The 89,689-nt window shown below is 67.6% G+C and carries 77 protein-coding genes, 1 other RNA gene and 1 pseudogene (1 of these 79 running past the window's edge); 47 read left to right on the top strand and 32 right to left on the bottom strand.

What is annotated here, in order from left to right; translation table 11 throughout:
- Nucleotides 1–593 precede the first annotated feature (593 nt).
- The 11 genes from AC07OC_RS25525 (at nucleotide 594) to AC07OC_RS25475 (ending at nucleotide 12,693) form a co-directional block, all read left to right on the top strand.
- A complete protein-coding gene (locus AC07OC_RS25525; protein ID WP_218340492.1) occupies nucleotides 594–1,343 on the top strand; it encodes a TetR/AcrR family transcriptional regulator in 750 nt (249 codons plus the stop codon).
- A 30-nt stretch (nucleotides 1,344–1,373) separates the two neighbouring features.
- Complete coding sequence (locus tag AC07OC_RS25520) at nucleotides 1,374–2,315, top strand: SDR family oxidoreductase (RefSeq protein ID WP_494602539.1); 942 nt, start codon at nucleotides 1,374–1,376, stop codon at nucleotides 2,313–2,315.
- A complete protein-coding gene (locus AC07OC_RS25515) occupies nucleotides 2,312–3,925 on the top strand; it encodes an acyl-CoA carboxylase subunit beta (RefSeq protein WP_492805616.1) in 1,614 nt (537 codons plus the stop codon). The genes AC07OC_RS25520 and AC07OC_RS25515 overlap by 4 nt, the downstream gene beginning before the upstream one ends.
- A 29-nt stretch (nucleotides 3,926–3,954) precedes the next feature.
- Nucleotides 3,955–5,085: a DNA alkylation repair protein gene (locus tag AC07OC_RS25510; RefSeq protein WP_218340489.1), complete on the top strand. Its 1,131-nt coding sequence runs from the start codon at nucleotides 3,955–3,957 to the stop codon at nucleotides 5,083–5,085.
- A 38-nt stretch (nucleotides 5,086–5,123) separates the two neighbouring features.
- Nucleotides 5,124–6,302: an acyl-CoA dehydrogenase family protein gene (locus AC07OC_RS25505; RefSeq protein ID WP_494602537.1), complete on the top strand. Its 1,179-nt coding sequence runs from the start codon at nucleotides 5,124–5,126 to the stop codon at nucleotides 6,300–6,302.
- 1 nt (nucleotide 6,303) lies between these two features.
- Complete coding sequence (locus AC07OC_RS25500; RefSeq protein WP_494602535.1) at nucleotides 6,304–7,113, top strand: enoyl-CoA hydratase/isomerase family protein; 810 nt, start codon at nucleotides 6,304–6,306, stop codon at nucleotides 7,111–7,113.
- Entirely contained in the window at nucleotides 7,110–9,134 is a 2,025-nt protein-coding gene (locus tag AC07OC_RS25495; RefSeq protein ID WP_494602533.1) for an acetyl/propionyl/methylcrotonyl-CoA carboxylase subunit alpha, read from the top strand. Before AC07OC_RS25500 ends, AC07OC_RS25495 begins: the two co-directional genes overlap by 4 nt.
- On the top strand, nucleotides 9,131–10,303 hold the full coding sequence (locus AC07OC_RS25490; RefSeq protein ID WP_494602531.1) for an acyl-CoA dehydrogenase family protein: 1,173 nt from the start codon (nucleotides 9,131–9,133) through the stop codon (nucleotides 10,301–10,303). The genes AC07OC_RS25495 and AC07OC_RS25490 overlap by 4 nt, the downstream gene beginning before the upstream one ends.
- 18 nt (nucleotides 10,304–10,321) lie before the next feature.
- Complete coding sequence (locus tag AC07OC_RS25485; RefSeq protein WP_494602530.1) at nucleotides 10,322–11,227, top strand: beta-keto acid cleavage family enzyme; 906 nt, start codon at nucleotides 10,322–10,324, stop codon at nucleotides 11,225–11,227.
- 81 nt (nucleotides 11,228–11,308) lie between these two features.
- Nucleotides 11,309–11,947, top strand: a complete 639-nt coding sequence (locus AC07OC_RS25480; protein ID WP_494602528.1) for a hypothetical protein — start codon at nucleotides 11,309–11,311, stop codon at nucleotides 11,945–11,947.
- Nucleotides 11,947–12,693 (top strand): hypothetical protein, encoded by a 747-nt coding sequence (locus AC07OC_RS25475; RefSeq protein WP_494602526.1) that lies wholly within the window; start codon nucleotides 11,947–11,949, stop codon nucleotides 12,691–12,693. Before AC07OC_RS25480 ends, AC07OC_RS25475 begins: the two co-directional genes overlap by 1 nt.
- Nucleotides 12,694–12,798: 105 nt before the next feature.
- Here AC07OC_RS25475 and AC07OC_RS25470 read toward each other — a convergent pair whose 3' ends face one another.
- The gene (locus AC07OC_RS25470; RefSeq protein ID WP_494602524.1) at nucleotides 12,799–14,976 is read right to left on the bottom strand and encodes a 3-hydroxyacyl-CoA dehydrogenase NAD-binding domain-containing protein; all 2,178 of its coding nucleotides are present in this window, start codon (nucleotides 14,974–14,976) and stop codon (nucleotides 12,799–12,801) included.
- Nucleotides 14,977–15,159: 183 nt separating this feature from the next.
- Nucleotides 15,160–16,365, bottom strand: coding sequence for an acetyl-CoA C-acetyltransferase (locus AC07OC_RS25465; RefSeq protein WP_492805602.1), 1,206 nt, complete (start codon nucleotides 16,363–16,365; stop codon nucleotides 15,160–15,162).
- A 219-nt stretch (nucleotides 16,366–16,584) separates the two neighbouring features.
- Between AC07OC_RS25465 and AC07OC_RS25460 the strand changes: the two genes are divergently transcribed.
- Nucleotides 16,585–16,854 (top strand): hypothetical protein, encoded by a 270-nt coding sequence (locus AC07OC_RS25460; RefSeq protein ID WP_492260935.1) that lies wholly within the window; start codon nucleotides 16,585–16,587, stop codon nucleotides 16,852–16,854.
- A 48-nt stretch (nucleotides 16,855–16,902) separates the two neighbouring features.
- Here the strand turns inward: AC07OC_RS25460 and AC07OC_RS25455 are convergent, their stop codons facing one another.
- The 7 genes from AC07OC_RS25455 to AC07OC_RS25425 form a co-directional block, all read right to left on the bottom strand.
- Nucleotides 16,903–18,066 (bottom strand): acyl-CoA dehydrogenase family protein, encoded by a 1,164-nt coding sequence (locus tag AC07OC_RS25455; protein ID WP_494602522.1) that lies wholly within the window; start codon nucleotides 18,064–18,066, stop codon nucleotides 16,903–16,905.
- A 127-nt stretch (nucleotides 18,067–18,193) separates the two neighbouring features.
- Nucleotides 18,194–19,360, bottom strand: a complete 1,167-nt coding sequence (locus AC07OC_RS25450; RefSeq protein WP_218340479.1) for an ABC transporter substrate-binding protein — start codon at nucleotides 19,358–19,360, stop codon at nucleotides 18,194–18,196.
- A 96-nt stretch (nucleotides 19,361–19,456) separates the two neighbouring features.
- Nucleotides 19,457–21,313 carry an AMP-dependent synthetase/ligase gene (locus AC07OC_RS25445; RefSeq protein ID WP_218340478.1) on the bottom strand — a complete coding sequence of 619 codons (1,857 nt, stop codon included), beginning with the start codon at nucleotides 21,311–21,313 and terminating at the stop codon, nucleotides 19,457–19,459.
- 7 nt (nucleotides 21,314–21,320) lie between these two features.
- Nucleotides 21,321–22,139, bottom strand: coding sequence for an ABC transporter ATP-binding protein (locus AC07OC_RS25440; RefSeq protein WP_494602520.1), 819 nt, complete (start codon nucleotides 22,137–22,139; stop codon nucleotides 21,321–21,323).
- Between the two features lie 61 nt (nucleotides 22,140–22,200).
- Complete coding sequence (locus AC07OC_RS25435; protein WP_369641393.1) at nucleotides 22,201–23,040, bottom strand: ABC transporter ATP-binding protein; 840 nt, start codon at nucleotides 23,038–23,040, stop codon at nucleotides 22,201–22,203.
- 186 nt (nucleotides 23,041–23,226) lie between these two features.
- Complete coding sequence (locus tag AC07OC_RS25430) at nucleotides 23,227–24,303, bottom strand: branched-chain amino acid ABC transporter permease (RefSeq protein WP_218293235.1); 1,077 nt, start codon at nucleotides 24,301–24,303, stop codon at nucleotides 23,227–23,229.
- Between the two features lie 4 nt (nucleotides 24,304–24,307).
- The gene (locus tag AC07OC_RS25425) at nucleotides 24,308–25,183 is read right to left on the bottom strand and encodes a branched-chain amino acid ABC transporter permease (protein ID WP_218293236.1); all 876 of its coding nucleotides are present in this window, start codon (nucleotides 25,181–25,183) and stop codon (nucleotides 24,308–24,310) included.
- Nucleotides 25,184–25,400: 217 nt separating this feature from the next.
- Between AC07OC_RS25425 and AC07OC_RS25420 the strand changes: the two genes are divergently transcribed.
- From AC07OC_RS25420 to AC07OC_RS25405, 4 genes are all read left to right on the top strand, one after another.
- Nucleotides 25,401–26,198, top strand: a complete 798-nt coding sequence (locus AC07OC_RS25420; protein ID WP_218340475.1) for a crotonase/enoyl-CoA hydratase family protein — start codon at nucleotides 25,401–25,403, stop codon at nucleotides 26,196–26,198.
- A 108-nt stretch (nucleotides 26,199–26,306) separates the two neighbouring features.
- Nucleotides 26,307–26,792, top strand: a complete 486-nt coding sequence (locus tag AC07OC_RS25415) for a thioesterase family protein (RefSeq protein WP_218293238.1) — start codon at nucleotides 26,307–26,309, stop codon at nucleotides 26,790–26,792.
- A 270-nt stretch (nucleotides 26,793–27,062) separates the two neighbouring features.
- Nucleotides 27,063–27,638, top strand: a complete 576-nt coding sequence (locus AC07OC_RS25410) for a bactofilin family protein (protein WP_218340474.1) — start codon at nucleotides 27,063–27,065, stop codon at nucleotides 27,636–27,638.
- Nucleotides 27,639–27,841: 203 nt separating this feature from the next.
- Entirely contained in the window at nucleotides 27,842–28,813 is a 972-nt protein-coding gene (locus tag AC07OC_RS25405) for an amidohydrolase family protein (protein WP_218340473.1), read from the top strand.
- 68 nt (nucleotides 28,814–28,881) lie between these two features.
- Here the strand turns inward: AC07OC_RS25405 and AC07OC_RS25400 are convergent, their stop codons facing one another.
- Nucleotides 28,882–29,307 carry an acyl-CoA thioesterase gene (locus tag AC07OC_RS25400; protein WP_218293241.1) on the bottom strand — a complete coding sequence of 142 codons (426 nt, stop codon included), beginning with the start codon at nucleotides 29,305–29,307 and terminating at the stop codon, nucleotides 28,882–28,884.
- A 128-nt stretch (nucleotides 29,308–29,435) separates the two neighbouring features.
- On the opposite strand from AC07OC_RS25400, the gene AC07OC_RS25395 reads away from it, so the two are divergent.
- From AC07OC_RS25395 to AC07OC_RS25385, 3 genes are all read left to right on the top strand, one after another.
- On the top strand, nucleotides 29,436–31,298 hold the full coding sequence (locus tag AC07OC_RS25395) for an ABCB family ABC transporter ATP-binding protein/permease (protein ID WP_218340472.1): 1,863 nt from the start codon (nucleotides 29,436–29,438) through the stop codon (nucleotides 31,296–31,298).
- Between the two features lie 148 nt (nucleotides 31,299–31,446).
- Nucleotides 31,447–32,379, top strand: a complete 933-nt coding sequence (locus tag AC07OC_RS25390) for a 2-hydroxyacid dehydrogenase (RefSeq protein WP_494602516.1) — start codon at nucleotides 31,447–31,449, stop codon at nucleotides 32,377–32,379.
- Between the two features lie 76 nt (nucleotides 32,380–32,455).
- A complete protein-coding gene (locus AC07OC_RS25385) occupies nucleotides 32,456–32,788 on the top strand; it encodes a nucleotide pyrophosphohydrolase (RefSeq protein ID WP_218340470.1) in 333 nt (110 codons plus the stop codon).
- A 141-nt stretch (nucleotides 32,789–32,929) separates the two neighbouring features.
- Here the strand turns inward: AC07OC_RS25385 and AC07OC_RS25380 are convergent, their stop codons facing one another.
- Genes AC07OC_RS25380 through AC07OC_RS25370 form a run of 3 tightly spaced genes read right to left on the bottom strand, consistent with a single transcriptional unit; the run spans nucleotide 32,930 to nucleotide 35,867 of the window.
- Nucleotides 32,930–33,967, bottom strand: coding sequence for a DctP family TRAP transporter solute-binding subunit (locus tag AC07OC_RS25380; protein ID WP_218340469.1), 1,038 nt, complete (start codon nucleotides 33,965–33,967; stop codon nucleotides 32,930–32,932).
- A gap of 41 nt (nucleotides 33,968–34,008) precedes the next feature.
- Nucleotides 34,009–35,307 carry a TRAP transporter large permease gene (locus AC07OC_RS25375; RefSeq protein WP_218293246.1) on the bottom strand — a complete coding sequence of 433 codons (1,299 nt, stop codon included), beginning with the start codon at nucleotides 35,305–35,307 and terminating at the stop codon, nucleotides 34,009–34,011.
- Complete coding sequence (locus tag AC07OC_RS25370) at nucleotides 35,304–35,867, bottom strand: TRAP transporter small permease (protein WP_218340468.1); 564 nt, start codon at nucleotides 35,865–35,867, stop codon at nucleotides 35,304–35,306. Before AC07OC_RS25370 ends, AC07OC_RS25375 begins: the two co-directional genes overlap by 4 nt.
- A gap of 236 nt (nucleotides 35,868–36,103) precedes the next feature.
- On the opposite strand from AC07OC_RS25370, the gene AC07OC_RS25365 reads away from it, so the two are divergent.
- From AC07OC_RS25365 to AC07OC_RS25340, 6 genes are all read left to right on the top strand, one after another.
- Complete coding sequence (locus tag AC07OC_RS25365; RefSeq protein WP_218293248.1) at nucleotides 36,104–37,036, top strand: LysR family transcriptional regulator; 933 nt, start codon at nucleotides 36,104–36,106, stop codon at nucleotides 37,034–37,036.
- Between the two features lie 180 nt (nucleotides 37,037–37,216).
- Nucleotides 37,217–38,113, top strand: a complete 897-nt coding sequence (locus AC07OC_RS25360) for an amino acid ABC transporter substrate-binding protein (protein ID WP_218293249.1) — start codon at nucleotides 37,217–37,219, stop codon at nucleotides 38,111–38,113.
- Between the two features lie 115 nt (nucleotides 38,114–38,228).
- Complete coding sequence (locus tag AC07OC_RS25355; RefSeq protein WP_218293250.1) at nucleotides 38,229–39,128, top strand: amino acid ABC transporter substrate-binding protein; 900 nt, start codon at nucleotides 38,229–38,231, stop codon at nucleotides 39,126–39,128.
- A 108-nt stretch (nucleotides 39,129–39,236) separates the two neighbouring features.
- The gene (locus AC07OC_RS25350; RefSeq protein ID WP_218293251.1) at nucleotides 39,237–39,995 is read left to right on the top strand and encodes an amino acid ABC transporter permease; all 759 of its coding nucleotides are present in this window, start codon (nucleotides 39,237–39,239) and stop codon (nucleotides 39,993–39,995) included.
- A 1-nt stretch (nucleotide 39,996) separates the two neighbouring features.
- Nucleotides 39,997–40,662 carry an amino acid ABC transporter permease gene (locus AC07OC_RS25345; RefSeq protein ID WP_218293252.1) on the top strand — a complete coding sequence of 222 codons (666 nt, stop codon included), beginning with the start codon at nucleotides 39,997–39,999 and terminating at the stop codon, nucleotides 40,660–40,662.
- Nucleotides 40,663–40,811: 149 nt separating this feature from the next.
- Complete coding sequence (locus AC07OC_RS25340) at nucleotides 40,812–41,549, top strand: amino acid ABC transporter ATP-binding protein (RefSeq protein ID WP_218293253.1); 738 nt, start codon at nucleotides 40,812–40,814, stop codon at nucleotides 41,547–41,549.
- A 200-nt stretch (nucleotides 41,550–41,749) separates the two neighbouring features.
- Here the strand turns inward: AC07OC_RS25340 and AC07OC_RS25335 are convergent, their stop codons facing one another.
- Nucleotides 41,750–42,670, bottom strand: a complete 921-nt coding sequence (locus AC07OC_RS25335) for a MurR/RpiR family transcriptional regulator (protein ID WP_218340467.1) — start codon at nucleotides 42,668–42,670, stop codon at nucleotides 41,750–41,752.
- Between the two features lie 102 nt (nucleotides 42,671–42,772).
- Between AC07OC_RS25335 and AC07OC_RS25330 the strand changes: the two genes are divergently transcribed.
- The 6 genes from AC07OC_RS25330 to AC07OC_RS25305 all read left to right on the top strand — a co-directional run bounded on the left by AC07OC_RS25330 (nucleotide 42,773) and on the right by AC07OC_RS25305 (nucleotide 49,746).
- Nucleotides 42,773–43,942: a M20 family metallopeptidase gene (locus AC07OC_RS25330; protein WP_218340466.1), complete on the top strand. Its 1,170-nt coding sequence runs from the start codon at nucleotides 42,773–42,775 to the stop codon at nucleotides 43,940–43,942.
- A gap of 32 nt (nucleotides 43,943–43,974) precedes the next feature.
- A complete protein-coding gene (locus tag AC07OC_RS25325) occupies nucleotides 43,975–44,973 on the top strand; it encodes a Bug family tripartite tricarboxylate transporter substrate binding protein (RefSeq protein ID WP_218340465.1) in 999 nt (332 codons plus the stop codon).
- Between the two features lie 109 nt (nucleotides 44,974–45,082).
- Nucleotides 45,083–46,135, top strand: coding sequence for a dihydroorotase (pyrC, locus tag AC07OC_RS25320; protein ID WP_218340464.1), 1,053 nt, complete (start codon nucleotides 45,083–45,085; stop codon nucleotides 46,133–46,135).
- Nucleotides 46,120–46,890, top strand: a complete 771-nt coding sequence (locus AC07OC_RS25315) for a DUF3025 domain-containing protein (RefSeq protein WP_494602513.1) — start codon at nucleotides 46,120–46,122, stop codon at nucleotides 46,888–46,890. Before pyrC ends, AC07OC_RS25315 begins: the two co-directional genes overlap by 16 nt.
- A 199-nt stretch (nucleotides 46,891–47,089) precedes the next feature.
- Nucleotides 47,090–47,968: a protease HtpX gene (gene htpX, locus AC07OC_RS25310; RefSeq protein ID WP_218293259.1), complete on the top strand. Its 879-nt coding sequence runs from the start codon at nucleotides 47,090–47,092 to the stop codon at nucleotides 47,966–47,968.
- 206 nt (nucleotides 47,969–48,174) lie between these two features.
- Nucleotides 48,175–49,746, top strand: coding sequence for a methyl-accepting chemotaxis protein (locus tag AC07OC_RS25305; protein ID WP_494602511.1), 1,572 nt, complete (start codon nucleotides 48,175–48,177; stop codon nucleotides 49,744–49,746).
- Nucleotides 49,747–49,817: 71 nt separating this feature from the next.
- On the opposite strand, the gene AC07OC_RS25300 is transcribed toward AC07OC_RS25305, so the two are convergent.
- Entirely contained in the window at nucleotides 49,818–50,900 is a 1,083-nt protein-coding gene (locus AC07OC_RS25300; RefSeq protein WP_218340608.1) for a GlxA family transcriptional regulator, read from the bottom strand.
- Between the two features lie 126 nt (nucleotides 50,901–51,026).
- On the opposite strand from AC07OC_RS25300, the gene AC07OC_RS25295 reads away from it, so the two are divergent.
- Nucleotides 51,027–52,370 (top strand): amidohydrolase, encoded by a 1,344-nt coding sequence (locus tag AC07OC_RS25295; RefSeq protein WP_218340461.1) that lies wholly within the window; start codon nucleotides 51,027–51,029, stop codon nucleotides 52,368–52,370.
- An 866-nt stretch (nucleotides 52,371–53,236) separates the two neighbouring features.
- On the opposite strand, the gene AC07OC_RS25290 is transcribed toward AC07OC_RS25295, so the two are convergent.
- From AC07OC_RS25290 to AC07OC_RS25245, 10 genes are all read right to left on the bottom strand, one after another.
- A complete protein-coding gene (locus AC07OC_RS25290; RefSeq protein WP_218340460.1) occupies nucleotides 53,237–53,788 on the bottom strand; it encodes a VUT family protein in 552 nt (183 codons plus the stop codon).
- A 12-nt stretch (nucleotides 53,789–53,800) separates the two neighbouring features.
- Nucleotides 53,801–55,516 (bottom strand): NAD(P)/FAD-dependent oxidoreductase, encoded by a 1,716-nt coding sequence (locus tag AC07OC_RS25285; protein ID WP_218340459.1) that lies wholly within the window; start codon nucleotides 55,514–55,516, stop codon nucleotides 53,801–53,803.
- A 171-nt stretch (nucleotides 55,517–55,687) separates the two neighbouring features.
- The gene (locus AC07OC_RS25280; RefSeq protein ID WP_218340458.1) at nucleotides 55,688–56,737 is read right to left on the bottom strand and encodes a lysylphosphatidylglycerol synthase domain-containing protein; all 1,050 of its coding nucleotides are present in this window, start codon (nucleotides 56,735–56,737) and stop codon (nucleotides 55,688–55,690) included.
- A 16-nt stretch (nucleotides 56,738–56,753) separates the two neighbouring features.
- Nucleotides 56,754–58,034 (bottom strand): cardiolipin synthase ClsB, encoded by a 1,281-nt coding sequence (gene clsB / locus AC07OC_RS25275; RefSeq protein WP_218340457.1) that lies wholly within the window; start codon nucleotides 58,032–58,034, stop codon nucleotides 56,754–56,756.
- A complete protein-coding gene (locus tag AC07OC_RS25270) occupies nucleotides 58,031–58,795 on the bottom strand; it encodes an endonuclease/exonuclease/phosphatase family protein (protein ID WP_218293267.1) in 765 nt (254 codons plus the stop codon). The genes clsB and AC07OC_RS25270 overlap by 4 nt, the downstream gene beginning before the upstream one ends.
- A 396-nt stretch (nucleotides 58,796–59,191) precedes the next feature.
- Nucleotides 59,192–60,109 carry a cysteine synthase A gene (gene cysK / locus AC07OC_RS25265; protein WP_218340456.1) on the bottom strand — a complete coding sequence of 306 codons (918 nt, stop codon included), beginning with the start codon at nucleotides 60,107–60,109 and terminating at the stop codon, nucleotides 59,192–59,194.
- Between the two features lie 158 nt (nucleotides 60,110–60,267).
- On the bottom strand, nucleotides 60,268–61,332 hold the full coding sequence (gene rtcA / locus AC07OC_RS25260) for an RNA 3'-terminal phosphate cyclase (RefSeq protein WP_218340455.1): 1,065 nt from the start codon (nucleotides 61,330–61,332) through the stop codon (nucleotides 60,268–60,270).
- A gap of 185 nt (nucleotides 61,333–61,517) precedes the next feature.
- Entirely contained in the window at nucleotides 61,518–62,759 is a 1,242-nt protein-coding gene (locus tag AC07OC_RS25255) for an RtcB family protein (protein ID WP_494602507.1), read from the bottom strand.
- Between the two features lie 8 nt (nucleotides 62,760–62,767).
- On the bottom strand, nucleotides 62,768–63,451 hold the full coding sequence (locus tag AC07OC_RS25250) for a hypothetical protein (RefSeq protein WP_370627812.1): 684 nt from the start codon (nucleotides 63,449–63,451) through the stop codon (nucleotides 62,768–62,770).
- A gap of 82 nt (nucleotides 63,452–63,533) precedes the next feature.
- The gene (locus AC07OC_RS25245) at nucleotides 63,534–64,679 is read right to left on the bottom strand and encodes a slipin family protein (RefSeq protein ID WP_218340453.1); all 1,146 of its coding nucleotides are present in this window, start codon (nucleotides 64,677–64,679) and stop codon (nucleotides 63,534–63,536) included.
- 784 nt (nucleotides 64,680–65,463) lie between these two features.
- On the opposite strand from AC07OC_RS25245, the gene rtcR reads away from it, so the two are divergent.
- Both rtcR and rnpB read left to right on the top strand, forming a co-directional pair.
- Nucleotides 65,464–67,098 (top strand): RNA repair transcriptional activator RtcR, encoded by a 1,635-nt coding sequence (rtcR, locus tag AC07OC_RS25240; protein ID WP_218340452.1) that lies wholly within the window; start codon nucleotides 65,464–65,466, stop codon nucleotides 67,096–67,098.
- A 45-nt stretch (nucleotides 67,099–67,143) separates the two neighbouring features.
- Nucleotides 67,144–67,583: RNase P RNA component class A (gene rnpB / locus AC07OC_RS25235), an RNA gene on the top strand.
- 77 nt (nucleotides 67,584–67,660) lie between these two features.
- On the opposite strand, the gene AC07OC_RS25230 is transcribed toward rnpB, so the two are convergent.
- The 6 genes from AC07OC_RS25230 to AC07OC_RS25205 form a co-directional block, all read right to left on the bottom strand.
- Complete coding sequence (locus AC07OC_RS25230; protein WP_218340451.1) at nucleotides 67,661–68,890, bottom strand: M48 family metallopeptidase; 1,230 nt, start codon at nucleotides 68,888–68,890, stop codon at nucleotides 67,661–67,663.
- A 123-nt stretch (nucleotides 68,891–69,013) separates the two neighbouring features.
- A complete protein-coding gene (locus AC07OC_RS25225) occupies nucleotides 69,014–70,282 on the bottom strand; it encodes a YjgN family protein (protein WP_370627811.1) in 1,269 nt (422 codons plus the stop codon).
- 255 nt (nucleotides 70,283–70,537) lie between these two features.
- On the bottom strand, nucleotides 70,538–71,323 hold the full coding sequence (locus tag AC07OC_RS25220; RefSeq protein ID WP_218340450.1) for an rRNA pseudouridine synthase: 786 nt from the start codon (nucleotides 71,321–71,323) through the stop codon (nucleotides 70,538–70,540).
- Nucleotides 71,324–71,481: 158 nt separating this feature from the next.
- Nucleotides 71,482–73,143 carry an MBL fold metallo-hydrolase gene (locus AC07OC_RS25215; RefSeq protein ID WP_218340449.1) on the bottom strand — a complete coding sequence of 554 codons (1,662 nt, stop codon included), beginning with the start codon at nucleotides 73,141–73,143 and terminating at the stop codon, nucleotides 71,482–71,484.
- Nucleotides 73,144–73,190: 47 nt separating this feature from the next.
- Nucleotides 73,191–74,006 carry a 2,5-didehydrogluconate reductase DkgB gene (gene dkgB / locus AC07OC_RS25210; RefSeq protein WP_218293276.1) on the bottom strand — a complete coding sequence of 272 codons (816 nt, stop codon included), beginning with the start codon at nucleotides 74,004–74,006 and terminating at the stop codon, nucleotides 73,191–73,193.
- A 63-nt stretch (nucleotides 74,007–74,069) separates the two neighbouring features.
- Nucleotides 74,070–75,272: an MFS transporter gene (locus AC07OC_RS25205; protein WP_218293277.1), complete on the bottom strand. Its 1,203-nt coding sequence runs from the start codon at nucleotides 75,270–75,272 to the stop codon at nucleotides 74,070–74,072.
- Nucleotides 75,273–75,377: 105 nt separating this feature from the next.
- Here AC07OC_RS25205 and AC07OC_RS25200 point away from each other — a divergent pair, with 105 nt between their 5' ends.
- Nucleotides 75,378–76,262, top strand: a complete 885-nt coding sequence (locus tag AC07OC_RS25200; RefSeq protein ID WP_218293278.1) for a LysR family transcriptional regulator — start codon at nucleotides 75,378–75,380, stop codon at nucleotides 76,260–76,262.
- 32 nt (nucleotides 76,263–76,294) lie between these two features.
- Here AC07OC_RS25200 and AC07OC_RS25195 read toward each other — a convergent pair whose 3' ends face one another.
- Nucleotides 76,295–76,999 (bottom strand): glutathione S-transferase N-terminal domain-containing protein, encoded by a 705-nt coding sequence (locus AC07OC_RS25195; RefSeq protein ID WP_218340448.1) that lies wholly within the window; start codon nucleotides 76,997–76,999, stop codon nucleotides 76,295–76,297.
- Nucleotides 77,000–77,189: 190 nt separating this feature from the next.
- Here AC07OC_RS25195 and dapF point away from each other — a divergent pair, with 190 nt between their 5' ends.
- The 12 genes and pseudogenes from dapF to rsmH all read left to right on the top strand — a co-directional run.
- On the top strand, nucleotides 77,190–78,071 hold the full coding sequence (dapF, locus tag AC07OC_RS25190; protein ID WP_492244348.1) for a diaminopimelate epimerase: 882 nt from the start codon (nucleotides 77,190–77,192) through the stop codon (nucleotides 78,069–78,071).
- Nucleotides 78,068–78,757, top strand: a complete 690-nt coding sequence (locus AC07OC_RS25185; protein ID WP_218293281.1) for a DUF484 family protein — start codon at nucleotides 78,068–78,070, stop codon at nucleotides 78,755–78,757. Before dapF ends, AC07OC_RS25185 begins: the two co-directional genes overlap by 4 nt.
- 128 nt (nucleotides 78,758–78,885) lie before the next feature.
- Complete coding sequence (locus AC07OC_RS25180) at nucleotides 78,886–79,854, top strand: tyrosine recombinase XerC (RefSeq protein WP_492805963.1); 969 nt, start codon at nucleotides 78,886–78,888, stop codon at nucleotides 79,852–79,854.
- Between the two features lie 237 nt (nucleotides 79,855–80,091).
- Nucleotides 80,092–80,762 (top strand): annotated as a pseudogene (gene lepB, locus AC07OC_RS25175) (signal peptidase I).
- A 94-nt stretch (nucleotides 80,763–80,856) separates the two neighbouring features.
- Entirely contained in the window at nucleotides 80,857–82,092 is a 1,236-nt protein-coding gene (locus AC07OC_RS25170) for a class I SAM-dependent rRNA methyltransferase (protein ID WP_218340445.1), read from the top strand.
- Between the two features lie 114 nt (nucleotides 82,093–82,206).
- Nucleotides 82,207–83,268 (top strand): CobW family GTP-binding protein, encoded by a 1,062-nt coding sequence (locus AC07OC_RS25165; RefSeq protein WP_218340444.1) that lies wholly within the window; start codon nucleotides 82,207–82,209, stop codon nucleotides 83,266–83,268.
- 181 nt (nucleotides 83,269–83,449) lie between these two features.
- Entirely contained in the window at nucleotides 83,450–84,250 is an 801-nt protein-coding gene (gene dksA, locus AC07OC_RS25160; protein ID WP_218293285.1) for an RNA polymerase-binding protein DksA, read from the top strand.
- A 39-nt stretch (nucleotides 84,251–84,289) separates the two neighbouring features.
- Complete coding sequence (locus AC07OC_RS25155) at nucleotides 84,290–86,059, top strand: STAS domain-containing protein (RefSeq protein WP_218340443.1); 1,770 nt, start codon at nucleotides 84,290–84,292, stop codon at nucleotides 86,057–86,059.
- Between the two features lie 177 nt (nucleotides 86,060–86,236).
- Nucleotides 86,237–86,803 carry an ATP-dependent protease subunit HslV gene (hslV, locus tag AC07OC_RS25150; RefSeq protein ID WP_218293287.1) on the top strand — a complete coding sequence of 189 codons (567 nt, stop codon included), beginning with the start codon at nucleotides 86,237–86,239 and terminating at the stop codon, nucleotides 86,801–86,803.
- 116 nt (nucleotides 86,804–86,919) lie between these two features.
- Entirely contained in the window at nucleotides 86,920–88,245 is a 1,326-nt protein-coding gene (gene hslU, locus AC07OC_RS25145) for an ATP-dependent protease ATPase subunit HslU (RefSeq protein ID WP_218340442.1), read from the top strand.
- A 255-nt stretch (nucleotides 88,246–88,500) separates the two neighbouring features.
- A complete protein-coding gene (gene mraZ / locus AC07OC_RS25140; protein WP_218293289.1) occupies nucleotides 88,501–88,929 on the top strand; it encodes a division/cell wall cluster transcriptional repressor MraZ in 429 nt (142 codons plus the stop codon).
- A gap of 8 nt (nucleotides 88,930–88,937) precedes the next feature.
- Nucleotides 88,938–89,689, top strand: the 5' portion of a protein-coding gene (gene rsmH / locus AC07OC_RS25135; protein WP_218293290.1) for a 16S rRNA (cytosine(1402)-N(4))-methyltransferase RsmH. The gene runs 175 nt beyond the window's last position; only the first 752 of its 927 coding nucleotides appear in the window; it begins with the start codon at nucleotides 88,938–88,940; the stop codon falls past the right edge of the window.

The following is an 89,689-nucleotide window of genomic DNA, read 5'->3' as shown; positions in this document are numbered from 1 at the left end:
CAGAGCACGAGGCATGGGCGCTGCGACGCCCATGCTCACCCCGCAACCGCCCCGCCGCAGGCGCAGCCAGCAGGGGGGTGGACCGCCAAATATCCAGACAGCCGAATAGCCACACGGGCCTTTGCTTCGCTCGGCCCCATCTCGCGGGCGCAAGCGCCACGCGCCACGCGCCACGCGCTGCGCAGGCTGGGCCGAGCGCAGCGACGGCCCGAATGGATGTCCGCCTGCGGGTTCCCTTCTGGATGCGCCTTGGGCGCGCAGCGAGTTCTGCGGTGCACCCCGTGACCGAGCACCCCAGGTTGCCCCGTAGCGCAGCGAAGGGGGCGCAGACGGCAGGGTCGCCTTCTCCTTGGTGACTTTCTCTTGGCGACCCAAGAGAAAGTTACTGCGCCGCCGGGCGCACACCCCGGCCTCCGCCCTTCGTTCAGGCACGCTGCACACTATAAAAACAATAGCTTCTAGCGCTTGATGGATAAGCGCTAAAGGCAAAAAAACACCCAAAATCCCGCCAGGCAAAACAACCCGCAATCGCAGCACCTATTTTTACCAAGCAATTGCTTGCTAAAAATAAACAGTTTTGCTATCGTGCCTGCATGGACTCACCCGTGCCGCGCACCCGCGCCATCACCCCCCTGCAAAAGAAAACCCCGGCCCGCCCCCGTGGCAAGGCCGCAGCGTCCCTCGTCGCCAACCCCATCCCCACAGAAACCACGGCAGCCGAAGACCCCCCACGCCGCCCCCGCGGCCGCCCGCGCAAGACCGCCGAAGAACTCGACGACGGCAACCGCCGCCGCAAGCTCATGGACGGCGCCGCCAAACTGTTCCGCACGCAGGGCTTCGCGGCCACCAGCACGCGCGATATTGCCGCCGCCGCAGGCATGCACAGCGGCTCGCCCTTCTACCACTTCGAAAGCAAAAGCGCGCTGCTTTACGCCGTGATGAGCGAGGGCATGACCATGGCCACGCAGAGCCAGCAGCAGGCGCTGGAGGCCTTGCCTGCTGGCGCAGCGCCACGCGCGCAGCTGCGCACGCTGATCCGCCACCACTTCGAGATCCTGCTCGGCCCGCGCAGCAGCTTCATCCCGGTGATGCTCTACGAATGGCGCTCGCTCACGCCCGCGCAGCGCAAGGGCATTGCGCGCATCAAGGACAGCTACGAGGCCGCGTGGATGCCCGCGCTCGATGCCCTCGCGCAGCAGGGCGCCCTGCAGGCAAATCCTGGCGTGGCGCGGCTGTTCATCTTTGGCGCGCTCAACTGGGCCGTGCAGTGGTTCTCGCCCAAGAAGGGCAAGTCGCTCGATGCGCTGACCGACGAGGCACTGGCCCTTTTCATCCGCGCATAAACAAAAAAATACAAAAAAGGCTGGACCACCATGGCCCCGACGGCTCCGAATGTTTATCAGTCTGTGTTTGCCCCGGGCCTGTTCGCCGGCCAGGTGGTCGTCGTGACGGGCGGCGGCTCGGGCATCGGCCGCTGCACAGCGCACGAGCTGGCGCACCTGGGCGCGCGGGTGGTGCTGGTGGGCCGCAAGCCAGAGAAGCTGCAGGCCGTAGCCGATGAGATCGCCGCGGATGGCGGCGCAGCGTCCTGGCACGCGTGCGACATCCGCTCCGAAGACGCGGTGGTAGTGCTGGTGCAGCAGGTGCTGGCCGCGCACGGGCGCGTCGATGGACTGGTGAACAACGCGGGCGGGCAGTTCATGTCGCCGCTCGAATCCATCAGCGCCAAGGGCTGGGAGGCGGTGCTGCACACCAACCTCACCGGCGGTTTCCTGGTGGCGCGCGAGTGCTACCGGCAGTGGATGGCGCCCAACGGCGGCTCCATCGTCAACATCGTGGCCGACATGTGGGGCTCCATGCCGGGCATGGGGCACAGCGGCGCGGCGCGCGCGGGCATGGTCAGCTTCACCGAAACCGCCGCGCTCGAATGGGCCTGCAGCGGCGTGCGCGTGAATGCCGTCGCGCCGGGCTACATCGCATCGAGCGGCATGGACAACTACCCGCCCGCCGCCGCGCACACGCTGCGCGCCATGCCGCAGACCGTGCCGCTGGGCCGCTTCGGCAACGAGGCCGAGGTGTCGGCGGCCATCGTCTTCCTGCTCAGCCCGGCCGCCAGCTTCATCAGCGGCAGCACGCTGCGTGTGGACGGCGCACGGCCGCAGGTGCGCCTGGGCTGGCCGCTGCGCGTGCCCGATGCCGCCACGCAGCAGCGCGCCGCCGTGAAGCCCTACGGGGGCTTTCACCGCGCACAGGTGCCGCGCGTGTTTGCAGCGTCTGCCGAGCAGGCTTCCAGTGCGTCCAAGGACTCTGAATGACCACCGCCTTTGCTTCGCGCTTTCACTCCGGCGCACCCGATGCGCAACAGCGCCGCGCTGCCCTGGCCGCGCGCCTCGATGCCCTGCGCGCATTGGAAGAACGTGCCGCCGCCGCCTCGGCCCGGTCGCAGCCCCAGTTCGACAAACGCGGCCAGCTGCTGCCGCGCCAGCGCGTGGCGCTGCTGCTGGATGCGGGCGCGCCCTGGCTGCCGCTGTGCACCCTGGCGGGCTACCTGCAGGATGTGAAGGACCCGGCAAAGTCCGTGCCCGGCGGCGGGATGATCGCCGGCATCGGGTTGGTCAGCGGCGTGCGCTGCATGGTGGTGGCCAGCGACTCCGGCATCGAGGCGGGGGCCATCCAGCCCATGGGCCTGGAAAAGATCCTGCGCGTGCAGGAGATCGCGCTGCGCGAGCGCCTGCCCTTCGTGCACCTGGTCGAGAGTGCGGGCGCCAACCTCATGCGCTACCGGGTCGAAGGCTTCGTGCACGGCGGCACATTGTTCCGCAACCTCGCGCGGCTGTCGGCGGCGGGCATTCCGGTGATCACGGTGCAGCACGGCTCGGGCACGGCGGGCGGGGCCTACATGCCGGGGCTGTCGGACGTGGTCATCATGGTGCAGGGCCGCTCGCGCGCCTTCCTGGCCGGGCCGCCGCTGCTCATGGCTGCGACGGGCGAGATCGCGACGGAAGAAGAACTGGGTGGCGCCGAGATGCACACCGCCGTCTCGGGCCTGGGCGAATACCTGGCGCTGGACGACCGCGAGGCCATCGGCATGGCGCGCGACGTGATCGCGCAGACCGGCTGGGCCGCGCTGCCGCGCGCCGCAGCACCTGCGCCCACACTGCCGGCCGACGACCTACTGGCGCTGATGCCCGCCGACCTGCGCCAGCCCGTGGACATGCGCGAGGTGATCGCGCGGCTGGTGGATGGGTCCGAGCTGCTCGAGTTCAAGGCGCGCTACGGCATGGCCACCCTGTGCGCCCAGGGCCGCATTGGCGGCCACGCGGTGGGCTTCATCAGCAACAACGGCCCCATCGACGTGGCGGGCGCGAACAAGGCCACGCACTTCATCCAGTGGATGTGCCAGCTGGGCCACCCCATCATCTACCTGCAGAACACTACCGGCTACATGGTGGGCAAGGACAGCGAGCAGGGCGGCATGATCAAGCACGGCAGCAAGATGATCCAGGCCGTGACCAACGCCACCGTGCCGCAGATCACCATCCAGTGCGGCGCCAGCTTTGGCGCGGGCAACTACGGCATGTGCGGGCGGGGCTATGCGCCGCGCTTCCTGTTCAGCTGGCCGGGGGCCAAGACAGCGGTCATGGGCGGCGAGCAGGCTGCGCGCACCATGCAGATCGTGACCGAGGCGGCGCTCGCGCGCAAAGGCATCACGCCCGACCCCGCCGAATCGCAGGCCCAGTTCGACAAGATCGTCGCCATGTTCGAGGCCCAGGCCGATGCGTTCTACACCAGTGGCCTGTTGCTGGACGACGGCGTGATCGACCCGCGCGACACGCGCGCCGTGTTGGCGTTTTGCCTGGACACCTGCGCCGAGGCACAGGCCCGCACGCTGCGGCCCCTGAGCTTTGGCGTGGCGCGGATGTAAGAGCCACGCCAAAGCACGCAATCACCCCGATGGCCGAGCCTCTCAAATACCTGCTGAACGACACCGTGCCGCCGCGCATTGCCGCGATGGTGCAGCGCGCGTGGCGCAAGTTCGACACCACCGCGTTTCTGCAGCAAGTAGAGCCCGGCTATGAATCGCTGGAGCTGATGGCACGCGGCCAGCGCATCGCGCAGTCCCTGCAGGCGCACCTGCCGCAAGACGTGCCACGCGCGCTGGGTGTGCTGGTCGATTCGATGGACCCCCCCATGGGCCTGGATGCGGCCGGTGAGCCCGACGCGGGTGACCGGCCCTACAGCGCCTTCCTGTACTTGCCGCACAGCATCTACATCGGCACACACGGCCTGCCGCATTTCGAGGCGGCCATGGCCGCGCAGCACGCGCTCACCCAGCGCTTTACCGCCGAGTTCTGCATCCGCCCCTACCTGCTGCACTACCAGGGCGCTACGCTCGCACGGCTGCGGGACTGGGCGCAGGACGGCAATGCCCACCTGCGCCGCCTGGTCAGCGAAGGCATGCGGCCCCGCCTGCCCTGGGCACCGCGCCTGCCCGCATTCCAGGCCAACCCGCAACTGGCCCTGCCGTTGCTCGATGCGCTCAAGGACGACCCATCGTCTTACGTGCGTCGCTCCGTGGCCAACCACCTGGGCGACATCGCCAAGGACCACCCCGACCTGGCCGTGGGCACCGCCCGCACCTGGCTGCAGGGCGCATCCGCCCCGCGTGAAGCCCTGGTGCGCCACGGCCTGCGTTTTCTCATCAAGCGTGGCGACGCTGGTGCGCTCGATGCCCTGGGCGTGGGGCATGCCGTGGCGCTGGACGTGCGGGCCGCGCGCGTGCTGCCTGCCAGCGCACGCATCGGAGACAAGGTGCGCATCGAGGCCGAGCTGCACAACCCCACGCCACGGCCCCAGCGCGTGCTGGCCGACCTGAAGGTGCACTACGTCAAGGCCCACGGCGGTGCCGCGCCCAAGGTGTTCAAGCTGCAAACGCTGGACATAGCGCCCGGCGCCACGGTGGCCGTGGGCAAGACGCTGTCGCTGCAGCAGATGACCACGCGCACCCACTACCCCGGCGCGCACCAGGTGGAACTGGTACTCAACGGGCGGCCGCAGCCGCTGGGGCAGTTCCAGTTGTCGTGATCGAGATCCACACAAACAAAACACCGGAGACAAACACCATGCAGTTCACGCACGAGCACCGCGAGATCCAGAAGACCCTCAAGCGCTTCATCGACGAAGAGATCAACCCCCACGTGGACGAGTGGGAGGCGGCCGAGATCTTCCCCGCGCACGAGGTCTTCAAGAAGATGGGCAACCTGGGCCTGCTGGGCCTGTGCAAGCCCGAGGAATACGGCGGGCAGGGCCTGGACTATTCATACAGCCTGGCCATGGCCGAGACGCTGGGCCACATCCATTGCGGCGGCGTGCCCATGGCCATTGGCGTGCAGACCGACATGTGCACGCCCGCGCTGGCGCGCTACGGCAGCGAAGAACTCAAGCGCAACTTTCTGGCCCCTGCGATTGCGGGCGACATGGTGGGCTGCATCGGCGTGAGCGAGCCTGCGGCGGGCAGCGATGTGTCGGGCATCAAGAGCGTGGCCCGCAAGGATGGTGATGACTACGTGATCACCGGCCAGAAGATGTGGATCACCAACAGCCTGCAGGCCGACTGGATGTGCATGCTGGTCAACACGGGCGAAGGCCCCGTGCACAAGAACAAGAGCCTGGTGATGGTGCCCCTGCGCGATGGCCCCGGCGGCAAGCTGACCCCGGGCGTCGAGGTGGCGCAGAAGATCCGCAAGATCGGCATGCACAGCAGCGACACCGGCCTGATCTACTTTGACGAGGTGCGTGTGCCGCAGCGCTATCGCATCGGTGCGGAGGGGCAGGGCTTCATCTACCAGATGCAGCAGTTCCAGGAGGAGCGCCTGTGGTGTGCCGCCAGCACGCTCGAATCGCTGAACCACTGCATCCAGTGGACCATCGACTATGCGCAGGAGCGCAAGCTCTTTGGCAGCACGCTGGCCGACCAGCAGTGGGTGCAGTTCAAGCTGGCCGAACTCAAGACCGAGGTCGAGGCCCTGCGCGCGCTCACCTACCGCGCGTGCGACCTGTATGTGAACGGGCAGGACGTGCTGGAGCTGGCCAGCATGGCCAAGCTCAAGGCCGGCCGCCTGAACCGCGAGGTGCCCGACACCTGCCTGCAGTTCTGGGGCGGCATGGGCTACACGCTGGAGAACAAGGTCTCGCGCATGTACCGCGACGGGCGGCTGGCGTCCATCGGCGGGGGGGCCGACGAGGTAATGCTCGGCATCCTGTCCAAGCTCATGGGCATCGCTAAGCGGCCCGTGCACTGACATGACTGATGCGCTGTTGATCGACCGCGCGCCGCTGGCCAGCGGCAGCGTGGAAACCTGGACGCTCAACGACCCGGCCAGCCGCAATGCGCTGTCAGAAGCCATGGTGGACGCCCTGCTGGCCGCGTGCGAGCGCGCTGCGACCGATGCCGACCTGCGTGGCGTGGTGCTGCGGGGTGCCGGTGGGCACTTCTGCGCGGGGGGCAGCCTGGGCGGTTTCGCCAAGACCATCGGCCAGCCCCTGGCTGCGGGCGAGGCTGACCCGCTGGTGCCGCTGAACCGCCGCTTTGGCGCGCTGCTGCTGGCCCTGTGTGCACTGCCGCAGTGGCTCATCGTGGCGGTTGAAGGTGCTGCGATGGGTGGTGGCTTTGGCCTGGTGTGCTGTGCCGACCATGTGCTGGCCCACACCAGCGCACAGTTCGCCACGCCCGAGGTCACGCTGGGAATCGTGCCTGCGCAGATCGCGCCCTTTGTGGTGCGGCGCCTTGGCCCTGCGGCTGCGCGGCGGTGTTTGCTGACGGGCGAGCGGTGGGATGCTGCTACCTCCCAGCGCTTGGGCTTGGTCGATGACGTGGTGGAGGGCGATATGGAGGCCGCTGTGCAAGCAGCCATCGCGCGCCACGCCGCTGCGGCGCCGCAGGCTGTGGCGGCCACCAAACGTTTGTTATTGGCCCAACCCGAAACGCCGTTGCCTGCGCTGCTGGATGACGCGGCGATGGCCTTTGCGCAAGCGCTGCGTGGGCCCGAGGCGCCACAAGGGCTGGCGGCGTTTGCTGCGCGCAAGGCGCCTCCGTGGAGTGCGAACTCATGAAGAAAATCCTCATAGCCAATCGCGGCGAGATCGCCCGCCGCATCATCCACACCGCCCACCGCATGGGCATCGAAACGGTCGCGGTCTACTCCGACCCCGATGCCAACGCCCTGCAGGTGCGCGAAGCCACCCAGGCCGTGGCGTTGGGTGGTGCGGCCAGCGCCGACACCTACCTGCGCACCGACAAGCTGCTGGCCGCAGCGCGTGCCACCGGCGCTGATGCCGTGCACCCCGGCTATGGCTTCCTGAGCGAGAACGCTGACTTCGCCCAGGCCGTGGTGGATGCGGGCCTGACGTGGATCGGCCCGCCGCCCGACGCCATCCGCGCGCTGGGCAGCAAGGCCGAGGCGAAGGCATTGGCGGCCGCGCATGGCGTGCCTTGTCTGCCGGGCTATTCGGGCGACGATCAAAGTGACGAACGCTTTGCCGTCGAGGCCACAAGCATTGGCACGCCCCTCATGGTCAAGGCCGTGGCAGGCGGGGGAGGGCGGGGCATGCGCCTCGTAACCGACCTGGCGCAGTTACCTGCTGCCCTGGCCAGTGCACGGTCGGAGGCGCTGGCGGGTTTTGGCTGTGGCGACCTGCTGATCGAGCGCGCGCTGCTGCAGCCTCGCCATGTGGAGGTGCAGATCTTTGCCGACGCTCACGGCGGATGCATCCACCTGGGCGAGCGCGATTGCTCGGTGCAGCGCCGCCACCAGAAGATCATCGAAGAGTCCCCCAGCCCGGCCGTGGATGCCGCGCTGCGCGAGCGCATGGGCGCCTGCGCCGTGGCGCTGGCCCAGGCCGCTGGCTATGTGGGGGCGGGCACGGTGGAGTTTTTGCTGGATGGCAGTGGCTTGAGCGACGCCGGGCCGCCCCAAGTCGCGAAGACCCCCTCGGGGGGCAGCGAACCACGCGACGCGGGGAGCGTGGGGGCCAGTTTCTACTTGATGGAGATGAACACCCGCCTGCAGGTGGAGCACCCGGTGACCGAAGCGCTCACGGGGCTGGACCTGGTGGAATGGCAAATCCGCGTGGCGCGGGGCGAGCCGCTGCCGCTTACGCAAGATCAGGTGCATCTGCAAGGCCACGCCATCGAGGTGCGCCTGTGCGCCGAAGACGCGCACTTTCGCCCGCACACCGGCCGCGTGCTGCAGTTCAGTGCGCCACAAGCCACTGCGTTTGAACGGGCCGCGCCCGGCGCGCTGCGTTTTGACCATGCGCTGGAAGAGGGCGCCGAGGTCTCGCCCCACTACGACGCCATGCTGGGCAAGCTCATCGTGCATGCGCCGACGCGGGCCGAGGCCATCGACGCCCTCGTCCGTGCGCTGAACGGCACCCGCGTGCTTGGCCTGCCCACCAACCGCGCGTTTCTGGCGGCCTGCCTGCAGCACCCGGTGTTTGCCAGCGGGCAGGCGCTGGTGCCGTTCCTGGCAGAACATGCTGCTGGCTTGCAAGGATTGCTATTGAAAGAGGAGCTATCAGCGCTTGTCCCTCCTGCGCTGGAGGCCATTTTTGCTTCAAGACCCGCATCGAACCTGCCGTGCCCCATGGCGCGGCCCCTGCGCCTGCGCCACCAGGGCGAGGTGCACGCCGTCGCCGTGCGCGAGCTCGGCGGCGGGCGGCTGCAGGTAGAGCAGGCCGGGGCAGAGCCCACCACCATCACGCTGCAGTTGCCTCAGCGCGGTGTGCACTACGTCGCCGTGGAGCCGCTGCGCTGGCATTGGCAGATCGGCGGCGTGGACGGCTGGGTGGAAGACGCATCGTGGGAACCTGCCGCACGCTCGGGCGCCGCTGGTAGCGCCACCGAGCTGCGCGCGCCCTTCAACGGCAAGGTGGTCGCGCTGCCCGTGGCCGCAGGCCAGGCGCTGGCGGCGGGCGATACGGTGGTGGTCATCGAATCCATGAAGTTGGAGCACAGCCTGGCCAGCCCTGCAGCGGCCACCGTGGCCGAGCTATTGGTGGCCCCCGGCCAGCAGGTGTCGCCCGGCCAGATGCTGGCCCGCTTTGCACCCGCCACGCAAGGAGCGCCCGCATGACCGCCACATCCGATGCCGCCCCTGTGAGCGACGAAGACCGCACCGCCCTCACCGACACCGTTACCCGCTTTGCCCGTACCGAGATCGCCCCGCATGTGGACGCGTGGGATGCCGCAGGTGAATTCCCTCGCAGCCTGTACCGCCGCGCGGCCGACCTGGGCCTGCTGGGGCTGGGCTACCCCGAGCAGTACGGCGGCACGCCTGCCAGCTACGCCTTGCGCTTGCCGCTGTGGCGCGCGCTCAGTCGCCACGGTGCCAGCGGCGGTGTGCTGGCCAGCTTGCTCTCGCACAACATCGGCCTGCCGCCCGTGCTGGCGCATGGCAGCGAGGCTGTGCGTGCCGAGGTCATCCCGCCCGTGCTGGCCGGCGAGCAGATTGCTGCGTTGGCGATCACCGAGCCCGGTGGCGGGTCCGACGTGGCGCGGCTTTTGACCACCGCGCGGCGCGAGGGTGATGACTACGTCGTCAATGGCGAAAAGGTGTTCATCACCTCGGGCATGCGTGCGGACTGGATCACGGTGGCTGTGCGCACTGGCGACGCTGGCAGCAAGGGCAGTGGCGGCATCTCCATGCTGCTCATCCCCGGCCACAGCGCGGGCCTCTCGCGCACGCGCCTCGACAAGATGGGCTGGCTCTGCTCCGACACCGCCCACCTGCGCTTTGACAACGTGCGCGTGCCGGCCCGCTACCTGCTGGGCGAAGAGGGCGCGGGCTTTCGCATCATCATGGCCAACTTCAACGGTGAGCGTTTTGGCCTGGCTGCATCGGCCCTTGGCTTTGCCGAGGCCTGCTACGACGAAGCCCTGGCCTGGGCCCGCCAGCGCAAGACCTTTGGCGCCGCGCTGGTGGAGTACCAGGTCATCCGCCACAAGCTGGTGGACATGCAGATGCGCATCCAGTCCACCGCCGCGTGGTGCGAGTCCGTGGCCGCGCAGGCCGACGTGGGCCGCACCGGCCCCGAGTGGGTGGCGCAGGTGTGCCTGCTCAAGAACCACGCCACCCAAACCATGCAGTTCTGCGCCGACCAGGCCGTGCAGATCCTGGGCGGCATGGGCTTCATGCGTGGCACCGTCAGCGAGCGCATCTACCGCGAGGTCAAGGTCATGATGATCGGCGGCGGTGCGGAAGAAATCATGAAAGACCTGGCTGCACGCCAGCTCGGCATTTGAATGAAGGAGACAGGCCCCATGCACAGCACCGACCACGGCAGCAAAGCCATCATCACCTGCGCCATCACCGGCGTGCTGACGGACCCCGGCCAGCACCATGTGCCCGTCACGCCCGAGCAATTGGCGAAAGAAGCCCGCCGCGCCTACGACGCAGGCGCCGCCGTGGTTCACGTGCACTTTCGCAACCAGGAGCCCGGCAAAGGCCACCTGCCCAGCTGGGACCCGCAGGTGGCACGCGACTGCGTGCAAGCCATGCGCGAGGCCTGCCCGGGCTTGATCATCAACCAGACCACCGGCGTGGTCGGCCCCCATTACCAGGGCCCGCTCGACTGCTTGCGTGCCACCCGCCCCGAGATGGCGGCGTGCAACGCCGGCTCGCTCAACTACCTGAAGGTGCGCAGCAACGGCACCTGGGCCTGGCCGCCCATGCTGTTCGACAACCAGCCCGCCAAGGTCAAGGACTTCATCGACGTGATGCTGGAGACCGGCACGCTGCCCGAGTTCGAATGCTTTGACGTGGGCATCGTGCGCTGCGTGGAGATGTATGTGCAGACCGGTATGTACACGCAGGGCCTGCCTGAATACAACTTCGTGATGGGCGTTGAATCCGGCATGCCTGCGGACGCGGACCTGCTGCCCATCTTGCTCAAGCTGAAAATCAAGGACGCCCCCTGGCAAGCCACCGTCATCGGCCGCAGCGAGATCTGGCCCGTGCACCAGCGCGTGGCCGAGCTGGGCGGGCATTTGCGCAGTGGGCTGGAGGACACGTTCTATCTGCCGGATGGGAGCAAGGCGGAGTCGAACGGGCCGTTGATCGAGAAGCTGGCGGAATACGCGCGCAATGCGGGGCGGGAGGTGGCGTCGCCGCAGGAGGCGCGGGGGATGTTGGGGATCAAAGCTCGCGGGGAGCTGCGGCAGCTTTGAAAAAATCAGTGCTCATTAATTCTTGGACGCTGATGGTTTCGTGGATACCATTGGTGACGTTTGAAAAGGAGCGTAAGTTAGATGGTCACCAGAAAATCCTCACCTAGCGAACAATCTACTGTCGAAGTTCGCATTATCGATTTCAAGCTCACAGGCAGTGATGATGCATTGCGCGAGAGTCTGCAGACTATCTCGAATGCGTTCGGAGGACAAAATGTCCAAGTCAAAAGATCCTCCACCACGGCTCGCCCAACCCAAATTCAGGCATCTGGCGTAAATAGTGCAGGCGAGGCGGAACCGGACGAAGAACTGGATGCTGATGACGTTGTTCAGGACGTGCAGCCCCGGCCCGTGTCAAGCGGCCCTCGAAGAGTTGTGAAGCCGACGGTAGTGAAAGTTCTGGACGGCATCAACTTCACCGATACCCAACCTACGCTGAAAGATTTTTATGAGTCCAAAAATCCAACAAGCGAGTTATCGAAGTATTTGGTTGTCGCATATTGGTATAAGAATACTCGCGGAATACCAGACCTCACACCTGACCACTTCCACACCGCATTCCGAGCACTTAAGGTAGCAACGCCAAAAAATGCTCTGCAGCCGATTCGAGATTTGCGTAATGCACGAAATGGAAAGTTCACAGGGGGCGAAACCAAAGGTACCTGCACAATCCACCATATCGGCGAAACGGTCGTTGAAGAGATGGGCAAAGGCGGCTGATGACCATCGGAGAGTGGGTCAAGCAGATACCCACGTTTAAGTCGATGAACGTGGTCAACCAGATGATGGTCATTGGATATTACCTGCATTCGATCAAGAACCTTGAGCGGTTTAGCGTGGGGAATGTAACCCTCGCTTTTGATGAGTTGCACCTTCCTAGGCCCTCCAATCCGACTTCCCAACTAAAAAGCCTAGTCAAGGGTTCCAACAAGCGGATGCTGCACGATGCAAAGGGTTTTCGCTTAAGCAGCGTTGGGCGTGACCAAGTTGCAAAGATGCTGCCTGCAGAGACGGAGCCCAAGCAAATAGTTACGGAGCTAAAGAAGTTAGAGGCGCAGGTTTCTGACCCGCACCAGAAGACTTTCTTGGCTGAAACAATCTCTTGCTTTTCACACGGTGCATACCGTGCATCGATTGTGATGGCTTGGAATCTCGCTTATCACCATGCGTGTGCATACATAGCAGCCGGGCATTTGTCTGCTTTCAATGCGCAACTCGCGAAGGCATATCCGAAGAAAAAGCCTATTGGCAAGCATTCCGATTTTGAGGATTTGAAAGAGTCAGAGGTGATCGAGGTTGCCAAGGGTGCACAGGTGTTTAGTGTGTCCACTTCCAAGGTGCTGTCGGAAAAGCTCGGTAAGCGCAATAGCGCGGCGCACCCGTCAAGCGTGATTGTTATGCCTGTAACCGCGGACGAGGTCATATCTGACCTCGTTCAAAATATCCTACTGCGCCCCACGCTGTAGATGGCTTTAGAAAATAAGGCTAGATGATTGCGAGCGCCTATGCATCACTATTTGCGATCATTGAAGAAAATTCTCATAGTGAATCGATGGCCGGACGGATAGCTTTTATTGTTGGTAAGTTGGTTTGAATCCCTCAATCGCCTCCCGATTTTTTCCATCCAAGGAGAATCCCTCCCCATACTTCGCCATAAGTTCATCCGTGCGCTTCAGGAACGTCTCCACCCCAGTTCCATAGATGAACTGCATCGCCCCCCCCGTCCACGCCGGAAAACCGATCCCAAAGATCGACCCAATATTCGCGTCATGCACGCTGGTCAACACGCCCTCGGCCAGGCAGCGCGCGGTTTCGATGGCCTGGCGGTAGAGCAGGCGGTCCTGAATCTCCTGCACGCTCCATTCCACACCGGGCTTTTCGAACAGCGGTTTCAGCTCCGGCCACAGGTGCTTCCTGGCGCCTGCGGGGTAGTCGTAAAAACCACCGCCACCCGCGCGGCCAGGGCGCTTCAGTTCCTTGACCATGCGCTCCACCAGCAGCTCGCCGGGCGTGGCGGTGTAGGTCTTGCCTTCGGCCGCGTAGTCGGCACGCGTCTGGTCCAGCACGTGCACGCTCAGGGTCAGCGCGGTCTCGTCCAGCACGGCCAGCGGCCCCACGGGCAGGCCGGCCTGCAGGGCGGCGTTTTCAATCGCGGCGGCGGGGATGCCTTCGCCCAGCATGGCGGCGCCTTCCATCACGTAGGTGCCGAAGGTGCGGCTGGTGTAGAAGCCGCGCGCGTCGTTGACCACGATGGGCACCTTGCCCAGGGCCTGCACGTAGTCGAACGCGCGGGCCACGGTCTCGTCGTCCGTCTGTTTGCCGCGGATGATTTCCACCAGCTTCATCTTGTCCACGGGGCTGAAGAAGTGGATGCCGACAAATTTCTCGGGGTTACTGCTGGCCGTGGCCAGGCCGCTGATGGGCAGGGTGGAGGTATTGCTGGCAAAGAATCCGCCGGGTGCCAGCTGCGGCTCGGCCTCGCGCGTGACCCGGGCCTTGAGGTCGCGGCTTTCGAACACGGCTTCGATGATGAGGTCGCAACCCGCCAGGTCGGCCGCGCTGGCGGTGGGCGTGATGCGCGAGAGCAGCGCCTGCTGCGCCTCGGCCGTCATGCGGCCCTTGTCCACGCGGGCTTGTGCGAGCTTGGCGCTGTAGGCCTTGCCGGCCTCGGCCCTCTCTGCACTCACGTCCTTGAGCACGGTGGCAATGCCCCGGCTGGCCTGGGCCCAGGCGATGCCCGCGCCCATCATGCCGGCGCCCAGGATGCCGACCTTTTGTGGCTTGTAGCGTGGGGCCGAGCCCGGGCGCGACTTGCCGCTCTTGATCGCGTTCATGTCGAAGAAGAACGTGTTGATCATGTTGCGCGCCACGGGGCCGGTCATCAGGCGGGCGAGGTAGCGGCTTTCGATGCGCAGGGCGGTGTCGTAGTCCACCATGGCGCCTTCCACCATGGCGGCCAAGGCAGCCTCGGGCGCGGGGTAGCGGCCGCGTGTGGTCTTCTTGAGCATGGCGGGCGCGACGGTGAGGGCGCCTGCGATCTTGGGGTTGGCGGGCGTGCCGCCGGGCATTTTGTAGTTCTTGTCGTCCCACGGCTGCACGGCGTGCGGGTGGGTGGCAATGTGGGCCAGGGCGGCGGGCAGCAGCTGATCGCGGGTAGCCACCAGTTCATGTACCAGTTGCAGCTCCAGCGCCTCGGCGGGGTTGAAGAGCTTGCCCTCCAGGATGAAGGGCTGCGCGCCCATCAGGCCCAGCAGGCGCGTCATCTTGGTCACGCCGGTGGCGCCGGGCATGAGGCCCAGCGTGACCTCGGGCAGGCCGAACTGGATCTTGGGGTCGGCCACGGCGATGCGGTAGTGGGCGATCAGGGCCACCTCCCACCCGCCGCCCAGCGCGGCGCCGTTGAGGCAGGCCACCACCGGCAGCCCCAAGGTTTCGAGCGTGCGGAAGTGCTTCTTCATGCGCTCGATTTCGCCAAACGCGTTGGGCGCATCGGCGGGCGTCAGGCGCATGGTGGCCTTGAGGTCGGCACCCGCAAAGAAGCTGGTCTTGGCGGATGCCAGCACGATGCCCTTGAGCGCGGCGCCCAGGCGTTCGCGGTCGCCCAGCACCTGGGCCGTGACCTCGCCCAGCTCTTGCTGCCACTGGCGGCACATGGTGTTAACGGGGGAGTTGGTTTCGTCAAACGTGATGACGGCGACCTGGCCTTCGGTGTCCTGGGCGGGGATGAGTTCGTAGCGGATGGTTTGCATGCTGATGTCTCCGAATCGGTAATGCGCCATGGCGCAGCTATGGGGCGCGGCCTTGGATGAAGCGTGGCCGAGGCCAGCGGACGCCGTGGAACTGGCTTTCCCAGGCCAGTGGCGTCGTCCCCCTTCCCATCGCGCAGCGATGAGAGAAGGGGGAAGCGGCGCAGCTGCTCAGGGGGTTGTTCCTCATACGCGTTCAACGATGGTGGCAATGCCCATGCCTCCGCCCACGCACAGCGTGGCCAGGCCATAGCGCTGGCCCCGGCGGTGCAACTCGTCAATCAGGGTGCCGAGGATCATGGCGCCCGTGGCGCCCAGCGGGTGGCCCATGGCGATGGCGCCGCCGTTCACGTTGACCTTGTCGTGCGGCACGCCCAGCTCGCGCATGAAGCGCATGGGCACGGCGGCGAAGGCCTCGTTCACTTCGAACAGGTCGATCTGGTCGATGGTCATGCCCGCGCGGGCCAGCGCCTTCTTGGCGGCGGGCACGGGGCCGGTGAGCATGATGGTGGGGTCGGCGCCGCTGAGCGCCGTGGCCACGATGCGTGCGCGCGGCGTCAGGCCATGGGCCTTGGCGGCAGCCTCGTTGCCGATGAGCACGGCGGCGGCGCCATCCACGATGCCCGACGAGTTGCCCGCGTGGTGCACGTGGTGGATGCGCTCCACCTGCGGGTAGCGTTGCAGCGCCACGGCGTCAAAGCCCATGCCGCCCAGTTGCTCGAACGATGCCTTGAGCGCACCCAAGCCTTCGAGTGTCGTCTTGGGCTTGATGAATTCGTCTTCCGCCAGGATGGTCTGGCCGATGAAGTCGCGCACGGGCACGACCGAATTCTTGAAGTAGCCCGCTGCGCGCGCGGCGGTGGCGCGGCGCTGCGATTCGAGGGCGAAGGCATCCACGTCGGCGCGGGTGTAGCCATCCAGCGTGGCGATCAGGTCGGCGCCGATGCCCTGGGGCACGAACAGGGTTTCCGAATTGGTGGCGGGGTCTTGCGCCCAGGCGCCGCCGTCGGAGCCGATGGGCACGCGGCTCATGCTCTCCACGCCGCCCGCCACCACCAGGTCTTCCCAGCCGCTGCGCACCTTTTGCGCGGCCAGGTTCACCGCTTCGAGGCCCGATGCGCAGAAACGGTTGACCTGCACACCCGCGCATCGGAAGTCCCACCCGGCCTTGAGCGCGGCCACTTTGGGCAGCACCGAACCCTGCTCGCCCACGGGCGAGACGATGCCCATGACCACGTCGTCCACCGCGGCGGTGTCAAAGCGGTGGCGCGCCTGCAGCTCGATCAATAAGCCGGTGAGCAGGTCGATGGGCTTGACCTCGTGCAGGGTGCCGTCCTTCTTGCCCTTGCCGCGCGGGGTGCGCAGCGCATCGAATACATAGGCTTCGGTCATGAATGGTCTCCGGTGGTCTTTAAACTGGAAGCTCGCTGGGTGATCGGGCAGGCGCTTGGGAGGCGCGCCCCATGCGGGTCGGCAGCGAGCGGTGCCTCGGCGGCGCACACCACAACAGCGCGCTTTCTGACGCGCGTGCGGTGGTTTTTGCACTATCTTTCTGCGGTTGCTCTCTCATTTTTGGCTATGAAACGAAATACATCCTCTGCATTGCAGCGCATGGTCCGTGGCGCTGTGGAATACGACGACACGCGCGATGGGTTTGCGCTGGAACACCATGTGGTACTGGCCGCATCCAGCGCGCTGGCGGTGGCGGCCTTCATGGCACCCAGCCGCAGTTCGGCGGCGATTCGGGGCATCGGCGCGGGTTTGCTGCTGATGCGTGCCCTGAGCGGCAGCCAGGGTGTCCGCTCCTGGTTGAATGTCACCGACCGCCGCCCCGGCGCGCCGCTCAGCCCCGAGGAAGCCCGCGCCGCCTGGTACCTGTGACGGTGTTGGGCGCCCGTCGCGGCGCAGTCCGTGGCGCTGGTCATGGTGCTATTTGCCCAGGCCCATGGCGCGCGCAATCACCTCTTTCATGATCTCGTTCGTGCCGCCGTAGATGCGCTGTACGCGCGCATCCGCGTAGGCGCGGGTGATGGGGTATTCCCACATGTAGCCGTAGCCGCCGAAGAGCTGCACGCATTCGTCCATCACCTTGCACTGCAGGTCGGTGGTCCAGTACTTGGCCATGCTGGCGGTATCGGTGTCGAGCTGGCCCTCCACGATCAGCTCGCAGCACTTGTCCACGAACACGCGGGCCACCTGCACCTGGGTCTGCAGCTCGGCCAGGGTGTGGCGGGTGTTCTGGAAGGCGGCCACGCTCTGGCCGAAGACCTTGCGCTGCTTGACATAGTCCACCGTCCAGTCGATGGCGGCCTGCGCGGACGCCACGGCGGTGATGGCGATCTGCAGGCGCTCCCACGGCAGCTGCTCCATCAGGCAGATGAAGCCGCGCCCTTCCATGGCGGGGCCGCCCAGCAGGTTGGCGGCGGGCACCTTCACGTCGGTGAAGAACAGCTCGGAGGTGTCCTGCGCCTTCATGCCCATCTTCTTGAGGCGCTGGCCTTTTTCAAAACCGGGCATGCCGCGCTCCACCAGGAAGAGGCTGGTGCCCTTGGCCCCGGCCGCCGGGTCGGTCTTGGCGACCACGATCACCACATCGGCATGCCAGCCGTTGGTGATGAAGGTCTTGCTGCCGTTGAGCACGTAGTGCGATCCATCTGCGCTTTTCATGGCGGTGGTCTTGATGCCCTGCAGGTCGCTGCCCGCGGCGGGCTCGCTCATGGCGATGGCGCCTACCATGGCGCCGCTGGCCATCTGCGGCAGGTAGCGGCGCTTTTGCTCCTCGGTGCCGTAGTGCAGGATGTACGGCGCCACGATCTCGCTGTGCAGACCAAAGCCGATGCCCGTGGTGCCGGCGCGCGCCAGCTCTTCCATCTGCGCCACGGAGTAGAGCTTGTCGGCCCCGGCGCCGCCGTATTCCTCGGGCAGGCTCATGCACAGAAAGCCGTTGGCGCCCGCCTGGCTCCACACCTCGCGCGCCACGTAGCCCTGGTCTTCCCAGTCGGCGTGGTGGGGCGTTACCTCCTTGTCGATGAAGCGGCGAAAGCTGTCGGCAAAGGCCTGGTGGTCGGGCTGGAAGAGGGTGCGTTCGATCATGGCGGTGGATTCGGTCTATTTATGCAAAGTTACTGCTTGGTTAAATTCTGCCACCGACTGGGCCCGAGCGCATCCCCTGAAACACAAAAGCCGCCCGAAGGCGGCTTGGGAGCGGGTGGTCAGACCCTCATGGCTTGACGTAGTCGGACACCACCTTCCACTTGCCATCGGTGATCTGCGACAGGCGAGAAAGATCGCTGCCCAGGCGCTTTTGCGGGCCGTAGGTGGCCTCGGCGCTGCCGAACATGTCGGGCGGGATCACCATGGTGTCCATGGCCTTGATGAAGCTGTCGGTGGTAAGGCTGGTGCCCGCCTTCTGGGCTGCCTTGATGAAGGCATCCACCGCCCCGTAGCCGTAGACCGAGAACACCGTGGGGTCTTCGTTGAACTTGGTCTTGTACTTGTTGGCCCAGAAGCGGATGGGCTGGCTGGCCTCGTCCAGGTAGGGGTGCTGCACCGTCATGGTGGCGTACAGGCCGTCCATGGGCTTGCCGCCCAGCTTGTGGATGAGGTCGGTGTACGCGGCGCTGGAGCCCAGGAACGTGGGGTTGAAGCCCGTTTTGCGTGACTCGCCGATGGTGCCGATGGTCTCGCGGATGATGGTGCCCAGGATCACGAAGTCGCAGTCCGACGACTTCATCTTGGCGACCTGCGAAGAGAAGTCGGTGGCGCCGCGTTTGTACGACGTCTTCTCGGTGAATTCCATGCCCAGGGACTTGAGCGCCGCCTCGCCGCCACGCATCACCTCCAGGCCGAATTCATCGTCCTGGTAGATGGTGCAGACCTTCTTGGCGCCTTTTTCCTTGATGAGCTTGGGTGCGGCCAGGCGGATCTGGTCGTAGTAGGTGGCGGCGAACGAATACTTGAGCTTGTGGAAGGGCTCGTACATCTCGCGCGCGGCGGTGACCGGGAAGAAGTTGATCACGTTCTTGCTGAACTGCACGGGCATGGCGGCCAGGTTCTGTGCCGTGCCGATGTGCGCCACCATCATGAAGATCTTGTCCTGGTTCACGAGCTTCTGCGCGGCCAGCACGGCTTTCTTGGGGTCGTAGCCCGAGTCTTCCACCTTCAGGTCGAGCTTGCGGCCGTTGACGCCGCCTTGCTCGTTGGCCTCGTCCACGCGCAGCATCATGCCCAGCCGCACCTGCTTGCCAAAGCCCGCCAGTGGGCCGGACAGGTCCTGGATGGAGCCCAGGGTGATGGTGTCCTTGCTCACGCCCTGGCTGGGCTGCGCCTGCGCAGCACCTGCGGCCATGGCCACGATGGCCAGCGCGGCAATGTGATGAAGTTTCATGGCACGTCTCCTTGAATGGATCAGTCGTTATAGAACGATGCCCAGGGTGGGGCACCAGCACTTTCCCTATGCCGCGCGCCACCTGGCGCAGGCTGCCTAGCGGTACATGGCGTCAATCTGGGGCGCGTACTTCTGCTGCACCAGCTTGCGCTTGAGCTTCATGGTGGGCGTGAGCTCCTCGTCCTCGGCGGTGAGCTGCGTGTCGAGCAGGAAGAACTTCTTGATCTGCTCCACGCGTGCGAACCGGGTGTTCACGCGGTCGATCTCGGCCTGGATCAGGTCCTGCACCTCGCGGGCGCGGGTCAGGCTGGCGTAGTTGCTGAAGGGCACGTCGTTGTCCTGCGCATATTTCTCCACGTTCTCCTGGTCGATCATGATGATCACCGTGAGGTAGGGGAGCTTGTCGCCGATGACGACGGCGTCCGTCACGTAGGGGCTGAACTTGAGCTCGTTCTCCAGCTCGCTGGGCGTGATGTTCTTGCCCCCGGCCGTGATGATGATGTCCTTCATGCGGTCGGTGATGCGCAGGTAGCCGTCGGCGTCGATGGTGCCCACGTCGCCCGTGTGCAGCCAGCCGTCGGCGTCGATGGTCTCGGCCGTCTTTTCGGGCAGGTTGAGGTAGCCCTTGAACACATTGGGGCCGCGCACCAGGATCTCGCCCGTGGCGGGGTCGATGCGCACCTCGTTGTAGCTGGCCGCCGGGCCGATGGAGCCGGGCTTGATGCGGCTGGCGGGCACGCCGGTGGCGGCGCCGCAGGTCTCCGTCATGCCCCACACCTCCAGCATGGGCACGCCCAGGGCCAGGTACCACTTCACCAGTTCGGGCGAGATGGGCGCTGCGCCCGTGACGAGGAAGCGCGCGCGGTGGATGCCGATGAGCTTGCGCACGTTGTTCAGCGCCAGAAAGCGCGCCAGCATGAACTTCGCCTTCAGCAGTCCCCCTACCGGCTGGCCCGCCAGCACGCGGTCTGCAATGCGGGTGCCCACGCCAATCGACCAGGCATAGGCCGCCTGCTGCAGGCGCGTGGATTCCTTGAGCGCGATCATCACGCCCGAATAGAACTTCTCCCACACGCGCGGCACGGCGGTGAACACCGTGGGCGCGATCTCGCGCACGTTCTCGGGCACGGTGTCGGGGTTCTCGACGAAGTTCAGGCGCGAGCCGGTGTACAGCGAGAAGTACTCGCCGCCCATGCGCTCGGCGATGTGGCACAGCGGCAGGAAGCACATGGCCTCGTCGTCTTCGGTGCGCGATATCAGCGTGTTGTAGCCGCGCACCGTGTAGGTGAGCGCGGCGTGCGTGTGCATCGCGCCCTTGGGCTTGCCGGTGGTGCCCGAGGTGTAGACGAGGATGGCCACGTCCTCGGGCTGGCAGGCCTGTACCCGGCGCATGAGCGCGTCGGGGTTCTGCTGGTTCCAGGCGCGGCCCATGTCGCGCAGCGCATCCAGGCTGATGACGCCCGGGTCCTGAAGGCCCCGCAGGCCCTCCATGTCGAACACGACGATCTTGCGCAGCAGCGGCAGGTTGGCGCGCACCTCCAGTGCCTTGTCGAGCTGCTCATCGTCTTCGACGAACAGCACGCTGGTGCTGGAGTCTTCGCTCAGGTAGTGCACCTGGGCGGCCGCGTCGGTGGGGTAGATGCCGTTGGACACGCCGCCGCAGCTGAGCACGGCCAGGTCGGCCAGCACCCATTCGATGTTGGTGCTCGACAGGATGGAGGCGCAGTCGCCGCGCGCAAACCCCAGCGACATGAGTCCGCCCGCGATCTCGCGCACGGCCTCGGCGGTCTGGTCCCAGGTCCAGCTCTTCCAGATCCCCATTTCCTTCTGGCGCATCCACACGCGCGGGCCGCGCTCGGCCACGGCGTTCCAGAACATGGCCGAGATGGTGCTGCCGGCCAGCACGTCGGTGCCGGCGGGCTGGATGTGATCGAGGTCCCAGAGATTGCTCATGTAGTCCTCACCGCCAAGTCTTTTTCTTCTTCCACCGCCGCTCACCCCGCACGCCTTCATCCTTCATGCCCAGGTAGAACTCCTTGATGTCGTCCTTCTCGCGCAGGCGCTCGCAGCTGTCCTCCATCACGATGCGGCCGTTCTCCAGCACGTAGCCGTAGTCCGATGCGTTGAGCGCCATGTTGGCGTTCTGCTCGACCAGCAGGATGGTGGTGCCGCGCTCGCGGTTGATGCGCACCACGATCTCGAAGATCTCCTTGGTGAGCTTCGGGGACAGGCCCAGGCTGGGCTCGTCGAGCAGGATGAGTTCGGGGTTGGCCATGAGCGCGCGCGAGATGGCCAGCATCTGCTGCTGCCCGCCCGAGAGCAGGCCCGCGTCCTGCGCGGCGCGTTCCTTCAGGATGGGGAAGTAGCCGTACACGGTTTCGATGTCGCGCGCCACCGCGTCGGCGTCGCCGCGGGTGTAGGCGCCCATGAGCAGGTTGTCGCGCACCGACAGCAGCGCGAACACCTCGCGCCCCTCGGGCACATGCATGAGGCCCCGGCGCACGATGGCCGCCGGGTCGTTGGCGGTGATGTCGGCGCCCTGGAACTCGATGGAGCCCTTGCGCGGGTCGATGATGCCGCTGATGGTCTTCAGGATGGTGGTCTTGCCCGCGCCGTTGCTGCCCAGCACGGCCGCGATCTCGCCGCGCCGCACCTGCAGGCTCACGCCCCGGATGGCCTTGATGGGGCCGTAGGCGCTTTCCACATTCTGCAGGCGCAGCAGAGGCTGGTCGGCCGCCGCGGCGACTGGTGTGTTGACGGCGGCAAGTACGGCGCTCATTCGGAAACCTCCGTGCTGCGCACTGCGGTGCGAGCTTGCTGGGGGCGGCCCGGCGCGGAGCTCATGCCCGAACCCCCAGGTGGGAACCCGCCGGGCGGCGCAGGTTGCTCACGTCGTCGATGGTGCCCAGGTAGGCCTCGATCACGCCGGGGTGCGACTGCACCTCGCGCGGCGTGCCCATGGCCACGACCTCGCCCTGGTTCATCGCCAGCACGCGGTCGGACACCTTGGAGACCAGCGACATGTCGTGCTCCACCATCAGCACGGTGATGCCCAGCTCGTGCTGGATGTCCTGGATCCAGAAGGCCATGTCGTCGGTCTCCTCCACGTTCAGGCCCGACGAGGGTTCGTCGAGCAGCAGCAGCTGCGGCTCGGTGCACAGCGCGCGGGCCAGCTCCACCACCTTGCGAACGCCGTAGGGCAGGCCGGCCACCAGCGTGTCGCGGTAGTGCTGCAGGTCGAGAAAGTCGATGACCTGCTCGGCCTTTTCGCGGGCTCGCACCTCGGCGTTGCGCACCTTGCGGGTGAACAGCATGTCGGCCCACAGGCCGGTCTCGCGCCGCGTGTGGCGGCCGATCAGCAGGTTGTGCAGCACGCTCGCGTGCTCGAAGAGCTCGATGTTCTGGAAGGTGCGCGCTATCCCCAGGCCCGCCACCTTGTGCGGCGGCTGGTCGGTGAGCGGCAGCATCGCGCCGCCCGGGCCCGCGTAGGCGATGGTGCCGGTGGTGGGCGTGTAGATGCGGCTGATGAGGTTGAACACCGTGGTCTTGCCCGCGCCGTTCGGGCCGATGAGGGTGAACACCTCGCCCCGGCGCACGTCGAAGCTCACGTTGTTGACCGCCAGCACACCGCCAAAGCGCACGCTGAGGTTCTGGGCGCTGAGCAAGATGTCGTCAGTCATGGGTACAGCAATTGGGGTCATTTCACTGGTCCATTGCGCTGAATGCCGCTCGCTGCCTTTGCGACTGGCGTGACCGAGGCCAGTGCCCCCGCGCAAGGGCCGCCCCACCGCGCTGGGGGCGTTCCCCTCCCGAATCGCACAGCGGGTCGAGAGAGGGGGAAGGCGCGAAGCGACTCAGGGGGTGCTTCATCTCAGCCTGTCCGACTTCTGGAAGGACTTCTGCCGCTTGAACAGGCCCTTGCGGTAGAACGGGAACATCTGCAGCCAGGTGCGCACCTTGAGCCAGCGGCCGTACAGCCCCATGGGCTCGAACAGCACGAAGGCGATCAGGACCGCGCCATAGACCACCGCCTGCAGGCCCGGCGCCTGGCCCACGGCGGCGGGCAGCCAGTCCTTGCTCAGCGAGATCAGCTGGGGCATCGAGATCAGGAAGATCGCGCCCAGGAACGCGCCGTGCACCGAGCCCAGGCCGCCGATCACGATCATCAGCAGCAGGTCGATGGACTGCAGGATGTTGAACTGGTCCGGCGAGATGAACTGCAGCTTGTGCGCATACAGCGCGCCGCCGATGCCGGCCAGGGCCGCCGAGATCGAGAATGACAGCGTCTTGTAGCGCGCGAGGTGGATGCCCATGCTCTGCGCCGAGATCTCCGAATCACGGATCGCCACGAAGGCCCGGCCCGTGGGCGAGCGCAGCAGGTTCAGGATGGCCAGGGTGCTGACCACGGCGATCACGAGGCACAGGAAGTAGAAGGACTCCGTGGATTCGAACTTGAAGCCCCAGATCTCGGGCGGCACCAGGTGCTTGCCGGAGTTGCCCCCGGTGACCGACTCCCACCGCGCGAACACCTCCTCGACGATGAAGCCGAACGACAGCGTGGCCATGCCCAGATAGATGCCCTTCACGCGCAGCGCGGGCAGCCCCACCACCACGCCCACGGCGGCCGACAGCCCCGCCGCGCAGGCCAGCGACAGCGCGAACGGCCAGCCCATGCCCGTGAGCACCGCCTGGGTGTACGCCCCCACGCCGAGGAAGGCCGCATGTCCGAGCGAGAACAACCCCGTGAACCCGGCCAGCAGCATGAGCCCCAGGCCCACGATGGCGTAGATCAGCACAAAGGTGAGCTGGGCCAGCCAATACTCTGGCGCCACCCAGGGTGCTGCGACCAGCCCTACGGCCAGCAGGCTGTACCAGAAGACATGCCCGCCATGTTTGGCGAGGCGCAGGTCTTGTTCGTAGCTGGTCTTGAAGATGAATCTCATGGGGTCACACCTTCTTGCGCAGCTTTTCGCCGAACAGCCCATTCGGTTTGACCATCAACATGATCAGCACCACGATGTACGCCGCCGTGTCCTTGAAGCCGTCGGGCAGATAAAAACCCGAGAGCGATTCGACGATGCCGATCACCAGCCCGCCCACGATGGCGCCCGGCAGGCTGCCAAAGCCGCCCACTACGGCGGCGGGAAACGCCTTCAGCCCGATCAGTCCCATGTTGGCGTGCACGAAGGTGATGGGCGCCAGCAGCAGCCCCGCCACGGCGGCCACGGCGGCGGCCAGGCCCCAGGCCAGGCCGTTGAGCCGCTGCACGGGGATGCCCATGTAGTACGCGGCCAGCTGGTTCTGCGACGAGGCCTGCATCGCGATGCCCAGCTTGCTGTAGCGGAACATCGCGAACAGCAGCACGCACAGCGCGGCCGTGGCGCCGATCACCACCAGCTGCTCGGCGTTGAGCACCAGCGCGCCCAGGCGGAACGACAGGTCCTTGTAGGGCACGGGCAGCGTGTGCGTGTCGGTGCCGATGTTGGGAATCATGGTGACCAGCCCGCGCAGCACGTAGCCGATGCCGATGGTGAGCATGACGATGGAGAACGCGGGCTGGCCGAGGATGGGGCGGATCACCGCGCGTTCGAGCACCACGCCGAAAAGGCCCATGGCCAGGATGCTGGCGAGCACCGCCACCCAGAAGGGAAAGCCCAGCACCGTCATGAGCGCCAGGCCGCAGAACGCGCCCAGCATCATCAGCTCGCCCTGGGCGAAGCTCACGGTCTCCGTGGCCTTGTAGATGAGCACGAAGCCCAGCGCTATCAGGCCGTAGATGCACCCCTGGGAGATACCGCTGATCAACAGTTGCAAGAATTGCACCCTGGCGCTCCAGAATATTTTTACAAAGCGATTGCTTTGCATAAATAATGGTGCCTGTGCCGGACGCATCCCGCACTCGGGGCTAACCCTGATCGGTCCCGGCGCATATTGACGCAGTGCGCGGCGGGGCGCAATAAGGGTTGCGTCCGATAGGCGCACCCCGGGGCGCCCTCCGGCAGGGCCGGGGAAGGCGCGCAACACCCTCTGAGAGAACGCCATGTCCGTACAGATAGAGACCGAGGACCGTGTCACGCTGGTGACACTGCACCGCCCCGACGTGCGCAATGCCGTGGACGCGGCGACCGCGCGAGCGCTCCACGCCGCGTTCCTGGCGTTCGAGCAGGACGGCGCGGCCGACGTGGCGGTGTTCCATGGCGCTGGCGGGCATTTCTGCGCGGGCTGGGACCTGCAGTCGGGGGCGCGGCTGCAGGCGCAGGGCGTGGCGCCCGAGGCGCTGGCCGGATCGCTCGATTTCACGGCCGACACCCCGTTGCCGCTGGGGCCGATGGGCCCCAGCCGGTTGCACCTCACCAAGCCGGTGATCGCCGCGGTCAGCGGCGCGGCCGTGGCCGGTGGCATGGAGCTGGCGCTGTGGTGCGACCTGCGCGTGATGGAGGAGGACGCGTACTTCGGTGTCTTTTGCCGCCGCTTCGGCGTGCCGCTGATCGATGGCGGAACCGTGCGCCTGCCCCGCCTGGTGGGCCTGTCGCACGCGCTGGACCTCATCCTCACCGGCCGCAAGGTCGGGTCGGCGGAGGCCTTGCGCATGGGGCTGTGCAACCGCGTGGTGCCCCCGGGGCAGGCGCTGCAGGCGTCGCTCGCGCTGGCGCGGGAGATCGCAGCATTCCCGCAGGCCACGCTGCGCGCCGACCGGGCCAGCGCGCTCGCGGCCGAAGGGCTGCCGCTGCAGGAGGCCCTGCTGCGCGAGTGGGCGGGGGGCCGGGCGTGCCTGGCCGACGCCCTGCGGGGAGCGGCGCGGTTCGCCGACGGGCAGGGACGCCATGGTGATTTTTGAGTGAAAATGGCCGCCAGCGCTTATCGTGAAAGCGCGGTGCGCTATATAAAATATAGCAAATGACGTTCGTGGGCCCGAGCTGCCCGCGCGCACTCCCCCAGGAAACCCATGAGCAAATCCACCACACCGCCCCCGCAAGCCTTCGAGCCCGACTTCATTGCCGGGCTCAAGGCCATCTTTGAAGAGAAGATCGTGTTCAACCAGGTGCTGGGCCTCAAGATCACCTCCCTCAAGCCCGATGGCGTGGTGGGCCGCATCGACATGAAGCCGGACCTGGTGGGCCACTATGCGTACAACCGCATCCACGGCGGCGTGATCAGCGCGGGGCTGGACGCCATGGGCGGGCTGGCCGTGATGGCGGCCATCGGCGCCAAGCACATGGACGAGGCGCCCGAGCAGCGCCTGCACCGCTTTGCCAAGCTGGGCACCATTGACCTGCGCATCGACTACCTGCGCCCCGGCATCGGCAGCCACTTCGAGCTGCGCGCCAACGTGCTGCGGCTGGGCTCGCGCGTGGCCAGCACGCGCATGGAATTCCTCGGCCCGGACGGGGAGATCATGTCGGCGGGGGCCGCGGCGTACATCGTGTCGTAGCGCCCTGAGCGGCTAGGCCGCTGTGCGGCGCGGGCGGGGACGGCGCCTTCGCTGCGGGGCGGCTTCACCGCCAACGCGCTGCGCGCGCACCCCTCTTCGGACACGGGGGCGAGGTCACGGCCGCTGCCGCGCCCCCATCGCGTGGATGTGTGATCCCGCAAGCCTTGCAAGCGCATGCTACGGACGAACCGTTTGGTTACCGTTCTTGCGTAACGAAGGCATCTTTCACAGGGCCCCAAACCTACGATGACTTCTTTTCAAGGAGATCTGATGGCCGTGCAAAACCCCTTCTTTGGCAAGCGTGAACCTGAGTCGTTCCAACCCCGCCATGGCACCACCACTTCATCGTCCTCATCTGCCGCCTCCAGCCTGAGCGGCACGGCGGCCAGCAGCGCGGCCACGGCGCAGTCCGTGGCCGGCACCGCCGCCAACCGGTCTTCCAGCGACTCCTCGGGCAGCAAGCTCACGGTGGGGCCCAACATCAAGCTCAAGGGCGTGGAGATCACCGATTGCGATACGCTCGTGGTCGAAGGCACGGTCGAGGCCACCATGGATTCGCGCGTCATCCAGATCTCTGAAAACGGCGCCTTCCGCGGCTCGGCCGAGATCGACATCGCCGAAATCCATGGCGAGTTCAACGGCACGCTCACCGTGCGCCAGAAGCTCGTGATCTACAGCACCGGCAAGGTCAACGGCAAGATCCGCTACGGCAAGCTGGTGGTGGAAGAGGGCGGGCAGCTCGCGGGCGAGATCGAGGCGGGCTTTGCCAGCGGCGCGTCGTCGTCCGGCGCGCAGCGCACGGCGTCTGCACCGCTGCGGGCCGAGCCCACGGCGATGGCGGCCTGATCCGCATCGCGGCACACAGATAACCAGGGCATTCAGGCACCCGCGGCAGCTCGGCCTGGCTGGAGCCGTCACGGGTGCCTTGTGCCGTCCTGCGTGCCGGTGGCGGCGCGGCGCGGGTGCGGAGAAGGCGGCATGGAAATGGCTTTGTAGAATTTCCACGTCGTCCTGCACTCCGGGCGCGCTTTCTTCGCGCCATCGCCACCATGACACGAGTTCTATTTGCCACGTGCCTTGCCCTGGCTGCGCTCAACGCCTGGCCGCAGGCCGAGCCGTCCGAGCCCGTGCGGCGCGCCACGCGGCAGCCGGTGCAGCGCGATGCCGCGCCCGGCCCCGCGCAGGCACCCGCACCGGCCGGCGCACTCACGCCCTTCGTGGATGCCCATGTGCACCTCAACAGCCTGCCGATGCAGCTGGAGCTCATGGCGCGCTGGGGGGCCAGCCACGCGGTGGTGTTCTGGGGCGGGCGCAGCAGCAATGAGTCCGTGGCCGAGGCCGCGCGCCAGCACCCCGACGTGCTGATTCCGTTCGCCTCGATATCGCCCGAACGCACGGCGTACCGGCCGCACTGGGAGCACAACGGCGTCGAGCTGCTCACACAGCTCGACGCCATGCTGGCGACCGGCCTCTACAAGGGCATCGGCGAGATCTCGGTGGCGCACTTTCCCTCGGCCGGCTTCGCGGAGACGGACTTCGGCGTGGCCGGCCCGATGATGGCGGGCATCCTGGAGCTGGCCCGCAAGCACAAGGTGCCGGTGATGGTGCATGTCGAAAGCACGCGCATGGCGGAGCTTTCACAGCTCTTGCAGCGGTTCCCGGATGTGCCCGTGATCTGGGCGCACGGGGGCTATACGCCGCTGTTCCTGGCGCGGCGCATGCTGGAGCGGCATCCCAACCTCTACTACGAACTGAGTGCGCGCACCTGGCCGCACCATCCCCGCTCGCCGGACTACACCATCCTGCGCGATGGCACGCGCGTCTGGCCCGAGTGGCTGGCGCTCATCGAGGAGCAGCCCGGGCGCTTTCTGGTGGGAACGGATGCGAGCCACCGCTCGGCCGCGAGCGACGACATGAAGTACGCGAGCGTGCAGGGCTTCCTGGCCCAGCTGTCGCCTGGCGCGCGCCAGCAGGTGGCGCGGGGCACGCTGATGCGGCTGGTGGGGCTCGGGCAGCCCTAGGCCGCATGCCGGTCCGGGCCTTCCCGGAAAGCCTGCGCAAAGGCCGGGCCATGCGGGCCGTTTCTCCCCTACGACGGATTCGGCGCCAGCTTGGGCACGGGGCGCGGGCGTCCCTGCTCGTCGATGGCCACGTAGGTGAGCCGCGCCTCCGTCACCTTCACGTACCGGCCCTGCTCGGCAAAACGCTCGGCATACACCTCCACCTCCACGGTGACCGAGGTGTTGCCCACGCGCGTGATGGACGAGAAGAACGACAGGATGTCGCCCACGCGCACGGGCTGCTTGAAGATGAACTCGTTCACTGCCACGGTGGCCATGCGGCCCTGCATGTAGCGCGCGGGCAGCACCGAGCCGGCGAGGTCGACCTGTGCCATCACCCAGCCCCCGAAGATGTCGCCGTTGCCATTGGTGTCGGCGGGCATGGGGATCACCTTGAGCACCAGTTCCTTGTCGGAGGGCAATGCGGCGGGGGGCGGGCTGAAAACGGCAGACATGGGCACAATCTCGGTTGGGGCTGAGCCAATCCTTGGGGAACCAGGGGTTTCATCACAGGCTCGCGCCCTGCAAAAAACCACCTGGGCATCAGCCGGGTCGGTAAAAACAACAACTGGAATTGTCCCCCATGCGCCACCACGGCGAAACCGCCCCTTCCGCCACCGCCACCATTGCACCGCCTGCGCAGTCCGACTGGAGCACCCTGAACCGCCTGCTGCCCTACCTGTGGCAGTACAAGTGGCGCGTGATCGCCGCCATCGTGTTCATGGTGGGTGCCAAGGTGGCCAACGTGGGCGTGCCCCTTCTGCTCAAGACGCTGGTCGATGCGATGAGCTTCAAGCCCGGAGACCCGGCGGCGCTGCTGGTGGTGCCCGTGGGGCTGCTGGTGGCCTACGGCGCGCTGCGGCTGTCCACGTCGCTGTTCACCGAGCTGCGCGAACTGGTGTTCGCCAAGGCCACGCAGGGGGCGGCGCGCTCCATCGCGCTGCAGACCTTCGAGCACCTGCATGCCCTGAGCCTGCGCTTTCACCTGGAGCGGCAAACCGGCGGCATGACGCGCGACATCGAACGCGGCGTGCGCGGCATCGAGTCGCTGATCTCCTTCACGCTGTTCAACGTGGTGGCCACGCTGGTCGAGGTGGTGCTGGTGCTGTCCGTGCTGGCCGTGAAGTTCGACGCCTGGTTTGCCTGGATCACGCTGGCGGCGCTGGCGTTCTACATCGTCTTCACGGTGCTGGTGACCGAGTGGCGCACCCAGTTCCGGCGCGAGGCCAACGAGTTCGATTCGGCCGCGCACACCAAGGCCGTGGATTCGCTGCTCAACTACGAGACGGTCAAGTACTTCAACAACGAAGGCTTCGAGGCCCGCCGCTACGACGAAAGCCTGGAGCGCCTGCGCCGCGCGCGGCTCAAGAGCCAGACGACGCTGTCCCTGCTCAACACGGGGCAGCAGCTCATCATCGCCGCCGGGCTGGTGGCCATGCTCTGGCGCGCCACGCAGGGCGTGGTCGATGGCCGCATGACACTGGGCGACCTCGTCATGGTCAATGCCTTCATGATCCAGCTGTACATCCCGCTCAACTTCCTGGGCGTGATCTACCGCGAGATCAAGCAGAGCCTGACCGACCTGGACAAGATGTTCACGCTGATGGACAAGGAGCGCGAGGTGGCCGACCGCCCCGGCGCATTGCCCCTGGCCGGGCTGGACCAGCCCGTCGTGCGCTTCGAGGACGTGCATTTCGCCTACGAGGTGCGCAAGGGCGGCGACCTTGGCAGTGGCCGCCCCATCCTGCAGGGCATCAGCTTCGAGATCCCCGCGGGCAAGACGGTGGCGGTGGTCGGGCCCTCGGGCTCGGGCAAGTCCACGCTGGCGCGGCTGCTGTTCCGCTTCTACGACATCCAGCAGGGCCGCATCACCATCGCCGGGCAGGAAATCCGCGCCGTGACGCAGGCCAGCGTGCGCCAGGCGATCGGCATCGTGCCGCAGGACACGGTGCTGTTCAACGACACGGTGGCCTACAACATCGCCTACGGCCGCCCCGGCGCCAGCCAGGCCGAGGTGGAAGCGGCCGCGCGCTCCGCCCGCATCCACGACTTCATCGCCAGCACCCCCAAGGGCTACGGCACCATGGTGGGCGAGCGCGGGCTCAAGCTCTCGGGCGGCGAGAAGCAGCGCGTGGCCATTGCGCGCACCCTGCTCAAGAACCCGCCCATCCTGATCTTCGACGAGGCGACCTCGGCGCTGGACTCGGCCAACGAGCGCGCGATCCAGGCCGAGCTGCAGAACGTCTCGCAGAACAAGACCACCCTGGTGATCGCCCACCGCCTCTCCACGGTGGTGGAAGCGCACGAGATCCTGGTCATGGACGCGGGACGCATCATCGAGCGCGGCACGCATGCCCAGCTGCTGGCCCTGGGAGGCCGCTACGCGGGCATGTGGTCCTTGCAACAGGAAAGCCCCCCCGAGTCGCCTGCGGCGCTTTCCCCCTGAGGGGCGGCACCCCTGCCACGGGGGCGGCCCTTGACGGGTGCCTCTCGCGCGGGCCGCGCCGGTTTTTGTACGCTCTGCGCGCAAGGAGACGATGCACGCCGCACGGCTCTTGTTCTCGCAGTTTTTTCCATTGACATTGCATTGACCCATGAAGCCTGTCCTGCTTGCCCTCATGTTCCTGTCCGAAGAGCACATCACCCAGATGGCTCAGACCTTCGAGGTGGTCTACGCCCCCGACGCGCCCCAGGCCGCGGCTGCCATTGCGCAGCATGGCGGGCGCGTGCGCGTGGTGCTCACCATCGGTGCCGTGGGCCTGAGCCCCGCGCAGATCGACGCATTGCCCGCGCTCACCCTCATCTGCGTGCTGGGCGCAGGCTATGAGAACGTGGCCGTTGCGCACGCCAAGGCGCGCGGCATCGTGGTGGCCACGGGCGCGGGCACCAACGACGACTGCGTGGCCGACCACACCTGGGGCCTGCTGATCGCGGCGCAGCGCCGCATCCTGGCGCTGGACAAGGCCACGCGTGCGGGCATCTGGCGCACGGCGCTGCCGCTGCCGCCCAACGTGTCGCACAAGCGCCTGGGCATCATCGGGCTGGGCACCATTGGCAAGAAGATCGCGCAGCGCGCGCTGGGCTTCGAGATCGAGGTGGGCTACCACAACCGCAGCGCGCGCACCGATGTGCCCTATCGCTACTTCGCAGACGTGGCGGCGCTGGCCGGATGGGCGGACTTCCTCGTGGTCGCCACGCCGGGTGGTGCAGGTACCAGGCACCTCGTCAATGCCGCTGTGCTGGATGCCCTGGGCTCGCGCGGCGTGGTGGTCAACATCGCGCGCGGCAGCGCGATCGACACGGCCGCCCTGGCCGCCGCGCTGCGCGAAGGCCGCATCGCGGCGGCGGGCCTCGATGTGTACGAAAGCGAGCCCGCGCCCCCGGCCGAGCTGCTGGACCTGGACAACGTGGTGCTCACGCCCCACGTGGCGGGCTGGTCGCCCGAGGCGGTGCAGGCCTCGGTGGACCGGTTCATGGAAAACGCCCGGCGCCACCTGGCGGGCGAGGCGCCCGTCACGGTGGTGTGACAGAAGGTTCAATAGTGATATCGGCTGCTGGCGCTTGCTGGACAAGCGCTGGCAGCTATTCCATCAGGAGCGACTCATGTCCGTCGATTTGAATGCGCTGCAGGCCCGGCTGCGTGTGTTTGCGGCCGAACGGCAGTGGCAGCCGTTCCACACCCCCAAGAACCTGGCCATGGCGCTGATGGTGGAGGCGGCCGAGCTGGCCGAGATCTTCCAGTGGATGACGCCCGAGCAGTCGCGGTCGGTGCGCGACGACCCGGCGCTCAAGGAGCCCATCGCCGATGAAGTGGCCGATGTGCTGCTGTACCTGCTGCAGCTGGCCGACCATGCGGGCGTGGACCTGGCCGAAGCGGTGGAGCACAAGCTGCGCAAGAACGCCGTCAAGCACCCCGCACCAGAAAACCTGGAGTGAACGGGGGCGCGTGCACCGGTGTTGCATGCCGGGTGCTCTCCATTTGGCGGTGACGGGACGCCCATGAAAAAGCCCCGCCAGGGCGGGGCTTTTTCATGCTGCACGCACCGGCTTACTTCCGTGCGCCGGTGATGTCATTGCTCACTTCTTGCGCGCGGCGATCGCCTTCTCGGCCGAGCCCACCAGGTCGGCGCCGATCTGGCCCTTCCACTTTTCGTACACGGGGCGCGTGGCCTTCACGAAGGCATCGCGCTCGGCGGTGGAGAGCTGCGTGACGGTCACGCCATTGGCGGCGATGTCCTTGAGCAGGGGCTTGTCGGCCTCGACCATGCCCTTGCGGGCAATGGCGATCTCCTCCTTGCCGGCATCGATGGCGGCCTGCTTGACGATCTCGCGGTCGGCGGGTGTCCAGGACGCCCAGATGTCCTTGTTGACCACGAAGATCAGCGGGTCGTTCACGTAGCCCCACATCGTCACGTGCTTTTGCGCCACGGTGTGCAGCTTGGCGGCCATGTACACGGCAATCGGGTTCTCCTGGCCGTCCACGGCGCCGCTGGCAAACGCGGGCTGTGCATCGGCCCAGCTCATCTGGGTGGGGTTGGCGCCCAGCGCGGTGAAGGTGTCCAGGAACAGGGGCGAGCCCACCACGCGGATCTTCAGGCCCTTCAGGTCCTCGGGGGTCTTGATCGCCTTCTTGGAATTGGAGATCTCGCGGTAGCCGTTCTCGCCCCAGGCCAGGGGCATCACGCCCGCCTTGTCCAGGGTCTGGAAGATCTGCTTGCCCACGTCGCCCTGCGTCACCGCGTCCACCGCCGCGTAGTCGGGGAACAGGAAGGGCAGCGAGAACAGGTTGAGTTGCTTGACCTGGGGCGACCAGTTGATGGTGGAGCCCACGGCCATGTCGATCACGCCCTGGCGCAGCGCGCTGAACTCGCGCGTCTGGTCGCCCTGGATCAGCGAGACGCCGGGGTACAGCTTGATGTTGATGCGGCCGCTGGTGCGCTCGCGGACCTTGTTGGCCCAGAGTTCGCCGCCCTTGCCCCAGGGGAAGGCGGTGCCCAGCACCAGCGACATGCGGTACTCGCTCTTGTAGGCCGTCTGGGCAATGGCGGCGGGGGCGGTGAAGGCGAGGGCGGCCGCAGTGGCGACGGCGGAAGTGAGGAAAGTGCGCAGTTTCATTGTTTCAGTCTCCTTGTAGAAATCAGGGGTCAATGTGTGAATCAATAACCGAGTTTGGCGGGCAGCCACAGGGCCAGTTGCGGGAAGGCGATCACGAGCACCATCACCAGGAACATGGCGAACAGCATCCAGCCCACCCAGCGCACGGTGGATTCCATGCGCACGCCGGCGATGCGGCACGAGACCATGAGGTTCACGGCCAGCGGCGGTGTGAACTGGCCCAGGGCCACCTTCAGGGTCAGGATCACGCCGAACCAGACAGGGTCCCATTTGTAGAACTGCATGATGGGCAGCAGCAGCGGCACGAAGATCAGGAAGATCGAGATGCCGTCGAGGAACATGCCCACGGTGATGAGCAGCACGATGAGCAGCGCCAGCACGCCGTATTCGCCCAGGCCGGAGTTCACGATGGCGTTGGCCACCGGGTCGATCACGCCCAGCGTGGACAGCGAATACGCAAAGATGCCCGCGAGCGACACCACGATGAGGATCACGGCCGACAGCTCGCCCGATTCGCGCAGGATGGGGAACAGGTCGCGCACCTTGATCGTGCGGTGGATCACCATGCCCACGAACAGGCCGTAGAACACCGCCACCACGGCGGCCTCGGTGGGCGTGAACCAGCCGGCGCGCATGCCGCCCAGGATCAGCACCGGCGCGGCCAGGCCCCAGGTGGCCTCGCGCAGGCTCTTCCAGAACGGGGGGCGGGGCATCGTGGCTTCCAGCGCGCCCATCTTGTGCTTGCGGGCCATCCACACGGCCGGCACGATGAGTGCGATACCGGCCAGGATGCCGGGGATCATGCCGGCTGCGAACAGCGCCGGCACCGAGGCGCCGGGCACCAGCACCGAGTAGATGATGAAGGCGACGGAGGGCGGGATCAGGATGTCGGTGGCGGCGGCTGCCCCCACCACGCTGGCCGAGAACGAAGGCGGGTAACCCGCGCGCGACATGGCCGCGATCATCACGCCCCCCACGGCGGCGGCGTTGGCCGGGCCCGAGCCCGAGATGCCCCCGAGAAACATGGCCACCGCAATGGCCACCAGCGGCAGCATGCCCGGGCCGCGCCCGACGATGGCCACGGCGAAGTTCACGAGGCGCAGCGCGACGCCCGAGCGGTCGAAGATGGATCCGACCAGCACGAACATCGGGATGGCCAGCAGCGGGTATTTGCCCAGGCCCGCGTAGAAGTTCTGCGGCACGGCCAGCAGGCCGAACCACTGGCTGTCGGCATTGGCCAGCGCGATGGCGGCGGCGCCCGCCAGCCCCAGCGCGGCGCCGATGGGCACGCCCACGAACATCAGGCCCAGGAAGGCCACGAACAGGAGCGTGGCGATCATGGCCGGGCGTCCTCGGCGGATTCATCGGTGGCCCCGGGCGCCGCGCGCGTGCGCCGCACCAGCAGGCCGACGGCCCGCGCCGCGATCAGCGTGGACAGCACGGGCAGCCAGATCGAATACCACCACTGCGGCACGCCGATGCCGGGCGAGGTCTCGCCGAAGCGGTAGTCGTCCCACACCACGCGCACGCTCAGCACCGCGATCAGCCCGAACAGCAGGGCCACGGTGATGGCTCCCAGCTGCGCCAGGCGCCTGCTGCGCAGGGCAGAGCCGCCTTCGGCGAAATACTCGATGCGGATGTGCTGGTCGCGCGCCACGGCGGCGGAGCCCGCCACCAGGGCCAGCACGATCATCAGGAACACGGAGATTTCCTCCGTCCAGGCGAAGGAGGAGTTGGTGAAATAGCGCACCAGGACATTGGCGAACGTGATGAGCGCGAGCGCCGCCATCACGAGGACGGTGAGCCAGTCTTCAAGGCGCAGCGAGCGGGGCTCGGCGTCGGGGCTGGCAGCGCCGGGCGATGCATCGGCCGCGGGCCCGGGGGGGGAAGAGGAGGACATGGGAGCAGGGGTGGAGGGGAACAAACATATGCGAATGCCGGCAGCCCTGCCCGGCGGTGTTGTGCACCGGGGGCTGGGGCGAATCCCGCCCCGAGCGCAAAAAAAGCGCGGTAAGCGCTGCTTTCTATTATGCGATGGTTGCTATGCATGCACACCATTGGTGCGCCTGGCGCGGGCTGTGAAAACCCTCATATCTTTACGAAGCACGTCCGCGGGCGCGCGCGGATAATGCGCCCATGGAAACCAAGTGGCTAGAGGATTTTGTCAGTCTTGCGGAAACGCGCAGCTTCAGCCGCTCCGCCCAGTTACGCCACGTGACGCAGCCCGCCTTCTCCCGGCGCATCCAGGCCCTGGAAGCCTGGGCGGGCACCGATCTGGTGGACCGGAGCTCCTACCCCACCCGCCTCACGCCCGCCGGCAAGACCCTGTACGACCAGGCGCTGGAAATGCTGCAGGCACTGCAGAACACGCGCGCCATGCTGCGCGCGCACACCAGCGCCGGCAAGGACATGATCGAGTTCGCGGTGCCGCACACGCTCGCGTTCACCTTCTTCCCCGCCTGGGTGTCCAGCCTGCACGACAAGTTCGGCCCGTTCAAGAGCCGCCTCATCGCCCTGAACGTGCACGACGCCGTGATGCGGCTGGTGGAGGGCGGCTGCGACCTGCTGATCGCCTACCACCACCCTTCGCAGCCGTTCCAGCTCGATGCCGACCGCTACGAGATGGTGAGCCTGGGGCAGGAGGTGCTCTCCCCTTACAGCAAGGCCGACGCGGAAGGCCAGCCGCTGCACCGCCTGCCGGGCCGCGCCGGGCAGCCGCTGCCCTACCTGGGTTACGCGCCCGGTGCCTACCTGGGGCGCGTGACGGAGCTGATCCTCAAGGAGTCCGGCACGCCCATCCATCTGGAGCGGGTGTACGAGACGGACATGGCCGAGGGCCTCAAGGCCATGGCGCTCGAGGGCCATGGCGTGGCCTTCCTGCCGCACAGCGCGGTGAAGAAGGAGCTGCGCTCGCGCCGCCTGGTCAGTGCGGCGCCGCCCGATACCGAAGGACTGCAGATGACCATGGACGTGCGCGCCTACCGCGAAAAGCCCGCGGGCAAGGAAGCCCCCAAGGGCACGGCGCAGGCCCTGTGGACCTACCTGCAATCCCAGGCAGGGTCATGCTAAGGGTAAATACGGATATAAACACTTTGCATAGTTGCGCGCGCAAACGGCATTGGAATTTCACGGTAACGACACGTACAGTCTGCGCCATCGACGGGTCGGTTACCGCAGCGCGCGCCCTCTGAAGGCCCCACGGTGGCACGAACATTGCAAATCCGATCCATCCACTCACCGAGACACCGTATGAACGTTCAGCATTGGGGAATTGCCTGGGGCCTTGCCGCCCTGTGCAGCGCTTTTGCGACTTCTGCGCAGGCCTCGGTGCTCGAGCGCATCGGCGCTGGCGGCAAGCTGGTGATCGCCCACCGGGAATCGTCGGTGCCTTTCTCGTACATCGACACCCAGTCCGGCAAGCCGGTGGGCTACGCGATGGATCTGTGCCTGCGCCTGGCCGAGGTGGTGCGCAAGAAGACCGGCAAGAAGGACATGGAGGTCGAGTTCGTGGCGGTCACGCCGGCCAACCGCATCGCGGTGATCGAGCAGGGCAAGGCCGACATGGAGTGCGGCTCCACCACCAACAACGCCGAGCGGCGCCAGAAAGTGGCCTTCACGATCCCCCACTTCATTACCGGCGCGCGGCTGCTGGTGAAGTCCGCCAGCCCCATCGACCGCGTGGAAGACCTCAACGGCAAGAAACTGGTGTCCACCAAGGGCACGACGCCGCTGAAGGCGGCCGACCAGGCCAACCGCGAACGCCTGATGGGCATCACCATCGTGGAGGCGCCCGACCATGCCAAGGCCGTCGAAATGGTGGAAAAGGGCGAGGCCGACGCCTTCGTGATGGACGACGTGCTGCTGTACGGCCTGGCGGCCGGGCGGCCCGACCCCAAGGCGCTCAAGGTGGTGGGCCGCTTCATGACCACCGAGCCCCTGGCCATCATGCTGCCCAGGAACGACCCCGAGTTCAAGAAGCTCATCGACGAGGAGATGCGCCGCCTGATCACCAGCCGCGACATCTATCCGATCTATGACAAATGGTTCAACAAGCCCATCCCCCCGAACAACACGGTGCTGAACCTTCCGGTCAGCTACTTGTTGCGGGACTTCTGGAAATACCCTACCGACCAGGTCCCGTTCTGACTAATATCCCTGGTCGAGGTTTCCATTTTTGGAGAATGCGGTCTGCCGGTACCCCCGGCAGGGTCGAATCTCTAGAATCCATCCCTTTTTTCGCTTCACACACAAGGAGATACCAATGAAGAAGCATTTGCTCGCGGTTGCCGTGACCGCCCTGGCTGCAGGTAGCGCTTTCGCTCAGGCCACCGACACCCTGGCCAAGATCAAGGCCTCGGGCAGCGTGACGCTGGGTGTGCGCGAGTCTTCGGGTCTTTCCTACACACTGGGCAACGGCAAGTTCGTGGGCTTCCACACCGAAATGGGCGAAGTCGTCCTGGCCGACATCCAGAAGCAGCTGGGCCTGCCCAAGCTGGACGTCAAGTACCAGCCCGTCACCTCGCAAAACCGCATCCCCCTGGTGACCAACGGCACCGTGGACCTGGAGTGCGGCTCCACCACCAACAACGCAGCGCGCCAGAAGGACGTGGCGTTTGCCGTGACCACCTATGTGGAAGAAGTGCGCACCGCCGTGAAGTCCAGCTCGGGCATCACGTCGATCAAGGACTTGAACGGCAAGACCATTGCCACCACCACGGGCACCACGTCGGTGCAGACCCTGCGCAAGCACGAGCGCGCTGGCGGCATCGACTTCAAGGAAGTCTTCGGCAAGGACCACGCTGACAGCTTCCTGATGCTGGAAACGGGCCGCGCTGACGCTTTCGTGATGGACGCCTCCATCCTGGCGGCCAACATCTCCAAGTCCAAGAACCCCGCCGACTACAAGATCGTCGGTGAAGTCCTGAGCGTGGAGCCCATCGCCTGCATGCTGCGCAAGGACGATGCAGCCTTCAAGAAGGCCGTGGACGACTCCATCAAGCGCCAGATCGCGGACGGTTCGCTGGCCAAGCTGTACGACAAGTGGTTCATGCAGCCCGTGCCGCCGACCAACACCAAGATCGGCCTGCCGATCTCCGATGCCACCAAGGCCGCCTGGGCATCGCCTAACGACAAGCCCATGGAAGACTACGCAAAGAAGTGATCTTCTGAGCGCTTGTGCCCCTTCGGCCAGCCGGTTTGAAGGGGCTTTTTTGTTGGGCTCGCGAGCGGTAGCGGCCAACGCAACACCAAGAATTAAAGGGGTGCTCCTATGAGTTGGGATTGGCAGGTGTTCTGCCAGGACACCATGGACCGGGAAGTCGTGCAAAGCTGCTTTGGCAAGGGCGGCGACATCACGTACCTGGACTGGATGCTGTCGGCCTGGGGCTGGACGGTGTCTGTTTCTCTGCTAGCACTTGTGCTGGCACTTGTTTTGGGCTCTTTCATCGGCACGCTGCGCACTCTGCAGGACCGGCCGGTGATCGTTCGGCTGGGCAATGCCTGGGTCGAGCTATTCCGCAATATTCCGCTGCTGGTCCAGATCTTCCTCTGGTACCACGTCCTGCCGAGCCTGTTCCCGGTGCTCAAGGGCGTTCCGGGGTTTGCACTGGTCGTGCTGGCCCTGGGCTTCTTCACCTCGGCGCGTATCGCCGAGCAGGTGCGTTCGGGCATCCAGACGCTGCCACGCGGCCAGCGCTATGCCGGCCTGGCGGTGGGGTTCACCACGTTCCAGACCTACCGCTATGTGCTGCTGCCCATGGCGTTTCGCATCATCATCCCGCCGCTGACCAGCGAGACGATGAACATCTTCAAGAACTCGTCGGTGGCGTTTGCCGTGTCGGTGGCCGAACTCACCATGTTCGCCATGCAGGCGCAGGAAGAAACCTCGCGCGGCATCGAGGTGTACCTGGCCGTGACGGCGCTCTACATCATCTCGGCCTTTGCCATCAACCGGATCATGGCGTTCATCGAGAAGCGCGTGCGCATCCCGGGCATGGTCGTGGCCAGCAGCGCAGGCGGAGGTCATTGATATGAATCTCGACTTCTCCTTCTACAACTGGGATCTCATCTCCAATTTCGTGCTCAAGGGGCTGTACTTCAGCCTGCTGCTCACCTTCGTGGCCACCATTGGCGGGGTGATCTTCGGCACCGTGCTCGCGCTCATGCGCCTGTCGGGCAAGAAATGGCTCGACGTGCCCGCCACCATCTACGTCAACGGCATGCGCAGCATTCCGCTGGTGATGGTGATCCTGTGGTTCTTCCTGCTGGTGCCCGCCATCATCGGGCGGCCCATCGGCGCGGAAGTGTCGGCCGTGGTGACCTTCATCGCGTTCGAGGCCGCCTATTTCAGCGAGATCATGCGCGCCGGCATCCAGTCCATCCCGCGCGGACAGGTGCATGCCGGCCAGGCGCTGGGCATGACGTATGGCCAGAACATGAAGCTCGTGGTGCTGCCGCAGGCGTTCCGCAACATGCTGCCGGTGCTGCTCACGCAGACCATCATCCTGTTCCAGGACACGTCGCTGGTCTACGCCATCGGCGCCTACGACATGCTCAAGGGCTTCGAAGTGGCAGGCAAGAACTTCGGCCGGCCCATCGAGGCCTACCTGGCGGCCGCCGTCCTGTACTTTGTGATGTGCTACGCGCTGTCCTGGATGGTCAAGCGCCTGCACCAGAAGATCGCAATTATTCGGTAGCCCCCCTGAGTCGCCTTCGGCGCCTTCCCCCGAGAGGGACGGCGCCAGTGGCCTGGCAAAGCCAGTTCCACGGCGTCCTCGCATGGGGCCGGATCGGTCTCATGCGCAGCGCCCTGAACAAGTGACGAGAGAAGAGATTGGAGAAAGAAATGATCGAACTCAAGAACGTATCCAAGTGGTATGGCCCCGTGCAGGTGCTCAACGAATGCTCGGCCACCATCAACAAGGGTGAAGTGGTGGTGGTGTGCGGGCCCTCGGGCTCGGGCAAATCCACGCTGATCAAGACCATCAACGCGCTGGAGCCCTTCCAGAAGGGCGAGATCACCGTGGACGGCATCCGCCTGCACGATCCCAAGACCGACCTGCCCAAGCTGCGCAGCCGCGTGGGCATGGTGTTCCAGCATTTCGAGCTGTTCCCCCACCTGTCGGTGACGGAGAACCTGACGATCGCGCAGATCAAGGTGCTGGGCCGCAGCGCGGACGACGCCAAGAAGCGTGGCCTGAAGATGCTCGAACGCGTGGGCCTGATGGCGCACAAGGACAAGTTTCCGGGCCAGCTCTCGGGCGGCCAGCAGCAGCGCGTGGCGATTGCCCGTGCGCTGTCGATGGACCCCATCGTGATGCTGTTCGACGAACCCACGTCCGCGCTCGACCCCGAAATGGTCGGTGAGGTGCTGGACGTGATGGTGGGCCTGGCCAACGAAGGCATGACCATGATGTGCGTGACCCACGAAATGGGCTTCGCCCGCAAGGTCAGCAACCGCGTGATCTTCATGGACGTGGGCGGCAAGATCCTGGAAGACTGCTCCAAGGACGACTTCTTCAACAACCCCGACGCCCGCCAGCCGCGCACCAAGGACTTCCTCAACAAGATCCTGCAGCACTGATGGCTCCCCCTGAGTCGCCTGCGGCGCCTTCCCCCAGGGGGACGCCACCGGTGGCCTGGCAAAGCCAGTTCCCCGGTGGCACTGGCTTGGGCCGCGCCAGTTTCATGCGGCGAGTGGCGTGCAGGTGTTCAGGATTAAAAGCAAAAAGCGCTCTTCGGAGCGCTTTTTTTATGGGCGCATGCAATGCCAAGGAGCCCAGGCTATCGCTTGCCCCGCCGGCCGGCCGGCGGGCTGCCCTCCACGATGAGCTGCGACTCAAAATCCGTCCACAGGTCGTCGCGATGCTTCAGGGCCTCGGACACGGCCTTGTGGCGCAGCTGGGCCACGGCCGACACCAGGGCGTTGCACAGGAAGAAGGCCGCGGTGTACGAGTCGAACGGCGATGCGTTGGAGGTGCGCACCTGAAGCCGGTGCTGGGCCAGCCGCGCCAGCGGCGCGGCCGCGCTGTCGGTGATGGCCAGCACCTGTGCGCCCGCGTCGCGAAAGCGCTGGGCCACCTTCACCGGGCCGCTCGCATAGCGGCGGATGCTGAAGACCAGCAGCGTGTCCTCGGGCTGCACCCACAGCAGCTGGTCGGTGGTCGCCACGGCGCCCACGCCCAGCTCATGCACCCCGGGGCGGCACATGTTCAGGTGCAGTGCCAGCCACGCGGCCACGGGTGCGCTGTTGATCTGGGCCAGCACGAACAGGCGGCCCCGCGCCTGGGCGATGCGCCGGGCGATGGCCTCGAAGGCCGCCATGTCCAGGCCGTCGCGCGTGGCGGCGATGTTGTGCTGGTCGTGCAGCAGCGCATCGTCCAGGCACTGCTGCAGGCTGCGCTCCGTGCCGATGGTCACCGGTGCGCGCTGGCCGGCCGTTTGCAGCAGCGCGGTGACTTCGCCGCGCGCCTCGCGCTGCGCCTGGGCATAGCTTTCATAGCCCAGCTTGGCGAACAGCCTCACCACCGTCGATGCGCTCGTGCCGTTGCGCGCCGCCAGCGCCGTGGCGGACTCCAGCAGCGCGTGCGGGTAGTCGCGCCCCAGCGCCTCGGCCAGCGCGCGCTCGCTGGTCGTGAGTTCGGCGCCCTGGCGGGCCAGGCGCTCGGTCAGCAGGCCGGCGGATTTTTGCAATGATGATTTCATGAATGTCTCTTTTGTGAAAAATGTATTGCAAACAGAGGCAGCGCGTGCAACACTTCGGACCAATTTTCGCCCCGCGTTCAGGGGCAGGACCCAAGGACACAGATGCAGGATACCCTTGAAGCAAGCGGCTCCCAGGTGCGCCGGCGCATCCTGGACTGGCTCGCTGGCCAGTCGCAGGCCATGCAAGACCTGTTGCAGAAAGTTGTGAACATCGACAGCGGCAGCCGCGACGAGGCGGGGGTGACGGCCGTGGCCACCGCCCTGCGCGAGCGGCTCGAGGCCGCCGGCGTGGCGGTGCGGTTCGAGCCCGTACCGGGTTACGGCGTGCTGCTGCATGCCCACGTTCCTGGCGCCACCGACGGCCCGCCCATCGTGCTCATGGGCCACATGGACACCGTGTTCCCCTCGGGCACCGTGGCGCGGCGCCCCTTCCGCGTGGAGGACGGCCGTGCCTACGGCCCGGGCGTGGCCGACATGAAATCCGGCCTGGTGATGAACGTGTTCGTGGCCGAGGCCTTCGCGCGCTGCGGCGGGCTCCAGGGGCCGCTGCAGCTGTTCTTCTCGTGCGACGAGGAGATCGGCTCGCCCGCCACGCGCGAGCGCATCATGGCCCAGGCGCGCGGCGTCAAGGCGGTGCTCAATGCCGAGCCGGGACGCGTCAGCGGCAACCTGGTGACGAGCCGCAAGGGCTCGATGGTGGTGGAGTTCGAGGTGGAGGGCGTCGCCGCCCACGCCGGCATCAACCACGCGGCGGGCGCGAGCGCCATCGAGGCCCTGGCCCGCAAGACGCTGGCGCTGCACGCACTCACCGACCCCGCCACGGGCACCACCGCCAACGTGGGCGTGGTGCAGGGTGGCATCGTGCCCAACATGGTGGCGCCGCACGCCAAGGCCGCGGTGGACCTGCGCTTCACCTCGGACACCGACCCCGAGGAACTGCTCGCCAGGGTGCGTGCCATCGTGGAGGAGGAATCCGTGCCGCGCACCAAAGGCCGCATCACCGAATCGCGCCGCACGCTGCCCATGAAGCCCACGCCCGACGCGCTGCTGGCGCTGTACCAGCGCGGCGCCCAGTCGTTGGGCTTCGAGGTGCAGGGCGAATTCACCGGGGGCGCGGCCGACAGCGGCCTCACCGCCTCCGTGGGCGCGCCCACGCTGTGCGGCACCGGCCCCGTGGGCGGCCACCCGCACACCGAGCGCGAGTACTGCGAGCTGTCCACCTTCGTGCCGCGCGCCCAGGCCGTGGCGCTGGCCATCCTGGACCATCCCTGATCCCTCCCCATTCCTTTTCGAGAGAAGACTCCATGCATTCCACACAACCCAACCGCCGCCATGTTCTTTCCGCCGGCCTGGGGCTGGGCCTTGCGGGCCTGGCGCCGGTAGCAGCCCAGGCGGACGAGAAATTCCCCTCGCGCCCCATCACCCTGGTGGTGCCGTTCCCGCCCGGCGGGTCGGTGGACATCATGGCCCGCCAGTATTCCGAACCGCTCTCGCGCGTGCTGGGCGTGCCCATCATCGTGGAAAACCGCGCGGGCGCGGGCGGCTCGGTGGGCGCGTTGTACGTGGCGCGCGCCAAGCCCGACGGCTACACGCTGGTGGTGTCGTCGCAAAGCAGCCACCTGGCCAACCCGCTCACCCAGCCCAAGGTGGGCTACGACCCGGTCAAGGATTTCGAGAACATCGCCATCCTGGGCCGCCAGCCCAACGCGCTGGTGGTGCACAGCAGCCTGCCGTTCAAGACGTTCGCCGAGTTCGTGGCCTACGCCAAGAAGAACCCCGGCAAGCTCAACTACGGCAGCGGCGGCGTGGGCAGCATGGGCCAGCTCAACGTCGAGATGTTCAAGGCCGCCACCGGCGCCTTCACCACCCACATTCCCTACCGTGGCGGCACGCCGCTGATCACGGCCGTGCTGGCCAACGAAGTGCAGTTCATCCTCGACAACCTGGTGATCATGCTGCCGCACGTGCAGGCCGGCAAGGTGCGTGCCCTGGCCGTGGCGGCCGACCAGCGGCTGGCCCAACTGCCCGATGTGCCCACCATGGCCGAGGTGGGCTACCCGGAGCTCAACCTCACCTCGTGGACAGGCCTGGCGGCCCCCGGCGGCACGCCCGATGCCATCGTGCAGACGCTGTACAAGGCCGTGCGCCAGGTCGCCACCTCGCCCGCGATGCTGGCCAACCTCAAGGAGCGCGGCGTGATCGCCCCCGAGGAGATGGCGCCCGCCGCCTTCGAGAAGATGATGTCCGAGCGCCTCGTGAAATTCGGCGAGGTGGTGCGCAAGGCGGGCATCACGGCGGAATGAGGTCGTGCTGGCCTGCTGTTCGTGATTGCTTTTGGCTGCTGGTCCTTGTTTGTCAAGCGCCGGCAGCTATCAAATTGATAGTTCCAAAGCCGATGGGACAATGCTGCCCATGACCGCCGCCCTCCACCCCCCCATCGACTCCCTCACCATCACCCGGCCCGACGACTGGCACCTGCATGTGCGCGACGGCGAGCCGCTTTCCACCGTGGTGCCGCACACGGCCGCGCAGTTCGGCCGCGCGATCATCATGCCCAACCTGCGCCCGCCCGTGACCACGGCCGAGCAGGCCCTGGCCTACAAGCAGCGCATCCTGGCCGCCGTGCCCGCCGGCGTGCAGTTCGAGCCGCTGATGACGCTGTACCTCACCGACAACCTGCCCGCCGACGAGATCGTGCGCGCCAAGGATGCGGGCGTGGTGGCCTGCAAGCTCTATCCCGCGGGCGCCACCACCAACAGCGACGCGGGCGTGACCGACATCCGCAAGACCTACAAGACGCTCGAGGCCATGCAGAAGGCCGGCATGCTGCTGCTGGTGCATGGCGAGGTCACGAGCAGCGACATCGACCTGTTCGACCGCGAGGCCGTCTTCATCGACCAGCAGCTCATCCCGCTGCGCCGCGACTTCCCCGAGCTCAAGATCGTCTTCGAGCACATCACCACCAAGGACGCGGCCGACTACGTGCAGGCGTCCGACCGCTTCACCGCGGCGACCATCACGGCGCACCACCTTCTGTACAACCGCAACGCGATCTTCGTCGGCGGCGTGCGCCCGCACTACTACTGCCTGCCCGTGCTCAAGCGCGAGACGCACCGCGTGGCCCTGGTGCAGGCGGCCACCAGCGGCTCGGCCAAGTTCTTCCTGGGCACCGACAGCGCGCCACACCCCGCGCACCTCAAGGAGCACGCCACCGGCTGCGCAGGCTGCTACACCGCGCATGCCGCCATGGAGATGTACGCCGAGGCGTTCGACAACGCCGGTGCGCTCGACAAGCTCGAAGGCTTTGCCAGCTTCCACGGCCCCGACTTCTACAGCCTGCCGCGCAACACCGGCACCATCACCCTGCGCCGCGAATCCTGGACGCCGCCCGAGAGCTTCGTCTTCGGCGAGGCCAACCTCAAGCCCCTGCGCTCCGGTGAAGCGCTTCCGTGGCGGCTGGTGTAAGCCTCTTCTTCGACGTCATCGACTGGAGCGCTCCCTGGCTGGCGCCGTGGCGCGGCCTGGGCCAGCCCATCGCGCGGCAGGTGCAGGGCGGCGGCGCGGTGCACGAGGCATTGCAGTCCGCGGCGCCCGGCGCGGTGCCCATGCTGTTCGCGCCGCAGGCCGCGCTGCCCGACGGCGTGGCCTACGAGCAGTACATCTGGGACACCCGCCGCGTGCCCACGCGCGACAACCTGCACGACTTCTTCAACGGCCTGGTGTGGCTGCATTTCCCGCTCACCAAGCGCCGCCTGAACGAACTGCAGGCCCAGGCCATCGCCGCCGACGGCGTGCAGGCGGTGCGCGGGCCGCTGCGCGATGCGCTCACGGTGTTCGATGAAAACGGCGCGCTGCTGCAGGCGCCCGACGCACTGTGGGATGCGCTCCGGGCGCGCGACTGGCAGCGCCTGTTCGTCGACCTGCGCCCGCTGTGGCGCGAAGCCCGGCTGGTGCTGTTCGGCCATGCGCTGCTGGAGAAGCTGGTGGCACCCCGAAAACCCATGGCGGCGCACGTCTATCGAGCGCCTGCAGCTATTGAATCCATAGCGGGTCTGGATGCCTGGCTCGCGCGGCGAGTGCAATCTCCCACCTGGGACGCCAAGCCTTTCACCCCCCTGCCGGTGCTGGGCGTGCCCGGCTGGTGGCGGGCGAATGAGGTGCCGGGCTTCTATGCCGACGCCCAGGTGTTCCGTCCGCCGCGCGCTGCACCCGCTCCCTAATTCCCGTCAAGGCTTGTGTGATAAGGCCGCACCACAGGTTTGCACCTACCATAGCGCGATGAAATCGCGGCCATGGGCGGCGGGCGCGGGGGCTGCAGCGGCCCGCCACGCCCGAGGGCGTACCGCTTGAAGCGCGGTCCCCGGCCCCCATCTGGACCAGCGGACACTGTTGTTGTTGACCCCACGGAGAATTCATTCCATGAAGCGGATCCTGTTATTTGTGATGACCAACCTGGCCGTCGTTGTCGTGCTGGGGGTGGTGGCCAGCCTGCTGGGCGTGAACCGCTATCTCACGGCCAACGGGCTGAACCTGGGCGCGCTGCTGGGCTTCGCGCTCGTCATGGGCTTTGGCGGCGCGATCATCTCGCTGCTCATCAGCAAGCCCATGGCCAAGTGGACCTCGGGCGTGCGCGTGATCGACGGCTCCGGCTCGCCCGACGAGCGCTGGATCGTCGAGACCGTGCGCAAATTCGCCACCGAAGCCAAGATCGGCATGCCCGAAGTCGGCATCTTCGAGGGCGACCCCAATGCGTTCGCCACGGGCGCGTTCAAGAACTCGGCGCTGGTGGCGGTGTCCACCGGCCTGCTGCAGGGCATGACGCGTGAAGAGGTCGAGGCCGTGATCGGCCACGAGGTGGCCCACATCGCCAACGGCGACATGGTCACCATGACGCTGATCCAGGGCGTGATGAACACCTTCGTGGTGTTCCTGTCGCGTGTCATCGGCTACGCCGTGGACAGCTTCCTGCGCAAGAACGACGAGAGCAGCTCGGGCCCCGGCATCGGCTACTACGTGACCACCATCGTGCTCGACATCCTGCTGGGCTTTGTGGCCGCCATGATCGTGGCCTGGTTCAGCCGCCAGCGCGAATTCCGCGCCGACGCGGGTGCCGCCCAGCTCATGGGTCGCCGCCAGCCCATGATCAACGCCCTGGCCCGCCTGGGTGGCATGCACCCGGCCGAGCTGCCCAAGAGCATGGCCGCCATGGGCATCGCCGGCGGCATCGGCAAGCTGTTCAGCACGCACCCGCCCATTGAAGAGCGCATTGCCGCGCTGCAGAACGCGCAGCAGCAGTAGCAGGGCTGATCCGGCTCGGGCCTCGGTCCCTGCAGGCCGCCGCGGGAGCCCCCGCGGCGGCCTTTTTGTTGGTGGGGTGGGCAGTCTGCCTCGTGGCAAGGCTCAAGGGCTTGTCACCTTGTGTCGATAAGGTGGTGGCGACCCAGGCCCGCATGCCGTGCGGCGCGCGGTTGCATCATTGACCTTCATTCCCACGAGAGCACTCCATGTCCATTTCCCACGCACGTGTTGCGGTCCGCCTGGCCCTGGCCTTTGGCGTTGTCTGCCTGGTCATGTCGCTGTCGGCCGCTGTCGGCATCTGGCGGCTGGCGGGGTTGCAGGACATCGCCGACGACCTGGGCGGCGCATCGTCCGAACGGGCGCTATTGGCGCGCGAGCTGCACGCCATCGTGGTGCTCAGCTCCGTGCGGGCCGAAACCCTGCTGGAAATCGACAACCCCGCCTACGCGGCCCGCATCGATGCCGATCGCAAGGTCACCTCTGCCCGGTCCGCCGACGTGCGCAAGCGGCTGGACGAATTGGCGGCGGACCCGGACTCCCAGGCCCTGTTCGATGCCATCGACAAGGCCGGCAATGGTTTTCGCACCGTGCGCGACGACCTCGTCAAGCGCCGCAAGGACGGCGAGGCCCTGCCGCCCGACGCCATCGCCACGCGCCTGCGCCCGGCGGCTGATGCCTATGCGGCGGCCGTGAACCAGCTGGCCGACTTCCAGCGCCAGCGCGTGGTGGAGGCCCGCGATGCCGCCGCCCGCAGCGAACGGCAGGGCATCACCCTGCTGGCGGCGGGTTCCGTGGTGGGGCTGCTGCTGAGCCTGGCCTGTGCCTGGCTGCTGTCGCGCTCCATCCTGCGGCCGCTGGCCCGTGCGTCCGAAGTCACCGACCGCATCGCCGAAGGTGACCTGACCTCGGCCGTGCCGGCCCCGGGCGCGGGCAACCGCGACGAGCTGCAGGCGCTGCTCGCTCGCCTGGGCGGCATGCAGGCACGCCTGGCCGTTCTGGTGGTGGGCATGCGCCAGGCCAGCACTTCCGTGGCCGGGGCCAGCAGCGAGATCGCGGCGGGCAACAGCGACCTGTCGGCCCGCACCGAGCACACGGCCTCCAACCTCGAAGAAATCGCCGCGAGCATGGAGGAACTGCTGGCCACCGTGCGCCACAGCGCCGACGCCGCCGCGCAGGCCAGCAGCCTGGCCACGGGCGCCAGCGGCGTGGCGCAGCGCGGGCGCGAGGCCGTGGACCGCGTGGTGGGCACCATGGATGGCATCGCGCTGTCGTCCCGCCGCATCGCCGACATCACCAGCGTGATCGACGGCATCGCGTTCCAGACCAACATCCTCGCGCTCAACGCCGCCGTGGAAGCGGCCCGGGCCGGAGAGCAGGGCCGGGGCTTCGCGGTGGTGGCCGGCGAGGTGCGCAGCCTGGCCCAGCGGTCGGCCACGGCGGCCAAGGAGATCGGCGGCCTGATCAGCGACAGCGTGCGCCAGGTGGACGAGGGCGCCAAGCTCGTGCACGCGGCGGGCAGCACCATGGGCGAGATCGTGAGCTCCGTGCAGCAGGTGGCCACCATCATCGGCGAGATCAGCACCGCCGCGCGCGAGCAGACCACGGGCCTGAGCCAGGTGGGCGAGGCGGTCTCGCAGCTCGACCAGATGACGCAGCAGAACGCCGCGCTGGTGGAAGAGTCCTCTGCCGCCGCGCAGGGCCTGCGCGCGCAGGCGCAGCAGTTGGCCGAACTGGTGGAGGCGTTCCGCCTGCCGGCTGGCAACGCGCTGCCGCGCTAGACAAGGGCGTCTTCCCTGGAGTGAAGCGCGGCGTCCAAGGCTGGCGCGGCCAAGCCGGCGCCACAGGGCGGTCACGATATTTCCACCCGCCAGCGCCTGCGCGGCGCGCGCAGCGCATGGCGCTTGCGGTACTCCGCCGGCGCCATGCCGGTGTAGCGCGCGAAGATGCGCCTGAAAGCCGCCGGGTCGGCGTAGCCGCAGGCCACGGCGACGCTGGGCACGCTCTCCAGCGTCACTTCCAGCATGACCTTGGCGCGGCGGCAGCGCAGGCCGTGCAGGTAGTCGAGCGGCGACTGCGACAGCTCCTGCTGGAAGTGCCGCAGCAGCGTGCGCGTGCTCACCGATGCTGCCTCGGCCAGCCGGGCCAGGGAGTACGGCTGGTCCAGGTGGGCCTCCATCCAGGCGATGGCGCGCGCCAGGGTGCTGTCGCGCGTGGCCGGGATGTGCTGCTGCGCGTTGGCCTGCAGGGCCGCGCGCGCACGCTGGTGGTCCGGCGCCATCACGGTCTCGCAGGCGGCGGCCAGTTCCTCCCCCAGTGCGTGGCGCACCAGGGCGATCGCCAGCAGGTTCACGCTGTGCGGCAGCGCGCAGCTGAGCCAGGGGCCGTCGTCCGACAGGTCCCGGCCCAGGCTGTGGCCGATGCCCGGGAAGTCCCGTTCGAAGCCCGCGATGTAGAACCAGGGCAGGCTGGCCTGGCGCCCGTTCAGGCGGCCGCTTTGCGCCGCCAGCCAGGCACCATTGCCCACCGTGAGCAGTTTCTGCCCGGCATCGAGCGCGATGCCCAGCTGCCGCGACAGCGCGCGGTGGCGGGCCGCCACCGCGCGGATGGCCGGAATGTCCGCGGCATGGAACGAGGGGATGAACAACGCGTGGGCCGGGGCGGAGGGCGCCGCCGTGTCCCCGGCCGGCGTGTAGGCCGCCAGCGGCCCTGGCAGGGAAGCGAGGGGCAGCAGCCCCCCGGCATCGAGCAGCCGCCAGGCCATGCGCGGCGCCTGCGCGCCCATGCGCAGGCCCGCCAGCAGGTTGGCGCCGCGCAGCAGGTCGATGAACTGCAGCGCATTGCCCACGGCGGACTCGGGCAGCAGCGGAATGTCCACGCGAAAGACCGGCGGCCTGGCGAGACTCGGGGGCAAGGACGAAGGTGACTGCGGCATGGCGGTATTGGCTCGTTGGATGGCCATTTTCGCTTGTCATGAAGAGGGTGCCGGCTTTTAGCATGAACGTGCTTTTTGCTCCCTGCTCCAGCCTTGCAAGCTGTCACCCACCCTATGGATCTGCCCATGCACAAACCCCTTTCCGCCATCGCGCTTGCCGCCGGCCTCGCCGCCAGCGGGCTGATCGCCGTCTCTTCGGCCCACGCCCAGGCGCTCGATGCCGCCGGCCTGCAGGCCATCGACACCGCCGTGAACAAGGTGGCGCCCAAGATGGTCAATTGGCGCCGCGACATCCATGCCCACCCCGAGCTCTCGGGCCAGGAGGTGCGCACCGCCAAGCTCGTGGCCGAGCACCTGAAGAAACTGGGCATGGAGGTGCAGACCAACGTGGGCGGCACCGGCGTGGTGGGCACCCTGCGCGGCGGCCTCCCGGGCAAGGTGGTGGCGCTGCGCGCCGACATGGACGCATTGCCCGTGCCCGAGAACACCGGCCTGCCCTTTGCCTCGAAGATGAAGGCCAACTACCTGGGCAAGGAAGTGCCGGTGATGCACGCCTGCGGCCACGACGCCCACGTGGCCATGCTCATGGGCGCGGCCGAGGCGCTGGCCGGCATGAAGGCCCAGCTGCCCGGCACCATCAAGTTCATCTTCCAGCCCGCCGAGGAAGGCGCGCCCGTGGAGGCCGACGCCAACGGCAAGGTGCCCAGCTTCGGGGCCAAGGCCATGGTGGAAGAGGGCGCCTTGAAGGATGTGCAGGCCATCTACGGCCTGCACATCACGGCCAACCTGCCGTCCGGCGTGGTGGGCTACCGCAGCGGCCCGCTCATGGCCGGATCGGACAACATCAGCATCCAGGTGGAAGGGCGCGGCGGCCATGGCTCGTCGCCCTGGAACGCGGTGGACCCGGTGGTGGCGGCCAGCCAGGTGGTGCTGGGCCTGCAGACCGTGGTGAGCCGCCAGCTCAACATCAGCCAGGAGCCCGCGGTGGTCACCATCGGTTCCATCCACGGCGGCACGCGCTACAACATCATTCCGGACAACGTGGAGCTGCTGGGCACCCTGCGCACCTTTGACGAGGGCATGCGCCAGGAGGCCTTGAAGCGCATCACCACCACCGCCGAGCAGATCGCGGCGTCGAGCGGCGCCAAGGCCAAGGTGCGCTTCGGACCCGTGGCCTACCCGGTGACCACCAACCCGGCCGAGCTGACGGCCGCCTCGCTGCCCGCGCTCAAGCTGGCCACGGGGGGCAAGGCGATGATCATCCCCAAGGTGAGCGGTTCGGAAGACTTCTCGGAGTTCCAGAAGGTCGCGCCCGGCTTCTTCTACTTCCTGGGCGCGCCGCCCAAGGGCGCGGACTTCAACAAGGCTCCATCCAACCACTCGCCGTTGTTCGACATCGATGAAGACCAGCTGCCGGTGGGTGCGCGCACGCTGGCGGCGCTGGCGGTGGATTTCTTGCAGCGCAAGTAAGGCGTGGGCCTTGGCGCTGGGTCTGGTGCCGACGGCGCCGCATGGGGTTGGGGCTCTTCAGGTTGCGCGGGCTGAGCTTGTCGAAACCTGGGTTGGCTCTTTGGCTGATGGATGCGACATGCCTGTGTTGAGGGCGGGAGCCGGGGTGCGCGCCCGGCGGCGCGGTAACTTTCTCTTGGTTCGCCAAGAGAAAGTCACCAAAGAGAAGGCGACCCCCAGTCTGCGACCCCTTCGCGTTGCGAAGGGGCAAACCTGCGTCGGTGCGGTTGCGGGGTGCGCCGCAGAACTCACTGCGCGCCTTTGGCGCTCCGTTCAGACAACTGCGGCGAGTCAGTGCACGAAGCATGCGCGCTCCGACGCGCATGCCACCCCGCAGCCGCCTCGTCGCAGGCGCAGCCAGCAGGGGTGGACAGCCCAACATCCGAACAACCATACGGGCCATTGCTGCGCTCGGCCGCGCGGTCGCGGCGCGAAGCGCCTGCGCGTTCGGGGGCCGAGCGCAGCGATGGCCCGTGTGGATGTTGGCTCCCCCAGCCCTTCAGGATGCGCCGAGGAGCGCAGTGCGGGGGGCGGGCGTGTGCCGAAGGACACACGCCTTCGTTGACTGACTCGCTGCGGTTGTCTGAGCGGAGCGCGAAGCGCGCAGCGAGTTCCGCAGCGCGCCCCCCGCACGAGCACCGCAGGTTGCCCCGCTCGCCCAGCGGGCGAGTGGGGACGCAGGCTGTAGGGTCGCCCTTTCTTTGGTGACTTTCTTTCGGCGAAGCGAAAGAAAGTTACTCGCACGCCGGGCGACTCCCGGCCTCCGCCCTTCAACCAGGCATGCTGCCCATCAGCGAGCCTGCGAGCGCACCCAGGTTCCGACAAGCTCAACCCGACCGGGTGTGGAGCGCGGCGCCCCGGCCCACCAGCAGCCGAAACGGCAGCAGCAGCGCCACGCCCAGCACCAGCTTCACCCCCAGGTCCCCCAGCGCCCACGTCACCCAAGGGTCGCTGCTACCGGCAAAGGCGATGCTCCAGAACACTGCCGTGTCCAGCACCGCAGCCATCAGCGTGGCCACCAGCGGCGCGCGCCACCAGGTGCCGTGGCGCAGCCGGTCGAACACGGCGATGTCCAGCCATTGCGACAGCAAAAACGCCGTGCCGGACGCGATGGCAATGCGCGCAGGTGCCAGCACCAGCGACGCGGCCACCGCCACGGCAAAGCCCACCCAGGCCACGCGGCGCGCCTGCTGCGGGCCGTGGGCGCGGTTGACCAGCTCACTCACCAGGAAGGCGACCGGGTAGGTGATGGCGCCCCAGGTGAGCCAGTCGTTGATCGGGAACTGCACCAGGATGTTGGAGGCCAGCACCACGGCGGCCATGGCCAGGGCAGCGGCAGCGAACTGCGCGCGGGTGGGCAGTGTCAGCGCAGCAGGCATGCCACCACCACGTCAGGCACGGCCCAGCAGAGCGCGCGCAACCGCCTCGCCCACCTTGATCCCGTCCACCCCCGCGGACAGGATGCCGCCCGCATAGCTGGCGCCTTCGCCCGCCGGGTACAGGCCGGGGGTGTTCAGGCTCTGCAGGTTCTCGCCCCGCCCGATCTTGAGCGGCGACGAGGTGCGGGTCTCCACGCCGGTCAGCACCGCGTCGTGCATGTCGAAGCCCTTGATCTTGCGGCCGAACACGGGCAGCGCCTCGCGCAGCGCCGCGATGGCGTAGCCGGGCAGGGCGGCGTGCAGGTCGCCCAGGGCCACGCCGGGCTTGTACGAAGGCTCCACATCGCCCAGGTGCTTCGATGGAGTGCCCTGGATGAAGTCGCCCACCAGCTGCCCCGGCGCGCTGTAGTCGCGCCCGCCGAGCACGAAGGCGTTGGATTCGAGCTGGCGTTGCAGCACGATGCCCGCCAGCGGGTGGAACTGGCCCTGCGGCAGCGCTTCGATGCCGTGGGTGTGGCCCAGATGGGTGTCGAATGCGGCGGCATCGGTGGGGTAGTCGCTCGGATCGATCCCCACCACCATGCCCGCGTTGGCGTTGCGCTCGTTGCGGGAGTACTGGCTCATGCCGTTGGTGACCACGCGGTTCGGCTCGCTGGTGGCGGCCACCACGGTGCCGCCGGGGCACATGCAGAAGCTGTACACCGCCCGGCCGTTCTGCGCATGGTGCACCAGCTTGTAGTCGGCCGCGCCCAGGAGCGGGTGGCCGGCGTGGCGGCCCCAGCGGGCGCGGTCGATGATGCCCTGCGGGTGCTCGATGCGAAAGCCGATGGAAAACGGCTTGGCCTCCATGGCGACGCCGCGGTCGTACAGCATCGCAAACGTGTCGCGCGAGCTGTGGCCCAGGGCCATCACCACATGGTCGGCGCGCAGGTCGGTGGTCTCGCCCGTGGCCTGGTTCAGCACCTTCAGGCCGCGCAGGTGGCGGTTCTCCCCGGTGCCTTCGACGACCACGTCCGTCACGCGCTGCTCGAAGCGGATCTCGCCGCCCAGCGCGATGATCTGCTCGCGCAGGTTCTCCACCACCTTCACCAGCTTGAAGGTGCCGATGTGCGGGTGGGCCACGTACAGGATTTCCTCGGGCGCGCCGGCCTTCACGAACTCGTTCATCACCTTGCGGCCCAGGTGGCGCGGGTCCTTGATCTGGCTGTAGAGCTTGCCGTCGCTGAAGGTGCCCGCGCCGCCCTCGCCGAACTGCACGTTGCTTTCGGCATGCAGCTCGCGCTTGCGCCACAGGCCCCAGGTGTCCTTGGTGCGCTCGCGCACGGGCTTGCCGCGCTCGAGCACGATGGGCCGGAAGCCCATCTGCGCCAGCACCAGCGCCGCGAAGATGCCGCAGGGGCCAAAGCCCACCACCACGGGGCGCAGGGGCAACTCGGCCGGGGCCTGGCCCACGGGCTGCCAGGCCATGTCGGGTGTGGGCTGGATGTGCGGGTTGCCCGCGAACTGCGCGAGCAGCGCGGCCTCGCGCTCTGGCTGGGCGAGGGTGATGTCGATGATGTACACCGCCAGCAGGTCCACCTTGCGCGCGTCGAAGCTGCGCTTGAAGACGTGCAGGTGGGTGATGTCGGCCGGGGCCAGGCCCAGCAGCCTGGCGGCGGCGGCGCGCAGCAGCGCGTCGGGGTCTTCGGCCGCCGTGAAGGGCAGCCGGATTTCGGAGAGGCGGATCATGGTCTTGCGGGCCCGTGTCGATCGGGCGGGGTGCAAAGTCGTGGGGCCGTGATTTTACCGGGCCGCTGGCGCGCGGCCCCGTGCCTGCCGTGGGCGCCCTTGGCGTGGGGTAGGCGATTTTTCAAAAATGATAGCTGCTACCGCTTGGTGGATAAGCGCTGCAACCGGTTTTTATGCGGATCTTCCGTCGCCGGTGGCCTCGCCCCTGCGCCAGCGCAGCTCCGCCACGCCAAAGCCCAGCGCGGCCAGCAGCAGGGGCAGGAAGTAGTACAGCGCCCGGTACGCCAGCAGGGCCGCCAGCACCTTGTCCTGGCCCAGCGCGCCGTGGGCCAGCAGCGCGACGCCCACGGCCTCCAGCACGCCCAGGCCCGCGGGCACCCGCAGGACCAGCCCGGCCACCGCTCCCAGCTGCACGGTGGCGAGCGCGGCGGGGTAGCTCACCGCGCCCTGCAGCACGGCCCACAGCGCCGCGCCCATGAGCATCCAGTTCGTGGCCGACGCCGCCACCTGCCACAAGGCCACGGGCCACCGGGGCAGCGGAAAGGCGTGGCCGCGCAGCGTGAGGGCCCGTCCGCCGCGCGCGGCGCACAGCGCCACGTACGCCACGGGCAGGCAGCCCAGCACCGCGCCGCCCAGCCGCCATTGCCACGGCGTGGCGGCCCAGCCGGCCAGCAGCGGGGGCTGCCACAGCCAGGGGAGGACCGCCGCGAGCAGCAGGTAGCCCACCCAGTTGGTCAGCACGCTGGTGCCCACCACCTGCCCGATGGTGCCCGCGTCCACCCCGCGCCGCGCGTACAGCCGGTAGCGCACGCCCACGCCGCCGATCAGCGAGCCCAGGTTGAGCGTAAAGGGATAGCTGGTCATCGCGATGCCCAGCGTCGCGCGGCGCGTGAGCCGGTGGCCGCTGCAGTGGCGGCCCACCCAGTCGAAGCTGCCGTAGGTGAAATGGCTGGCCAGGGCCAGCGCTCCCGCCACGGCGAGCGCGCTGGCGGGCAACGCCTGCAGGGCGCGCAACACGGCGGGCCAGTCCACCAGGCGCGCCTGCAGGAAGATGAGCCAGGCCACCCCCCCGAAGAACGCCGCCGCGAGGCCGCGCGTGAGCCACGGCCACCAGGGGCGCTGGGTGAGGCCGCGCCAGCCGGAAGGGGCGCCGGGGGCCTGCCTGCCCGCGGCCAGGGGCGGCAGGGCCGGGTGGCGCGGGGTCGTGGTGGTGGCTGCCATGGGATGCCGGGGCCGCCTAGGCGGCCACGCCCGCGCTGCTGTTGTTGGTGCCGTTGCCGGCGGCATCGCCCGCGGGCTGCGCGGGGGACGGCGCCTTGCCGACCATGGTGATGGTGGGCTCGTGGCGGGGCAGCCAGCCGGCCCAGGTGGGAAACCACCGCATCAGGTGGAAGACCACGTAGCTGCGCAGCAGGCGCAGGCCGTCCAGCCGCCCCGGCGGCGGGGCCTCGATCTGCCGGCAGTTGTTCTCCATCAGCCGCGCCAGGCGGCGATGGAGCTGGGCGTTGAAGCCGCGGTCCTGGATGATCACGTTGGCCTCGAGGTTGAGCGACAGGCTCAGCGGGTCGAGGTTGCTGGAGCCGACGGTGGACCATTCGTCGTCCACCAGCGCCACCTTGCCGTGCAGGGGCCGCTCGCAGTATTCATACACCTGCACGCCCGCGCGCAGCAGGTGGTCGTAGAGCATGCTGGCCGCCGTGCGCACGATGGCCATGTCGGGCTGGCCCTGCAGGATGAGCCGCACGTCGACCCCGCGTTTGGCGGCGCGCCGCATCTCGCGGATGAAGCGGTAGCCCGGGAAGAAATACGCATTGGCGATCACCACGCGGTGGCGTGCCGACCGCAGGGCCACGCGGTAGTGGCGTTCGATGTCGCTGCGGTGGTCGTGGTTGTCGCGGGTCACGAAAATGGCATGGGCGGTGCCCGCGTGGGGCCGCCCCGTGGCGGCAGCGCCGCCCGGGCGCCGGCGCTGCGCGCCCTCCTGCACGGCCTCGCGAAGGAAATGGTGCATCTGCGCCACGATGGGGCCGCGCACCTGCACGGCGTAGTCCTGCTTGGCCTCGGGGCCGAAATCCGCCACGTGGTCGGCCGAGTAGTTGATGCCGCCGATGAACCCCAGCTCGCCGTCCACCACCACCATCTTGCGGTGCATGCGGCGCAGCATGTTCAGGCGCTGGCCCATGAAGCGGCGGCCCGGGTCGAAGATGCGAAAGCGCACGCCCGCCTCGACCAGGCTGCCCACGAAGCCGTCGGACAGGTCGGGCGAGCCGAACCCGTCCACCAGCACATGCACTTCCACGCCGCGCCGGGCGGCCGCGAGCAGGGCGGCGTGCAATTCCTGGCCGATCTTGTCCTCGAACAGGATGAAGGTCTCCAGCAGCACTTCGCGCCGTGCCTTTTCAATCGCGCCGAACACCCGGGGGAAAAACTCCTCGCCGTTTTCCAGCAGATCGAAGTGGTTGCCCGGCACCCAGCGGGATGAGCGTGGTGCGCGAAACGAGCGGGAAGATAGGCTCATAGCAGGATCTCCGCCGCCAGGGGTGCGTGGTCCGAAAGCTTGTCCCAGGGCTTGCGCGGCAGCGACAGGGGCGCATGCACGGCCGCGTTGCGCACGTAGATGCGGTCCAGCGCGAGCAGCGGCATGGACGCGGGGAAGGTGCGCACCGCCCGGCCGAAGGCCTGCACGAACACCTCCTGCAGGCCCGCCCCCCGCTGCAGGATGGCGTGCGCGCGGTGGCGCCAGTCATTGAAGTCGCCGGCCAGCACCACGGGCTCGCCGGGCGGGAAGGTCTTGAGCAGCTCGCACACCCGCTGCAGCTGGCGCTGGCGGTGGGCCTCCTGCAGCCCCAGGTGCACGCACACGGCATGCACGGGCAGGTGGTGGCCGGGCGGCTGCAGCACACAGTGCAGCATGCCGCGCCGCTCGGGCCCGCTGATCGAGATGTCATGGTTCTCATAGTGCGTGATGGGGAACTTGGACAGCAGGGCGTTGCCGTGGTCGCCGTTGTCATACACGGCATTGCGCCCATAGGCGTACTGCGACCAGATGGTGTCGGCCAGGAACTCGTAGTGCGGCACCTGCGGAAAGTTGGCGAGCCGGCTGGCATGGCGGTGGTGCGTGCCCTGCACCTCCTGCAGAAAGACCAGGTCCGCCGCCACGCTGCGCACCGCCTCGCGCAGCTCGTGCAGCATGAAGCGCCGGTTGAAGGTGGTGAAGCCCTTGTGCACGTTCACGGTGAGCACCTTGAACGCGATGGGTTGTGAGGGGAGGGTGTCCATGGGCAAACAATCGTTGTGGGGCCCTCCGGCGCGGGGCGCCGCCAGGGGCGGGCCGAAGGGTGAAACGATTTTTGGGGCCGCAGTGCGCCGCCGCTGTAGGACGGCTGGCCGTGGGTGTGTGCTGCGCTGGCCGAAAAAGGCTTTCGGCCCTGAACCCGTGCCTTGGCTACGTGCTGGGTTCAGGGCTGGCACCAGGGGCCGGCCGCCCCGCAGCACCTTGGAAACTGGCGCGCCCCAGGCCAGCGCACCCGTGGAACTGGCTCTGCCAGGCCACCGGGTGCGTCCCCCTGGGGGCTGAGACGCCGCGGCTCCAAGCCTGCCTGCGCAGGCTTGGACGGCATCGAAGAGACACCGCCTCTGGCGGTGGCACCAAGCGGTTGCGCCTCGGGGGGCAACTTATGCAGGCAGGAACCCCTCCACCGACAGATAACGCTCGCCCGTGTCGTAGTTGAAGCCCAGCACCTTGGCGCCCGCAGGCAGCTCGGGCAGCTTCTGCGCAATGGCGGCGAGCGTGGCGCCCGACGAAATGCCCACCAGGATGCCTTCTTCACGCGCGCAGCGGCGTGCGTATTCGCGGGCGGGTTCGGCATCGACCTGGATCACGCCGTCGAGCAGGCTGGTGTCGAGGTTCCTGGGGATGAACCCCGCGCCAATGCCCTGGATGGGGTGGGGCGCCGGCGCGCCGCCCGAGATCACCGGCGATGCCGTGGGCTCCACCGCGAACACCTTGAGGTTCGCAAACCTGGCCTTGAGCACCCGCGCCACGCCCGTGATGTGGCCGCCCGTGCCCACGCCCGTGATCAGCACGTCGATGCCGTCGGGGAAGTCCGCCAGGATCTCCTGCGCGGTGGTGCGCACATGCACGTCGATGTTGGCGGGGTTCTCGAACTGCTGGGGAATCCACGAGCCCGGCGTCTGCGCCTGCAGCTCCTGTGCGCGGGCGATCGCGCCCTTCATGCCCTTTTCGCGCGGGGTCAGGTCGAACTGCGCGCCGTAGGCCAGCATCAGGCGGCGGCGCTCGATGCTCATGCTGTCGGGCATCACCAGGATGAGCTTGTAGCCCTTGACGGCCGCCACCAGCGCCAGGCCGATGCCGGTATTGCCCGAGGTGGGCTCGATGATGGTGCCGCCGGGCTGCAGGGCGCCGGACTTCTCGGCGTCTTCCACCATCGACAGCGCGATGCGGTCCTTGATGGAGCCGCCGGGGTTGCTGCGCTCGGACTTCACCCACACGTTGGCCGCCGGGCCAAACAGGCGGTTGATGCGCACGTGGGGCGTGTGGCCGATGGTTTGCAGAATGTTGTCAACTTTCATGGCGTCTCCTGTGAGGTGCAAAGAGGGGTGTGACGCGCATTCTGAACCACTTGTTCTGCTGTCTGGGTGATATGGATATGCCGGGGCCTGTGGGTTGCGGGCCAGCCGGCAGGGGCTGTCCCCGGCCCCTGGCCGCGCGGCGGGCCCCGGGGGGCGGGCTACGCCGGTGTGATCTCGACCCGCATGGCCCCGTCCACCGGCGTGGTCTGCACCCGCACCGGCAGGCCCAGCGCGATGGTCTGCGCATTGGTGGCCGTGTGCTGCGTCACCTCGGTGCAGGTGTAGCGCGCGGCTTGCCCGCTGCGCCACACCGCCAGGGCCAGCGGCAGCATCCACTGGTCTGCCAGGTGCGGGCCCAGGGCGCCCGTGCTGCGCTGGTAGGCGCGCACCTCGTCCACCAGCCGCTTGGCGACCTGCTCGGCCGACAGGCTGCGCGCGCCCAGCTGGCAGAACACCTCGGTGACCTGCTCGTACTCCAGCGTGGCGATCAGCGCATTGCCCGGCCCCTCGTTCTGGCGCGTGGGCGGCTGGCGCAACTGGCCTGCTTCAAAGGTCCAGCCCATCCGCTGGCCCAGGGTCTCCAGCTCCCGGTAGGGAATGTTGCGGGCCAAGCCGGGCGCCAGCGCATCGGCCCACCCAGTCTTCAGCGTGCCGCGCTCCAGCACGTCCACCGGGGCCAGGGTCTGGGCTGGGGGCGTGATGTGCGCCAGCACCTCGCCGCCCCCGGCGGGGTAGAAGCCCCGCCGCTGCAGCTGCAGATCCAGCCCCACCCCCAGCCGCCGTACCAGCGGCGCAAACGCCCGTTCCAGAAAGTCAAACGGCGGCGCCATCGGGTTGTGCGTGCCGCCCGACAGCTGCACACGGCTCTCGCCGTCGGCCAGCATCAGCGCGGGCAAGACCGTTTGCAGCACCAGCAGGCAGCTGCCCGCCGTGGCGATCTGAAAGCGGTAGTCGCCAGAACGCACCGTGCCGGGCGTGAACCGCAGCGTCTGGGAGCCCAGCTCCGCCCCCTCGGCCTGCCCGCCGCACACGGCTGTGGCCGCCTGCACGCAGGCCAGGTGCTGTCGCATCAGTCCCGGCTTGGGCCGCCCGGCGCGGATGCGCGTGATGTGCAGCGGCCGGCCGGTGGCCATGGAAAGGGCCAGGCCGGTGCGCAGGATCTGGCCGCCGCCTTCGCCGGTGGAGCCGTCGAGGGTGAGGGGGGACAATGTCAACTCCGTCATGGCGATGCCTGCGCCGCACCCACGGCGCGGGTGTGTGGCTCCACCGGGTGGGCTGGGCGCGGCATTTTCTTGTGGTTCTGTTGTTTGCATAAAAATGGCCGTGGCGCTCATTGGATAAGCGCGAGCAGCTATCAAAAGTATAGTATTCGCCGCAACCCTTCGCCACTGTGCGGCCCCGGGGGGGGCTACCCCTTCACGCACACCACCTGCTTGAGCGTGTACACCACCTCCACCAGGTCCTGCTGCGCCGCCATCACCGCGTCGATATCCTTGTAGGCCATCGGGATCTCGTCGATCACGTCGGCATCCTTGCGGCATTCCACGCCCTGGGTCGCGGCGATCTGGTCGGCCACGGTGTACATCTTCCTGGCCTTGGTGCGGCTCATGGTGCGGCCCGCGCCGTGGCTGCAGCTGTTGAAGCTCTCGGGGTGGCCTTTTCCGCGCACGATGAAGCTCTTGGCCCCCATGCTCCCCGGGATGATCCCCAGCTTGCCTCGCTCGGCACTCACTGCGCCCTTGCGGGTCACGAACACGTCCTGCCCGAAGTGCGTTTCGCGCTGCACGTAGTTGTGGTGGCAGTTCACGGCTTCCACGTGCGTCTCGAACGGCTTGGTGATCACCTGTCGCAGCGCGGCGATCACGCGGCCCATCATCACTTCGCGGTTGGCGGCGGCGAACTTCTGGGCCCACCCCACGGCCTTCACGTAGTCGCCGAAGTACCGCGCGCCTTCCTCGAAGTACGCCAGGTCTTTATCGGGCAGGTTGCGCTGGTTCATCTCGGCGTCCTTCTTGGCCAGCTCGATGAAGTGGGTGCCGATGGCGTTCCCCACCCCGCGCGAGCCCGAGTGCAGCATCACCCACACGGACTGGTGTTCGTCCAGGCAGATCTCGATGAAGTGGTTGCCCGTTCCCAGCGTTCCCAGGTGCTTGTAGTTGTTGGTCTTCTCGATGCGCGGGTGCGCCTCGCAGATTTCCTTGAACTCGTCCACCAGCGCCGACCATGCGCGGTCGGTCTCGGCAGGCGGGGTGTCCCAGCTTCCTTTATCGCGGCCGAAGTGCTTGGGCGTCATTCCCACCGGCACGGCGCGTTCGATGGCGGCACGTACGCCGGACAGGTTATCGGGTAGGTCGCTCGCGATCAGCGTGGTCTTGCACGCCATCATTCCGCACCCCAGGTCCACCCCCACCGCGGCAGGGATGATGGCCTTGAGCGTGGGCACCACCGAGCCGATGGTGGCACCGATTCCCAGGTGCACGTCGGGCATCACCGCCACGTGCTTGAACACGATGGGCAGGCGCGCGATGTTGCGCAGCTGGTTCCGGGCTTCTTCTTCCACGGGCACACCGTTCGTCCACATCTTCACGGGCACGCCGTTCGGCACTTCGTATTGTTCGTCGTTGTTGTTGGTCATATTGTTCTTTCGCATTTTGTTGTTCATTGCACCATTCCGCGCGCTGCGGCCTGGGCGTAGTTCTTCAGTTCGTCGTCGTTCTTCACCTGGCGGATGAAGGCGTCCATGTGCGCCTGCAGTTCCTTGGGCCGCTTCAGGCGCACGCCCTCGTGGCCGATCCCGTGCAATGCGGACTCCTGTGCGGCCCTGAACGGCATCGCCAGCATCTCGCAGAACACCTGCCACATCGCGTCGCGCCATTCAGGGATGTCCTTGGCGTTCCAGAACGTGGGCCACACGTCAAACCACATGTAGCTCACGAAGTAGAGGCGGTCGCTTCGGCTCCCGATGGGGCTCGGCCCGGTGTCCAGGCGCGGGCCGAGGCAGTCGCGCCACAAGGTGGGCAGGGCCCGCATCATGCGCATCGCGTCGACCAAGGGCACCGAGGGGTCGTTCGCCATGTGCGGGATGTCGCCCGCGTTGTTGCTCATCACATGGTTCAGGCCCATACCCACGTGCTCGTCGCTGTAGGGCGCCAGGTCGGTGCCCGCATTGGCGAACAGCACGGTCTGGATGTGTGTCCATTGCAGCGGCGTGGCGTCGAACTCCGGCTCGTCGATCAGCCAGTACCACTCCTGCCCGCTCTTGTCGGGCACGGGGCGGTCGAAAAGGTAGCGCAATGCCGCGCTGTAGACCGCTGGATCCAGGTTGATCGACTCGCAACTCACGGGCGTCTCCTTACGGTTCGCGCGCCTTTCACGTGCGGTCAGTTTCTTTGCTTTCATCTCGATTTCTCTTTCTTCATGAGAATCAACGCATCTTCACGAGGCCATTCAGCACCTGGTCCAGGCCGCCAAACACCGAGATCTTGTCGATCCGCTCGGCCACCCGCTCCAGCGTCTCCAGCTCCTTCATGCGCAGGGCGACGGGGTTGTCCTCCATCACCTTGGCGGTGTTGAGCAGCGACCGCGTGGCAGCGGTTTCCTCGCGGCGGCGGATCACGTTGGCCTGGGCCTGCTTTTCCGCCTGCACCACTTGGGTCAGGATGGCTTTCATCTCGCCGGGCAGCACGATGTCCTTCACGCCCACGCTCTCCAGTTGCATGCCGTAGGGCTGCAGCTTGGTGGCCAGGTGCGCGGTCACCACCTCGTCGATCACCGTCTTGTTCTCCAGCAGCTCGTCGAGCGTGCGGGTGCCCACGGCGGCGCGCAGCGCAAACTGCAGCTCGCGGTACAGGTAGTCGGCAGGCTTTTGCAGCTGGGCAAAGGCTTGCAGCACATCCGTGATGCGGTAGGTGGCCGACAGGTTCAGGCGCAGGCCCACCTTGTCGCGGGTCATGATGTCCTGGCCCGAGACCTCCACGGCCTGCAGGCGCAAATCCACCAGTTCCACGGCGATGGTGCGGCCATACTTCCAGAACGCGTAGGCACCGGCGGTCAGCAGGCGCTCGACCTTGCCGTCCAGCGTCAGCAGCGCGCACTGGCCCTCGGGCACCTGCACCTGCAGCACGCCGTTCAGTCCGGTCACTGCGCGCTGGCGCAGTGGGGTCTGCGTCAGGCGGGCGACCAGGTCGGCGGGCAGCTCGGCACCGTTGTGCAGGTTCACCACCTGCACGGCCACGTCCACCAGGCCCTTCCAGTACAGGCGGCGCGTGCCGGGCGGCAGGATTTCGACCAGCACGCCGTTCTCGCTGCGCAGGCCCACTTCGCGCTCCGACAGGTTCACCTGCACGAAGTGGGCGGCGACCACGGCGGGCTCCTGGGCCATCAGGTAGTCGGCCAGGCCGTGCGTGAACGCGGGTTGCTCCAGGGCGAAGGTTTCCACGCGCAGCGTGTCCAGGCCGGCAAACAGCCAGTGCGTACCGCTCTGCAGCACGCGATCGAAATCGCCGTTGCGCAGCAGCAGGGCGCGTTCGTTCTTCTTGACGGTGATGCGTTGGATCTTGTTGTTCAGCATTTTTTTTCTCCTTGTGGCGGTCCGCGTCGCGGAGTCCTCGTTCGTTCGTCTTCTCTTCTTCTTCGTCGTCGTTGTCATGTAGGCTGCCGCACAGCGCAGGCAACACGACCCCAATCCCAAAAGGGCGCCGTTACAGCGGCGGCGGGGCTCCAGGCAGTGCAGCCGCGGGCCTTGCAGTGCGCCGTGGTTGCTGCCCTGCAAGCAGGGCGGCAGCGTGGCTGGCTGCGGGCGCGGGCTGCACCGGGGTCTGGTGCAAACCGCCGCCGGCTGACGGAGTGCCTGCGGGGCTGCCGTGCAGCAGCCTTTGCCTGCGCCCCGCGTCCGGCGGGTGGTCTTTCGACCGTTTCTTCAAAGCTCCGGCCTTGCGGCCGGAAGAATGGACAGGAGTCGAACCTGTGACAGACCCTTGCGGGTTGCTCTACCTCTGAGCTACCAGTGGTGGCACGCCTGGAGTCGAACCAGACACGTCCTTTCGGAGTGGTCACCACGACCGTGCCGTGACCAGACGCTGGCGAAGTGCGGCATGCAGAGGGTCGACGAGGGCCTTGAGGGCCCCTGGAACCTCGGCACCGGCAGGGCGAACTTGTGTCCTAACCCTGGCCTGTGAGCGGTCTGCGTTTGCGGCTGGTACTTATCTATTGCCAGATGCGTGCCAGTTAGCGCAATTACTGAATGAAAATTTCAAGTGATTGATTTGTATAGACTTTTTGGAATTTCAGAAATTCGTCGTCTCTACGGATGCTTTCAAAAGATAGAATAAAAGCTAGTTAACTAGCTGAGAACAATGCGCAAAGAAAAAGTGGTCATCGGCTTCCTGGGCACTCAGCTGGACGCAGGCAAGGGGGCAGGCCGCTGGGAGAAGTGGCGCCCCACGGTGTCGCTGGCCCAGCACGAGGATGTGGTCGTCAAGCGGATGGAGCTGCTCTACACCCCTCCTCACCATGAACTGGCCCACCAGGTGCGCACGGACATCCACACTGCGTCGCCTGAGACCACCGTCCACCTCGTCAAGCTGGACATCGCCGACCCGTGGGACTTCGGCGAGGTCTACGCCACGCTGTTCGACTGGACGCAGGGCTACCGCTTCGACACCGAGCGCGAGGAGTACTGGACGCACATCACCACCGGCACGCACGTGGCGCAGATCTGCCTGTTCCTGCTGGTGGAGTCGCGCCGCATCCCCGGTGTGCTGGCGCAGACATCACCGCCAAAGCGCCAGCAGATGGGCGACCCGGGCAGCTACGCGCTGATCGACCTGGACCTGTCGCGCTACGACGTGATCGCGCAGCGCTTCGGCGCCGAGCAGCGCGATGCGCTCGACTTCCTCAAGAGCGGCATCGCCACGCGCAATGCGCGCTTCAACGCATTGATCGAAGAGGTCGAGCGCGTGGCGGTGCGGTCGCGTGCGCCCATCCTGTTCACTGGCCCCACGGGCGCGGGCAAGTCGCACTTGGCGCGGCGCATGTTCGAGCTCAAGAAGGCGCGCCACCAGGTCGAGGGCGACTTCGTCGAGGTCAACTGCGCCACGCTGCACGGCGACGGCGCGGCCTCCACGCTGTTCGGCCACAAGAAGGGCGCCTTCACCGGCGCAGCGGCCGACCGCGCGGGCCTGCTGCGCACTGCGCACAAGGGCGTGCTGTTCCTCGACGAGATCGGCGAGCTGGGGCTGGACGAGCAGGCCATGCTGCTCAAGGCCGTGGAGGAAAAGCGCTTCTACCCCATGGGCAGCGACCGCGAGGTGAGCAGCGACTTCGAGCTGATCGCGGGCACCAACCGCGACCTGCGCACCGAAGTGGCGGCCGGGCGCTTTCGCGAAGACCTGTACGCACGCATCAACCTCTGGAGCTACCAGCTGCCCGGCCTGGCCCAGCGGCCCGAGGACATCGAGCCCAACCTGGACCACCTGCTCGCGCGCACCGGGGCCGAGCTGGGCCGCATGGTGCGCCTGTCGGCCGAGGCGCGCGCGGCCTACCTGCGCTACGCCCAGTCACCCGACGCGCTGTGGAGCGGCAACTTCCGCGACCTGTCGGCCAGCGCCACGCGCCTGGCCACGCTGGCCGACAGCGGCCGCATTGGCCTGCCCCTGGTCGAGGCCGAGATCGCCCGCCTGCGCTGGCTGTGGCAGGCCGCCCGGGATGCGCGCGACGGCATGGCCCAGGCAGGCGCTGGCACCGTCGGCCGCGACGACTTGGTGGAACTGCTGGGCGAGGAGGCGGTGGCTGCGCTGGACCTGTTCGACCAGCTGCAACTGGCCGCAGTGCTGCAGGTGTGCCGGCAGTCGCGCACCCTGTCGGACGCGGGCCGGCAACTCTTCAACGCGTCGCGCACGCAGCGCACCGTGGTCAACGATGCGGACCGGCTGCGCAAGTTTCTGGCGCGGTTCGGGCTGGATTGGGAGCGTGTCAGCCGCATTGGGTAAAGGCTGCACGTTGCGCCACACGGGAGGTGGGATAATCCAGCCCGTGAAGCACGCCAGACCGCCGCTGGTGCAATCTGGGAAACCAGGCACTGGAGGAACGTCCGGACTGCACAGGACAGCGTAGCAGCTAACGGCTGCCCACCGTGAGGTGAGGATCAGAGCAACAGAGACGAGTCCGGGTGGAAACTACCTGCCACGGAGTGTTCTGTGAGGCGCCAGCGCAAGCTGGCGAGAGGACAGCGAGAGCTGTCCGAACCCGGCGAAAGCCGGGTCCGAACAGCCACCCCGAGCTGGCAAGCCCGCTCGGGGTGAAACGGGCAATCTCTACGCGCAGCAATACCAAGTAGGCCAGCGTTGATGTGGTTCCGCAGAGCTGGCGGGTAGGTAGCACCGAGCCGTGGTGGCGACACCCGGCCCAGATTAATGGCGGTCACACTGCGGGCAACCGTGGTGCACAGAATCCGGCTTATCGGCGTGCTTCACACTTTATTTCCCCCAGCCTCAGCCTGGTGTAGGCGCTGATGTGCCGGTCGTGCCCGGCGCGGAGCACGCCATGGCTCGCTCAGCCTTTCGCGCAGTGGGGCGCATGCCCCTTCTCCAGCTCCGTGGCCCGCTCCACGGTGTCGGGGTGGCTGCTGAGCAGCGACCAGACCGGGTGCGACGCCATGTCTTCCGCCATCTTGCGCTTGCGCGAGCGCTCCGGGCTGCTGGCGCCGGGTTCGGCCGCTGTGGCCGCCTGGTCCTGGCCTGCTTTCTCCTTCTTCTTGTTGTCTTCTTCCTCTTCTGCTTCATCCTTCGCGATGGCCAGCAGCAGCTGGCCCATGGGCGCCGTGGGCAGGGCTGCCTGGCCCATCACCGCGATGGCGTAGCAGTCGGCTTCGCGCTCATGGTTGCGGCTGTAGGCCAGCCCCGTGAGCACCGAGGCACCGGTGGAGACAATGCCGGACACATCGCCCAGCGCCAGCCCCAGGCCCATGCTGAGCACGCCCTGCTGCACCACCATGCGCGTGGTGTGCCGCTGCACCACATGGCCGATTTCGTGCGCCAGCACGCCCACCAGCGCGTTGTCGTCCAGTCCCTTGTCGGCGGCCGCCTTCACGATGCCGTCGGTCATCACCACCTTGCCGCCCGGCAGCGCAAAGGCGTTGGCGCCCATGCCCGAGCGGAATTCCAGGCTCAGGGGAGGCTGGTAGCCGGGGTAGCGCCGCAGGCCGGGGGGTGTGTGCTGCACCAGGGCGTCAAAGCGCGCCTTGAGCTGCTCCTGCCGCTCCCTGGGGAGCTTGCTGGGCTTGAGCGTGCCGCTGTCCATCTGGCGCAGCACGTTCTCGGCCACGCTGGTTTCCCAGGACAGGGGCACAAAGCGCGTGAGCTGCGTGGCGGCCCAGGGGGTGCCGTAGCGGTAGAACAGCGTGAGGCCGATGGCCGCCACCGCCACCACGCCCAGCAGCACGGGCCAGCGGGTCTGCATGCGCTGGGCCAGGCCCGGGCGTTCGCCAGCGGCGGCCAGGGCGGCGCGCCAGTCGTTCACGGCATCGATCTCCAGGCTGCCGTGGTCCCGCAGGTCCACGACCACGCGGGGCTGGGGCTTGCGCTCGTTCCAGGCCTCCGGCCAGCCCACATCCTTGCAGGCGAACACGGCCGGCGCGGCGCCTGGCTGCGAGAGCGGGTGCAGCACCAGCGACGGGCCCCGCGGCGTGGGGCGCAGGCCCACCATCACGGGGCGGGCTCTGCTGCTCTGGCCGTCGAACCAGCGGCCAGGCACGAGGGATGCAGCGTGAAGGGGGTCGTTCATGTCAGTCATCCATCACGTTGTAGGTGGCCCGGGGCCGGTGAAACTGGCGGCGGCACGGGCGAGCGGCCGCCCTGGCCGGACGCACCGGGGCGCGAAGCGCCTCAGGGGGATGCCCTCTACCCGCTATCCAATCAGGTCCAGGCCCGCCGCATCGGCCAGCGCATCGCCCAGGCCGCCTTGCTGCTGGCGCACCATGGCGCCCGCCACCTGTTCCACGCCGCCCTTGACATGCAGGGTGACGGAGTCGCATTTCATGCGGTATTCGCTCACCCGCGCAAACGGACGGTACAGCCCCAGCGTGAGCAGGGTGAGCAGCATGTTCTTGATGCGCAGCCACACGTAGCGCCCGCTCTTCAGGTGACACTTGAACCGTGCCACGTGGCTCACGCCGGTGTTGTTCCACATCAGCTGGAACATGCGCGCCTCGCGGTACGCGCGGGCGGGGGCCGAGGCCAGGATCAGCATGAAGATGCCCGCCACGATGGACACGATGATCACCACGAACAGCCACAGGCCCATGCGGTCGCTCTGGCTGGCCACCAGCGCGATGGAGCTGCCCGCCAGGATGCCGATCAGCGCCGAGATGCCGACCACGCACAGGATGAACACGGCCACCGTGGCCAGCCACACCTTCACGAAATCCATGTACACCGGCTTCCAGCGGCCTTTTTCTGCGCCCACCTGGGCCTTGAGCACCAGCAGGCTCTTGTAGTTGTATTCGAGGCGGATGAAGCACAGCACCGTCAGCACCAGGCCCAGCAGCAGCAGGCCGCCCATGGCGGGGGTGAAGGCGGGCAGGGACCGCTTGGTGGTTTCTTCCTCGGCGGCCTGGAGCGCCTCGGCCAGTCCGGGCGACAGCACCTGCATGCCGAAGAACACGCCGAACCACACCAGCGCCAGCGCGAACATGGGCCAGCTGGCGATGTAGACCTCTTTCCAGCTGGCGGTGAACTGCAGGCGCAGGCCGCGCCAGCGCGTGGCCCCGAGCCGAAAGCGCATGGCGCTGCCCCAGATCAGGGGCGAGAGCACGGCGCCGGTCAGCAGGAACACGCCCACGGCCGCGTCCTGTCCGGTATTGGCGGCGATGTTGTAGGCCAGCGTGAGCAGCACCAGCAGCACGAAGCCCATCACCATCTTGCGCTGCTGCGCGGTGAATTCGAGGGGGCTGCCCGCCACCAGCGTGTGGCTGTAGAAATACTGCGCGGTGCGGCGCCGGGCCCAGGGGGTGTAGATGCCCAGCGTGACGATGGACAGCAGCACGTTGACGATCCACACCCGGAAATACTCGCCGCCGCTGCCGGTGAATTCGAGCGGGTGCGCGTCGATGTTCTGCGGCATGAACGTGGACATCGGCCCGGCGGCGCCGTCTCTGTCTGATGGAACTTGGCTCATGGACTCCCTCCTGTTTGTGGCGCAGTGTAGCAGCGGTCTGTGGAAAAAATCTCGAGCCAGATGGGCCTCTGGCGCCTTTCCATCAAGCGCTGATAGCTATGTTTTTGGTAGCAATCGTTCTGGCGGTGGTTCGGCCCGCCCCGCCCGCCGCCGGCAACTGGCACACCTCTGCCAGCGCACCCGTGGAACTGGCTTTGCCAGGCCACCGGGTGCGTCCCCCTTAGGGGGATGGCGCCAAAGGCGACTCAGGGGGAGTCAGAACTTCTCCCAGGGCTGCAGATAGCGCCACTGCCCCTCGGGCACCTTGGCCAGCGGCACGCGGCCGATGCGGATGCGCTTCAAGGCGACCACGGCCAGGCCCACGGCGTCGCACATGGCCGGGATCTGGCCGGGGCGGATGCCCTTGAGCGCAAAGCGCAGTTTCGTCTCGCTTTGCCAGCTCACCTTGATGGGCGGCAGCGGGCGGCCGTTGAACGACAGGCCGTGGCACAGGCGCTGCAGCCCGTTCGGTGCGATATCGCCCTTCACCTCGACGATGCATTCCTGCTCCAGCGACTCGATGTCTTCCGCCAGCTTGCGCGCGATGCGCTTGTCCTGGGTGTAGACCACCAGGCCGCTGGCCTCGGTGGGCAGCGGCGTGAAGCATTCGAGCTGCCTGAAATGGCGCAGCAGCACGCGGATGCCCGAGGCGTCCTCGGCCAGGTGGGATGCAGCGCCCAGCAGCGTGCTGGCGGCCGTGGCGCCCTGGCTGCGGCTGGCGTGCGCCGCTGGCCCGGCGGGCAGGCCCAGGCCCGCTTCAAACCCCACCGGCTTGTGCAGCAGCAAGGTCACCGGGGTCAGCTCCAGCAGGCTGGCGTCCTTGGCCACCGCCACGGCCTGGTCGGGGCGCACGCGCGCGCCCGGGGCTTCCACCACCTGGCCGTCCACGCTCACAAAGCCGCCTTCGATGAATTGCTCGGCCGTGCTGCGCGAGCAGTTCAGTTGCTCGGCCACGCGTTTGGCCAGGCGGATGTGGGTGGGGTCAGCGTTTTTGTCATTCATGGGTGGGGGCGGCTTTCTTTGTTGGATGGATTGTGTGGGCACGCCTCTTGTTGTTCGTGGCGCGTGCAGCGGGCGCTCTCTCCGCCAGGGACGCCAAGCGAGGGCCGCCCCGCAGCGAGGGCGTCGTCCCCCGGATGGGGGAAGGCGCCGCAGGCGACTCAGGGGGCGAGCATTCTTATTCGCTCTACATGCGCCAGCAGCGAGCGCTGGGCCACGGGCCACATGCGCGGGGGCACGTCGTCATACGCATGCTGCACCCAGTCGTCCACGCTGCCCTGGGGCAGCGCCTGCATGGCGGCCAGCACCTTGGCCTCGCGCGCCAGACGGTGGGCCTTGAGCCTGGCGATCGCGCCGCGCGCGTCGCCCAGCACATAGCCGTGCGCGGGCAGGATGAACTCCACGCCATGTGCGGCGCAGACCGCATCGAGCTTGTCCAGAGAGTCGAGGTAGTCGGCCATGTTGCCGTCGGGTGGGTCCACCACGGTGGTGCTGCCGTTGAGGATGTGGTCGCCGCTGAACAGCAGGGCGTCTTCCACGAGCAGCAGGCACAGGTGGTTGGCCGCGTGGCCCGGGGTGTGGATCACCTGCAGGGTGTGGGTGATTTTGCCCTCTGGCGCTTGTCCTTCCAGCGTGAGCAGCTCATTGTTTTGTAGCAAGCGGTCGGGCGTGAATGCGCTGGCAGCGCGCGCCGTGGGGGCCGATGGCAGGCCCAGGATGGGGGGGGCGCTGCGCCCGGCCCGGGTGCACATCGCCTGCAGCGGCGCGGCGCCGGGCGAGTGGTCGGGGTGCGAGTGGGTGCACACGATCGTGCGGATGTCGCCGCCGGCGGCGCGCCAAAGCCTGTCCAGGTGCTCCGCGTCGGCCGGGCCCGGGTCGATGGCGATGTAGCCGGTGGCCGGGTCGCCCACCAGGTAGCTGTTGGTGCCGGGTCCGGTCATCACGCCGGGGTTGGGCGCGGTCAGGCGCTGCACGTTGCGCAGCAGCGGCACGGGCCGGTCGGTCTGCCAGTCGAGCGCGTGCACGATCTGGCCGTCGGGGCACACCAGGGCCAGCTCGCCAAAGGGGGCGTCGCCTTCCATGTAGCGCGCCTCCTGGCCCGCCAGCGTGCCGGCGCGCGGGCAGCTCACCCACAGCGGCTTTTCATCGGCCAGGGCGTCAAGAACCGCCTGCGCGCTGGTGAACAGGGCGAGCCGCTGCAGCGTGCGGATGGTGGGAAAGATCATGAAGAACTGCCCCGCCGCGTGCCGCGCCAGCGCATCGGCCGGGCGCACCCACACGGGCTCGAACTGCTCGGTTTCGTCGGCCACGGGCTCCTGGCCCTCGGGCATGCGGGCCACGAGGAACGGCACGTCGAAACGGCGCGGCAGGTCGCGGTCGGCCGTCCAGTGGGCCAGCAGGTACACGCTGTCGGCCGCCAGGCGCAGGCCGCGCGCGCCGCACTGGGCGGCCAGCGGCTGTTGGCGGTCGATGGCGGCGATGTCCCGTGCGTCGGCCATGCGCCCATCGGCATGGCGGGCCAGCAGGATGCCCAGCTCCTCGAAGCTTTCGCGGATCGCGGCGATGGCCTGCGTGAGGTGCTGGTCGCTCTGCGTGGGGCGGCGGTCGGCGGCGGCGTGCACCTGCGCGTCCAGCGCGTCGATGCCCCCGCCCGGGAACACGTAGGCCCCGGGCGCGAAGCTGGCCGTGGCCGAGCGCCGGGTCATGAGGACTTCCAGTCCGCCCGGTTCGCCCTGCGCATCGCGCAGCAGCAGCACGGTGGCGGCCGGGCGGGTGGCAACAGGTTCGCGGTGGGGGTGCAGTTGTTGGGTGGTGCGGGGCATCGGGCCATTATCGAGGCGCGCGGCGCGCCCCGCACGGGCGGGGCGGTTCAGTCCCAGGCGGGCGCCAGGCCTTCGGGGTTCACCAGCCGTTCGCCGCGGTCCAGCGCGGCGATGCGTGCCATGTCCTCGCCGGTCAGCCGCAGCGGCCGGGCTTTCAGGTTGCTCGCCAGGTTGTCGCGCCGGGTGGACGAGGGAATCACGGCATACCCCAGCTGCATGGCCCAGGCCAGCGCCACCTGCGCGGTGGTGGCGCCGTGGGCCCGCGCGATGTCCGCCAGCACCGGGTCGCCCAGCACCTTCCCGTAGGCCAGCGTCATGTACGAGGTGGTGTGGATGCCCTGGCTGCGCGCGAAGTCCGCCACGGCGCGGTTCTGCAGGTAGGGGTGCAGCTCGATCTGGTGCGTGGCGATGCGGTCGGCGCCGACGGCCGCGATGGCTTCGCGCAGCAGGGCGGTATTGAAGTTCGACACGCCGATCAGGCGCGTGAGGCCCCGGGCCTGGGCCTCGGCCAGCGCGCCCATGAACTCGGCCACGGGCACGGCGCCGCCGGGCGAGGGCCAGTGGATCAGCGTGAGGTCCACCTGGTCGGTGCGCAGCCTGGCCAGGCTGTCCTTCAGGCTCTGGACGAGCCGGTCGCCCGCCAGGTGCTCGGTCCAGACCTTCGTGGTGATGAAGAGCTCGCCGCGCGGCACGCCGCTGTCCGCGATGGCCTGGCCGACCTCGGCCTCGTTGCCATAGATCTGCGCCGTGTCGATGGCGCGATAGCCCAGGTCGAGCGCGTTGCGCACCGAGTCGATGACGACCTGGCCCTGGAGGCGGAAGGTGCCCAGGCCGAAGGCGGGAAGGGAAGGGGAAGAAGTCATGGCGATTCCTGAAACGAAGCAAAAAAGGGGTGGGACAGAAAGAGTTGAGGGGGCGTGGGCTGCTCAGTGCCCCACGGGCACCGGCCCGCTGCCGCGCACCGGGATGCCGCTGCGCCGGTCCAGCACGCCGCTGTAGTGCGTGAGCGCCAGGGACACCAGCACCACCAGGGCGCCGATCCAGGGCGTGTGCATCAGGCCCAGGTGCGTCACGATCAGGCCCCCGGCCCAGGCGGCGCCGGCGATGCCCAGGTTGAACGCCGCGATGTTCAGGCCCGAGGCCACGTCCACCGCCTGGGGCGTGAAACGCTCGGCCTGCTTGACCACATACACCTGCAGCCCGGGCACGTTGCCGAACGCCACGGCGCCCCACAGCAGCACGGTGGCCAGGGCCAGCCAGGGGTGGGGCGCGGTGAACTGCAGCAGCAGCAGCACGGCGGCCAGCAGCGCGAAGATGATGCGCAGCGCGGGGATGGGCCCCAGCCGGTCGGCCAGGCGGCCCCCCCAGATGTTGCCCACCGCCACCGAGACGCCGTACACCAGCATCACCCAGCCCACGGCACCGGCGCTGAAGCCCGCGATGTCGGTGAGGATGGGGGCGAGGAAGGTGAACGGGATGAACGTGCCGCCGTAGCCGATGGCCGTCTTGGCGTACACCAGCAGCAGGCGCGGCTCGGCCAGCACCCTGGCCTGCTGCACCAGCGAGGCGGGCGGGGTGTGGGCGATGTTGCGCGGCACGAAGATCGCGCTGCCGATGAAGGCCACCACGCCCAGTGCCGACACGGCCAGGAAGGTCTCGCGCCAGCCGAAATGCTGGCCGATGAAGGTGCCCAGCGGCACGCCCGTGACCAGCGCCACGGTGAGGCCGGTGAACATGATGGCGATCGCACTGGCGGCTTTCTCGCGCGGCACCAGGCCGGTGGCGATGGTCGAGCCGATCGAGAAGAACACGCCGTGCGCCAGCCCGGTGAGGATGCGCGCGGCCACCAGCGTTTCGTAGCTGGGCGCCTGCCAGGCCAGCAGGTTGCCGGCGGTGAACAGCGCCATCAGCGACAGCAGCAGCGCCTTGCGGGGCACGCGGCCGGTGAGGGCTGTGAGCACGGGCGCGCCCACGGCGACGCCCAGGGCGTACAGGCTGACCAGCAGGCCCGCCGAGGGGATGCTGATGGACAGGTCGGCCGCCACGGTGGGCAGCAGGCCAACGATCACGAACTCGGTCGTGCCGATGGCGAAAGCGCTGAGCGTCAGCGCGAGCAAGGCAATGGGCATGGAAACACTCCTGTGGACATGGGAAGGAGTGTGGGCGCTTCAGTCTTGCAGAAAAATACCGTTACGCTCCATAGATACTTGATCCGAAGTCAACAATGGAGGCCCATGAAAACCACGCTCGAAGAACTGCAGGCCTTTGTGGCCGTGGTGGACGGCGGCTCCATCACGGCGGCGGCCGACCAGCTGGGGCAGACCGTCTCGGGCATCAGCCGGGCGCTGGCGCGGCTGGAGAAGAAGCTCGATACCACGCTGCTGCGCCGCACCACGCGCCGCGCCGCGCTGACCGAGGAGGGGCAGGCCTTCCTGCTGCGCACGCGCGCCATCCTGGCGTCCATCGACGATGCCGAGGAGCACATGGCCGCGCGCCGCCAGCAGCCCGCGGGCCGCCTGCGCGTGAACGCGGCCACGCCCTTCATGCTGCACGCCGTGGTGCCGCTGGTGCCGGCGTTCCGCGCGGCCTACCCGCAGATCACGCTGGAGCTGGACACGGACGAGCTGAACATCGACCTGCTCGAGCGCCGCACCGACGTGGCCATCCGCATAGGCCACCTGCGCGACTCGACCCTGCACGCGCGCCCGCTGTGCACCAGCCGCATCCGCGTGCTGGCCAGCCCGGCCTACCTGGCCGCCCGGGGGCGGCCGCGGGCGGTGGAAGACCTGGCGCGGCACACCCTGCTGGGCTTCACGCAGCCGGAATCGCTCAACCGCTGGCCCCTGCGCGGCGCGCATGGCGACGAGTGGCCCACCGTGCCGGAGATCGCCGCGTCCAGCGGCGAGACGCTGCGCCAGCTCGCGCTGCAGGGCGCGGGCATCGTGTGCCTGTCGGATTTCATGACCGCCGCCGACCGCGCGCGCGGCGATCTGGTGCAGGTGCTGGCCAGGGACACGGCGGACGTGCGCCAGCCCGTGAGCGCCGTGTACTACCGCAACACGCAGCTGGCCGCGCGCATCGCGTGTTTCCTGGATTTTCTGCAGGAGCGCATGGGCTGACCGGTGCCACGGCCCCTGCAGCCAGGGCCTGCTCAGCCGCGCGCCGGGATGCTCAGCCCCCTGGCCACGGCCGGGCGCGCCACGAAGGCTTCCAGCACGCGCTTTATTTCCTTGAACTGACCGAACTCCACCAGATCGCCCGCGCCGTAGAAGCCCACGAGGTTGCGCACCCAGGGCAGGATGGCGATGTCGGCGATGGTGTACTGCTCGCCCATCACCCACTGGCGGCCCTTCAGGCGCTCGTCCAGCACCTTGAGCAGGCGCCTGGACTCCGCCACATAGCGGTCGCGCGGGCGCTTGTCCTCGTAGTCCTTGCCCGCGAACTTGTGGAAGAAACCGAGCTGGCCGAACATCGGGCCCACGCCGCCCATCTGCCACATCACCCACTGCAGGGCCTCGTAACGCCCGGCCGTGTCCTGCGGGATCAGCTGGCCGGTCTTGCTCGCCAGGTACACCAGGATGGCGCCGGATTCGAACAGCGCCAGGGGCTTTCCGTCGGGCCCGTTCGGGTCCAGGATGGCCGGGATCTTGTTGTTGGGATTGAGCGACAGGAACTCGGGCGAGGTCTGGTCGCTGGTCTCGAAGCTCACCAGGTGCGGTTCGTAGGGCAGGCCCAGCTCTTCCAGCGCGATCGACACCTTCACGCCGTTGGGCGTGGGCAGCGAGTACAGCTGGATGCGCTCCGGGTGCCGGGCGGGCCATTTGCGGGTAATGGGAAAACTGGCGAGATCGGGCATGCGGGTCCTCGTTGGCGAATGGGGGGGTTGGGGAGGCGGCGGCCGGCGCGCGGGCGGGCCGCCACACGGCACAGCCTAAACCGGCGGAAAAACCGGTGCAGGCCGGGGTTCATTGGCGGGGTGGGGGTTCTGTCACAAGTTGCCCCGGGCGGGGTGCCGCGCACGCCGGCCCACCGACGATAATCCGGCCATGCAGATTCCCTTTACCAAAATGCAGGGCGCGGGCAACGATTTCGTGGTGCTCGACGAAACCCGGGGCCGCCTGGGGCTCGGCGCCGCCCAATACCGTTTCCTCGCCGACCGCCACTTCGGTGTGGGGGCCGACCAGATCCTCACGGTGCGGCCTTCGCCAGCGGACGGTATCGACTTCGAATACGTGATTCACAACGCCGATGGCGGCGAGGTGGAGCAGTGTGGCAACGGCGCCCGCTGCTTCGCGCGCTTTGTGCACGACAAGGGCCTGTCGGGCAAGGACACCCTGCGGGTGCAGACCAAAAGCGGCGTGATCGCCCCCCGCCTCACCCCCGATGGCCGCGTCACCGTGGACATGGGCCGACCGCAGTTCGAGCCCGCCCGGGTGCCGTTTGATGCCAGTGGTTTGACCGCCGTGGCACAAGGTTCAGGACAAAAATGGCCGCTGGCGCTGGATGGTAAAGCGCTGACAGCTACTGTTTTGGTAGCGGTTGTCTCCATGGGCAACCCGCACGCCGTGCAGCTGGTGGACAACGTGGACACCGCCCCGGTGCTGGAAGCGGGCCCCCTGGTCGAGCGCCATGCGCGTTTTCCGCAGCGCGTGAATGCAGGCTTTTTGCAGATCGTGGACCGCGCCCATGTGCGGCTGCGCGTGTTCGAGCGCGGCGTGGGCGAAACCCTGGCCTGCGGCTCGGGGGCCTGCGCGGCCGTGGCGGCCGGCATCCGCCTGGGCCTGCTCGACAACGAGGTGCATGTGGACACGCGCGGCGGCCGCCTCACCATCGCCTGGAGCGGCCAGGAGGCCGATTCCGTTTTCATGACCGGCCCCGCCACCACGGTGTTCGAAGGCCGGATCGACATTCCTGACACCCTCCTATGACGTCCCACATCCCCCCGATCACCGAAGACGACATCGCCCAGTTCCTCACCAACACGCCGGGCTTCTTCGAACGCCATGCCGAGGTGCTGGCCAGCGTGCAGATCACCAGCCCCCACGGCGCGCGCGCCGTGAGCCTGCAGGAGCGCCAGGCCGAGATGCTGCGCGAGAAGATCAAGGGCCTGGAGCAGCGCATCATGGAAATGGTGCGCAACAGCACCGAAAACGCCGCCATCGCCCACAAGGTGCACCAGTGGACGAGCGCGCTGCTGCAGGTGCGCGACCCGTTCGACCTGCCGCAGGCGGTGGTCGATGGCGTGCGCACCCTGTTCGACGTGCCCCAGGCCGCGGTGCGCGTGTGGGAGGTGGCTGCGCCGTACATCGATGCCGACTTCACCCAGGGTGCCAGCGAAGACGCCCGCGCGTTCGCCTCGTCGCTGACCATGCCGTTCTGCGGCCCCAACCTGGGGTTCGAGCCCGCAGGCTGGCTCGCGGCCGAGGCGGGCGAACCCGCCCAGTCGCTGGCCCTGCTGCCGCTGCGCGAGGGCGCCATCGACAGCGCCACGCCCGCGTTCGGCCTGCTGGTGCTGGGCTCGCAAGACCCCCAGCGGTTTGATGCCACGATGGGCACGGAATTTCTGTCGCGCATGGCAGAACTCGCCAGTGCCGCCCTGCTGCGGCTGAAGTGATGCCCCCCTGTGCGGCTGCGCCGCTTCCCCCCTGCGGGGGGAAGCCACCCCCGGCCCGGCAAAGCCGGTTCCACGGTGGCGCTGGCCTTGGGGCGCGCCAGTTGCCTGGGTAGTGCCCCGTGTCCGACATGCTGGCCACACAGATTCCCCCGGACCCGCACGTCCTGCGTTACCTGGAGCATGTGCGCGTCGAAAAGCGGCTGGCGGCGCGCACGCTCACGCTCTACACCCTGGACCTTGAAAAGCTCGCGCAGTTTGCGGCGGGGGTCGGCGTGCCCCTGCTGCAGCTGCAGACCGCGCACATCCGCCGTTTTGTGGCGCAGATGCACAGCGGCGGGCGCAGCGGGCGGGGGATTGCGCTCATCCTCTCGGGCTGGCGCGGGTTCTTCATCTGGGCGGGGCGGCAGGGGCTGATCCCGCACAACCCCGTGCAGGACGTGCGCGCCCCCAAGGCGCCCAAGCCCCTGCCCAAGGCGCTGGGGGTGGACGACGCCGTGCGGCTGGCCGAATTCGACAACACCGGCGCCGACCCCTGGCTGGAGGCGCGCGATGCGGCCATGGTGGAGCTGCTGTATGGCTGCGGCCTGCGCGTGGGCGAACTAGCGGGGCTCGACGCCATCCCCAACGCCGACACCCAGCGCCTGGGCCGGGGCTGGGTGGACCTGCAGGCCGGCGAGGCCCATGTGTTCGGCAAGGGCAGCAAGCGCCGCAGCGTGCCCGTGGGGCGCGCGGCCACGGCGGCGCTGCAGGCCTGGCTGCGGCTGCGGGCCACGCCCTTCGGCGGCGAGGGCTCGGCGCGCCTTGACACGGCACTGTTCGTCGGCCAGCGCGGCAAGCGGCTCACGGCGCAGTCGATCTGGCTGCGCCTGCGCCAGCGCAGCCAGCAGGCGGGCCTGACCACGCCGGTGCACCCGCACATGCTGCGCCACTCGTTCGCCAGCCACCTGCTGCAAAGCAGCGGCGACCTGCGCGCGGTGCAGGAGCTACTGGGCCACGCCAACATCACCACCACGCAGGTCTACACGCGGCTGGATTTCCAGCACCTGGCCAAGGTGTATGACGCGGCGCATCCTCGGGCTAGAAAGAAGCCCCCCTGAGGCGCTGCGCGCCTTCCCCCGGAGGGGGACGCACCCGGTGGCCCGGCAAAGCCGGTTCCACGGGTGCACTGGTGGGGGCGGTGCGCGCTGCGGGCGTTGGTGGCGTGTGGACGGCTTCTGGCGCTGATCGGGCATGCCGGTGGGCTGCGGCCGTGGGCCGGTGCCACGGAACCAAGATGTGACGCCGTGCATCCGAGCAAGGGGTGCTTGCTGTAGGGCGCCTTGGAGTGTCTCGCCATGCTGCTGAAATGGATCAAATCGAACCGTGGGTTCCTCGTGCTGCTGCTGTGCTTCGGCATCTTTCGCACGGCGGTGGCGGACTGGAATCCGATTCCTTCGGGGTCCATGCGGCCCACGCTGCTCGAAGGGGACGTGGTGTTCGTCAACCGGCTGGCCTATGACCTGAAGCTGCCGCTCACCGATGTGGTGCTGGCGCGCCTGGGCGAGCCCGCGCGGGGCGATGTGGTCACGTTCTCGTCGCCGCGCGATGGCACGCGGCTGATCAAGCGCATCGCGGCGCTGCCGGGCGACACGGTGGAGATGCGCGACGAGGTGCTGTACCTCAACGGCGAGGCCGCGCGCTACGACGCGCCCGAGGCGGTGACCGAACACCTGGCCGAGCGGGCGCGCAGGTGCCCGCCACCCGCTGGACGGAGCACCTGCAGGGCCACGAGCGCCGGGTGCAATTGCTGCAGGGCGTGACGGCACACCGCAGCTTCGGCCCGGTGACGGTGCCCGAGGGCCAGTACCTGGTGCTGGGCGACAACCGCGACAACAGCGCGGACTCCCGCTACATCGGCTTCGTCCCGCGTCACCTGCTCATCGGCCAGGCGCGGCGCGTGCTGGTGTCGGCCGACATCCTGGAGAACTGGGCGCCGCGCATCGGGCGCATCGGCCACCCGCTCTGACGCGGGCAGGCCGTCAGCAAGTGCGGGGCGGCACGGCCAGCGCCCTGCAGCACTGGCCGGCGGCGGGGCGCATTCACGCGACAATCGCCCCATCATGAAAACCCTTCGCCTTCGCCCTGGCAAAGAGCGCTCGCTCTTGCGCCGCCACCCCTGGATCTTTGAATCGGCCATCGCCAAGGGCGGCGGCGACAGCGGCGAGACCGTGCGCGTGGAATCGCACGAGGGCCAGTTCCTGGCCTGGGCGGCGTTCAGCCCCAGCTCGCGCATCCGCGCGCGGGTGTGGAGCTTTGATGAGGCGCAGCGCATCGATGCTCCTTTTTTCATAGCTGCTTGCGCACGATCCATCATCGCCAGAGCCCGTTTTGATGTACAAAGCGACGGTGTGCGCCTGGTGCACGGCGAGTCCGACGGCCTGCCGGGCCTCATCGTGGACCGCTACGGCGACACCCTGGTCGCGCAGTTCACCAGCGCCGGGACCGAGCGCTGGAAGGACGTGATCGCCGATGCCCTGCTGCGCGAGACGGGTCTGGTCAAGCTCTATGAACGCTCGGACGCCAGCGTGCGCGCGCTCGAAGGCCTCGAGCCCGCCACCGGCTGGCTGCGCGGCGGCCCCACGGGCGCGCCGGGCGCCGGCGAAGGCCCGCCGCTCGAGCTCACCATCCACGAACACCAGTGGAACCTGACGCTGAACATCGCCGAAGGCCACAAGACCGGCTTCTACCTGGACCAGCGCGACAGCCGCAAGCGTTTTGCCGACTACGCGCAGCGCCTGGGCTTCAAGGACGTGCTCAACTGCTTTTGCTACACCGGCGGCTTCAGCGTGGCCGCGCTGGCCGGCATGCGCGCCAGCGGCGCATCGGCGGACGGGCATGTGACGTCCATCGACTCCTCCGGCCCCGCCCTGGAGCGCGCCCGCGCCCATGTGGCGCTCAACGGGTTCGACTTGAACCACGCGAGCTTCCTGGACGCGGACGTGAACGCCTCGCTGCGCCAGTTCCTCAAGGAAGGCCGGCGCTTCGACGCCATCGTGCTCGACCCGCCGAAGTTCGCGCCCACGGCGGCCCACGCCGAGCGCGCTGCACGCGCGTACAAGGACATCAACCGCCTGGCGCTGCAGCTGCTCACGCCGGGCGGCGTGCTGTTCACCTTCTCGTGCTCGGGCGGCATCAGCGCCGACCTGTTCCACAAGATCGTGGCGTCGGCCGGCGCGGATGCCGGCGTGGACGGCTTCATCCTGGAGCGCCTGGGCGGCGCGCCCGACCACCCGATGACCCTGGAATTCCCCGAAGGCGAGTACCTCAAGGGGCTGGTGGTGATGCGCAAGGGCTGAGCGCGGCAAGGGCTTGACAGCGTCGGTACACTGAAAACAACCCCTTGCGCCACGCACACCCGGCCCGCAGTGCCGGGTGCCGCGCATGGGTTCATCCCTTGAAGGACAAGAAACATGGCATTGATCCCCGTCACCATCCTCACCGGCTTCCTGGGCTCGGGCAAGACCACCTTGCTCAAGCGCCTGCTCTCCGAAGCCCACGGCCAGAAGATCGCCGTGATCGAGAACGAATTCGGCGAAGAGAACATCGACAACGACATCCTCGTGACCGAGTCCAAGGAGCAGATCGTGCAGATGAGCAACGGCTGCATCTGCTGCACCATCCGCGAAGACCTGCGCGAGACGCTGCAGCTGCTGGCCGCCAAGAAGCGCAAGAACCTGCTGGAGTTCGACCGCATCGTCATCGAGACCACCGGCGTGGCCGACCCCGGCCCCGTCGCGCAGACCTTCTTCATGGACGAGGAGATCGCCGAGACCTACCTCATCGATTCCATCATCACGCTGGTGGACGCCAAGCACGCGCCCCAGCAGCTCAACGACCGCCAGGAAGCGCGCCGCCAGGTGGGCTTTGCCGACCAGATCTTTTTGTCCAAGACCGATCTGGTCAGCGCCGAGGAAACCGACGCGCTGATCCATCGCCTGAAGCACATGAACCCGCGCGCGCCCATCAAGGCCGTGCATTTCGGCGAGGTGCCGCTGTCGGAAGTGCTGGACCTGCGGGGCTTCAACCTCAATGCCAAGCTGGACATCGACCCCGAGTTCCTCAAGGAAGAGGGCGACGGCCATGACCACCACGACCATGACCACGAGCATGGCGAGCACTGCAGCCACCCCTCGCACCAGCACGACCACGGGCACGGCCATCACCATCACCACGATGACGACGTGAAAAGCTTCGTCTTCCGCTCCGAGCGGCCGTTCGATCCGGCCAAGCTGGAGGATTTTCTCGGGGCGATTGTCAACATTTATGGCCCGCGCATGCTGCGCTACAAGGGCGTCCTGAACATGAGGGGCACCGAGCGCAAGGTGATCTTCCAGGGCGTGCACCAGCTCATGGGCAGCGACCTGGGCCCCCAGTGGGCCGAAGGCGAGCCGCGCACCAGTAAGATGGTCTTCATTGGCATCGACCTGCCCAAGGACATCTTTCTGCAGGGGCTGGAGCAGAGCCTGGTCTGACCCCGGCGGGGCGGCCCGAGGGCAGGGGGTTGGCGGCTGGTTTGTGTTGTATCTGCAACGTTTCCGTTTGCGTCAGCCCAGGTCGATACAATCGCGCCCCGGTAAAACCCCGGAAGGCTTGCCACCCGCCCTTGGCTGCGAATGCGGCTGGGGCCCGCCCGTATTGCGAGGAGACCAGGAAGTGAAAGCCGACACCAGCAAATCCAAGGGGGCCACCAAGGCAACCCCTGCCGCGGCGAAAACCGCCGCCGCCCCTGCGGCAACCAAGGCTGGCGCGAAGGCTGCCGCCAAGCCGGCTGCAGCACCCAAGGTCGCCGCCAGCCCGGCGGCCGTGGCGACTCCCGCTCCAGCACCCGTGCTGCAGGCCGGTTCGCAGGTACCCGTGCGCACAACCCGGCCTTCTTCCCGATTGGCCCAATTGACCGTACCATCCATGGCACAGACAGTGGCTTCGACCGCTGCCAAAGCCAGTTATCTACATACCATGCCCACGACCGTGCAAGCGCAGCCCACCTATACGGCTGCCAAAAAAGACCCCAAGCTGGCGAACAACTGGAAGACCAAGTCCGCCGCCGAGCTGACCGACGCCGAAGTCATGGCCATGCCTGACAGCGAGTACATGAACGACAAGCAGATGGCGTTCTTCCGCCTGAAGCTCGTGCAGCTCAAGCAGGACATCCACAACAGCGCCGGCGAAACCACCGAGCACCTGCGCGAAGACACCGTCGTCGTGCCCGATCCCGCCGACCGCGCCACGATCGAGGAAGAGCATGCCCTGGAGCTGCGCACCCGCGACCGCGAGCGCAAGCTGCTCAAGAAGATCGAGCAGTCCATTGCCCGCATCGACGCGGGCGACTATGGGTACTGCGATGAGACCGGCGAACCCATCGGCGTGGGCCGCCTGATCGCCCGCCCGACGGCTACGCTGTCGCTGGAAGCGCAGCAGCGCCGCGAACTCAAGCAGAAGATGTTTGGTGATTGACCTGGCCGCCCGGCCTGATCCCCACGCGCGCCCTGAGCCATGAGCAAGGAAGAAACCACCCCTGGCGGACTGCTTTCGAAGGTGGTGCGGTTTGTGCGCAATCCCACGGTCAACTGGACGGAGCTGGACTCCGCGCAGAATGACCGGGAGAGCCAGTACAGCAAGCAGATGCTCAAGGAGATGATCGAGCGCAAGCGCCGCAACGATTTCGTGCGGCGCCGCGAGTTCGATCAGCTGCGCAAGCTGCGCCAGCGCGAGGTGCTGCAGGGGCAGCGCACCGAGGACCCCACCGCCAGGCCGTCGTTCTTCCAGAGCAGCATGGCGTCGCCCGACGAACGCGCCGTGACGCTCAAGAAGATCGACGAGATCGAGGCGCAGATGTCGCAGCAGTGGTGGAAGAGCAAGCAAGGGGCCGAGGCGCCCACCCAGCCGGGCGTCATGCCCGAGCCCCCCAGCGCGGCAACGACGGATTCCGCGCACGCCAGGGCCTACGCGCCCACCGCGCCCGGCAGCCTGCCTGCGCCGCTGGGCGACAACAACAACCAGGCCGCCGGTGTCCAGCCGCTGTTTGCCGATGACAGCATGGCGATTGGCCGGTTTGGCGGCACCGATGCGCAAATGCTCGCGGGCCCAGGCCCGGGCGAAGCGTCCTTCAGCCCTGCGGCGGCTACAGCGGCAACGCCAGCGCCGGCATCCGAACCGGAGGAATTCGTGCACGAACCCGATCTAGAAGAAGCCGCCATCCGGTTCGCCAATGGCGACCACGCGGGGGCAGAGTCCGGCCTGCTCGACGTGCTGGCCCAGCACCAGCAGGATGATCCCGAAGAGCAACTCGAAATCTGGATGACGCTCTTCGACCTGTACCGCGCAACCGGTCAGCACGACCGGTTCGACACCCTGGCCATCGACTTCGCCGCACAGTACAGCCGTTCGGCGCCGCTGTGGTTCTCCATGCCGCAGCAGCTGGGCATGGCGCCGGCTGCCGCCGCGGCGGGGCCTGGTGCCACGGGCGCCGTGCCGGCCGGCGCGGCGCGCCGCGATTTCAGCTGGAATGCCCCGGCCTCTCTGGCGGTGTCGTCCGTCGCCGCGCTGCAGGCCTCCCTGGCCCGCGCCGCGTCCCCCTGGACGCTGTCCTGGACGCGCCTGGCCGCCATCGACGAAGCCGCGGTGCCTTTGCTGGCCGACCAGTTCACCCAGTGGGCCGAGCGTGACGGGCAACTGGTGTTTTCGGGGGTCGAGAAGCTCAATGCGCTGCTCGACGCCAAGACCCAGTCCGGAGACCGTGCCACCAGCCCTGAGTGGTGGCGCCTGCGCATGGCGGCGCTGCGGCTCATGGGCAAGCCCGACGAGTTCGAACTGGTCGCGCTCGATTACTGCGTGACCTACGAGGTGTCGCCGCCCTCCTGGGTATCGCCGCGCTGCGGATATTCGGACAACGAGGGCGTGTCTTCCGGGGCCGCGCCGCTGTCGGTGGACAGCGACTTCTTGGCGTCCGACCTGGGCGAGTCGGTGCCCGCGCCCGCGGAGACGGGGCCCGTGGCCCAGCTCAGCGGCCACATCGACGGCGATGCCACGCCGCTGCTGGAGCCCTTCCAGGCCCTCCTGCGGCCCGGCGTGCCGCTCACCATTGCGTGCGACAAGCTCATCCGCGTGGACTTTGCCGCCGCGGGCTCGGTGCTCAACTGGGCGGCCGAGCAGCAGGGCCAGGGCCATGTGATCCAGTTTCACAACCTGCAGCGGCTGGTGGCCATCTTCTTCAATGTGATCGGCATCAACGAGCACGCCTGGGTGGTGCCCCGCAAGAACTAGGGCCACGCCCTGGCCGGCTGCTCCGCTCGGTGCGGCCGCCAGAGACGGCGGCTCTTCGGAACCGCCCTGCCCGGGCAGGCATGCCTGGAACCGCGGCCTCCGCCCCTTCTGCCGCGCGCAGCGCCCGTGGTGGCGGTGTGCTTGCAAAATGGGGGCCTGTCCCCATCTGCGGCTGCTATGGACTCATCACCAAACCAATCCCCGGTGTTCCACGGCACCACCATCCTGAGCGTGCGCCGCGAGACCCCGGCAGGCATCCAAGTGGCCATTGGCGGCGACGGCCAGGTCACCCTGGGCAACATCGTGGTCAAGGGCACGGCCCGCAAGGTGCGCAAGCTCTACCATGGCAAGGTGCTCGCGGGCTTCGCGGGGGCCACGGCCGATGCCTTCACGCTGTTCGAGCGTTTCGAGGCCAAGCTCGAAAAACACCAGGGCCACCTCACGCGCGCGGCCATCGAGCTCACCAAGGACTGGCGCACCGACCGCGTGCTGCGCCGCCTGGAAGCCATGCTGGCGGTGGCCGATGCGAGCGCGTCGCTCATCATCACGGGCAACGGCGACGTGCTCGAACCAGAGCAAGGCATCGTGGCCATTGGCTCGGGCGGCGCCTATGCGCACTCGGCCGCCAAGGCGCTGCTGGTGAACACCGATCTGTCCGCGCAGGACATCGTCAAGAAATCGCTCGAAATCGCCGGCGAGCTGTGCATCTACACCAACATGAACCACACCATCGAGACGCTCTGAGCGCGCGGGATGGTCCTGCCCCCGGGGATGCCCGGGAGCGGTTTGCTCTGTTTTTTATAGCTTTTGGCGCTTGTTGAGCATGCGCTGGAGCCTCATTTGATACCAGGAAGACCTGTATGTCGTCCATGACCCCCCAGGAAATCGTCTCCGAACTCGACCACCACATCGTGGGCCAGGCCAGCGCCAAGCGCGCGGTCGCCATCGCGCTGCGCAACCGATGGCGCCGCCAGCAGGTCGAGGGCAGCCTGCGCCAGGAGATCACGCCCAAGAACATCCTCATGATCGGCCCCACTGGCGTGGGCAAGACCGAGATCGCGCGCCGCCTGGCCCGGCTGGCCGACGCGCCCTTCATCAAGGTCGAGGCCACCAAGTTCACCGAGGTGGGCTATGTGGGCAAGGACGTGGATTCCATCATCCGCGATCTCGCCGAAATGGCGGTGAAGCAGACCCGCGAGTCCGAGATGAAGAAGGTGCGCACCCGCGCCGAAGATGCGGCCGAGGAGCGCATCCTCGACGTGCTGATCCCGCCGGCCCGGGCCGCGGCAGGCAGCGAGCCCGCGGCGGACAACACGGCGCGGCAGGTGTTTCGCAAGAAGCTGCGCGAAGGCGCCCTGGACGACAAGGAGATCGAGATCGACGTGGCCGAGGGCCGCCCCCAGCTGGAGATCATGGGGCCCCAGGGCATGGAGGAAATGACCGAGCAGCTGCGCGGCATGTTCAGCCAGATGGGGCAGGACAAGCGCAAGACGCGCAAGCTCAGGATCGCCGAGGCCCTCAAGCTGCTCACCGACGAAGAGGCTGGCAAACTCGTCAACGAGGACGAGATCAAGGCCCGGGCCGTCGCCAATGCCGAGCAGAACGGCATCGTCTTCATCGACGAGATCGACAAGGTGGCCGCCCGCCAGGAGACCAGCGGCGCCGACGTGTCGCGCCAGGGCGTGCAGCGCGACCTGCTGCCGCTGGTGGAGGGCACGACCGTGTCCACCAAGTACGGGATGATCAAGACGGACCACATCCTGTTCATCGCCTCCGGTGCCTTTCACCTGTCCAGGCCCAGCGACCTCATTCCCGAGTTGCAGGGGCGTTTCCCGATCCGGGTCGAGCTGGAATCCCTGTCGGTGAAGGACTTCGAGGCCATCCTCACGCAGACCCATGCCTCCCTGGTCAAGCAGTACCAGGCCCTGCTGGCGACCGAGGGCGTCACGCTCGAGTTCGCGCCCGAGGGGATCACGCGCCTGGCGCACATCGCGTTCGAGGTGAACGAACGCACCGAAAACATCGGCGCGCGCCGCCTGTCCACCGTCATGGAGCGCCTGCTGGACGAGGTGAGTTTTGATGCCACGCGCCTGTCGGGCCAGACGGTCACCGTGGACGCCGCCTACGTGGACGCCCGCCTGCAGACGCTGAGCCAGGACGAGGATCTGTCGCGCTACATCCTGTGACCACTCGGTCAAGCCTTGAGAGGTCACTTTCATAGGCCTCTCTAAGTGCTTCTTTTTCAACGACTTTTGGCTTTCCTGTGCCTACAAAGTCGCGCCTAAGTCGTTGATTTCATTGCAAAAGTTTGTTGGACACCCCCTTGTTCGGTGTGCTTTTCCTGCTACAGTGCAAAAAAGTGCAATTAAGTGGTGAAAAGTGCCCTCCAGGTCCATTGCACGGACCGGCGAGGCGCAAAAACCGAGTTGGGAAATCCGTCCGTGTTTCAAGGTGCTTCGTCGCTGAGTCTCGATGCGAAGGGTCGGCTGTCCGTGCCGACCCGGCATCGTGACGTCCTCGCGGCCACGGCATCCGGCCAGCTCACCATCACCAAGCACCCGCACGGCTGCCTCATGGTCTTCCCCCGCCCGGAGTGGGAGAAGTTCCGCGAGCGCATCGCCCAGCTGCCCATGTCCGCCCAGTGGTGGAAACGCATCTTCCTGGGCAATGCCATGGATGTGGAGATGGACGCCACGGGCCGCGTGCTGGTTTCGCCCGAGCTGCGCGAGGCGGCCGGTATCTCCAAAGACACCATGCTGCTGGGCATGGGCAACCATTTCGAACTCTGGGACAAGGCCACCTACGACGAGCAGGAGGCCAAGGCCATGCAGGGCGAGATGCCGGATGTCTTCAAGGACTTCTCCTTCTAAGGCGCGCGGTGACATCCTCCTTGCAACACACCACCGTCCTGCTCGAAGAAGCCGTGGATGCCCTGCTGGGCGGCGCCGGCGCCACGCCCGCGGGCACCTGGGTGGACGCGACCTTCGGGCGCGGGGGGCATTCGCGCCTCATCCTGCTTCGCCTGGGGCCGCAGGGGCGCCTTGTCGCCTTTGACAAGGACCCCGAAGCCATTGCCGAAGCAACGCGCATCACCGATGCGCGTTTTTCCATTCGGCACGAGGGTTTTCGCCATCTGGCCGACCTTCCGCCCGCCAGTGCGGCGGGCGTGCTGATGGACCTGGGCGTGAGCTCGCCCCAGATCGACAGCCCCGAGCGGGGCTTCAGTTTCCGTTTTGACGGCCCGCTGGACATGCGCATGGACACCACGCGCGGCGAAAGCGTGGCCGATTGGTTGGCCACGGCCGAAGTCGGTCAGATTGCGGAGGTGATACGTGACTACGGTGAAGAACGGTTTGCTGGCCCCATTGCAAAGGCGATTGTTGCTCGGCGCGAAGAACGGGGTCCTCTTGCAACCACCGCCGAACTGGCCGACCTCGTGGCTGGCGCGGTCAAAACCCGCGAAGCGGGCCAGAACCCTGCAACGCGCACATTTCAAGCTCTTCGGATTTTCATCAACGCCGAGCTTGAAGAGCTGCAACAGGCGCTAGAGGCCAGCCTCTCGGTGCTGCAGCCGGGCGGGCGGCTGGTGGTGATCAGCTTCCATTCGCTCGAAGACCGCATCGTCAAGCA

It is taken from the genome of Acidovorax sp. GW821-FHT10E04 (assembly GCF_059415185.1).
This window is presented reverse-complemented; position numbering and strand designations above follow the sequence as displayed.

What these genes read in the sequence shown, in the direction of transcription:
- AC07OC_RS25525 (WP_218340492.1), top strand. Translation starts at nt 594, where the DNA reads ATGGACTCACCCGTGCCGCGCACCCGCGCCATCACCCCCCTGCAAAAG.
- AC07OC_RS25520 (WP_494602539.1), top strand. Translation starts at nt 1,374, where the DNA reads ATGGCCCCGACGGCTCCGAATGTTTATCAGTCTGTGTTTGCCCCGGGC.
- AC07OC_RS25515 (WP_492805616.1), top strand. Translation starts at nt 2,312, where the DNA reads ATGACCACCGCCTTTGCTTCGCGCTTTCACTCCGGCGCACCCGATGCG.
- AC07OC_RS25510 (WP_218340489.1), top strand. Translation starts at nt 3,955, where the DNA reads ATGGCCGAGCCTCTCAAATACCTGCTGAACGACACCGTGCCGCCGCGC.
- AC07OC_RS25505 (WP_494602537.1), top strand. Translation starts at nt 5,124, where the DNA reads ATGCAGTTCACGCACGAGCACCGCGAGATCCAGAAGACCCTCAAGCGC.
- AC07OC_RS25500 (WP_494602535.1), top strand. Translation starts at nt 6,304, where the DNA reads ATGACTGATGCGCTGTTGATCGACCGCGCGCCGCTGGCCAGCGGCAGC.
- AC07OC_RS25495 (WP_494602533.1), top strand. Translation starts at nt 7,110, where the DNA reads ATGAAGAAAATCCTCATAGCCAATCGCGGCGAGATCGCCCGCCGCATC.
- AC07OC_RS25490 (WP_494602531.1), top strand. Translation starts at nt 9,131, where the DNA reads ATGACCGCCACATCCGATGCCGCCCCTGTGAGCGACGAAGACCGCACC.
- AC07OC_RS25485 (WP_494602530.1), top strand. Translation starts at nt 10,322, where the DNA reads ATGCACAGCACCGACCACGGCAGCAAAGCCATCATCACCTGCGCCATC.
- AC07OC_RS25480 (WP_494602528.1), top strand. Translation starts at nt 11,309, where the DNA reads ATGGTCACCAGAAAATCCTCACCTAGCGAACAATCTACTGTCGAAGTT.
- AC07OC_RS25475 (WP_494602526.1), top strand. Translation starts at nt 11,947, where the DNA reads ATGACCATCGGAGAGTGGGTCAAGCAGATACCCACGTTTAAGTCGATG.
- AC07OC_RS25470 (WP_494602524.1), bottom strand. Translation starts at nt 14,976, where the DNA reads ATGCAAACCATCCGCTACGAACTCATCCCCGCCCAGGACACCGAAGGC.
- AC07OC_RS25465 (WP_492805602.1), bottom strand. Translation starts at nt 16,365, where the DNA reads ATGACCGAAGCCTATGTATTCGATGCGCTGCGCACCCCGCGCGGCAAG.
- AC07OC_RS25460 (WP_492260935.1), top strand. Translation starts at nt 16,585, where the DNA reads ATGGTCCGTGGCGCTGTGGAATACGACGACACGCGCGATGGGTTTGCG.
- AC07OC_RS25455 (WP_494602522.1), bottom strand. Translation starts at nt 18,066, where the DNA reads ATGATCGAACGCACCCTCTTCCAGCCCGACCACCAGGCCTTTGCCGAC.
- AC07OC_RS25450 (WP_218340479.1), bottom strand. Translation starts at nt 19,360, where the DNA reads ATGAAACTTCATCACATTGCCGCGCTGGCCATCGTGGCCATGGCCGCA.
- AC07OC_RS25445 (WP_218340478.1), bottom strand. Translation starts at nt 21,313, where the DNA reads ATGAGCAATCTCTGGGACCTCGATCACATCCAGCCCGCCGGCACCGAC.
- AC07OC_RS25440 (WP_494602520.1), bottom strand. Translation starts at nt 22,139, where the DNA reads ATGAGCGCCGTACTTGCCGCCGTCAACACACCAGTCGCCGCGGCGGCC.
- AC07OC_RS25435 (WP_369641393.1), bottom strand. Translation starts at nt 23,040, where the DNA reads ATGACTGACGACATCTTGCTCAGCGCCCAGAACCTCAGCGTGCGCTTT.
- AC07OC_RS25430 (WP_218293235.1), bottom strand. Translation starts at nt 24,303, where the DNA reads ATGAGATTCATCTTCAAGACCAGCTACGAACAAGACCTGCGCCTCGCC.
- AC07OC_RS25420 (WP_218340475.1), top strand. Translation starts at nt 25,401, where the DNA reads ATGTCCGTACAGATAGAGACCGAGGACCGTGTCACGCTGGTGACACTG.
- AC07OC_RS25415 (WP_218293238.1), top strand. Translation starts at nt 26,307, where the DNA reads ATGAGCAAATCCACCACACCGCCCCCGCAAGCCTTCGAGCCCGACTTC.
- AC07OC_RS25410 (WP_218340474.1), top strand. Translation starts at nt 27,063, where the DNA reads ATGGCCGTGCAAAACCCCTTCTTTGGCAAGCGTGAACCTGAGTCGTTC.
- AC07OC_RS25405 (WP_218340473.1), top strand. Translation starts at nt 27,842, where the DNA reads ATGACACGAGTTCTATTTGCCACGTGCCTTGCCCTGGCTGCGCTCAAC.
- AC07OC_RS25400 (WP_218293241.1), bottom strand. Translation starts at nt 29,307, where the DNA reads ATGTCTGCCGTTTTCAGCCCGCCCCCCGCCGCATTGCCCTCCGACAAG.
- AC07OC_RS25395 (WP_218340472.1), top strand. Translation starts at nt 29,436, where the DNA reads ATGCGCCACCACGGCGAAACCGCCCCTTCCGCCACCGCCACCATTGCA.
- AC07OC_RS25390 (WP_494602516.1), top strand. Translation starts at nt 31,447, where the DNA reads ATGAAGCCTGTCCTGCTTGCCCTCATGTTCCTGTCCGAAGAGCACATC.
- AC07OC_RS25385 (WP_218340470.1), top strand. Translation starts at nt 32,456, where the DNA reads ATGTCCGTCGATTTGAATGCGCTGCAGGCCCGGCTGCGTGTGTTTGCG.
- AC07OC_RS25380 (WP_218340469.1), bottom strand. Translation starts at nt 33,967, where the DNA reads ATGAAACTGCGCACTTTCCTCACTTCCGCCGTCGCCACTGCGGCCGCC.
- AC07OC_RS25375 (WP_218293246.1), bottom strand. Translation starts at nt 35,307, where the DNA reads ATGATCGCCACGCTCCTGTTCGTGGCCTTCCTGGGCCTGATGTTCGTG.
- AC07OC_RS25370 (WP_218340468.1), bottom strand. Translation starts at nt 35,867, where the DNA reads ATGTCCTCCTCTTCCCCCCCCGGGCCCGCGGCCGATGCATCGCCCGGC.
- AC07OC_RS25365 (WP_218293248.1), top strand. Translation starts at nt 36,104, where the DNA reads ATGGAAACCAAGTGGCTAGAGGATTTTGTCAGTCTTGCGGAAACGCGC.
- AC07OC_RS25360 (WP_218293249.1), top strand. Translation starts at nt 37,217, where the DNA reads ATGAACGTTCAGCATTGGGGAATTGCCTGGGGCCTTGCCGCCCTGTGC.
- AC07OC_RS25355 (WP_218293250.1), top strand. Translation starts at nt 38,229, where the DNA reads ATGAAGAAGCATTTGCTCGCGGTTGCCGTGACCGCCCTGGCTGCAGGT.
- AC07OC_RS25350 (WP_218293251.1), top strand. Translation starts at nt 39,237, where the DNA reads ATGAGTTGGGATTGGCAGGTGTTCTGCCAGGACACCATGGACCGGGAA.
- AC07OC_RS25345 (WP_218293252.1), top strand. Translation starts at nt 39,997, where the DNA reads ATGAATCTCGACTTCTCCTTCTACAACTGGGATCTCATCTCCAATTTC.
- AC07OC_RS25340 (WP_218293253.1), top strand. Translation starts at nt 40,812, where the DNA reads ATGATCGAACTCAAGAACGTATCCAAGTGGTATGGCCCCGTGCAGGTG.
- AC07OC_RS25335 (WP_218340467.1), bottom strand. Translation starts at nt 42,670, where the DNA reads ATGAAATCATCATTGCAAAAATCCGCCGGCCTGCTGACCGAGCGCCTG.
- AC07OC_RS25330 (WP_218340466.1), top strand. Translation starts at nt 42,773, where the DNA reads ATGCAGGATACCCTTGAAGCAAGCGGCTCCCAGGTGCGCCGGCGCATC.
- AC07OC_RS25325 (WP_218340465.1), top strand. Translation starts at nt 43,975, where the DNA reads ATGCATTCCACACAACCCAACCGCCGCCATGTTCTTTCCGCCGGCCTG.
- pyrC (WP_218340464.1), top strand. Translation starts at nt 45,083, where the DNA reads ATGACCGCCGCCCTCCACCCCCCCATCGACTCCCTCACCATCACCCGG.
- htpX (WP_218293259.1), top strand. Translation starts at nt 47,090, where the DNA reads ATGAAGCGGATCCTGTTATTTGTGATGACCAACCTGGCCGTCGTTGTC.
- AC07OC_RS25305 (WP_494602511.1), top strand. Translation starts at nt 48,175, where the DNA reads ATGTCCATTTCCCACGCACGTGTTGCGGTCCGCCTGGCCCTGGCCTTT.
- AC07OC_RS25300 (WP_218340608.1), bottom strand. Translation starts at nt 50,900, where the DNA reads ATGCCGCAGTCACCTTCGTCCTTGCCCCCGAGTCTCGCCAGGCCGCCG.
- AC07OC_RS25295 (WP_218340461.1), top strand. Translation starts at nt 51,027, where the DNA reads ATGCACAAACCCCTTTCCGCCATCGCGCTTGCCGCCGGCCTCGCCGCC.
- AC07OC_RS25290 (WP_218340460.1), bottom strand. Translation starts at nt 53,788, where the DNA reads ATGCCTGCTGCGCTGACACTGCCCACCCGCGCGCAGTTCGCTGCCGCT.
- AC07OC_RS25285 (WP_218340459.1), bottom strand. Translation starts at nt 55,516, where the DNA reads ATGATCCGCCTCTCCGAAATCCGGCTGCCCTTCACGGCGGCCGAAGAC.
- AC07OC_RS25280 (WP_218340458.1), bottom strand. Translation starts at nt 56,737, where the DNA reads ATGGCAGCCACCACCACGACCCCGCGCCACCCGGCCCTGCCGCCCCTG.
- clsB (WP_218340457.1), bottom strand. Translation starts at nt 58,034, where the DNA reads ATGAGCCTATCTTCCCGCTCGTTTCGCGCACCACGCTCATCCCGCTGG.
- AC07OC_RS25270 (WP_218293267.1), bottom strand. Translation starts at nt 58,795, where the DNA reads ATGGACACCCTCCCCTCACAACCCATCGCGTTCAAGGTGCTCACCGTG.
- cysK (WP_218340456.1), bottom strand. Translation starts at nt 60,109, where the DNA reads ATGAAAGTTGACAACATTCTGCAAACCATCGGCCACACGCCCCACGTG.
- rtcA (WP_218340455.1), bottom strand. Translation starts at nt 61,332, where the DNA reads ATGACGGAGTTGACATTGTCCCCCCTCACCCTCGACGGCTCCACCGGC.
- AC07OC_RS25255 (WP_494602507.1), bottom strand. Translation starts at nt 62,759, where the DNA reads ATGCGAAAGAACAATATGACCAACAACAACGACGAACAATACGAAGTG.
- AC07OC_RS25245 (WP_218340453.1), bottom strand. Translation starts at nt 64,679, where the DNA reads ATGCTGAACAACAAGATCCAACGCATCACCGTCAAGAAGAACGAACGC.
- rtcR (WP_218340452.1), top strand. Translation starts at nt 65,464, where the DNA reads ATGCGCAAAGAAAAAGTGGTCATCGGCTTCCTGGGCACTCAGCTGGAC.
- AC07OC_RS25230 (WP_218340451.1), bottom strand. Translation starts at nt 68,890, where the DNA reads ATGAACGACCCCCTTCACGCTGCATCCCTCGTGCCTGGCCGCTGGTTC.
- AC07OC_RS25225 (WP_370627811.1), bottom strand. Translation starts at nt 70,282, where the DNA reads ATGAGCCAAGTTCCATCAGACAGAGACGGCGCCGCCGGGCCGATGTCC.
- AC07OC_RS25220 (WP_218340450.1), bottom strand. Translation starts at nt 71,323, where the DNA reads ATGAATGACAAAAACGCTGACCCCACCCACATCCGCCTGGCCAAACGC.
- AC07OC_RS25215 (WP_218340449.1), bottom strand. Translation starts at nt 73,143, where the DNA reads ATGCCCCGCACCACCCAACAACTGCACCCCCACCGCGAACCTGTTGCC.
- dkgB (WP_218293276.1), bottom strand. Translation starts at nt 74,006, where the DNA reads ATGACTTCTTCCCCTTCCCTTCCCGCCTTCGGCCTGGGCACCTTCCGC.
- AC07OC_RS25205 (WP_218293277.1), bottom strand. Translation starts at nt 75,272, where the DNA reads ATGCCCATTGCCTTGCTCGCGCTGACGCTCAGCGCTTTCGCCATCGGC.
- AC07OC_RS25200 (WP_218293278.1), top strand. Translation starts at nt 75,378, where the DNA reads ATGAAAACCACGCTCGAAGAACTGCAGGCCTTTGTGGCCGTGGTGGAC.
- AC07OC_RS25195 (WP_218340448.1), bottom strand. Translation starts at nt 76,999, where the DNA reads ATGCCCGATCTCGCCAGTTTTCCCATTACCCGCAAATGGCCCGCCCGG.
- dapF (WP_492244348.1), top strand. Translation starts at nt 77,190, where the DNA reads ATGCAGATTCCCTTTACCAAAATGCAGGGCGCGGGCAACGATTTCGTG.
- AC07OC_RS25185 (WP_218293281.1), top strand. Translation starts at nt 78,068, where the DNA reads ATGACGTCCCACATCCCCCCGATCACCGAAGACGACATCGCCCAGTTC.
- AC07OC_RS25180 (WP_492805963.1), top strand. Translation starts at nt 78,886, where the DNA reads ATGCTGGCCACACAGATTCCCCCGGACCCGCACGTCCTGCGTTACCTG.
- AC07OC_RS25170 (WP_218340445.1), top strand. Translation starts at nt 80,857, where the DNA reads ATGAAAACCCTTCGCCTTCGCCCTGGCAAAGAGCGCTCGCTCTTGCGC.
- AC07OC_RS25165 (WP_218340444.1), top strand. Translation starts at nt 82,207, where the DNA reads ATGGCATTGATCCCCGTCACCATCCTCACCGGCTTCCTGGGCTCGGGC.
- AC07OC_RS25155 (WP_218340443.1), top strand. Translation starts at nt 84,290, where the DNA reads ATGAGCAAGGAAGAAACCACCCCTGGCGGACTGCTTTCGAAGGTGGTG.
- hslV (WP_218293287.1), top strand. Translation starts at nt 86,237, where the DNA reads ATGGACTCATCACCAAACCAATCCCCGGTGTTCCACGGCACCACCATC.
- hslU (WP_218340442.1), top strand. Translation starts at nt 86,920, where the DNA reads ATGTCGTCCATGACCCCCCAGGAAATCGTCTCCGAACTCGACCACCAC.